Here is a 109,075-nt window from a genome sequence, read left to right on the forward strand (position 1 = left end):
GTTGTCCTGTTCGGCCCTCCCGGGACCGGTAAGACGACCTTCGCTCGCGCCATCGCCTCACGATTGGAGTGGTCGTTCGTGGAGGTGTTCCCCTCGCGACTCGCCTCGGATCCAGCCGGTCTCGCCGGCGCGCTTCGCGAGACCTTCACGAAGATCGCCGATCTGGAGCACGCGGTCGTGTTCATCGACGAGGTCGAGGAGATCGCGGTCCAGCGCGGTGGAGAGCCGCCGTCGGCAATGCAGGGGGTGACCAACGAGCTCCTCAAGATCATCCCCATGTTCCGCGATCAGCCCAACCGGCTCCTCGTCTGCGCGACGAACTTCATCCGCGCTCTCGACACAGCCTTCTTGCGCCATGGCCGCTTCGACTACGTGATCCCCATCGGCCTCCCCGATTCCGACGCGCGGACATCGATCTGGTCGCGGTACATCCCTCCGCACGTCCTCGCGGACATCGACGTGGATGCGCTCGTCTCCAGCACCGATGGTTTCTCACCAGCCGACATCGAATACGCCGCGCAGAAGGCCTCCCAGGGGGCTTTGGAGCGTGCCCTGTCGAGTGATGCCGGTGTGGACGGCGCAGCCGGACCGAGTTCCTCCGACTACCTGGACGCCGTTGCCGACACGCGCGCAACCGTCTCTCGGGAAGTGGCAGACGCGTTCCTCGAGGACATCGAGTCCATCGCGAGAGTATGACCTCGAGCCTCACGCGGTGGGTTGAGGAAGGACCCACGAGAGTCACGCGGGCGCCGCAGCGAGCATGGATCAGGCCACCGAGGTTGACTCCGGACGGCCTGTTCATTAGACGGCAGAGGCGCCGCTCACATGTTCCGGACGATGTCTGTCTGGAAGCTATGAACTACACCCGGCCGCGTAGCCTGTCTCAGTTACCGATGGACTACCGGACACGGCTATCAGTCGCTCATATTCACTTAGTTCACTCACGCTCGGTTCGGGCGGACCCGTGTCGGGCGAAGCCGATCGCACCAACGATTGCCGCCAGCAGTCCCATCGCAGCGATGACCAGCCCGCCGGCTACGAGCCCGACGTAACCGACGCCGGCGCCGGCGCCGAGGACGGCCATGACGAGTCCCGCAACCAGAGCCCCGACGCCGATCGCAAGGCCGAGCACGCGAGGCTGAATACGGGACAACATGCGTGCATTCAACTCTCCACTAGCGGCGTCCGGTGACTCATCGATCACTGGACAGCAACTGTTCCGACGGGTCTGAGCGCGTCCAGACTGCTGTCCAGTGATCGATCCATGTCCGGTCGCGGCTACGTTGTCGGCATGGTCGATTCGGAGCGCCGTCGCATCAACATGTTCTGCGACTACGAAGCCCGGTGGCCGCTCTGGGACGACGGCATGCTCACCCCGTCATCGCTCGGGCTGTCGCCCGGGCTCACCTCGAAGCTCCGCGCTTGGACCGACTACTACCTCGACCACGCGCGAATGAATCAGCCGTGGCTCGTCTCGAAGGAACGTGATGCGGAGTGGTATGCCGAGGGACAACGCTTGAGCGAACACCTCGCTAGGGAGCTCGGCGGCAAGGTCGAGGTCCACTACCCAGGCACATGACTCTTGGCGTCCGTTAGCCGGTCGCCCGATCAACGGTCTACCGAGCCATCCAACGGTCGGGCCTCTGACTACGGCGCTCACCTCGCAGACACACTGCGCAGCGCCGCTATGTCTGTGGTTACCGACATACTTCAACCGAGCGCATCCGATGAACGCGTGCGTTCTAGGTATCGAGGATCGAGTGGAGTGAATAGACCGATGAGGATCTCACGGCCGCCAGCCGCCAGCCACCACCTGCTCGCCCAGGTTCGCGAGGCCTTTGGAAGAGTCGCGTACTCTCACAAGACTCAGGAGAAGCAAGCGGACATCTGCTTCACTAAGCATCGTTGGCAGCAGGGCGTACTCATCGCTCTGACCGCGGTCAGCTCTGGCACGTTCTTGGTCGCCGTGGTGAGTCCGTTCGCCAGCACCACGGTTACCAGCCTCGCGACGTCTACCATCGCTGTCCTGGTGACCTGGGTCTCGCTGGGATCGAAAACATTTCGTTTCCATGAAGAGGCTGAAGCCCACCGGGACACTGCGTCGCGACTGTGGGACGTACGCGAGTCATATGTTTCGCTCATCGCCGACCTAATGTCTCACGAGATCACGGACCCCCAAGCACGGGTCCGCCGCGATGAGCTGCAGGAAGCTTCGCGCGATGTCTACTCCTCTGCTCCCCGTACCACCTCGAAGGCGTACGAGCGCGCGCAGGACGGCCTCAAGAACAACGAGGAGCTGACGTTCTCCTCCCGCGAGCTCGACCTTTTGCTTCCCGAGGCGTTGCGGCTTAACGAAAGCCAGGTCTGAGGATGGAAACCGATCAGATTTTTGACGGCTTGCTGGCGAACCTCAAGGTGGGGGAAAAGGCTAAGACGGTCCGATCGCGCCGGGACGAGATCACGAAGGCCTTAAATAAGAACTTTCGAGATAAGGACGCCTCGGTCGAGTACAAGTTGATGATCGGCTCGTTCGGACGCCACACTGCGATCAGGTCTATCTCCGACCTCGACATGATCTTCATCCTGCCGTCGAGCCTGCGTGGTGACTACAGCGAGGCCAACGGCCCTCGCCGGATGCTCGAGCGCGTGCGCGACGTCCTCACGGCGCGGTACACGAACACGGATATCCGCGTCGACCAGTGCGTTGTTCGCGTGCAGTTCGTGTCTGACGCGTTCAAGTTTGAGGTTCAGCCAGCGTTCGAGAACGAAGATGGCAGCTTTGACTACCCCGACACCAAAGCGGAGTCCTGGAAGACGACAAAACCGCGCGCGGAAATTGCCGAGACGAAGGAATGCAACGATCGCACTTCGACGAACATGCGTCATCTCGCGCGGATGACACGGGCCTGGAAAAACACAAACGGTGTCAATCTCGGTGGCCTTGTCATCGACACCTTGGTCAACAACTTCTTCGCGCAAACCAGCGAGTTCGATTTTGCCAAGACCGGCTCTTTTGATGTCATGTCCAGAGACTTCTTCGAGTTCCTCATGCATGAGCCGGAGAAGGACTACTACCTGGCGCTCGGAAGCCGCCAGCGTGTCCACGTCAAGGCCAAGTTTCAGGCCAAGGCAAAGAAGGCTTACAACCGCTGCGTCTCTGCCATCGAACTCGAGGGTAAGACCGCGGCAGTCAAGAAGTGGCGTGAGGTCTTCGGTACCGGTGTGCCCCTAACAGCACCCGGAGGCACCCTCAAGGCATCTGCCAGTGCCACGTATATCGGCGCCGAAGAGTTCATCGAGGATCACTACCCGGTAGACATCACCGCGAGCGTGTACATCGACTGCGAGGTAACTCAGAAGGGTTGGCGCCCGACGTGGCTGCGCTCGATGAGACGGGTCGGAGACCCGCTTTTGGCTGGCAAGCGCATGAAGTTTCAGGTCAAGAGCTGCTCGGCTTCGGAGCCTTATGTGCTGAAGTGGAAGGTGCTCAACCAGGGTTCGGAAGCGGAGAAACGCCGAATGATCCGCGGCGACATCATTGACTCGACAGAGCCCGGTATTCGGAAAGAAAGTTCAAGCTTCCGTGGCGAACACATCGTGGAGTGCTACGTCGTCAAGGATGGAATCGTGGTGGCTCGCGACCGCATCGACGTTCCAATCAGTACGACTGTGGACGTCTGAGACCATCCGGCCATCAGCGCTACTTCCTAAACCGAGCCGCGGCCCGATAGCCAATTGTCTACCGGACGGGCTGTCTGCTCCACCGTGACGATCTGGTCGAGATCACGGTAAGTCGCGAGGCCCTCTGAGCTGACCCCACCCGAGTTCGCTCTCCGCAATGAAGTCTTGGAGATCGCTCTGCACATTGCGAACGAGGGCGTCAGGGCCGTCCTCGACCCATAAGCCGCCGGACCAACCGCGTTCGTGCAGGATGCGCCAGCGGACCACGGCACTGTTCTGCTCGACGAGATCGTCCCCGTCCAGCGCTGGGCCGGTGACGTCGTCGATCGACACGATCTCCACCGTGAGCGTTGCGAGTTCGGGGGTCGTGAGCATGAAGTGGAACATCGGCCGCAGCAGGGCGATGACTTCTGACACTTCCAAGATCTCGTCCACCACTCGAAGCTAGCGCCCGAGATCATCGGGACGCTCGCCCGCACCGAGCGTCGCTCCTGTCCGTTGATCGATGGCCTACCGGTCGATGCGTGCGAGCCAGTCGCGGACCAGGGCGGCCGTGACTTCGGGTTGCTCGAGGTGCACGTTGTGTCCAGCGGCGTCGAGGACGACGAAGCTCCCTCGCGGGTAGTGGTCCCGGAGTGCAAGCCCGTCCTCGTACCCGACGACGTCGTCCTGCCGACCGAACACATGCAGCGCCGGCGCGATGAACGGCTCCCGATGGCGTTCCTCCGGGACGGCCTCCAGCGCGTAGTCAGTGGCGATGCGGTCCATCACCGCCGTGTCGGAGCCGCGGAGCCCGGGCAGTACGTACCGCTCGAACGCCGCGAACGCGGCCGCGTCCTGGATGACGCTGACCTCCTCGAACGCTTCTCGAGCGTCACCGGCATCTTCGAGGACGGACGGGTCGGTGTGCAGCACGGTGCGCGGGGGGACGGCACGGTCTGCGTGCACCGGATGCACGACACCTGCCAGGGTCGCGACGCCGAGCACGTGGTCTCGGCGTTCGTGCGCGACGTGTCGGGCGATCATGCCGCCGAACGAGTTCCCGATGACGGCGAAGGGCTCGTCGCCGAGGTGGTGGTCGATCTCGGCGAGTACCTCGTCGGCCACGTCGACCGCGCTCTTCGCGGTCGCGGTCGCCGCGGCGGCTTCGGCCCATGGCAGGTCGAGGAACACCATCCGCCAGGGCAGGTCCTGCACCGCGTCCGCCAGTGGCAGCATGATGCGGTGGTCCACACCGAACCCGTGGAGGGCGACGAGCGGACGACCAGAACCGAGAACGCGCGTGATCACCTGGTAAGCCTATGAGTCGCCCATATCGACAGCCGGTCGTTCTCCGGGCACTTCGCTGCCGATTTCGGCCATACTTCACTCGCAATGGTCGCACTGCACAGCGATCGCGGATCTCAGCCCCGAGCCCGCCCCGCGTACGCCCGCGCCTTCATCCGGTTCCCGCAGGTCGCCATGGAACACCACTTCGCGGTGCCGGGGCGGCTGTGGTCGACGAGGAACAGGTTGCACGCATCGTTCGCGCAGGCGCGGAGCCGCCCGGGTAGGCGAGCGCTGACGGCCGACCAGGCGAGCACGACCCGTACCGGCAACCGGTGGTCCGGGTCGTCGGTCCGGAGCTCCCAGGCGACGCCGTCGCGGGAGACGTGCGGGGTCCGCACGGTTCCGTCGACGATGCGCGTGAGCTCGTCGACGGCCGCGGCCGTGTCGCCACGGACGACGGACTGAACGGCATCACGTGCACGACGGAGCTGTTCGCGTTCCGTAGCGGTGCCGGTCCCACCCCAGTCCCGTGCCAGCGCCGCTGCGCCCGACCCCTCCAGGGAGTCGGTCTGGCGTCCGTCGACCACGGGTGCGCTGTTCAGCACCTCGAGCAGCAGTGCTTCGTCGTGGTCCACCGGTCCATGCCTTCCCGTGCACCGTCCGGTGCGCAGTGGCCATGCTACCGTCGTGGTAACCAGTAAAACAATCCAAAGGGGTTAGTCATGGTCGCTGTTCATCACCGCACCGTGTCCGTCGACGGACTCGACGTCTTCTGGCGCGAGGCCGGGCCGTCGGATGCACCCGTCCTCCTGCTGCTGCACGGGTACCCGTCGAGTTCGCACATGTTCCGGCACCTGATCCCGGCGATGGCTGATCGGTACCGCGTCATCGCGCCGGACCACATCGGTTTCGGGCGCTCCTCGGCACCGTCCGTCGACGACTTCGACTACTCGTTCGCGGCCCTCGCCGAGACGACCCGGCGGTTCCTCGAAACGATCGGAGTCGACCGGTACACGATCTACGTGCAGGACTACGGCGCTCCCGTCGGATGGCGCCTCGCTCTCGCCGACCCCGACGCGGTCACGGGGGTCATCTCGCAGAACGGCAACGCCTACGAGGACGGCTTCGTCCCCGACTTCTGGGATCCGATCTGGGCCGACGCCGCCCAGCGCACCGACGTGACGCGCGACGCGCTCCGTCCGGCCCTCGGGCGAGCGGCAGTCGAATGGCAGTACACCCACGGGGTTCCGGATCCGACGACGGTCGACCCGGACGCCTGGGAGCACGACCTCGCCCTGCTCGCGCGACCGGGGCAGGACGACGTGCAGCTGGCGTTGTTCCGCGACTACGCGACGAACCGCGCGCTCTACCCCGACGTGCACGCCTGGCTGCGTGCGTCCAGGGTTCCCGTGCTCGCGATCTGGGGCAGGAACGACGAGATATTCGCCGCAGCGGGTGCCCGGGCATTCCGACAGGACGTGCCCACTGCGCGGATCGACCTGCTCGACGGCGGGCACTTCCTGCTCGAGTCGGACCTCGATCGCGTCGTGACCACGATCCGGCAGTGGCTCGCCGACGAATGACCGGGCGCCGAGTCTGACGATCGACCGTCAGACTTGGCCACCTGGCCAAGTACGGCGGTACGGTCGGATCATGACCCTCCAGCAGGAGCACCGCAGCGTCGAGGAACGACGCGAGCAGCTCGTCGACGCCGCGATCGCCGTCCTGCGCGACGGCGGCATCAGCGCCGTGACCACCCGCGCGGTCACCGCCCGCGCCGGCCTGCCGCACGGCGCCTTCCACTACTGCTTCGCATCGAAGGCGCCGCTCTTCCGAGCAGTGCTCGAACGCCAGCTCCGCACGGCCATGGCGGTCGCGTTCGCACCGCCGGTCACGCGGCTCGACCTGGAGGCCCGGATCGCCTCCGGCCTGTCGGCCCACCTCGCGCAGACGCGCGACGATCCAGCGACCGCACTCGCCGTCGTCGAGCTGGTCACCCACTCACGACGCGACCCCGACCTGCAGGACCTGGCCGCGTGGGAGCAGCACGCGTACCTCGACGCCGTCCGCGAGCAGGTCGACGAGTGGACCGCCGAGGACGGCATCCGCTGGGCAGTGCCGGTCGAGCACGTCGTCCGGCTGCTCATCGCGACCGCCGACGGCATCAGCTCGACGTGGCTCGCCGACCGGGACGACACAGCCGCACAGGCCACCGTCCGGGTCGCGGCACGGGCGATCGCGGCCCTGGCGGACGGGAGCGACGCATGAAGTGGCTGTTCCTCGGGACCGCGATCGCCGCCGAGGTCACGGCGGCGCTCTCCATGCAGGCTGCCGTCGACCAGCCCGGGTGGTACGCACTCGTCGTCGTGGGCTACGTCGCCGCGTTCGCGATGCTGATCCTGGTGCTGCGCGCGGGCATGGCGGTGGGGGTCGCCTACGGCATCTGGGGAGCCTCCGGCGTCGCCCTGACCGCGGTGCTCGCGGCCGTCCTGTTCGGGCAGGCGCTGACCCTGACCATGGTCGTCGGCATCGCGCTCATCGCCGCCGGGGTGCTCCTGGTCGAGATCGGCTCGCAGCGAGCCCTCGCCGCACGGAAGCGGGGGGCGTTCTGATGGCCTGGCTCCTGCTCGCCGTCGCGATCGTCTCCGAGGTCGGTGCGACGATCAGCCTCAAGCTCGCGACCGACGGCAAGAAGGTGTTCTTCGTGCCCGTCGTCGCGGGGTACCTCGTCGCGTTCAGCCTGCTCGCCGTCGCCCTGACGCTCGGCCTGCCGATCGGTGTCGCCTACGGGATCTGGGCCGCGACCGGCGTCGCACTGACCGCGATCCTGGGCAGGGTGCTCTTCCGCGAACCGCTGACGGCGCTCATGCTCGGCGGCATCGCGCTGATCATCGCCGGGGTGTTCCTGGTCGAACTCGGACACTGACCGGGGGCTGCGTCGAAACCGAACCTGCGCCAGAATCGCACCATGACCGACAACCGTGACGAGCAGCCGCGTGTGATCGCCGTGAGTCGCGACAGCGTCCATCGGTTCAGCAAGCCCGTCGTCGACGAGGTGACGCTGGTCGAGGGGTGGGGCATCGAGGGCGACGCCCACGCCGGCACGACCGTGCAGCACCGGTCTCGTGTCGCGCGGGATCCCTCGCAGCCGAACCTGCGGCAGGTCCACCTGCTCCACGCCGAGGTGTTCGACGAGGTCGCTCAGGCCGGGTACCACCTCGAGCCGGGCCAGATGGGCGAGAACGTCACGACCCGCGGTGTCGATCTGCTCGGCCTGCCGACCGGGACGGTACTGCACCTCGGCAACGAGGCGTGCGTCCGGGTGACGGGCCTGCGGAACCCGTGCCAGCAGATCAACGGGTTCGAACCGGGTCTGTTGCGCGAGGTGCTCGGGCGGGACGAGGACGGGTCGGTGGTGCGGAAGGGCGGCGTGATGAGCGTCGTCGTGACCGGCGGTGTCGTCCGGACGGGTGACCGCATCCGCGTCGAGCTCCCCGCCGGCGAGCAGCAGGCGCTGCAGCCGGTCTGACGAGCACCCGAGCGCCCAGGCTCGGCCCCTACTCCCCCGCCGCCGCGGCCTGCTGGTACAGACTCGTCGCCAGGTCGTTGAGCACCTCGTGCAGCTCGCCGCCGTGCGCGCCGTCGACCGCCCGGAGCATGGCGGCGTAGCGCTGCCGGTAGTCCGCGACGACATCGTCGCCGGCCGGCAGCAGCCGCAGCAACGACCCACGCCGGTCGTTCGGGTTCGGCGCGCGCTCGAGCAGTCCGGCGGTGCTCATCCGGTCGATCATGTTCGTCACCGCGCCTGAGGTCAGGCCGAGGTACCCGGCGACCTCCGTCGGCGTGGAGTAGCCGGTGTCGCTGATGAGCACGAGTGCTCGGAGGGCGTTCTCGTGCACACCGGCCCGTGCACTGAGCTGGTTCACCAGGCTCGCGTTCGCGCGCACGACGGCGGTGAACGCGGCCATGAGGTCGGCGGCGTCGTCGGGTGCGGCGGGGGTCACGGGGGGAATCCTTGCATGTCGGGAACCCGGGGGGCGGGAGCGTCCCCCGCACTGGGGTAATTGTGCGAGTGGCTAACTTGGTCAAGCAATGACTATCTTAATGATTGAAGCAAATCAGCCCGAGTGACTTGCTTCCCCCAACCACTGCGAACCACCGAACCGATGAGGTACACCGTGTCCACCAAGCTCCGCACCTCCGCGCTGAAGCGGATCCGTTTCGCCCCCGTGGCGCTCCTCGCCGGCATCTTCGCCGCCGTGCTCCTCTCCCTCTCGCTCACCGGCACCCTGTCCGGGTTCGCGGCGAGCATCACGAACAGCAGCAACACCGCCGGCAGCGGCACGCTGATCATGCAGGAGCAGAACGCCGGCGCGACCGTCACCTGCCTCAGCACCGACGGCGGCTCGGTCTCGACGAACTCCGCGACCTGCTCGACGATCAACAAGTTCGGTGGCAGCACGACGATGACGCCGGGCAACACGGTGAACACCGCGATCTCGATCAAGAACACCGGAACCGCGGCCGCCAGCACCTTCACGCTGAACCCGGGCGCCACCTGCACCCAGTCGGCGAACGGCTCGGCCAACGGCACCGCGACCGACCTCTGCGCCAAGATGAACCTCGTCATCACCTCGGGTTCGACCACGGTCTTCAGCGGCACCCTCGCCAGCTTCAAGGGCGCGGCGGCCTCGGCCTTCACGATGCCGGCCGCTCCGGCAGCCGGTGCGAGCGTCCCGTTCAACTTCGCGGTGACCCTCGACTCCTCGGCGGGCAACACCTACCAGGGCCTCGCGGCCTCGGTCCCCATGACCTGGACGTTCACGGCCTGATCCCGCCCCGGGTCGGTGCCCCCAGCCGCCCCGTGACGAGCCCGTGACCCCAGACCGGCGACGCTCGACCGACCCCCCTCCGGCCGAGCGTCGCCACCCCCGTTCCACCAAGCGCAGCGAGCGCTGAGCCGAACCCCCCGAGCCGCAGGAGCAGCACATGAGCCAGACCGCAGCGATCCCGCTCAGCGGCACGCTCGACCGTCCGGTCCTCCGGGGCCGCGCGGTCACTCGCTCCGAGACCGCCCTCGCCTGGCTGCTGGCGCTGGTGGCCGCCGTGTTGCTCACCGCCGCCGTCCTCTTCCTTTCCGCCGGCGGCCGCTGGTTCGTCGTCGAGACGCCCTCGATGGGTGAAGCAGCCCCGGTCGGCACCCTCGTGCTCGACCTGCCGGTCGACGTCAGCACCCTGCACGTCGGCGACGTCGTCTCGTTCGAGACCTCCGCGAACCCCGACGTCGTCTACACGCACCGCATCATCGCGATCGACGCCGACGGCGGCCTGCACACCCGCGGCGACGTGAACGGCGCGGTCGACCCGTGGACGCTGTCGCAGGCCGACGTGATCGGCACCCCGGCGCTCCTGGTCCCGCACCTCGGCTGGTTGTTCCGCGCCGCGCCGATCCTGCTCATCGGCACGTTGCTGATCCTCACCCTGACCAGTGCCTTCACCGACCGGGTGACCCGCACCTGCCTCCGGATCGCCGGCTCCGCCCTGACGGTCTCCTATGCGGCGTTCGTCCTGAAGCCCTTCGTCAACGTGACGACCATCACGAACACCTCGAGCCCGACGGGCGTCGAGGCCACCGTCATCTCGTCCGGCATCTTCCCGGTGCGCATCGACGCCCACGGCGGCAACACCGTGCACCTGGTCGACGGTGAGGTCGGCCGCGTGGTCATCCACGAACTCACGAAGAACGGGCACTACCAGCTGACCTCGAACATCGACCTCGACCCGCTCGGGTGGGTGGCGCTGATCGCCGTGTGCCTGGTGCCGCTCGTCGCCTGCCTGGCCGTCGGACGCGTCGAGGCGGTGCGCGCATCGTGATCCTCCGTCGCCTGCGTGACGGCCGTGTCGTCGCCCTCCTGCTCGTGGTCGCCCTGGCCGTCGTCGTCCTGCTGAACCAGTTCGCCCCGACGCGCTCCGCCTACAGCGCCACCGTGCGGAACGACACGAACACCGCCGCGACCGCGCCGTACTTCACCTGCACCGGTGCCGTCACCGCCGATGCCGCCAACGCGCTCTTCGCCTACCGGCTCACCGAGTCGACGAACGCGAAGACCGCGACCGACTCGTCGGGCCGCGGTGCGAACGGCACGTACCAGGGCTCGATGACCACGGCCACGACGACCCCGATCGCCTGCCCGCGGGACAGCGGCAGCGCCTACGTCCTGAACGGTTCGACGAGCTACGTCTCGACCCCGACCTCGTACGCCAACCCGACGACCTTCAGCGAAGAGGTCTGGTTCAAGACCACGGTCGCCGGTGGACAGCTCATCGGCTTCGGCAGCAGCCAGACCGGCGGATCAGGGCAGCACGACCGGAAGCTCTACCTCAACACGAGCGGACAGCTCGTCTTCGGGACCTACAACGGCACGACCCAGGTCGTCACCTCGCCCAAGGTGTACACCGACGGCACGTGGCACCACGCCGTGACGACGATGTCGCCGACCAACGGCATGCGCCTGTACGTCGACGGCACGCTCGTCGCCTCGAACACGGCGTACAAGACGCCGGAGAACTACACCGGCTGGTTCCGGATCGGCTACGACACCATCGGCGGGTGGCCGGGTTCGCCCGCCAACGCCTACTTCACCGGGTCCATGCGGTACGCGGCCGTCTACGGGACGGAACTGTCCGCGAGCCAGGTCGCCGCGCACGCAGCAGCCGGTCGCTGACGCGCCGCAGGGCGGACGGGAGGCCCGAAGCGGGCCCGCCACGGGCCTCCCGTCCGCCCGCGGTCGCGCCCACCCCGCCGGTGAGGTTCCGAGATCTCGGAACCTCACCGGCGTGCAGCGCCCCGATCGGAACCTCGGCGGAACGCGGGCGGGGTGTCGTGGAACGTCACGCTGTCCGGCACCGCCGCGGGCCTTCCGTCAGGAACCGGGGCGGGCGCACCAACCCCCGGATTCGGCGCGACGAATACCGCTGATCAGGCCTTTTCGTGTTGAGTACCGTGCCAGTATCGACAGGTCCTGAGACGTCGGCGTCTCCGTCCGACCGTCTCGAAAGGCGCCGCCCCCATGTCGTTCTGGGCCCTCTTCCTCATCGCGCTCGGCGTCTCCGCAGACGCCTTCGCCGTCGCCCTCGGCAAGGGCCTGCACATGAAGCGCTTCGACGTGCGGCACGCCCTCGTCATCGCGCTGACGTTCGGTGCGTTCCAGGCGCTCATGCCCCTGCTCGGCTGGTTGCTCGGGTCGGCGTTCGCCCGCTCCATCGCGTCCTTCGACCACTGGATCGCGTTCGGGCTGCTCGCGCTGATCGGCGGCAAGATGCTGTGGGAGGCGTTCTCGAAGCACGAGGACACCGAGCAGGACACCGACCGCCTGCCGATCCGTGAGCTCCTGGTCCTGGCGGTCGCCACGAGCATCGACGCCCTCGCGGTCGGGGTCACGTTGGCGTTCCTGCCGGTGTCGATCGGCGGCGCGGTGCTGCTCATCGGTGTGACGACGGCGGTGCTGTCCTTCGCCGGCGTGGTCGTCGGGCGCCGTGTCGGCGCCCGGTTCGGCAAGCCGGCCGAGATCGCCGGCGGTGTGGTCCTCATCCTGATCGGCGTGAACATCGTGCTCGAGCACACGGGCGTCATCGGCTGAGGCCGCGGAACGGGCGCGATTCGTCAGATGTCGAGGACGCCGTCCACGGCGGCGTCACGCGCAGGGATGTCCCGGGTCGCGATGTCCTCCTCGAGGTACACCGTCACGTACGTCCAGTCCTCGACGTGGCCGGCCTCGTCGAACACCCGGTAGCGCCGACGGAGCCGCAGGTACGGCACGTCGCTGTGCTCGAACGACACGACCACCTCGGTCGCCGGCCACTCCCCCTCGACGACGACCTCGACGGCCCGGTAGCCGCTCGCCGCACGGCGGGGCTCCGGGTGCTCGCGGGTCCACAGGATCCCCGGTTCGGCCAGCGAATCGAACACCCCGACGAGTGCGGCGACCGCCTGCTCCTTCGTCGACTCGTCCGTGTCGTGCAGGGGCCACCGCGCGCCCTCGACCCCGGTGATGTCGAGCCGCTCGATCCACGGGGCGCGAGCCGCTTCGAGCCGTGCTTCATCGGCCTCCCACGACGACTCGTCCTCGTCGTCGACCACCGTTCGTGCCGGCAGGTCATCGGTGGTGATGGTGGTCGGCAGACCGTCGGAGAGGTCGACGTCGACCTCGCGGTACTGGTACGTGTACAGCAGCCCGCCCGTGGTGTCCGGGATCCGCCGGGGCCCGGTGGGCGCGTACCGGACGGTCAGCACCGAGCCCTCGCGACCGACGCCCTCGACCAGGTGGTCGACAGCGATCGTCGCGCGGGTGCCGTCCGGTCGCACGAGCACGAGGTCGGTCGCCGGGGTGGGCAGTGGCGGACCCGGGTCCGCGACGGGCTCCATCGACGGGACGAAGCCCTCGGACTCGTCACCGAAGCCGATGCTCCAGGTGTACGGGCCACCGTCGTCCTCGTCGTCGAGTAGTTCCGGGTCGTCGTGATCGTGCTCGGCGGCCGCCTCGGCCTCGACCGTCGCCGCCCACTCCTCCGGTGTCGGCCAGAACGGCTCGGCCGGCGCCCACGGCAGGGTCTCCGGGTCGACGCCGTCGAGCGGATCGTCGGCGTCGGAGTCGTCGGAGCCGTCGGCATCCGCATCGACGTCCACGTCCTCGTCCTCGTCGTCTCCGTCCCACATCGACGCGGGTCGTGGATCACTGATCCACAACCCGTCCACGTCGGCACCGAGCGGCTGGCGATCCCCGAGGTCGACCGCGGTCGTCACACCGGTCGGCGTGACGTGCACGGCGGACCGGGACACCGCGTCGCCACCGTCACCGTTCGACTCGTAGACGATCCACCCACCCTCGGTGGTCGCCAGGACGCGCACGCCGTCGACCGCACCGTCGGGCAACGGGGCGTCGGGCCACGTCACCCACCGCACGTCCTCGCCCGTGACGACCGCTGCGACCGGACGTGTCGCGTCCGGCACGATCGTCGCGTCGCCGACGGCGACGGCATCCGCGGGGTCGAGGAAGCTGCTCATGCTGCGACCGTACTGCAGCCGTGTGGCCGGGCCGAGAACGGACGGGAGGCGCGCGGCGGGCCCGCACCGCGCCTCCCGTCCGCCTGCTGCTGGTCCACCGGCCGCACACGCCTCCGCCACCCGGCGCATGATGGCCACATGTCCCGCATCCTCGTCACCGGCTCGACCGACGGCCTCGGGCGGGCGACCGCCGACACCCTGCTCCGCGACGGGCACGACGTCGTCGTGCACGCCCGGAGCACGGCACGTGCGGAGGCGATCGCCGACCTGCTCGACCGTGGCGCCACCCTCGTCGTCGCCGACCTGTCCGACCGCGACGCCGTGATCGCCGCCGCGCGCGACCTCGACGCCGGCGACCCGATCGACGCGGTCGTGCACAACGCCGGCCTGATCTCCGGCCGTGCGCTGATCCCGGTCAACGTCGTCGCCCCGTACCTGTTCACCGCGCTGCTCCACGCGCCGACTCGGCACGTGTACCTGAGCAGTGGGATGCACCGCGGCGGCCGCCCCCGACTGGACGGCGTCGACTGGGACGGCACCGCGGAAACGAACACGTACTCGGACACCAAGCTCTTCGTGACCGCGCTCGCCGCCGAGGTGGCAGGGCGCCGGCCCGGCGTCCTGAGCAACGCCGTCGATCCGGGCTGGGTGCCGACCAAGATGGGCGGCGCGGGGGCGTCGGACGACCTCGAGCTCGGGCACCGCACGCAGGAGGCCCTCGTGACCGACCCCGACGCAACCGTCAGCGGCGGTTACTGGTTTCACGGAGAGCGGCACGAGCCGCACCAGGCGGTCGCTGACCCGCAGTTCCGCCGCCAGCTCGTCGACGCCCTGGCAGCGGCGACGGGCATCACCCTCTGAAGCAGGACTGGAGCAGCATGTCGACGGTCAGGGTCCACAACTTCGCGATCTCGCTCGACGGGTACGGCGCCGGAGCCGACCAGTCGGTCGACCGGCCGTTCGGGCACGCCGACGGTCGACTCATGGGGTGGTTCGCCGCCACCGCGACCTTCCGCGCGATGCAGGGGGCGTCCGGCGGGACCACCGATGTCGACGACGAGTTCGCCCGCGCCTGGGGACCGGAAATCGGTGTCGAGATCATGGGGCGGAACAAGTTCGGACCCCAGCGCGGACCGTGGCCCGATGATGGCTGGACCGGGTGGTGGGGCGACGAACCGCCGTTCCACACGCCCGTGTTCGTGCTCACGCACCATCCGCGCGAGCCCCTCGAGATGGCGGGCGGGACGACCTTCCACTTCGTCGACGCGACCCCGGCGGAGGCGCTCGCGCTCGCCCGCCAGGTCGCACCGGGCCGGGACGTCCGGATCGGTGGCGGGGTCGAGACCGTCCGCGAGTTCCTGCAGGCCGATCTGGTCGACCACATGCACCTGGTCGAGGTGCCGATCGTGCTCGGCCGGGGCGAGCGGCTCTGGGACGGACTCGAGGGGATCGAGGAGCGCTTCGCCGTCGAGACGGTCGCGTCGCCGTCGGCGGTCGTGCACCGCACGTTCACGCGGGTGGCGCGCTGATCGCACGGGCCGGCGGACGAACCTGAGCCGTCGTGTCGGCCGGGGACTACCGTCGACCGCAGGTGACCCAGGCCCCCGGCTGCCGGCACGATCCCTTCGTCCGATGCCGACCGGAAACGCCATGTCCTCCTCGCAGACCGATCTCCCACACCAGCACGACCCGACGAGCTGGACCGCGCTCGAAGTCGGCCGGTGGGAAGCCCGCTCCGGCCGGTCCCACATCGGGACCGTCGTCTTCACGAACCGGTACGAGGTCCGTGGGTGGTCGGGCGAGGTCTTCGGCGACCACACGAGCCTGGAGAGTGCGAAGGCACAGGTCGAGGCGACGGCGCGGTGGAGCCTCGGTGAGCGACCGTGGTCACCCGACGGAGTCGACTGATCAGTCCATCGCGTCGTCGTAGATCCCGATCAGGCGGTCCAGGAACGCCTGCACCGTGGCGCGTTCACTGTCGTCCATGTCGGCGACGACGTCCTCGATCCCCTCGATCAGTGGCAGCACCAGGTCGTACGCACGGTCGGAGGACCGCTCGGCCGCGGTGACGACGAGCTTGCGGCCGTCGCTGGGGTGCCGCTCGCGCGTGACGTGGCCGGCGGACTCGAGTCGGTTGAGCACGAGGGTCATCGCTGCGGTGGAGATCTCCAGTCGCCGCGCGAGCTCGGTCGGGGTGGACTGGCCGTGGCTGATGAGGTGGTCCATCGCCTCGAGCCCGGCCGCGTCGACGTCGAGCGCCCGGGCGAGGTGTCGCTCGAACCGCTGCTGGCGGACCCCGACCTGTTGGACCCGAGCGCGGATGTCGTCGTCGGGCAGCGGTCGTCCGTCACGGCGGGCCGCTTCGCGGTCGCGTCGGTCGTCGCGGTCGCTCCGGGCGTCGCGGTCTCGTCGTCCGTCGGTGGGCGCTGTCGGTTCGTCGTGCGGCACGAGGTCGATGGTAGTCGTGTACATTGCCAATCTCATTGGTAATCAAGATTCGAGGCAACATGTCGACCGACCGCAAACGCGTCCTCATCTCCGGTGCGAGCATCGCCGGGCCCGCCCTGGCGTACTGGTTGCACCGCTACGGCTACGAGACGACGATCGTCGAGCGCGCCCCCGAGCTCCGGACCGGCGGCCAGAACGTCGACGTGCGGGGCGCCGGGCGCGAGGTGTCGCGGCGGATGGGCATCGAGGACGACATCCGTGCCGCCACGACGAGTGAGGTCGGCACGCGGTTCATCGGCCGCTCCGGTTCGGTCATCGCGGAGTTCCCGGCGGGCACCACGGATTCGGGCGGCGCCACCGCGGAGCTCGAGATCCTGCGCGGTGACCTGGCGCAACTGCTGGTCAGCCGGACCACCGACACCACCGAGTACCGGTTCGGCGACCGCATCACCGGCATCGCGGACAACGACGGCGGCGCCGGCGACGGCGTGACCGTGCAGTTCGAGCACGCCGCGGACGAGCGGTTCGACCTGGTGGTGGCAGCAGACGGCATCGGGTCGAGCACCAGGCGTCTGGTCTTCGGCGACGGGCCCGAGATCCGGTCCCTCGGCCTCGAGACGTCCTACGCGACGATCCCCCGGACCGACGCGGACGACGACTGGTGGCGCTGGTACAACGCGCCAGGTGGGCGGTCCGTCACGCTCCGGCCGGACCCGCACGGCACGATCCGCGCGACGCTGTCGTTCGTGACCGACCGGACGCGGGAGCGCGCCGGCTCCGAACGACGGACGATCGAGGAACAGCGCCGACGCCTGCGCACCGTGTTCGCGGACGCCGGGTGGGAGGCGGGTCGTGTGCTCGAGGGCATCGACGCCGCCGGCGACCTGTACTCCGAGTCGATCGGGCAGGTCCGTGCGCCGCGGTGGTCCGAGGGTCGGGTCGCGCTCGTGGGCGACGCCGCCTACTGCGCCTCACCGGTCAGTGGCATGGGCACGAGTCTGTCGCTCACCGGGGCGTACGTGTTGGCCGGTGAACTCGCCGCCCACGTCGACCACCGCGACGCCTTCCGTGGCTACGAGCGCATCATGCGGCCGTACGTCGCGCAGGCGCAGCAGCTCCCGCCAGGGGTCCCGCGGGTCGCGAACCCGAAGAGCCGACTCGGGATCGCTGCGTTCGGTGCTGCGGTCCGGGTCGCCTCGACGCCGTTCATCGGTCGGCTCGGCGATCGGTTCTTCACACCTCCGGCGGACGCCATCGACCTGCCGGACTACGCGCACCTGGAGTAGCGCTCCGATCGCCGCGCGATCCGCGTCGCGGATCGGACCGTCAGGAGCCTGACCGGGCCGACTGCGGCTGGTGGACGGTCGACGTGAGGGACGGGAGGCCCGTGGCGGACCCGCCACGGGCCTCCCGTCCGTCCCGCACCACGTCTCAGGCCGCGACCGCTCCGTCTGCCGGCTCGCGCAGCGCCGGGCAGTGCTCGGCAGTCGGGTGCTCGCTGATGGCGATGACCTCGTCGAGCCGGCCGCGCGCGGCCTCGAGCTCCGCCATCTGCGCCGTGATCCGGTCGCGCTCGGCGACGAGCAGCGCGAACGACTCCGGCGTCGCGTGCCCGCTGTCCACGCACGGCAACAGCTGCACGATGGTGCGGCTCGGCAGACCGGCGGCGAACAGCTGCTGCACGAGCTGCACGCGTTCGACCGCCGGGGTGTCGTAGACGCGCTGCCCGCTGGTGGTCCGCGACGCCGTGAGCAGTCCTTGCTCTTCGTAGTAGCGCAGTGAGCGCACGCTGGCGCCCGTCTCTGCGGCGAGGTCGCCGATCCGCATGCGGTCTCCGATCCGGGGCTTGCCCCTGACATGGATGTGAGGTCTTAGCGTAACCGAGCCGCTGCGGGAGACACCCGCGCGGCAGGAGGAGACACCATGGACATCGCTGGATCGGTCGCACTCGTCACGGGCTCGAACCGGGGAATCGGACGCCGCTTCGCCCTGCAGCTGCTGGAGCGCGGCGCCACCAAGGTCTACGCGACCGCACGCCGACCCGAGCTCGTGGACATCGAGGGCGTCGTGGCGCTGCCGCTCGACATCACCGACCAGGCGTCGGTCGAGGCGGCGGCCGCAGCCGCCGGCGACGTCACCCTGCTCGTGAACAACGCGGGCATCTCGACGACGGGCTCGCTGCTCACCGACGACCTGACCGATGCACGCCGCGAGATGGACACGCACTACTGGCGGAACCTCGCGATGATCCGGGCGTTCGCGCCGGTGATCGAGCGGAACGGCGGCGGCGGCATCGTGAACGTCCTGTCCGCACTGTCCTGGTTCGTCTACCCGGGTTCCGGCGCGTACGCGGCGGCGAAGGCCGCCGAGTGGAACCTGACGAACGCGGTGCGGCTGGAGCTCGCGGGCAAGGGGATCAGCGTGCAGGGGCTGCACCTCGGCGCAGCGGACACCGACATGATGGACGGCTACGAGGGGCCGAAGGTCGACCCGGCCGACGTGGCGCGGGCCGCGCTGGACGGCGTCGAGCGGGGGGCGGCCGAGGTCGTCGTCGACGAGTGGAGCCGCGGGGTGAAGGCGTCGCTGTCGCAGGACCCGTCGGCGTTCTACGCGCAGTTCGCCTGAGTGGCGTGGTGCCGGGGCGTGGTGGAGCCCCGGCGCCGGGTCGCGGCTGGGAGTGCGCACATCCGCGGGCCCCAGACTGGCGCTCGGTGTCGCCGTACCGAGTCCGAGATCCTCTCGAGCTCCCGCGGGGAGCCGCCGAGGGAGTCATCATGACGGATCAGTCCGAGGCGGCCTCGACGCCGCTCGCGCTCACGAGTGTGGTGGCCTCCGGCCTGCCCACCGAGCTCGGCAAGCCCACGGCGGCGGCGAAGTACGACGACGTCCCCGCGGAGCAGAGCCACTCCGCGCCGGAGCCGCCGCGCGTCAGCGCGGTCTGACCGTGACCGCGCGACTCGGCGTACCCGGCGGGCGACGCCCGCGGGGCACTGCGCTAGCGTTGCAGCACGCGGGGACCGGATCAGCCCCGCCCACACGGACCCGGACGGTTTCCTCGCGATGAACGACTTCACGACGGCAGTCTCCGCACTGCAGGGCGCACCCGACGGCACCGACATGTGCCCGCCGTTCCTGACGACGCTGCCCGTGACCGGGGTCGGCATCTCCACCCTCGGCAACCCACTCGGGTCGGCGACGGTGTGCGCGAGCGATGCGCGCGCCGAGCGGATCGACGAGATCCAGTTCGACCTCGGGGAGGGACCCTGCTGGGAGGCCCTCACCAACCACCGGCCCGTGCTCGAGCCGGACCTGTCCCGCACCCTGAACCCGGCGTGGCCTGTCGCGCGCGAGGAACTCCTGCGGGCAGGGGTCGGCGCCGTCTTCTCGTTCCCGATGCGCATCGGGACGATCCCGGTCGGGGCGGTCGACCTGTCCGTGGACCGCGAACGCACCCTGACCGTGGGACAGATCCGCGGCGCGGTGGAGCTCACCGAGGTCGCGGCCCGTCGGGTGCTCCGTGATGCGCTGCTCGCCGCGGCCGCAGACGGCCGCGCCGACATGGACACGAGCCGTTACTCCCGACGAGAGGTGCACCAGGCGACCGGCATGGTCGCAGCACAGCTCGGGGTGGACGTCACCGACGCCCTCCTCGTGCTGCAGGCGCACGCCTTCGCCACCGAACGCACCGTCCGCGACGTCTCGAACGACGTCATCGCTCGCCGCATCGACCTCGCCCGGCCGTACGGTTCCGAGAACTGAGGAGCACGCACCATGGCACCGACCCGCGAGCATCGACTCATCGACACCTTCGTCAGGTTGACCGACACGCTCGTCGACGAGTACGACGTCGTCGACCTGCTGCAGAACCTGGTCGACAGCGTCGTCGACATCTTCGACGCCTCGGCGGCCGGCATCCTGCTCGCCAACCCGCGTCAGGAGCTCGAGGTCGTGGCGTCGACCAGTGAGCGGTCCAGCTTCGTCGGGCTCCTGCAGCTCGACGCCGGTGAGGGTCCGTGCGTGGAGTGCTTCGCCACCGGACGACCGGTGTCGGTCAGTGACCAGGCGGAGATGCACCGTCGGTGGCCGACGTTCGCCGCCGCGTCCGCCGAGTCGGGGTACGCGTCGGTGCACGCGATCCCGATGCGGCTGCGCGACACGACGCTCGGGTCGTTGAACCTGTTCCGCGAGACCGAGGGCGAGCTGAACCACGACGACGCGCTGGCCGCGCAGGCCCTGACCGACGTCGCGACCATCAGCATCCTGCAGCAACGGACCCTGGAACACGCGGCCCTGACGCAGGCGCAGTTGCAGCGGGCCCTCGACAGCCGGGTCGTGATCGAGCAGGCCAAGGGGTTCGTGGCGTACACGCACTCGGTCGACACCGAGGCGGCGTTCGAACTGCTGCGGCAGTACGCGCGGTCGAACCAGGAGCGCCTCGCCGACGTCGCCCGAGCGATCGTCGAACGCCGTCTGGTCCTCCCCGCCTGATCCCGTGTGTCCCCGGTCCGGGCCGGCGTACGATCACCAGCAAGTCGTAGCCCCGGACCCCGGTTGCAGCCGCAGCACTGGATCCAGGAGGAAACCATGGGCGACGAACTGGTCGTACCGACAGGCTACCGGAAGACCGAACGCCGGTCACCCCGCAGCGACACCACCTCGACGTACACCGCGCTGCTGGCGCAGGTCCGTTCCGCCGGGCTGCTCGGACGCCGTACGGGCTGGTACTGGGGCCTCATCGCCGTGCTCGCCGTGCTGCTCGGCGTCACGGGCGGGGCGTTCGCCGTGCTCGGCGGCTCCTGGTACCAGCTGATCGTGGCCGGCGTGCTGGGCGCACTGTTCACGCAGTTCGCGTTCCTGTCGCACGAGGCCGCCCACCGACAGGTGTTCGCGTCGCACCACTGGAACGACCGAGCGGCCCGGTACGCGGGCACGTTCCTGACCGGCATCAGCTACGCGTGGTGGATGAACAAGCACACCCGCCACCACGCCAACCCGAACACCGTCGGCAAGGACCCCGACATCTCGTTCGACGCGATCTCGTTCCGGCCCGAGGACGCTGCCAGGCGAACCGGGTTCCTGCGCGTGCTCGTCCGCGTGCAGGGGTACGCGTTCTTCCCGATGCTCCTGGTCGAGGGTGTGAACCTGCACTGGCAGTCGATCCGCACGTACACCAGCCGCGGCCCGGTGAAGCGGCGGTGGGCCGAGGGATCCGTCTTCGTCGGGCGGTTCGTGCTCTACCTGGGCGTCGTGTTCTGGTGCCTGCCGGTCGGCATGGCCTTCGCGTTCCTCGGCGTGCAGCTCGCCGTGTTCGGGTTCCTCATGGGCATCGCGTTCGCACCGAACCACAAGGGCATGCCCGTCATCGAACCCGGCCGCCGCGTGGACTTCTTCTCGCGCCAGGTCCTGACCTCGCGCGACATCGGGGGCGGCGCGTGGGTCGAGTACTTCATGGGTGGGCTGAACCACCAGGTGGAGCACCACCTGTTCCCGAGCATGGCGCGCCCGAACCTGCGCGCGGCCCGGGACATGGTCCGCAGGTACTGCGCCGACCAGGGCGTGCCGTACACCGAGACCACCCTGGTGCACTCCTACGTCATCGTGGTCCGCTACCTCAACGAGGTCGGTCTGGCGGCGCGCGACCCGTTCGCGTGTCCGATGGTCGAACGGCTGCGCTGACCCACCGCGACGGCGGAGCCCGGCCTGTCCTGTTGGCGCAGCCCTGGACCTGACGGGTACCCATCGGCGAGCATGGACCCGATCAGGGACGGCGGGCACAGGTGCTCGCCGCGGGAAGGGCAACCATGCGTCCTGTCAGGAACACGCTCACCACCGGGGCGGTCATCGCACTCGTCGTCGGCCTCACCGCCACGGCGGCACCCGCGCAGGCGGCGGCGCCGAGCGCGTCGGCGGCCGGCAGCCGTTGCGCCGCGGGGACGCTCTCGGTGCAGACGCTCCGGACGGGGTGCACGGTGGCGTCCGGCACGGTCGTGTTGCCGGACGGCCGCACGTTCGCCGTGCCGGCCCCCGGTGAGAGCGTGATGGCGAGCAGCTCCGCGGCGCCGGGTGCTCCCGAGCTGGCGGAGGTCGTCATCGCGAACACCGGTACCGGGGGTGTCGCGGTCCGCATCGACGAGGCGTGGAGCGGTTCGGCACCGGCGGTGCGCCGCGAACAGGCGAGGAGCGCAGCAGCCAGCGCCGCAGCGCCGAGCGCCACGACCGCGGCCACCACCAAGTGCACCAGCACGGCCAACGCACGGAACGGGTACCGCTGGTCGACCACCGTGAAGTGGTACTACAACGAGTCCGGCCAGAAGTCGTCGTACGCCAAGGACGCCCTGCGCAAGGCGGCGAACACCTGGACCGGCACGATCACGTCGTGCGGCCGCACCGTGACCTCGTCGGCGCGGAACTCCTACGTCCGCCTCGCGACCCAGGCCCCTGGACTGACCGACAAGGGCGGCTGCACGGCGAGCAACGGCTACAGCGTCGTCGGCTGGGGCAAGCTGCCCGCCGGCACCCTCGGAGTGACGTGCGTCTGGTACGACGGCAACGGCATCGCGAAGGAGTCCGACCAGCGGTACGCCACGAGCTACAACTGGAGCTCGACGGCGACCTGTTCGGGCACCCGGTTCGACACCCAGGCCGTCGCCACCCACGAGTGGGGACACCTGTACGGACTCGGCCACGTGCAGACCGGCACCGATCAGGTCATGGAGCCGTCCGGCGGGTACTGCGACACCGGTTCACGCACGCTCGGGTTCGGCGACATGACCGGCATCGCGGCGATCTACTGAGGCGCGGCTGCTCGCTGCGGCCCGTCGTCAGACCGCGTCGGCGCGCAGGAAGTCCGCGATCGGGGTCGAGCCCGAGTTGAACCGGATGGTGTTGCCGGCCGTGCCCGGGTTCTCGAGCACGTCGGCGATCACGTGCGCGACGTCGCCGCGCGGCACGTCGCTCGACGAGCCCGCCCAGTCGACCGAGCCGGTGGCGTCGTCGTCCGTCAGGGTGCTCGGTGCCACGATGGTCCACTGCAGACCGGAGTCGCGCACCACGGCGTCGGCGATCGCCTTCGACTGGGCGTAGGCGAAGAAGTCGTCGTCCTGCGGCACCCCGTGGTCGAGCTGCGACCCGGACCACGACACCATCACGTAGCGGTCGACCCCGGCCTGTTTCGCACCCTGCACCGACAGGATCGCGGCGTCGCGGTCGATCGCCCACGTGCGGTCGACCGAGCCGCCGCCGGCACCGGCGGACCAGACGACGGCGTCGTGACCGTGGACGAGCTCCGCGAAGTCGGTCAGGGACTGCTGCTGGATGTCCGCGACCAACGGCTCACCGCCGTGGGCACGGATCTCGTCGGACTGGTCCGCGTCGCGGATGACCGAGGTGACCGAGTGGCCGCGGTCGCTGAGGATGCGGGTGGTGAGGAGTGCGACCTTGCCGTGGCCGCCGAAGACGATGACGTTGCTCATGCGCCGGACGCTACTCGGGCCGGCTCAGTACCCGCAGTCCGTGAGGACCCTCGGAGCGCTCGCGGCCCGCGTGCGTACGGTCGGACTTGATCACGACTGGAGACACGATGAGCACGCAGCACGAGCAGCACACCCTGGTCCGCACCCTGGTGCTCGGCATCCTGAGCGGTGGCCGCAGCGCCACCCCACTCGCGGTGCTGGCGCTGAACCACGACCGGTCCTCGCTGAAGGGGTCGTGGCAGGACTGGAAGGTCTTCAGCACCCCGCTCGGCCGCGGACTCCTCGTCGCCTCGGCCGTCGGTGAACTCATCGGTGACAAGTTGCCGATGACCCCGAACCGCATCTCCCCCGCCGGCCTGATCGGCCGCATCGGGTCCGGTGCGCTCGTCGGCGCAGCGCTCGGCACGACCGGCAAGCGCGACCTGCGCATCGAGGGCGCGATCCTCGGTGGCGTCGGTGCGATCGTCGGGTCGTTCGTCGGCTGGGGTGCCCGCAAGCTCGTCGGCGCCACCACCCGCCTGCCCGACCCGGTCGTGGCGCTCGCCGAGGACGCCGCGACCATCGCCGGCTCCGTGAAGGTCATCACCGCCGACTGATGCGCATCGTCGTCATCGGAGCCACCGGCCACATCGGCACGTTCCTCGTCCCCCGCCTCGTCCGCGCCGGCCACGAGGTCGTCGCCGTCAGTCGCGGCACCAGCACCCCCTACGCCGACTCCCCCGAGTGGCAGCAGGTCGAACGCGTCACCGCGGACCGCGAGCAGGAGGACCGCGACGGCACGTTCGGAGCGCGGATCGCCGAGCTCGGCGCCGACGCCGTCGTCGACCTCGTCTGCTTCACCGTCCCGTCCGCCGAAGCCCTGGTCGCAGCCCTGCGCGGGTCCGGCTCGCACCTCGTGCACTGCGGCTCGATCTGGCGCGCGGGTGCATCCCGTGTCCTGCCGATCACCGAGGACGACTTCACGCCGCCCTTCGGCGACTACGGCGTCCAGAAGGACGCGATCGCCCGCATGCTCGAAGAAGAAACCGCGTCAGGGGGTTTTGTGACGTCGACGCTGCACCCCGGTCACATCAGCGGTCCGGGCTGGATGCCGATCGGTCCGCTCGGCAACCTCGACCCGTCGGTACTGACGAGGCTGTCCGCCGGCGAGGCGATCGAGGTCCCCGGTCTCGGCGCCGAGACCATGGCCCACGTGCACGCGGACGACGTCGCGCAGGCCTTCCAACTCGCCGTCGAACACCGCGAGGCGGCGGCCGGCGAGGACTTCTTCATCACGGCCCCGACGGCGCTCACCGCGCGTGGGTACGCCCACCTGGCAGCGTCGTGGTTCGGCCAGGAGGCCCGGCTCGACCCCGTCAGCTGGAACCGGTTCCGTGAGACCACGACTCCAGAGCACGCTGGCGCGAGCTGGGAGCACCTGTCACGCAGCCAGGTGTTCAGCGTCGAGAAGGCCCGCCGTCTGCTCGGTTACGCGCCCGGGTTCACCGCCGAACAGACGGTGCTCGACGCCGTCCGCTGGCAGGTCGAGCACGACCAGCTCGAGGTCGCCGGCCCCCTCGTCGTCTGAGGGAGGTACGGTCCTCCCCCCTTTCACCGTGGGCGACCGGCCTAGCGTGGCAGCCGTGCCCGGCGAGAGCCGCGGGCACGGAGAGGAAACCATGGAGTACCGCCAGCTCGGACGCACCGGCGTCGAGGTGAGCCCGCTCGCTCTGGGCACCATGATGTTCGGTCCGTGGGCGAACGCCGACGTCGACGACTCGATCCGGATCATCCACCGCGCCCTCGACGCGGGCATCAACTTCGTCGACACCGCCGACGCCTACTCGGACGGCGTCTCCGAGGAGATCGTCGGCAAGGCCATCAAGGACCGCCGTGACGACGTCGTGCTCGCCACCAAGTTCTTCATGCCGATGGGCCAGGGCCCGAACCGCTCCGGGGGCTCGCGCCGCTGGATCATGCAGGAGGTCGAGAACTCCCTGCGCCGCCTCGGCACCGACCACATCGACCTGTACCAGGTGCATCGTCCGTCCCCGACGACGGACGTCGAGGAGACCCTGGGCGCCCTGACCGACCTGGTCCGCCAGGGCAAGGTCCGGAACATCGGATCGTCGTCGTACTCGGGCGCCGAGATCGTCGAGGCCCAGTGGACCTCGGAGCGCCGTGGCCTGGAGCGATTCCGCACCGAGCAGCCGCCGTACTCGATCCTGGTGCGCGGCATCGAGGAGGACGTCCTGCCGACCACGCAGCGCTACGGCATGGGCACCCTCGTCTACAGCCCGCTCGCCGGCGGCTGGCTCAGCGGCCGCTGGCGCAAGGACGCTCCCGGGACCCCGACGGCGAAGCACCGCCCCGCGGCCCGGTTCGACATGTCGACGCCCGCGAACCAGCGGAAGCTCGACATCGTCGAGGAACTCGCACTCCTGGCCGAGTCGCAGGACATGTCCCTCATCGAGATGTCGCTGGCGTGGGTGATCCGGCACCCCGGCGTCACGAGCGCGATCATCGGCCCGCGCACCATGGAGCAGCTCGAGTCGCAGCTCCCCGCCGCCGACCGCGTGCTCAGCGACGAGGTCCTGGACCGCATCGACGAGCTCGTCGCACCGGGCGTCGCGATCAACCCCGATGACAACAGCTACGGGCAGCACACCCTGGTGCCCGGCGCACGTCGCCGGTGAGCGGGCGGACGGTCCTCGTCGTCGGGGCGACCGGCAGCGTCGGTCGCCTCGTCGTCGCGGAGTCGGTGCGCCAGGGGCACACCACCCGTGCCCTCGTGCGTGATGGGGCGCGGGCCGGTCGGCTCGACCCGGCCGCCGAGGTCGTCGTCGGCGACCTCACCCGCGCGGACTCGCTCCGCGACGCGGTGGCAGGCATCGACGCCGTGGTGTTCACCCACGGTGCGGCCTACGGCAGCGACGACGCCGAGGCGGTCGACTACGGCGCGGTCCGGAACGTCCTGACCGCGCTCGACGGTCGCCCGGTGCGCATCGCGCTGATGACGAGCATCGGCGTCACGCGACGCGGTACGACGCACGACTGGGAGCGCCGTGGCGAACGACTCGTCCGCGCCTCCGGCAACGCGTACACGATCGTCCGGCCGTCGTGGTTCGACATGAACGGCCCGGACCAGCTCGAGGTCACGTTCCTGCAGGGCGACACCCGTCACGCGGGCAGCCCTGCGGACGGGGTGATCGCCCGGCGGCAGATCGCGCGGGTCCTGGTCGACGCCCTGACCACGGAGACCGCTGTCGGCCGGACGCTCGAACTCGTCGCCGAGCGCGGTCCGGAGCAGGCCGACCTCGGGCCGGTGTTCGCGGCGCTCGACCCGGACACGGGTGTCGACGGCATCCGCGACCGGGAGAACCAGCCGCTCGACGCGGAACCCGCGGCGGTCTGTCAGGACCTTGCGGACGCACGCGGCTGACCGAGACGCGACCGACTGACGGACGGGAGGCCCGTGGCCAGCTGGCCACGGGCCTCCCATTTGAGTGCGGCACCCACACATTCGCTTACGGACGGTCGTCGAGGCTCGTTGCGTAATTGTTCCCCGAGAGCTCTGAGGCCTCGTACGAGCCCAGTGGGAGCGAAATGGGCACAGTGTTCGAGAAATGTTTTTGAAACGCATCGATCTGTTGCGCATCAGGTTCTGACGAAATGAGGCGGCAGGAGGTCTCGGCGGGCTCCCTTGTATCCACGTCCACTGCGACAAAGTTTGGATGCCTGGCTTCGCTGGCGCAGCCGGTCGTGTTGAACTCGGTGCCGACGCGCAACGGGATGGCGACCACGGGAGTCATCGATACTCCACTGCCATCTTCAAAGATGAAGTAAACACTCGCTAGGCCGCTCCTGTTGTGCAGGTTTCTTGCTTTCACCTGAACATCCACTACGTTTCCGGGGTGGCGAGCGATTTTGCGAGCCCTTCCCGCATACTTCCCGTCCACCGTGACGAGTGTCTGGAACTGGAGAACTCCGAGCCCGTCGGCATCGACCCTGATGTATGCCGTCAAACCGTCTTCCGCATCAAGCTCGAACCGAGCTGGGTTGGGGTTCGAGAAGCTTGAACTCGCCGACGTTTCGTATTCGATGCTCTCAACGACTGTGTCCTCTGGCACTTTCGTACATGCCGTCGCGGCGCTCAAGATCGACAGCGCAGCGAGCGTGGAGAAGAACGCGCGGGCGCGCGCCGTACTGGGATTCGGAGCGCGCCCGACGCGTGTCACACCTTGGGTGTGATCCACTTCTTCGAAGTTGATCTCGTGGCCACAGCGCCCGACCTCTTCGTGAACTTTGAGGTCATCGACGCATTGAATCCGGTACCCGATTGCAGGGATGCGGGAACAGCGTAGGTCAGGGAATTGATGTTCGAGTTCGTTGAGGCGCGAGTGGTGTCGTAGAGCAGTTTGTTCTGCGGATACTGCTTGACGATCGCACGGGTCGAAATCTTCTTCATCTGGGCGGAGGCTCGTGAGTAGAACTTGACCGATGTTGTCTTCGGTGAGGTGGGTCTCCCCCATGAGACTCCACCCGGGGTGGTTTTGGGGATGACCGAAACTTCGTAGCTCGCGGCAGCGTGGGCAGGGGTGGCCATTCCCGTGGCGAGCACGGCCATGACCACTACCGACCCCGCAATGGAGAGTCTGCGCTTCATTGGATGTTCTCCTTCGATGTCGAGCTAAGACTGACATACTGCCGGAGAGTATGGGATACACTGGCGCACATCGGTGATATCGGAAGATCGTGATGTCGCTCTATGAGATCTAGGGGACCTGATGGTGGAAGTAGGCAGCGTACGAGGGCGGAACGATCCGTCCAGGACTACACCGGCTCGTTCTATGCTTCTGCGCTTTGCGCAGAACGATGGGCTCCCGGCGGAAATCGTGGCCGTGTCGCAGTCGCGTCAGTGGAGCCGACATCGCACAGCGCTGCAGGCGTTACGAATCGGTATTCGAGAACTGAACCAGGGAGAGGGCAGAAGTGGTGAAGCCGGCTAGGCCCAGAGTGCGCTCAGGCTGGAGGTCGCCGTATCTCTGGGCGTTCTTCATAGGAGTGATCGTCAGCGGGATCAGCAGTTCTGTAGGGAATCCGGTGCTTGCGACGATCTCCGGCGTGGTGGCAACCGCTGCGTTCTTCTTCTGGGTGCAGAGACAACCTTGGCGGCGATCGTGAGGCCTACTACACGGGAGTGCTGAACGCCCTGAACCGTGTGGTTCTCGGACGGGAGGCCCGTGGCGGCATCGCCACGGGCCTCCCGTCCGCACGGTTGTTGCGTCAGCGACGTCGGAACAGCTCGCCGAGGTGCCACGCGCCGGGCGCGAGCCGCACAGCGGCCTCGGCACGCACGCGCTCCTCGAGCGCACGGTCGCGGGTCAGGTCGTGGATCTCCTGCTCAGCGCGCCAGCGGAACCGCAACCGGCCGAGGAACCCGAGCGGTGCGAGGGGCGCGGTGGTCGGGACGGACTCGGTCTCGCTCATGCGTCCTCCTGTTCCGGGACGGCTGCGGCCGTCGTGGCGACGAGGTTCGCGAGCAGCTGCAGACGCTCCTCGGACGGTGAGCCCGGCTCGGTGCCGTAGGCGATGAGCGTCAGACCGGTGTCGGTCGCGAGCTCCATGGTCTCGTACGTCAGGTCGAGGTCGCCGACCTCGGGGTGGTGCACCCGCTTCGAGCCGTTCAGGTGCCGCATGACGCCGTGCGCGGCCCAGCGCTGCCGGAACTCCTCGCTGCGGGTCGAGAGTTCGCCGATCAGGTCGGTCAGCCCCTTGTCGTAGGGCGACCGCGCCGCCTCGGCACGGAGCACTGCCACCATGTCGCTCGCGACGACGTCCCAGTCGCGCCAGAACTCCTGACCGCGTGGGTCGAGGAACGCGAAGCGGGCGGTGTTCGGGGTGCCGGCGGGGTCGAGGAAGAGCGGGGAGTACAGCGCACGTGCCAGGGCGTTGCCGGCCAGGAAGTCCGAGCGGCCGTTGCGCACCCACGCGGGCATCGTCATGCCGTCGAGCATGCGCTGCACGTTCGGTCGGACCTTCGACGTCGGGGGCTTCCGCCGCGTGGTCGCCGAGGCGTTCTGCACGCGGGCCAGGTCGAACAGGTGCGCGTGCTCGGCGTCGTCGAGGCGCAACGCACGCGACAGCGACTCGAGCACGCTCTCCGAGACGCCGGTGAGGTTCCCGCGCTCGAGGCGGATGTAGTAGTCGACGCTCATGCCGGCGACGAGCGCGAGCTCCTCGCGGCGGAGACCCTTGACCCGTCGGGCGCCACCGAAGTCGGGCAGGCCGATCTGCTGCGGCGTGACGCGCTCGCGGCGGGTGCGGAGGAAGTCGCGCACTTCGCTCTTGGTGTCCATGCGTCCACGGTAGGACGGTGCCGGGCGGTGGAGAAGGGGTTGCTGGTACCCGTCAGGCGGATTCGCGAGCGCGTTCCGCGATCTGCTCCGTCGCCGCCCACGAAGCGAGCAGGCGGAGCGCGTCGGCGGTCGGGCTGCCCGGGGTCGCCGGGTAGATCGTGAGCGCGAGCCCGGGGTCCTCGGCGAGTTCGAGCGTCTGGAAGTGCAGCTCGAGCGGGCCGACGACTGCGTGCCGGAAGGACTTCACGCCGGCGTAGTGGCGGCGGACGTCGTGCGCCGCCCAGAGCGCGCGGAAGTCGTCGCTCCGCATCGACAGCTCGCCGATGAGGGCTGCGAGGTCGCGGTCGCTCGGCGTGCGGCCGGCCTCGCGCCGCAGGATCGCGACGTTCGTGTGCGCCGCCCGTTGCCAGTCCTGGTAGAAGTTCCGGGCCTGCGGGTCGAGGAAGATGAAGCGCGAGAAGTTCATCGGCCGGGCTGGTGCCGCCACCAGGTCCGAGTGCATCGCGTAGCCGAGCGCGTTCGCGGCGACGATGTCCTGCCGGTTGTTGATGATCATCGCCGGCGCATCGGTGATGACGTCGAGCAGGTACTGCAGCTCCGGGCGGACGGCCGCCACCGGCACCACCTTGCCCGCGCGCCGCGGTGTCGCGTTCTGGTGCCGGGACAGATCGCGCAGGTGCTCGAGCTCGGCGGCGTCGAGCTGCAGTGCGCCGGCGACGGCCTCGAGCACGCTGTCCGAGACGCCCTGCAGGTTCCCCCGCTCCAGCCGCGTGTAGTAGTCGATGCTGACGCCTGCCAGTCGCGCGACCTCTTCGCGCCGGAGCCCGGTGACCCGACGGCGGGTGCCGAAGGTCTCGACCCCGGCCTGCTCGGGGGTGATGCGGGCGCGACGGATGGACAGGAAGTCGCGGGCTTCGTCGCGGTGGTTCATGCCGTCACGGTAACCGGCCGGGCAGCGTGCGAGCGAGGGGCTGCCGGAACCCCTGTGGGGCGAGGTCGCTGGCTCAGCCCGCCGCCCGGGTGATCGGCACGGACACGATGCGGTCGTCCCCCGCTGCGGGGTCACCTCGGCCGTCGGTGTTGTTCGTGACGAACCACAGCGTGTCCGACGGCCCCTCGAGCACCGTCCGGATCCGGCCGAAGTCGCCCGGGAAGTACTCGGTCGACGTCCCCGGGTCGTCCGCCGGGATCGCCCGGAGCACCTCGCCGCGCAGGTTGGCCACGAACACGGTGTCGTCGACGACCGTCAGGCCGCTCGGGGACGCCTCGTCCGTCGACCACTGCTGCACCGGGTCGACGAAGCCCTGGTCCTCGCCGCCCTCGCCCTCGACCTCGGGCCAGCCGTAGTCCTCGCCCGCCTCGATCACGTTCAGCTCGTCGAGGGTGTTCTCGCCGAACTCCGACGCGAACATCGTGCCGTCCGACGACCACCCCAGGCCCTGCACGTTGCGGTGCCCGAGACTCCAGACGGGTGACCCGTCGAACGGGTTGTCGTCCGGCACGTCGCCGTCCGGGGTGAGCCGCAGGATCTTGCCCGCGAGCGAGTCCTCGTCCTGCGCGTCACTGCTCGTGCCGGCGTCCCCGACGCTGGCGTAGAGCATGTCGTCGGGGCCGAACGCGATGCGGCCACCGTCGTGGAACGTGTTCGACGGCAGCCCGTCGATGATCGTCGTGGCGTCACCGAGCGCCCACGACCCGGCGCTGCCCGTCAGTTCGAACCGCTGGATCCGGTTGCCGTCGTCGGCCGTCGAGTACACGAACAGGTCGTCGTCGTGCAGGGCCAGCCCGAGCAGCCCGCCCTCGCCGCCGTGGCTGACGCCGTCGACGATGCCCACCTCGCGCGTCGTGCCGTCGTCCTGCAGCTCGAGGACCTTCGCGGAGTCGCGTTCGCTGACCAGGGCGTCGCCGTCGTCGCCGGTGCGGACGACCGACCACGGTGCCTCGAGCCCGGTGACCACGTCGCTGGTGTCGCCGTCGAGCGCGACCTGCCCGGTGGGCAGGTCGGCGGGGGCGGTGGCGCGGGCGCTCGCCGACGAGCCGCGGTCGTCGTCCGGCGCGGCGTCGGCACAGCCGCCCAGGGCGAGTGCGGCCACCGCGGCGATGCCCGCAGCGGACCAGCCGCGTCGGGTGCGGGTCGGGCTCGGCTGCTGGGTCGGGTGTTCGCTGCTGTCCACGGTGGTCCTCCCGGATCGTGCGTCGATCACACACGCCGTGTTCGGGAAACGGCTGAGGGGTACGGCCGGCACCTCCCTCCGATGCGCACATCGGCCTACCGTCGGGGCCATGGAGATCCAACCGAAGCAGCCGACCGTCAAGAACCCGGCCGCGCAGTTCACCGGCGACGTGTACCTCGACGCCATCGCCAGCCCGAGGGAAGCAGGCCAGTCGATGACCGTCGCGAAGGTCCGGTTCCTGCCCGGCGCCCGCACCGCCTGGCACTCGCACGCCAACGGCCAGACCCTGCACGTCACCGAGGGCGTCGCGCGCATGGGCACCCGTGACGGCGGCGTGATCGAGGTCCAGCCGGGCCAGACCGTCTACACGCCTGCGGGTGAGGAGCACTGGCACGGTGCGACCCCGACGGACTCCATGGAGCACCTCGCGATGCTCGACCTCGCCGACGACCCGGCGACCACCACCACCTGGCTCGAGCACGTCACCGACGAGGAGTACTCCGCATGACCACCATCGCCATCATCGGGGCCGGCAAGGGCCTCGGTCGCGCCGTTGCCGAACGCTTCGGCCGCGAGGGCTTCTCGATCGCCCTCGTCTCCCGCAACCAGGACCGCCTGGACGGCCTCGCCGCGTCGCTGCGCGAGCAGGGCATCACGGCCGCCGGGTTCGCCGCGAACGTCCGTGACGGCGATTCGCTCCGCAGCGCCCTGGAGCGTGCGACCGAGCAGCTCGGCCCCATCGAGGTGCTGCAGTACAGCCCGCTCCCCGCCAAGGAGTACATGCGTCCGGTGCTCGAGACCACCGCGGACGACCTGGTCGGCCCGATCGAGTTCTCGGTCTACGGCTCGGTCAACGCGGTGCGCCAGGTGCTGCCCGGCATGCGCGCGATCGGCCACGGCACGATCCTGTTCGTGAACGGCGGCAGTGCGGTGCGTCCCGGCGCCCGGGTCACCGGCACCTCGGTCGCCTTCGCTGCCGAGAGTGCCTACGCCCAGCTCCTGCACGACGCCGTGCGCGACGAGCAGGTCCACGTCGGTCAGCTCATCATCCCGTTCGGCATCGACGACGGGCAGCCGGAGCACTCCGGCGAGTCCATCGCGGATCGTCTGTGGGCCATCCACGCCGAACGCGGCGAGTTCCGCACCTACGCCGAGGCGCTGCCCGACCCCGCCTGAGCGCGGTTCGCGCTGCGCGCCGCTTCGTGAGCAGAAATGGTCGGGTCCACTGAGGGCCACCCGACCATTTCTGCTCACGATGTCGCGGACGGACGGACGGACGGACGGGAGGCCCGTGGTCGCGCCGCCACGGGCCCCCCGTCCGCCACGGGGTCAGGTCGAGAGCACCGCGACGGCACGCGCGGCGCGTGCGGCGACGTCCGCCGCCGTCGGCGCCGGAGCCAGGCCGAGCAGGCGCTGGCGGTGGAGCTCGCCGAGCAGCAGCGTGAAGAGCTCGGCGGCGGTCTCCGGAGTCGCTCCGGCTCGGACCAGGGCCTGCTGGGCGGCGCGCGGTCCGGCCTCGTGGAACTCGCGGGCGAGCCCGGGTGACCGCGTCGACTCCGCGATCACGAGCCGGTGCAGGGCGACCGCGCGGTCCGAGAGCAACGCGCTGCCGATCGCCGTGGCCGTGGACACGAGGTCCCCGGTGGGCTGGTCGGCGTACGGGTGCTGCCGGCGGACGACCGCGCGCAGGATCGCGGGCTTGTCGCCGAACGCCGTGTAGAGCGTGCGCTTGGTGACCCCGGACTCGGCGGCGACGCGGTCGAGCGCGACGCCCGCGAACCCGTGCTCGAGGAACAGGTCGGTCGCGACGTCGAGGATCCGCTCGTCACGGGCGATCCGCTCGTCGGCGGTCGGACGTCCACGCTTGTACACGGACCCATCCTAGCCGTAATGATACGCTCCCGTTTCATTACCGAGGAGGGTCCATGACCGATGTGGTCTGTCACGTGGCGATCGCCGATGACTGGGAGATGAGCCGCGGGTTCGGCGAGTACGAGGTGTCGACCCGAGGGGTGCCGCTCGAGCCAGGCGGGTACGTCCGCGTCACCACACCCGACCGGGTGTCCGAGGTCGTCGCCGAGCGGTACGGCGACCTCGCGCTGCCCCTGCTCCGGATCGACCTGAGCGTCGCAGGGCTCGCGGCCGCGGGGGTGACGGTCGAGTGGGTCGACGGGGTCCCGCGGGTGCGGGGTCCGATCCCGATGGACGACGAGGTCGTGCTGGCCGAGGTGCCCATCGCCCGGCGGTGAGCGATCGGTGCGAACGACGAAGTACCGCGCCCTAGGCTGGAAGCGATGTCCAGCGTCCTCCTCACCGTGCACGTCGTGGCGGCGCTGCTCACCCTCGGGCCCGTAGCGGTCGCCGGGAGCATGTTCCCGAAGCCGGCCCGCGCGCTCGTCGCCGATCCGGACGACCAGGGGGCCCGAGCGGTCGCCAGGGTCCTGCACCGGATCTGCCACGTGTACTCGATCATCTCGCTCGCCGTCCCGACGTTCGGCACCGCCCTGGCGTTCGAGGTCGGGGCGCTCGACGAGGCCTGGCTGCTCGTCTCGATCGGTCTGACCGCGGTGGCCGCGGCGGTTCTCGCGCTCGGGGTCCTGCCGGAGCAGCGCGAGGTCCTGCGCGGCAACGGGACCGAGCGCTCGCCGCGGAAGCTCGCCGCCCTGGTCGGCGTGTTCAACCTGGTGTGGGTCGTCGTCGCGGTGCTCATGGTGGTGCAGCCCGGCGCCTGACCCGGGCTGCAGCGGGACGGCGCCACGTGCAGCGCCGCCCCACACCTCAGTGCGCCCGCCGCACCGCCACCCGCCGCCGACCCCGCGAGCTGAGCCACGCCCCCGCGGTCACCACGACCGGCAGCCCGATCGCGAGCAGGGCCAGCGTCGTCCAGTCCGGCGCGAACGGCAGGTGGTTCGTCCCGGACACGGGGGTCGTGAACCGCAGGGTCAGCGCCCGGATGGGCAGGAGTCCCAGCAGGGTGCCGATCACCGCGCCCACCGAGGCCAGGATCGCCGCCTGCCAGGTGGACACCCCGCGGCGCAGTCGTGGTGCGGCCCCGATCGCGTCGAGCACCTCGTCGTCACGGCGCCCATCGGACCGCGCGAGTCCGATCGCCACGGCGGTCGCCCCGATCGTGACGGCGGCGGCGAGGGCCAGTACGATCGCCCGGATCAGCGCCCCGTTGTCGACCGGGCCGGCCTCGTAGGTGAACTGCGGGCCGCTCCACCGCGCACGGTCGTCACCGCCGTAGCTCTGCCACGCCGAGCTCAGTTCGTCCCACTGCGCCGGCTGGATGTCGTGCGGCAGCGTCGTGACGAGCATGCCGTCGACGACGGGGACGCCGTACTGCTCGGCAGTGGCCTTCGTCATGAAGACGCCGACCTTGATCCGCGGGCTCTGCACGTCGAGCACCGCGGGGATCGAGACGCTGGCAGCGGGCCGGGTGCGCTCCGTGATCGCCTGGCTCTCCCATGTCCGGTCGTGGAACGTGTCGATGCGGACCGCACCGTCGTGGGCGTACTCGGGCCAGAGGGACACGGCCTTGCCGCCCTCGAGCGCCTCACGGACGGCGGCGGACGGTCGGTGTCCGGTGAGCACCGCGTAGTCGTCCACGGTGCCGGCCCAGATGTGCGGGCTCGACACCGCCGAGGTGTCGAGGTAGTACGAGCACGAGGTCGTGTCGTTCACGGGGCAGTCGTACGGCGTCCACCGGTGCGGGACGGTGATCGTCGACGGCGTCTCACCCGGCACCTCCTGGGGCACTCCGAGCACCCGAACGCGGTCCTGGTCGAGCACGCCGGACACGACCTCGGCCGCGTGGGCGGTCAGTGCCGCGTCGTGGTGGCCGGTGGCACCGCCCTGCTCCGTCTCGGTCTGGACCTCGGTCGTTGCGACCCCGAGCGCCGTCGAGTACTCGTACCCGCGGACGAGCTGGGTGTGGCTCGACGCGTTCCACGTGATCACGACCGACGCGACGAACACGACGCTCATCACGCTCGCGAGCACCGGGACGGTGCGGAGGGGGTTCCGTCGGGCGTCGCGGGCAGCGAGTCGGGCCGACAGCCCCGCCCGAGCGGTGAGCCGGGTGACGAGTGCGAGCAGCCACGGGGAGCAGATCGCGATGCCGAGCTGCATCAGGCACGGGCCGATCGCGACCCCGGCGCCGACGACGAAGGCCCAGCGGTCCTCTTGCACCGGACGGTCGTTCAGCATGAGCACGCCCACGCCGCACACCAGGGTCATCACGGCACCGGCGACCACGAGCGTCGGACCCCAGATGCGCCGGCGGCGACGAGCCGGACGGCTGACGGGGACCGGTCGGAGCGACCCGCGCAGCGCTGCGAGCACGTTGATGCGGGTGGCGGACCGTGCGGCGACGAGCGCTGAGACGAGACCGGCGAGTACCCCGGCCGCGGTGATGGACAGCAGCATGAGCGGTGGCACGTGCATACCGGGGAACGACACGACGTTGCCGTTGTCGATCAGCCGGAACACCGCCACCCCGAGGCCGGTGCCCACCGCGACGCCGAGGACGGCACCGACGAGCCCGAGCACCAGGCCGGAGCCGGCGACGATCGTGCGGACGATCCGCTTGTCGCCGCCGACGCTCGTGACGATGGCGTACGAACGGGTGTCGGCGCGGGTGCCGACCAGGAACGCGGCCCCGGCGAGCAGGGCCACTTCGAACATCGCGAAGGCGCCGAACAGTGCCATCGCGCCGAGGTACCAGCCGAGCGACGAGGTGACCTGGCCACCGGAGAGCCCAGCGTCCGGCGGGTCGAGCACGACGGGGCGCGACTGCACGACGATGCCGTGCGCGTTGAGCTGCTGGATCTCGGACCACGTCGGGGCGTCCGACGGCAGGTACACGGTGACGTCGGCCAGTCCGGCGTCGTCGGTGGTGTCCGTGGTCGACAGCGTGGTCCCCCACGGCAGGAACACGCCCTGCGACGCGGGGTCCCTGCCGAGGTCGATCATGGTGCCGGCGATCGTGAAGCGCTTCGTGACCGGGTCCGTCAGGTCGACGGTGTCACCGATGTGCGCGCCGAGTCGCTCGAGCGTCGCCGGGGTGACCATCAGTTCGCTGCGCGTGGTGGGCACGGCACCGTCGAGCACGTGCCAGTGGCCCTCGAGCGACGGGTCCCACACGCTGCCCTCGTCGGCGGAGAGCCCCACCGGACCCCGCGGTCCCTGCAGGACAACCGGCGTGCTGCCGACCGGGATCGCCAGCGCGCCGTCGGGCACGTGGGCGAGGACGTTCGTGAACGGTGTGTCCTCGTCGGCCTTCGAAGCCGGGCTGTTCCGCTTCGTGTCGGTGTACTGCCATTCCACCGGGTCCTGCCGCATGCCGGGCACATCCGGGCCGGACACCCGCATCTGCGCGGACGCCTGCCCCAGGTCGTAGTCGAGCCGTTCGGTGACCGTGGCCTGCGTCGACTGCACGACGACCGCCACCGCGGCGAACCCGGCGGTGGGGATGCCGATGAGCGCGATGATGAGCGCCGCCCGACCGGCCTTCGCGAAGGCCAGTCGACGCCCCAGGCGGAGCGCCGGTCGGAGGGCGAACCGCGTCCGGCCGGTACCGGGACGCCGACGCCGGCTCACGACGCGGTCCGGTCCGACAAGGTGAGCTCGACGCCCGAGTACACGGTCTCGTCGACCACGCGACCGTCGCGCAGGAAGACGATCCGGTCCGCCCAGGCAGCGTGCCGGGCGTCGTGGGTGACGAGCAGTGCGCCGGCTCCGGCATCGACGTGCCGCCGGAGCATGCGGAGCACGACCTCGCCGGTCTGCGAGTCGAGGGCGCCGGTCGGTTCGTCCGCCAGCACGAGCCGACGTTCGCCGACGACGCCCCTGGCGATCGCGACGCGCTGCTGCTGCCCACCGGACAGGTCGTCGGGGTAGGAGTCGGCGCGGTGTGCGAGTTCGACGTTGTCGAGTGCCAGTTCCGCGGCGCGGCGGGCCTGCGAGGCCTTCCAGCCGTCGAGCTCGAGCGGCAGCGCCACGTTCTCGACCGCGGTGAGCGAGGGGATCAGGTTGAAGTCCTGGAACACGAACCCGATGAGGCGACGGCGGAGGGCCGCGAGTTCCTTGGCTGGCCGGTCGGACACGAAGTCGCCGTCGATCAGCACCTCGCCGCTCGTCGGCGGCAGCAGGGTGCCGGCGCAGGCGAGCAGCGTCGACTTGCCGGAGCCCGAGGTCCCCATGACGGCGACCATCTCACCGCGCTGGACGGTCAGGTCGATGCCGGCCAGCGCCGTGACGGCCTTCGCGCCGGAGCCGTAGTGCACGCTGACGGCGTCGAGCTGCAGGAGCGGTGCGGCGCTCACCGTGCACTCCGCGCGGTGTCGGCGGTGGTCGGGGACGAGGAGCCAGCGTCAGCCGCCGGGTGCTCGTCCGGCCGGTACCGCGCCACGGTCGACTCCACGTGGTCGAGCCACCGCACCTCGGCCTCGGCCTGGAACACCATCGACTCGAGCACGAGCGACCACGCCAGGTCCGTCGCGGGATCGGTCGTGCGCTTGAGCCGGGTCAGGTCCTGCAGGTTCCGGATCGCGGCACCGCGCTGCACCTGCACCAGGCGCTCGACGTCGACGCCGGGCACCGTCACGGCGAGCGCGAACTTGATCGCGAGTTCGTCACGACCACGTTTGGCGGGTACCGGGTCGCTGAACCAGCGCGCCACTTCCCCGCGACCCGCGTCGGTCACCGTGTAGACGACGTGGCCGTCGTCGTCGGTGTCGCCGCGGGCCACGAGGCCGTCGCGTTCCAGGCGGTCGAGCGTCGTGTAGACCTGGCCGATGTTCAGCGGCCAGCTCCCGCCGGTGCGGTGCTCGAACTCCCCCCGGAGCTGGTACCCGTACCCGGGTCCCCCCACCAGCAGCGCGAGTACGCCCATCCGTACGCTCATGACACTTCCCCCGTCTCTCGTCCACCATGGACATACCGAGTATGCCCATACCGCGTATGCATGCGCAACCAGGAGACGGACTGGAGGCCCGTGGCGGTGTCGCCACGGGCCTCCAGTCCGCCGTTCGGTCGCGTCCGCGACCGAAGTGTCAGGAACCCAGCTTCGACAGCTCCTCGAACTCGTCGTCGGTCAGCTCGATGATCGCGCCCTGCAGGTTGTCCTCCAGGTGCGAGACGCTCGATGTGCCGGGGATCGGGAGCACGACGGGCGAGCGCTTGAGCAGCCAGGCGAGCGCGAGCTGCGCCGGCGACGCACCCTTCCGCGACGCGATCTCGGTGAGCGGGGAGTCCTCGCCGGTCAGCCCGCCGGTCGCGAGCGGGAACCACGGGATGAACGCGATGCCCTGCTCGGTCGACCAGTCGAGGAGCTCCTCGGCGTCGCGCTTCTGCAGGTTGTACAGGTTCTGGACGGAGACGATCGTCGCGACCTCCTGGGCCGCCTTGACGTCGTCGACCGACACCTCGGACAGGCCGATGTGCCGGATCTTGCCCTCGTCCTGCAGCTTCTTCAGCTCGCCGACCTGGTCCTCGAGCGGGACCTTCGGGTCGATGCGGTGCAGCTGGAACAGGTCGATGCGCTCGAGGCCCAGACGACGGAGGCTCATCTCGGCCTCCTGGCGCAGGTACTCCGGGCGGCCGACCGGCGGCCACTCGTTCGGGCCGGTCCGGGTGAGGCCGGCCTTCGTCGCGATGACGACGTCGTCGCCGTATGGGTGGAGCGCCTCGTGCAGGAGCTCCTCGGCGACGTAGGGGCCGTACGAGTCGGCGGTGTCGAAGAAGTCCACGCCGAGCTCGACGGCGCGCTTGAGGACGCGGACGGCCTCGTCGTGGTCCTTCGGGGGTCCCCAGACGCCGGGGCCGGTGAGCTGCATGGTGCCGTAGCCGAGGCGGTGGACCTCGAGGTCGCCCCCGATGCGGAAGGTGCCGGAGGCGGCGGCCGGACGGTTCGTGGTGTCGGTGCCAGTGGTCATGTCCCCGGTCTACGCCGGAGGCGTTGCCGGTCCCTGAGTCGGTGTCCCCCGGCCCTCCGACCGGTCCGGACGCGGGTGCGGCGTCTCGCCACGTTCCAACCCGGCGACGAGCTTCGTCAGCCGGTTGGTCCGCGAGGTCGTACTCGGTGCAGTCGTGATCCGGTGCAGCACGGCGTACCGGTTCGTCGCGTCGAGCTCGGCGAACAGGGCGGCTGCCGCGGGCGCGGCGTCGAGTGCCGCCCGCAGGTCCTCGGGGACGGTGGCGCTCGCCGCTCCGGCGTAGGCACGGTCCCACCGGCCGTCCTCCTTCGACCGGTCGATCTCGGCCTGCCCTCGCTCGCGCATACGGCCGTCGGCGATCAGCGTCGCGACGAGCCCGAGGTTGCGCTGCGACCAGAGTGAGGCCTTCCGTCGCGGGGTGAACCGCTGCCGGAACGTCGCGTCGTCGCGCCCGCGCTTCTGCCCGTCGATCCACCCGGAGCACAGCGCCTCGTCGAGGGCGGTGTCGTAGGTCAGGGTCGTCGGCTCCGTGACACCCTTCTTCGCGAGCACGAGCCACACCCCGTCGGCGTCGTCCTCGTGCTCGTCGAGCCACACGCGCCAGGCAGCGGCGTCCGGCAGCACCAGGTCGACGATGTCCATGCGGTCATCGTAGGGCGCGGTCGCCCGGCCGGCCGGCCCCGGCGCCTGCCCGAGTCTCGGCGTGGGCGACAGTCCTCGCGGTGCGCGCCACGAGAACTGTCGCTCACACCGAGACTCGCGTGCGTCGGGCCGAGACTCGTGCGGCGTCAGACCCAGTTCGGCTGCTCGAGCACGCCCGTCGGATCGGCCTGTTCGGCGATGCGGTGCAGGCGCGAGGTGTTGGCCCCGAAGTAGGCCGACGGGTCCGTGATGGCCGCGTCGCAGTAGTTCGCGTACGCCGCGTCGCCCCACGCCGGCCGCATGGCCTTCCGGAAGCCCCGCACGTACGCGTCGAAGGGGGCCGGGTCCGCGGCTTCGGCGAAGACCGCCGTGTACTGCACGGTCATGAGCGCGGACCGCCACGGGAACGCCGAGTCGGTCCGGCCGACGTCCGCCACGACCCCGCCGAGGGCATCGAGCGCGACCCCGCCCTCGAGGTTGCCGTCGACGTCGCCCGCTGCGGCCGCCCGGGTGACGAGCACGTCGATCTGCGCGTCGGTGAGCTTCGCCGATCCGATCGACGACGTCGCTGCCTCGGACACCCGCTGCGGCTTCCCCGCCAGCGCGGACATCGCGGCGCCGTAGGTGAGCACCCGCCCGGTGTGGGCGAGCGGCTTCGCGCCGGTGGCGGCGATGAAACCGTCGACGGAGGTGTCGGCGCCGGTCTTCGATCCGGTCCACACGCCGGTCACGGTGACCGTCGGGGCGGTGTGCCGATTGCCGTTCAGCAGCTTGAGCGTCGACCACAGCTTCGGGTCGGCGGTGGGCGCCCAGTCCTGCCAGGCGCGCACGACGGCAGCGGCGGCCGACCACGCGAACGTGATGGTGAAGAGCAGGACGGGAGGCGCGGCCTGCGTCCGGTACGTCAGTGCGGTCACGACGCCGACGGTTCCACCGCCCCCACCGCGGCAGGCCCAGAACAGGTCCGGTTCGCTGGACGTCGAGACCTCGTGCACGGCGCCGTCCGGGGTGACGAGCGTGACGCCGGTGAGCTGGTCGCAGGTCAGCCCGAACGAGCGGACGAGCACGCCGACCCCACCGCCGAGGGTGAGCCCGCCGATGCCGACGGTCGGGCAGGAGCCGGCGCCGATCGCCCGTCCGGCCGTCGCGAGCGCGGCGTAGACGTCCCCGAGCCGTGCGCCCGGTCCGATCGTGACGGTGTCGTCGTCGTGCAGTTCGATGCCGTCGAGGTCCTGCGTGCTGATCACGAGCGACCGCGGGACGTCGGTGCCTGGGGCGCCGCCGGCCGACCAGCCCGTGTACGAGTGTCCGCCCGCGCGCAGTGCGACGGGGGTGCGGGTGTTCCGCGCGAACGCGAGACCGGCCTGCACGTCGGCCACGCCGGCGGCGCGCAGGATGCCCTGCGGGTCGGCGTCGTCGTAGCGCGGGTTCTCGAGCACGCGGGCGCTGTCCCAGCCGTTCGACCCGGACCGGAGCACCGTGCCCGAGACGGCGGCGGCGAGGGCGTCCCACGAATCGGGGCCGCCGGGCGTCGGCGTGCTCGACGGCGTCCTGGTCGGCTGTGCGGAGCCGCTCGAGGTCGGTCGCGGCGAACCCGACGGAGCGGGGCTCGGCCGGCTGCACGCTGCCAGCACCCCGGCGAGCCCGAGTCCGACGCCCCCGGCGAGCAGGATCCGCCTGGTCGGGCGGTGCGTCACGACCCGGCGAGTCCGCCGCCGGCACCGGTGATGCCGGGGTGTGCGGACTTCGCGAGGCCCTCGGTCATCGAGTGCGCCGCTTCGGCGTCGGCGAGGGATCGGGCTCCGAGGGTCGAGTCGACGGGTTCGAGGTGCGCGAGGCGCTTCGCACGACGACGGTTCTGCACCTCGAGCACGGTGAGCAGCGCGGCGATGGCCACGACCACTCCGATGACGATCCACACCACGACCATGACGTTCCCCTTCCGTCCCGGGGCGTCCACCCCGTCCCCCGAGCGTACCGCCGCCGTGACTACGCCGCGCTGCTGATCCGGACGGCGCCCGCCCACCCGTGCACCCACTCGGGCAGGTCGCGGTCGGCCGGTGCTCCGCCGACGGCGTCGAGCAGGTCCGTCATCGGGACGGTCCCGCCGGTGCGTCGCAGGAACCGCGCCTGCACGACGGCACGGGCGACGACGGCTCCGCGACGGACGAAGGTCTGCTCCAGGTACACGGCCCGGTCGTCGACGCCGAGCACCCGGGTCACGAGCTCGAACCGCTGCCCGAGCGTCAGGGACCGCTTGTACGTGATGGTCTGCGCCGAGACGACCGGGTACCAGCCGCGCTCCGCGATCGCGCCCCAGAACCCCGACCGCAGCATCAGGTCGAGCCGCCCGAGGTCGAGCATCGACAGGTACTTCCCGTTGTTCACGTGCCGCAGCGGGTCGAGGTCGGTCAGGGTCACGCGGAACGGCGTGCGGACCTCGTCCCAGAGCGAGGGTCGCCGTCCGGCGATCGTTGGGCGGAGCCGGACGCGCAACTGGAGCAGGAACAGCCGGAAGTACAGGTTCACGGACCCGATCCCACCAGCGGAGCGGGCCGAACGCGCGGAACCTTGGAGGAACCGCACGAAGCCGCATTCCCGGCTGACGGGTCCGGTCAGTGCCTCCCTCCAACCGAGGGATCCGGAGTAGACCTGCACCCATGCAGACACGCAAGCTCGCAGACCTCGAGGTCGCAACCGTAGGCCTCGGCACCATGGGCATGAGCGCCTTCTACACGGGCGCCGGCACCGACGACGACGAATCGATCCGCACCATCCACCGCGCGATCGACCTCGGCGTCACCCTGTTCGACACCGCCGAGGCGTACGGCCCCTACACGAACGAGGACCTGCTCCGCCGGGCCCTCGCGGACCGCCGCGACGACGTCGTGATCGCGACGAAGTTCGGCCTCATCACCCACACCATCGGTGAGGAGACGCCCGCCACCGGCCGCGGCATCAGCTCCGCACCCGAGTCCGTGCGCGAGGCGCTCGAGGGGTCCCTGCGGCGCCTCGGCACCGACCACATCGACCTGTACTACCAGCACCGCGTCGACCCGGCCGTCCCGATCGAGGACGTCATCGGGCAGCTCGCCGGCTTCGTGCAGGAGGGCAAGATCCGGCACATCGGCCTGTCCGAGGCCGGTCCGGAGACCATCCGGAAGGCCCACGCCGTGCACCCGATCACGGCCCTGCAGAGCGAGTACTCGCTGTGGACGCGCGACCCCGAGGGTGCGGTGCTCGACACCCTGCGCGAGCTCGGCATCGGACTGGTGCCGTACTCGCCGCTCGGCCGCGGGTTCCTGACCGGTGCGATCACGAAGCCGTCCGACCTGGACTCCGACGACTTCCGCCTGGCGAACCCCCGGTTCCAGGAGGAGGCGTTCGCGCAGAACATGCGCATCGTCGACGCCGTCAAGGAGATCGCCGCCGAAGCCGAGGCGACCCCGGCACAGATCTCCCTCGCCTGGCTGCTCGCCCAGGGCGACGACATCGTGCCGATCCCGGGCACGAAGCGCGTGTCGCGCCTCGAGGAGAACGTCGGAGCCGCCGACCTGACCCTCACCGCGGACCAGGTCGCGCGCCTGTCGGCGCTCCCGGTCCCGACCGGCGACCGCTACCCCGACATGTCGACCATCGGTCGCTGACGCAACCGGATGACGGCCGGGAGGCCCGTGGCGGATCCGCCACGGGCCTCCCGTCTCGTCTCGGCGTGCGTTTCGGGCCGGAGCCCGGTGACCGACGCGACCCACGCCCGTCATCCCGGGGAAACACGGGCTGCATAGCGTCCGGAGCACAGGGAAACCACCGCTCGAAGGGGACGCCATGACGACCGAGAAGACACCGCGCACGACCCGGAGTGACGACGGCGTCGACTCCGTCCCACCGCTCGCCAGGCTCCTGCCGCTCGGACTGCAGCACGTGCTCGCGATGTACGCGGGCGCGATCGCCGTCCCGCTCATCGTCGGCGGAGCCCTCGGCTTCGACAGCGCCGACCTGGCCTTCCTCATCAGCGCCGACCTGTTCGTCGCGGGCCTCGCCACGATCGTGCAGTCCGTCGGCTTCTGGCGGTTCGGGGTCCGGCTGCCGCTCGTGCAGGGCGTCACGTTCGCCGCGGTCGGCCCGATGATCGCGATCGGCACCGAGCACGGCATCACCGCCGTCTACGGGGCGACGATCGCGTGCGGGGTCTTCATGGTGGTGGTCGCGCCGTGGTTCGCGCAGCTCGTCCGGCTGTTCCCGCCGATCGTCACCGGCACGGTCATCCTCATCATCGGTCTGTCGCTCATGAGCGTCGCGGCCGGCTGGGTCACCGACGGTGGGAAGGACGGTGCTGCGGACCCGCTCGACGTCGCGTTCGCGGCCGGGGTGCTGCTCGCGATCGTCCTGGTCGAACGGTTCGCACCGCGCGGCCTCGCGCGGGTGTCGGTGCTGTTCGGGCTGCTGCTCGGTACCGTCGTGGCGCTGTTCGTCCCCGGCATGGTCGACGGGTCGGGCATCGGCGACGCGGGCTGGTTCGCCTTCGTCACGCCGTTCCACTTCGGGCTGCCGACGTTCGACCTCGCCTCGATCGTGTCGATGCTCGTCGTCGGGCTCGTGATCATGACCGAGACCACCGGCGACATGATCGCGGTCGGCGAGGTCACCGGGCGTCCCGTGTCGAAGCGCACGCTCGCCGACGGCCTGCGGGCGGACGGACTCGGCACCGTCGTCGGCGGGGTGTTCAACACGTTCCCGTACACGGCGTTCGCGCAGAACGTCGGGCTCGTCGCACTGACCGGCGTGCGCTCCCGGTACGTGGCGACGGCGGCCGGCGGCATCCTCGTCGTGCTCGGCCTGGTGCCGAAGGTGGCCGCGGTGGTCGAGGCGATCCCGCACGCGGTGCTCGGCGGCGCCGGCGTCGCCCTGTTCGGCATGGTGGCGGCTTCGGGCATCAGGACGCTGTCGAAGGTGCGGTTCGACAACCGGAACGTGCTCGTCGTGGCGCTGCCCCTCGGCATCGCGCTGCTGCCGACCGTCGCCCCGGAGATCTACGGGCAGTTCCCGACCTGGTTCACCCTGGTGTTCGACTCGGGGATCTCGGCCGGTGCCGTCGCGGCGATCCTGCTCAACCTGCTGCTCGGCTCGCGTTCCGTGGCCGAGCGGTACGGCGAGGACCCGGCGGTCGGTTCGTACGACGGGGTGCGGTCGACGGCGCCGATCGCACTGCCCGACCCGCACGGATCGCGCGAGCCGAGCAGCGAGCCCTCGGCCTAGACGAAGGCGGGCAGGTGCTCCCACGCACCGGGCGCCTCGGCCACGCCGTCGCGGACGACCGTCCCCTCGATCAGCCCGTAGGGACGGTCGGCCGCGATGAACACCTCGTTCTCGTTCGTCAGGTCGAACGGCGACAGGTCCACGACGAAGTGGTGCTTGTTCGGCATCGCGAACCGCACCTCGGCGAGCTCCGGCCGCAGCTCGATCGCCGCGCGGCCCATCTCCCACAGCGTCTGCTGCAGGGCGAGTGAGTGCACCGTGGCGAACTGCTCGAGCATCACCGCGACGACCTCCTCGTACAGGTGGTCGTAGTCGATCCCCGCCTCCACCGCGGACGGCAGGTACCGCCACCGCGCCGTGACCTCGGTCGCCATGATCCGGTCGGTCGTCTCCGGCAGGGTCGTGAACCGCGACCGCGGGAAGCCGTGGAACTCGGAGCCGGTCGACTTCAGGACGACCAGGTCCTTCACGCCGCCGGTGACGTGGCGCTCGCCGGCCTCGACGTGCACCGTCGCCAGGCGGGTGCCGGTGCCGGTGCGGCGGAACGAGTGGTCGTGCGGCTGCCCGTCGACCGTGATGCGTTCCCACGGGTGCACCTCGGCCTGCCAGAGCCCGCCCTCGACCCAGTCGAACTCGCTCGTGAACTGGTCGGCGAGCAGTGCGAGGAAGTCCTCCGGGGCGCCGACCCCGTGCTCCTTCGCCAGGGCGAACACGGTGTTCTTCTGGGTGTCCGTCGCGACGATCCGGGAGTTGTCGCCGCTGGTGAACGACCCGGCGAACGCCTCGCCGATGAGCTGCGACGTCACGGTCAGGTCGGCGATCTCGTGCCGGTCACCGTGCCGGGTCACCCGCACCAGGCGGTTCTCGGCCTTGCCGTACTTGTTCGGTCCCAGGTGGACGGTGGTCTCCGACATGGCGGGTCAACTCCCTCGGTAGGTGCTGTAGGCGAAGGGGCTCAGCAGCAGTGGGACGTGCAGGTGCTCGGTTCCCGTGACGCGGAACGCCACGGTCACGAACGGGTGGAAGGTCGGCACCCCGGCAGCGGCGAAGTACGCCCCGGTGTCGAAGCGCAGCACGTGGTCGGTGCGCGCGAGCACGTCGGGGCCGAGTGCCGCACGGCCGTCGGCGTCGGTCGAGCCGGTCGCGACGACGTCACCGTCGACGGTGCTGAGGGTCAGGCCGACGCCGACCGCCGGGGTCCCGGTGGTGGCGTCGAGCACGTGCGTGGTCAGGTGCGGCACGGCGAAGGTCGCACGGATGCGGTGCAGGGCGATGTCGGACAGGGCAGCGGCGGCCTCGCGCGTCTCGACCGCCGGGTCGCCCGCGAGGCGCCGGTCGAGCTCGGCCAGCAGCTCCTCGGGGGTCCGGCCGGCGGCCCGCACCAGGAACACCCGCCCGAACCGCTGCTCGTACGCGGCGTTGCCGTCGGCGATCCGACCGGTCACCGCGTCGTCGGCGCTGCGCATCGACGACTGTTCGCGGGCCGACGAGGCATCGGTCGTCCGTTCGCCGATCCGCGGGTGCTGCGCGAGGGCGTGGTCGAGTTCCGGCACACCCCACGACGCCGACTCGGCACGCGCCCGGTCGAGCAGCGCCGGCACCGTGCCGAACGGGCGCGCGGCCACCAGGGCGTCGACCCACGCGGGCACGTCGGCCCAGCTCCGGATCACCGCGGCAGCGTCGGGGGCGGTCGCGTCGTCGAGGTCGCCGAGATCCATGTGCCGAGGCTATGGAACGCCCGTTTCACCCGCGTTACCGGGCGGTTTCCCCCGCAACGCGACCTGGGGCCCTGAAACGCCCCCGGGGAGACGTTCCGCGCGTACGAGGACGGAAGAAACGTCCTCCGACGCGCGGAACGGCCCCGGCTCAGACCTCCGTGGCGAAGGACGCTGCGCGCAGCTGCAGGTCCTCGATGCGCCGCAGGCGCGCGGCCTCGACGTCGTAGCCCTCGTAGGCGGGCGGCGGCAGCTTCCGGACGTTCCGCGAGCACTGGAAGTCCTGGCAGACGAGCGTGCCGACGGTGTCGCCGTTCCGTCCCGCCTTGCCGGACCGCTTCGCGCTGTAGAACACGACGTCGTTCGGCAGCTTGACGTCCTGGCACCACGAGCACTGTGCGCGTGAGCGCGACGAGGCCTCGGCCTGCCGGAACACGATGCCGACGAGCGTTCCGTCGAGCGTCGGCACGACGGCGTACGCACGCCGACCGATCTTCGGGTCGCGCCAGCCGAGGAAGTCGAGCGCGTCCCAGTCGATCGTCTCGAAGTCGGCGGGCAGCGTGATGTCGGTCGTCTCCTTGCGGGAGGCGTTGACGAAGGACGTGCGGAGGGTCTTCTCCGTGATGGGGAGCATGGTGCATCGCTTTCGAGCGGGCCCGGGGCGTGCGGACGCACACCGCACCGGGCGGAAGGAGGTCAGGGTTCGACGAGGGCGGCCGTGCCTGCGGCACGACCGGGGGCCTCACGCCCTGATGCCGGCGTCACGGGCGCCGACCACCTCCTGGAAGCTCACCCGACCAGCCTACGTCGACGTGTCAAGCGGCGGGGACGGCCGTCACCAGGACGAGGGCGCCCTCGTAGGTCGGCCGGATCCGCAGCGCCCCGTGCCGCCGGTCCCACTCGCCGGAGTCGAGCGCGGTGCGGAGGGCGGCCACCGATCGCCGTGCGGTGAGTTCGTCGACGAAGCTCCACGCCGAGTTCGCCTTCCGGGCGCCCGGGTCGAGCAGGCGTTCCGGCCGGGCGTAGTACGCCTCGGAGAAGCCGTCGACGCAGGTGAACGGGATCGGCAGCGGGGTGGTCGTGACGGTGTCGTCGCCCAGTGCGGCGGCGATGCGGTCGAGCATGGGGTAGCGACGGGCCTCGGTCGCCATCACCTCTGGTGCGTACTCGGCGAGCCAGAAGTCCTCGACGCGGGCCGGGTCGCACGTCAGGATCACGATCGGACCCCGGGTCACCCGGCGCAGCTCGGCCAGCCCACGCTCGAGGTCGCCCCACTGGTGCACCGAGAACGTCGTCATCGCGGCGTCGAACGTGTCGTCGTCGAAGGGCAGGTCCTCGGCGGTCGCGTCGATCGCCGTCGACAGGGTGTCCGGTCGTTGGGCGCGCATCGACGCCGAGGGTTCGACGGCCGTGACCTGTCGGTCGGTCGGCTCGTAGGACCCGGCACCGGCCCCCACGTTGAGCACGGTGCGAGCGTCGCCGAGGGCCTTCGCGATCGCCCGCGCGAACGTCGGTTCGGGACGGCGGTACTGCCGGTAGTCCTGGCCGATGCGGGCGTAGTCGGCGTCCCCCGCTGATCCGTCCGTCGTCTTGGTCACGTCCCCAGCCTACGAACCCCGCACCGGGCCGACCAGCGGTTCAGTCGACCGACTCGGACTCGGACTCCGCCGCGCGCAGGGCCGCGTACTGCTCGGCCCGTTCCGTCGCGGCCCAGGTGCCGAGCAGGGCCAGTGACCGCTCGGACTCGCTGCCCGGCTCGGCCGAGTACGTGAACAGGGTCAGGCCGGGGTCGGCGACCAGGTCGAGCGCCTCGTACGACAACCGGAGCTCGCCGACGATCGGGTGGTCGATGCGCTTCCCGCCGGCGCGCTGCAGCCGGACGTCGTGCGCGGCCCACCAGCCGCGGAACTCCTCGCTGCGCGTGGAGAGCTCTCCGACCAGGGTGATGAGTCCGGGCTCGCACGGGTTCGACACCGCGGCTGCCCGGAGCACGGCGACGGCGTCCTTCGCGGTCTGCGCCCAGTCTGGGAAGAAGTCACGGGCAGCGGGGTCGAGGAACGTGAAGCGTGCGGTGTTCACGGGGCGCCCCGGGCCGGCGAACATCGGCGAGTACAGCGCGCGACCGAGCTCGTTCGTCGCGACGACGTCACCGCGTTCGTTCCGCACCCAGGCAGGCGCTCCGGTGATGGCGTCGAGCAGGCGCTGGACGCCGGGGCGGACCCGGGTGGGGACGGTGCGGTGCATCGTCTTGACGCCGGAGTTCGCCAGTCGGGTGAGGTCCCACAGGTGGACGCGCTCGTCCTCGTCGAGCTGCAGGGCGCTCGCGAGGCCCTCGAGCACGCTGTCCGAGACCCCCTTGAGCGATCCGCGCTCGAGGCGTGTGTAGTAGTCGACGCTCACACCGGCGAGCATCGCGACCTCGTGCCGCCGCAGCCCGGGGACGCGTCGGACCCCGCCGCCGAACGACGGCATGCCGACCTGCTCGGGGGTGAGCCGCGCTCGCCGGGAGGACAGGAAGTCGCGGATCTCGTTGCGCACGTCGATACCCATGGGGAGAGCGTACGTGGCAGCGCTGTCCGTTCGGCAGGCCCTGGCGGTACCCGCCGGGCGGACGGGAGGCCCGTGGCGGCGCCGCCACGGGCCTCCCGGTCAGCTGCGCGGAGTTCAGAGCGTGACGTCGGCCGTGATCCGCACGCGCGCCACCCGGTGACCGTCCATGGCGGTCACCTCGAGGCGGTGTCCGCCAGCGGCGACCACGTCGCCGACCTCCGGCACGCGGTCCAGGTGGACCTGGACGAGCCCGCCGACGGTCTCGTAGTCGCCGTCGGGCAGTGCCGGGCCGCCGTCGGCGACGAGGTCCTCGAGCACCGTGGACCCGTCCACGCCGTCGTGCTCGGCCGTGGGTTCGTCGTACTCGTCGCGGATGCGGCCGACGAGGTCCTCGAGCAGCGCCTCGAGCGTGACCATGCCCGCGCTGCCGCCGTACTCGTCCACGACCAGGGCGATCTGGTGCCCGTCGGTCCGCATGTCCGCGATCGCGCTCGACAACGACTTCGTCTCCGGCAGTGCGAGCACCGGGCGCACCAGGGTCGACACCGGTGCGGACGGGTCGCTCGGCCGGAGCAGGTCGCGGAGGTGCACGAAGCCGTCGACCTCGTCGCGTCCGCCGGAGGTCACGAGGTACCGGGTGTGTCCGACCTCGATCGCGTGGTCGGTGGCCTCGGCGATGGTCAGTGCGGCGTCGATCGTGGACACGTCGTACCAGGGGCGCATCGACTCGCGCAGGATCCGGTCACCGGCGTCCAGCGCGCTCCGGGCGATCCGGCGGCCCTGCTCGTCGACACCCGTGTGCTCGTCGACGAGGCCGCGGAGCTCCTCGGTGCTCATCGACTCGCTGCGGGCGTTCGGGTCGCCGCCGAGTGCGCGGACGACGAGGTTCGTCGAGGCCGACAGCACCCAGATCACGGGGCGCATCAGGGTCGCGAAGCGGTCGAGGGTCGGCGCGACGAGCATCGAGAAGCCCTCGGCCCGCTGCAGGGCGAGTCGCTTCGGTACCAGCTCGCCGAACACGAGCGACAGGTAGGCGATGACGAGGGTCATCAGCACGAGGGCGACCGTCTCGGCGGCTCCCTGGCCGAGTCCGAGCCCGGTGAACAGGGGCGCGACGTCGGGCGCGATCGACGAGGCGCCGTACGCGGCGGAGAAGAACCCGGCGACGGTCACACCGATCTGCACGGCGGCGAGGAACCGGTTCGGGTCGCGCCCGAGTTCGGCGACCCGCAGGCCACGGGAGCCCCGGCGTTCGAGCTGCTGCAGCTGCGACTCACGGAGCGAGACGAGCGCGATCTCGGCGGCGGCGAAGACCCCGCCGACGAGCACGAAGAGGATGACGAGCCCGAAGGCGATCCAGGTGTCGGCGCCCATCAGCGGGCAGCTTCCTCGGATCGACGTCGGGCGGGCGGTCTGTGGTGATCGTCCATGCCTGTGAGTCTGCACAGGGCAGCTGGGACGTCACCCCACCAGCGCTCGACGTCTGCTGTGCGTCCGGGGTGCGTCCGGGGTGGGTGGTGTCGGGGGCTACGTCGTCAACGAGCGGCCGATGCGGGCTTCGAGCCACGCCTCGGGGTCGATCGGGGTCACGCCGTCCATCAGGACCTCGAGGTGCAGGTGCGCGCCGGTCGAGACGCCGGAGGAGCCCACGAGTCCGATGAACTCACCGGCCTCGACCTGGTCGCCGACCTTGAGCGGTGACGACCCCGGGATCATGTGCCCGTAGAGCGTCGACACCTGGCGGCCGTCGATCTCGTGGTCGATGATCACGGCGTTGCCGTACGAGAAGTACGTGCCCGAGATCCGGACGGTGCCCGCGGCGACGGCACCGATGGCCGTGCCCATACCGGGCGTGAAGTCGAGGCCCTGGTGCAGCGAGGAGCACGCGCCACACGGTGCCGAGCGGTAGCCGAAGCCCGAGCTCATCTGCACCGGGCCGGGGAACGGGGAGCGGACCGCGCCGCCGTACGAGACGGCTTCGCCGGCGATGCCACTCGTGTCGGCCGTGCCGCCGGAGGTGACGACCCGGCGCGTCGTGCCGCCACCGACGGTGAACCCGTCGCGGTCGAGCCCGGTCGCGGTGACCGCCTGGGTGACCGCGTAGTCCTGGGTGCGCACGATCGGCGCGATGGTCGAGGTCGCCATCGAGGTGCCGGCGCTGGCGTGGGCGGGCATCGCCGAGGCGGCGAACATCGCGATCGCAGCGGCCGCGCTCGTCAGGGTGATCCGTCCGGCACGACCGGACCGGGAGGCCCGTGGGGCCTTCGCGACGCTCGTCACGGCGGCAGCGGGGCGGCGGACCACGCGCGTGATGCGGGTGTCGACGTGCTCGGTCGTCGCGCGGGCTGCGGTGGCGCGGCGGCCGACGGGCTTCGCGACCGTTGCTGCCTTGGCGGGCTTCGCGACCTGCACTGCCTTGGCCGGCTTCGCGACCTTGGCGGGCTTCTCCGGCTTGTCCGCTCGGCGCTGGGGCTTCCGGGCTGCAGCGCGCTCGGCCTCGAGGGCAGCGCGACGGGACAGGTGCACCACCGGGGTCTCCGGGTGCTGGTCGAGTTCGGGTGCAGTCGTCATGGCCGCCCACCATTCTGCACGACTCTGTCGCTTTGTACAGGCCCCACCGTGATCTTTTCGTTACCGCGGGGCTGGGAGGCACCTGATCACCGAGAGCTCGGACGTCCCCCGACCGTCCGACATCGGTACCGTCGTGCGAAAGCGACGGAAGGACCCGCACCATGGCCCGATCGCCGCGAGAGCGGCCCGCGCAGGTCGACCTCGGCACCGCCGACGTCGTGCTCGCCGGCACCCAAGAACTCCTGCCCGTGCTCCGCGCCGCCGCGGTGCGCGCGGGCATCGACGCCGCCCGCATGCGGGTCATCGGTGTCGACGACCTGCCGGATCCCGAGGAGACCTGGGACGCCGAACTCGCGGTCATCGCGATCCGACGCCCCGGTGACGACCCCGCGTTCCACCGTGCGCAGGCAGCCGCTGAGCTCATCGATCCGCTGCTCGTGCCGCACGCCGTCCGGATCGTGGTGACGGTATCGGGGCTGACACGGTTGGCACCCAAGGTCGAGCGCACCCTGACGTCCGAGGTGCTCCACCAGATCGACGCCGCATCGGCACCGTCGGGGTTCGAGCGGCCGTTCCGCAGCATGCGGATGCGGCTCGGGCTCGCAGCACTCCGGGCCGCCGGCGTCCGGGTGTTCCGCGTGTCGATCGGCACCTGACCGGCGGGACTGCCGTCAGCGGGCAGGTGCCCCACGGAGCTCGAGGGCGATCTGCTCGGCGTCGAGGTTCTGCAGCATCGACTCGAGCACCTCGGCGTCGAAGGAACCGTCGTCGCGGGCGTCGAGGATCGCCGCGCGCTGCGCCTCGAGCACCGCGAGTCGTCGGGCCTTCTCGCGTCCCATCCACGCCCGGAGCTCGGCCGGGTCGGCTGCCTCGAGTTCTTCGCGTGCCCGAGGGCCGGCCTCGCGGGTCCCGGGGACGTCCTCTGCCGCCGTCCGCATGAGCTCGAGCAGCCGCTTGCGCTCCTCGGTGTCCTGCGCCGACGTGTCGGGTGCGGGGGCGGCGATCCGACGGAGCAGTGGGCCGATCGTGCCGCCCTGGACCACGAGCGAGAGCAGTGCCACCGCGAACGCGATGAACACCAGGAGCGATCGTTGCGGCGTCCCTTCGGGCAGGGTCTGGGCGGCGGCGACGGTCACCGCCCCGCGCATGCCGGCCCAGACCACGGCGGTGCCCTCGCGCCAGCCCAGTGGCGCCTTCGTGTAGTACGCGATGTCCGCCAGGGTGCGGCGGACGCGTGTCGTGAACCGGTCGAGTTCGCGCTCCGAGGGCGCTCGGTTGCCCGGCCGGTGCTCGCGGATCACCTCGCTCATCGCGTCGCGGTCGCCGGCGTGCATCTCGGCGAAGCGTTCCTGCATCCGCTCGCCGCGCTTGGCGGCCGCCGACAGCGCGAACAGCAGCGGGACGACGTACGCGGCCCGTACCAGCACGGTGAGCACGAGGGCCCCGACGGCGATGAGCAGCGCCGGACCGATGCCCGCGTGCTCCCGCTGCACGTCGCCGAGGATCTTCGCCAGCTCGAGCCCCATCGTCAGGAACACCGCACCTTCGAGCACGAGCTCGATGGTCTGCCAGTTCTGCGCGTCCGACAGTCGGTGCCCCGGCGGGAGCCTGCGCGGCCCGACGATCCCGGTGAACAGCCCCGCGACGACCGCGGCCACGAGCCCGGACCCGCCGAAGTGCTCGGTCGGCAGGGCAGCGACGAACGGCACCGCGAAGGACAGTGCCGTGTTCACCGCGGCGTTCGGCACCCGGGCGCGGACGAACACGTTCAACCAACCGACGAACCAGCCGATGGCCACGGCGATGGCGACGGCCTTGGCGAAGTCGCCGAGCGCACCCCAGAACGAGAACGATGCACCAGCGGTGAAGATGGCCGTCCGGAGGAGGACCAGGGCGGTGGCGTCGTTGAGCAGCGATTCGCCGTCGAGGATCGAGATCGCCCGGCGCGACACCGAGGTCTGCTTGACGATCGAGGTGGCGACGGCGTCGGTGGGACTGACGATCGCACCGAGGGCGATCCCCCACCAGAACCCGAGGTCCGGCACCACCCAGGCGAAGAACAGGCCGAGCACCAGGCTCGACGCGATGACGAGCAGCACCGACAGGCCACTGATGGCGCCGAACTCGCGCCGGAAGTTCATCGACGGCATCGACACCGCCGACGAGTACAACAACGGCGGCAGGACCCCGGCGAGGATCCACTCCGGCTCGATCTCTGCGTCCGGGATGAACGGCAGCAGGCTCGCGATGATCCCGACGACGACGAGCACCAACGGTGCCGCGACCCCGATGCGGGGCCCGAGCACGGCGGCACCGGCGATGGCGATCAGGGCGATGACGCCCACGACGAGGAGTTCGGTCACCGGTCCAGCGTGGCACCGTGCGCGCGATCAGGTCCCGTCGGGTCCGGCGCTGTGGACTGCCCCCGCCTGGACGGACGGTTGTGGAGGGGCGGCGTGGGCGACGACCGCGACGCTGCCGACCGCGAGCACGAGCGCCAGGGCCCCGGCGCTCACCGCTGTGCCGACGCGGCGGAGTCGGGAGCGTCCACCGCGGTCACGTGGGGCGAACCGGGCCAGCCCGCGGCGGGGTTCCGGCCCGACGAGCCACGGACCGGATCCGTCGACGTCGTACGAGAACGGCCCGGAGCCGTCCGGGGCGTACCGGTACGGACCGCTGCCGTCCGAGGCGTAGGCCGAGCGGAGGTCCTCCGCGGTCCACCCGAAGTCCTCCGGTGTCGCACGTGTCGTCGCCATGATCGCCCTCCTGTGGCCCTGGAACTGCGGAAGACCAGTCCACCGGGCGTTCCTATGGGTCGGCAGTGTGCCTCCAGGACGTCTGCCGTGTCCCTGCCGGACGCAGGCCGGACCATGTATCTTGATGTCGAGACATCCCGCCCCACGAGTAGCGTGGACGTACCGACGGTCGAACAAGGGAGTACCCGCCAGCATGGCCAAGATCATCTACACCCTCACGGACGAGGCGCCGTTCCTCGCCACCCACTCCTTCCTCCCGGTCATCCAGGCCTTCGCCGGCACCGCTGGTGTCGACGTCGAGACCCGCGACATCTCGCTCGCCGGCCGGATCATCGCCCAGTTCCCGGAGCGGCTCACCGACGAGCAGCGCGTGGACGATGCCCTGGCCGAGCTCGGCGAGCTCGCGAAGACCCCCGAGGCGAACATCATCAAGCTGCCGAACATCTCGGCGTCGATCCCGCAGCTCAAGGTCGCGATCAAGGAACTGCAGTCGCAGGGCTACGACCTGCCCGACTACCCCGACGAGCCCACGACGGACGAGCAGCGCGACGCCCGCGCCCGTTACGGCCGCGTCCAGGGCAGCGCCGTCAACCCCGTGCTGCGCGAGGGCAACTCCGACCGCCGCGCTCCCCTGTCCGTCAAGAACTACGCCCGGAAGCACCCGCACCGCATGGGTGCGTGGAGCAGCGACTCGAAGACGAACGTCGTCACGATGGGCGTCGACGACTTCCGCTCGAACGAGAAGTCCTGGATCGCCCCCGCCGATGACGTCCTGACGATCACGTTCGTCGCCGAGGGCGGCGAGACCCAGGTCCTCAAGCAGTCGATCCCCGTCGTGCAGGGCGAGGTCGTCGACGGCACCGTGCTGCACGTCGCGGCGCTCGAGGCCTTCCTGCAGGACCAGATCCAGCGCGCCGCGGCCGAGGACATCCTGTTCTCCGTGCACCTCAAGGCGACGATGATGAAGGTCTCCGACCCGATCATCTTCGGCCACGTCATCAAGGCGTTCTTCCCGTCGGTGTTCGAGCGCTTCGGTGCCGACCTCGCAGCCGCCGGGCTCACCCCGAACGACGGTCTCGGCTCGATCCTCGCGGGCCTCGACGCCCTGCCGAACGGTGCGGAGATCAAGCAGGCCTTCACCGACGGCATCGCCGCGGGCCCCGAGCTCGCGATGGTCGACTCGGACAAGGGCATCACGAACCTGCACGTCCCGAGCGACGTCATCGTGGACGCCTCGATGCCCGCGATGATCCGCACCTCCGGCCACATGTGGGGCCCGGACGGCGACGAGCACGACACCCTCGCCGTGATCCCGGACTCGAGCTACGCCGGCATCTACCAGACCGTGATCGACGACTGCCGCGTCAACGGTGCCTTCGACCCGGCGACGATGGGCTCCGTGCCCAACGTCGGGCTCATGGCGCTGAAGGCCGAGGAGTACGGCTCGCACGACAAGACCTTCGAGGTCCCCGGCGCGGGCGCCGTCCGCGTGACGAACGCCGCCGGTGACGTCGTCATCGAGCACGACGTCGAGCCCGGTGACATCTGGCGTGCCTGCCAGACCAAGGACGTCGCCATCCGCGACTGGGTCAAGCTCGCCGTCACCCGTGCCCGCGCCTCGGAGACCCCGGCCGTCTTCTGGCTCGACGAGACCCGTGCGCACGACGCGAACCTGATCGGTCTGGTCCGCCAGTACCTGGGCGAGCTCGACACCGAGGGCCTGCAGATCGAGATCCTCTCGCCGGAGGACGCCATGCGCTTCTCGCTCGAGCGCATCCGCCGCGGCGAGGACACCATCTCCGTCACGGGCAACGTCCTGCGCGACTACCTGACCGACCTGTTCCCGATCATGGAGCTCGGCACCTCGGCGAAGATGCTCTCCGTCGTCCCGCTGCTCGGCGGTGGTGGCCTGTTCGAGACCGGTGCCGGTGGTTCGGCGCCGAAGCACGTGCAGCAGCTCGTGCAGCAGAACTACCTGCGCTGGGACAGCCTCGGCGAGTTCCTGGCCCTGGCGGTCAGCCTCGAGCACCTCGCCGGTGTGACGGGCAACGAGCGGGCGAAGATCCTCGGTGAGACGCTCGACCGTGCCACCGGGACCTTCCTCGAGCAGGACAAGTCGCCGGGCCGCAAGCTCGGCTCGATCGACAACCGCGGCAGCCACTTCTACCTCGCCAAGTACTGGGCGGAAGAGCTCGCAGCGCAGACGACGGACACCGAGCTCGCCGCGTCGTTCGCCGAGATCGCGGGCAAGCTCGACGCGCAGGAGCAGCAGATCGTCGAGGAGCTGAACGGCGTGCAGGGCCACCCGGCCGACATCGGCGGCTACTACCGTCCCGACGACGCCAAGACGAGCGCGGTCATGCGCCCGTCCGCCACGTTGAACGCGACGCTCGCCGCGCTCTAGACGCACGCACCTGACGGACGGGAGGCCCGGTGCCAGCTGGCACCGGGCCTCCCGTCCGTCGTCGCGCGCGTCCACCGCGACCGCCCCGCCCCGTCCCCGCCCGTCGTCCCGCGCAGCGCCCCTCGAGGTTCCGAAATCTCGGCATCTCGCGCCGCGAACGGGCCGTCTCTGGAACCTCGGCGAACCTGAGCGGCGTGTTGTGGAACCTCGCGACGGCGCGACCTCGCGGCCGCACGAACTCGGGGCAGCGGGACCTCGCGACGGCGCGCCCTCGCGACGCCAGAGCCAGAACGAGCCTCAGGAGCGCGGGACGGGCGGCCCCGCCGCCAGCAGCACCACGAAGACCAGGACGACCGCCACGACCCCGATGACGACCGCGACCGCGGGGCGACGCACCACGAAGAACAACAGACGGTCCCAGAAGCCCGAGCGCGCGTCGGGTGAGCGGCGCCACGGGCCCTCGAGCATGGCGCGTCGGGCGACCGCGACCTCGAACGGCACCGTGGCGTAGGGGACGACGGCACTCGCCCAGCCGAGCACGAGTGCCCCGAGGGTCCAGCGCTGGTTGACCGCGACGACGGTCGTCACGACGAGGTAGGCCAGGAACACGAAGCCGTGCACCCCGCCGCCGACCCGGACGCCCCAGTCGCCGGCGTCCAGGCCGTACTTGAGCACCATCCCCGCGATGAGCATGGTCCAGGTCACGAGTTCGGCGACCGCGGCGGCACGGAACAGGGAGCGGGGAGTCATGCCCACATCGTCGCGGACGCGTCCCGGGAAACCCCCGACACTCCGGTGGTCGTATCGATTCGACGCCCGGGGAGGCTAGCGTTGGAGCCATGTCAGTGCCGACCGAGAACCGTCCCCTGAACATCGTCGTCTGGAACGAGAACGTGCACGAGACCCGCGGTGACGCGACGGTCATCGGGCACTACCCCGACGGCATGCACACCGTGATCGCGGCAGCGCTCCGTGAGCACCACCCCGACGCCACCGTGAGCACCGCGACGCTGCAGGAGCCCGACCACGGCATCACCGCCGAGCGACTGGCCGCGACCGACGTCCTGTTCTGGTGGGGCCACGCCGCCCACGACGAGGTCAGCGACGCCGTGGTGGACCTGGTCGTCGACGCGGTGCACGCCGGCATGGGCCTGGTGGTGCTGCACTCCGGGCACTACTCGAAGCCGTTCAAGCGCCTGATGGGCACCACCTGCTCGCTGAAGTGGCGCAACGACGGCGAGCGCGAACTCGTCTGGACGGTCGCCCCCGAGCACCCGATCGCCGCCGGGGTGCCGCACCCGATCGTGATCGAGCGCCAGGAGATGTACGGCGAGTACTTCGACATCCCGCGCCCCGAGGAAGAGGTGTTCCTGTCGACCTTCGCCGGCGGCGAGGTCTTCCGGTCCGGGGTCGCCTACCGTCGCGGTCTGGGCAAGGTCTTCTACTTCTCCCCCGGCGACCAGGAGTACCCCGTCTACCACCACCCGGACATCCAGCGCGTGCTGTCGAACGCGGCGGCGTGGGCGGCCCCGGTGTCCGAGCGGCGCACGCTCAGTGCCGACCCCCACCCGCGGGACTGGTTCCTGACGGACTGAGCGGGTAGACAGGGCGTGTGACCAACCCTCTCGACGGTGCGGACCGACGCACCGCGGTGATCGAGGCGCTCGAGGTCTTGGGGGCAGGCCCCGAGGAGCGTTTCGACCGCATCACCCGCATGACCCACGAGGCGTTCGGCGTGCCGCTGACCTTCCTCAACCTCGTCCACAGTGACGTCGTCACGTCGCAGTCGACGTTCGGCTGGCACCAGGGCTCGAGCGTGCCCGCGAGCGAGCAGTTCTGCGCGACGACGGTGCTCAGTCCGGAGCCGATGGTGATCCCCGACACCTCGCTCGACGCCCGGTTCGCGCACACCGCGGCGGTGGTGGAGCACGGGATCCGCTTCTACGCGGGGGCGCCGCTGACGATGCACGACGGCACCAGGGTCGGCACGCTCTGCATCATGGACGCGACCCCGCGCGAGCTGTCGGTCGAGGACCTCGAGCTGCTCCGTGACCTCGCCCGCTGGGCCGAACGGGAGCTCGGGCACGCGATCGACCGCAGTCGGGTCAACCGTGTGCTCGAGGGCCTGGTGTCCGAACCGGTCGACGTCCCCGGGTACGACCTGGACACCCTCGCGATCCGGCGTGAGCCGGGCGGCGGGGACGTCGCCGACTGGCGGCTCGCCACCGACGGTGTGCTGCACGTCACCGTGGGCGGCGTCTCGGCAGCGGGACGAGCGTCGGGTCTCCTCGCCTCGGCAGTGCGCGGTGCCGTGGTGGCACGCACCGAGACCGCCATGCAGGACGCGATCGGCGGCCTGGAGGCCCAGATCACCGCCGACCTGTCCGCTGCGGACGCCGTCGGCTCGCTCTTCCACCTGCGGCTCGACCCGACGTCGGGGCACGTCGACTTCGGGGACGCCGGCCACGGCCTCGCCGTGCTCGTCCGCGCCGACGGCACCAGCCGGGCGCTGCACTCGCTCGACCTGCCGCTCGGCCTGCAGCCGGAGTCCGTGCCGCGGTCCCCCGCGACGCTGGACCTGGCGGCGGGCGACCGGCTGGTGCTGTGCACCGAGGGCGTCCTGGCGCTCGAGGGCATCCGGCACCTCGATGACCTGGCCGACCTGGTGCGGTCCGAGCCGACCGGTACCGCGGCGGTCGAGCGTATCCGCGCGCTCGTGCCGGCGGACAGCCGCCGGGACGTCACCGTCGTGCTGCTGCGCCGCCGCTGAACGACGTGCCGCTGCGCCGCCGTCAGGAGCGGAAGCGGTCCTGCCGTGATCGCGGTGCGCCGGTCAGCGCGACGACGAGCAACGTGGCCAGCATGCCGAAGCCCGCGAGCTCGATGCCGAGGCCGGCGAGCTGCCAGTAGGCACTGCCGACCACCTGCGGTTGCGTGATCGACTCGGGCCACCACGCGTCGATCAGCGGGAACGAGCCGGGGAACGGGTCGAGGCCGAACACCACGAGCCCGCCGAGCAGCAGCACGACACCGAGCAGCGCCATCGCACCGCGGGAGCGCCCGAGCATGTGCACGACGAGCGCGGCTGCCATCCCTGCGAGCCCGACGACGGCGATCAGGAACGCGAGCACGACGATGGTCTGCGGCGCGAGGGCCACCCAGTCGAGCACCGCGATCGGCAGCAGTAGCCACCGTCCGGTCCGCGCCCACCGCGCGGGGTTCCGCCATCCGTCCATGGCGGCCAACCGTATGGCACCCGCCCGGACGCGGGCCGTGCGCAGCCTCGGAGCGGACTACGATCGGCAGGTGATGGCCCAGGACGGACGCACCCGGCAGCAGCGGGCGCTCGAGACCCGCGCGGCGATCATCGGGGCCGCGGCCGCCGAGTTCGACGAGCGCGGGTACCTCGGTGCGTCGATGGACGGCGTCGCCGAGCGGATCGGGCTGACCAAGGGCGCGCTGTACTTCCACTTCGCGTCGAAGGCCGACCTCGCCGGTGCCGTGATCGCGCAGCAGCACGAGGTCTCGCGGCGCTACGGCGAAGCCGCGGTCGCCCGGAGCCGGACGCCGCTCGAAGCCCTCATGTGGATGTCACAGGGACTGGCGACCCAGATGGTCACCGAGGTGGTCGTGAGCGCCGGTATCCGTCTGTCGACCGAGGTCGCGACGCACGACGTCCCCCGTCAGGACCCGTACACCGACTGGATGGCGCTCATCGCACAGACCGTGCGCCAGGCGATCGACGCCGGCGAGGTGGACCCGCGGTGGGACCCGGAGCTGGTCGGACGCGTCGTCATCCCCGCGTACACGGGCGTGCAGACGGTGTCGGACGTGCTCGCCGACCGCACCGACCTGTACGAACGCCTGCGGGAACTCTGGACGGTGCTGCTCGCCGCGCTCGTCACCGAACGCCTCCGGCCAGAGGTCCCGCGACTCGTCGCCATCATCGCGCCGGAATGACGCGGGTCCCCCCAGGGAAACACCCACGTCACCGCTCCACGAGGATACCCAGCGGTCGGTTTCCGCACCCGCCCCCGTTCGCGGGCATGTGTCCACCGGCCCACTAGCCTGAGCCGGTGCCCACACCACCGGCAGAGGTCGACGTCGACGTCCCGCTCGTCCGGGCCCTGCTGCGAGACCAGCACCCCGACCTGGCGGACCTGCCGCTCGTGGTCGTCGCGAACGGCTGGGACAACGTCATCGTGCGGCTCGGCGACGAGTACGCCGTGCGCTTGCCACGTCGGGAGCTCGCGGCACGCCTGGTCGAGCACGAGCAGCGGTGGCTTCCGGAGATCGCGGCCCGCGTCGCACCGGTCGTCCCGGTGCCGGCTCCGGTGCGCGTGGGCCGTCCGGCGCTCGGGTACCCCTGGTCGTGGAGCATCGTCCCCTGGCTCCCGGGAGCACCCGTCGGTGAGCGTGCTGCCGGTGTGCGGGTCGCCGGGGCCCTCGCGGAGTTCGTGGGACTGCTGCACGTGCCGGCGCCGGCTGATGCTCCGGCGAACCCGTTCCGTGCGGTGCCGTTGGCGACGCGCAGCGACGCCGTCCTGACGCGACTCGCCACGCAGGACGTGCCCCGGGCCGTGGAGCTGGCAGCGGTGTGGCGGACCGCGGCGGCGCTGCCGACGCACACCGGGCCTCCCGTCTGGGTGCACGGCGACCTGCACCCGTTCAACCTGCTCGTGGACCGCACGCCGGACGGCGACGAACGCCTGTCGGCGGTCGTCGACTTCGGCGACGTGACCTCGGGGGACCCCGCCGTCGACCTCGCCACCGCCTGGCTGACGCTCGACCGGGAGGCCCGCCACGCGTTCCGGACGCTGGTCGCCGCTCCGGACGTCACCTGGGGACGCGCGCGCGGGTGGGCGATCGCGCTCGCCTCCGCGCTCGCGTCGTCCGACGAACGCGCCTTCCGGAGCGTCGCGCGGCGCAGCATCGACGCGGTGCTGGACGGCTGAGACCCCGCGGGGCTATCGTGACCGCACCATCCGTGCACAGCCGATCGGAGGGGCCCTCATGACCCTCGAGTTCCGCGTCCAGCACGACGTCGCCACCGACGCCTCTCCCGCCTCTCCCACCTCCACACGATCCGAGCGAACCGGCCTCCGCGGGGTCCTCGACCGCCTCGCCGAGCGCCGCGCCGCCGCACGCGTCCGACGGGTCGAAGCCCGGCTGCAGGAACTCGGCGAGCTCGAGCACCTGCTGTCCGACGCGCGCGGCGTCGTCGAACGCGGCTGGATCCAGCACGCCTGGTTCGCGTACCTCGACGAGCACGGCCGGATGCGGAAGGCCACGAGTGCCGCCGCGATGGACGTGCAGGGGCGGCCGCTCGTCGCCGCCTGCCTGGTCGGCGCGGTCGTCTCGGCCGCTGGCGGGCCGCACGCCGTGCACTCGCCGCGGGTCCAGCACTCGCTCGACCTGGTCTGGCACGCGCTCGCCGCGGACGAGGGTGCGCCGGTGCTCTGGTGTCCGGCGCCCGACGTCCGGATGGGCCGCGTGCGTGACCTGACGAGCTGGAACGACGCCCCTGCGCGCACCTCGGCCGAGGTCGCCGGGCTGCTGCTCACCGCGGAGCGTGTGGCCGTGCAGGAATCGGCAGGCCTGCAGGACGTCGTGGTGGCACGATCGAGGGCATGAGCAGCACCGACGCCGTCCCCGAGGTCCACCCCGCGACGACCACCGGTCTCGCCTCCAGCGGGAACTCGGTCCTGTCGGACGAGGGTGCGTCATCGGCCACCGATCCCCTGGCCTCGGCCGCTGCGGTGAAGCGGACGCTGCACCGGTACCTGCAGAAGCACCGTGCCGCACTGCTCGGCAAGCTCGACGGTCTGGCCGAACGGCAAGCCCGCTGGCCGGTGACCCCGACCGGCACGAACGTGCTCGGGCTGGTGAAGCACGTCGCCGGTGTGCAGGCCGGGTACTTCGGCGAGGTCTTCGGCCGGCCGCTGCCCGACCCGCCCGCCTGGCTCGAATCGGAGGACGGCGAGGACATGTACGCGACCCTCGACGAGACCCTCGACGACGTCGTGGCCTTCCACCACCGCAGCGCTGCGCACGCCGACGCGACCATCGAAGCGCTCGACCTCGACGCCCGCGGCACCGTCCCCTGGTGGCCGGAGGAGCACCGCGAGGTCACGCTCCACCGCATCATGGTGCACATGGCGTACGAGACGGCCCGGCACGCGGGGCACGCCGACATCGTCCGCGAGATGCTCGACGGACTGGCGGGCGACGGGGACGGCAACCTGGCCGACAAGAGCCCGGAAGCGTGGGTCCTCTGGCGCGAGCAGCTCGTCGACATCGCCGAGCGGTCCGGCCTGCGGGGCCTGGCCACGTAGCCGATGGCCCCTCACGATCGTTACCGTTCTCTCAGGCTCGACGCTCGAACTGGACGTTGACCAGGGGTTCTCGTCCGGTCATCTGCACAGGAATCGGTCGTCTCCGCTGCGCTTCGTCGTGCGACCGGTCCGTGCCCTGCGTAGCTTTGGCGCAGCTTGTGCCCCGACCCGTGGGCAGTTCGGCCGACCGGAAGGGGAGCGCCCACCCGTGTTCCAGTACGTCGTGGAGCGATGGAGCCAGATCTGGTTCTCGTCGTGGCAGCACTTCTCACTGGTGGTCCAGTGCACGGTGCTCGCCACGGTCATCGCCGTGGTGCTCGCCACACTCGTCTACCGCAGTCCCCGCCTGACCTCCGTCGCGAACGGGGTGTCCGCCATCGGCCTCACCCTGCCGTCCTTCGCGGTCATCGGCCTGCTCATCGTCCCGCTCGGCTTCGGCGTGCTGCCGTCCGTCGTGACGGTCGTCTTCTTCGCCGCGCTCCCCATCCTGCGCAACGCGGTCGTCGGCCTCGCCGAGATCCCGCCGAGCGTGGTGGAGTCCGCGCGCGGCATCGGCATGAGCCGGTTCCGGACCCTCGTGCAGGTCGAACTGCCCATGGCCTGGCCGATCATCCTGAGCGGCGTCCGCGTGTCCGCCCAGATGGTGATGGGCATCGCAGCCATCGCCGCCTACGCGCTCGGCCCCGGGCTCGGCGGCTTCATCTTCTCCGGACTCTCGCGCCTCGGCGGCGCGAACGCCCTGTACTCCGTGGTCGTCGGGGTGGTCGGCGTCGTCCTGCTCGCCCTCGTCCTCGACCTGCTCCTCCTCGGCCTCGGCCGCCTGACCATCTCGAGAGGTATCCGTGTCCAGCACTGACTCCGCCACCACCACCGCGCCCGACGGGGACGTCACCGGCCGCAGCATCCTGCTCGACGAGGTCACCAAGCGGTACCCCGGGCAGTCGAAGCCCGCCGTCGACGGCATCACCCTCGAGATCCCGGCCGGCAAGATCGTCATGCTCGTCGGCCCGTCCGGCTGCGGCAAGACGACGACCCTCAAGATGATCAACCGTCTGATCGAGCCCACCGAGGGCCGCATCGTCGTCGGTGACGACGACGTGACCGGCATCGACGCCGACGAGCTCCGCCGCCGGATGGGCTACGTGATCCAGGCCGGCGGGCTCTTCCCGCACATGACCGTCGCAGCGAACATCGCGATCGTGCCGAAGATGCTCGGCTGGTCGAAGGAGAAGATCGCGGCGCGCGTCGACGAGCTGCTCGACCTCGTCTCGCTCGACCCCGACACCTACCGTGACCGCTACCCCCGCGAACTCTCCGGCGGCCAGCAGCAGCGCGTCGGTGTCGCTCGTGCGCTCGCCGCGGACCCGCCCGTCCTGCTGATGGACGAGCCGTTCGGTGCGGTCGACCCGATCACCCGGCAGCGGCTGCAGGACGAGCTCCTGCGCATCCAGGAAGAGCTGCACAAGACGATCGTCATCGTCAGCCACGACTTCGACGAGGCCGTGAAGCTCGGCGACTGGATCGTCATCTTCACCGAGGGTGCACACATCGTGCAGTACGACACCCCGGAGCGGATCCTGGCGGAGCCGGCGAACGAGTTCGTCGAGAACTTCATCGGCTCGGGCGCCGGGTTGAAGCAGCTCACCCTGAACCGCGTCCGCGACGTCGAGGTCGTCTCCGCGGTGACCTGCTCCCCCGGCGAAGAGGCGAAGGCCGTCCTGCAGCGCATGCAGGAGGCCGGAGGTCACGGGCACGCCGTCGTGGTCGACCGTCGGCAGCGGCCGATCGGCTGGCCGTCGCGCCGGCAGCTCGAGCGTCTCGACCGGATCCCGGACGGCGTCGACCCGGAGCTGCCCATCGTGGGCGAGGCCTCGACGCTCAACGACGCGCTCGACACCATGCTCGTCTCGAGCGCCGGGGCCGCACTGGTCACCGGTCGGGGCGAGGCGTTCCGCGGTGTCATCACGGTCGAGGTCGTCATGGAGGCCATCACCCGGTCGCGTGCGGCAGCCGCCGACGACCGCGCGTACACGCCGGTCGGCACGAACACCAACCAGATCGAGACGCTGCCGTCCTCGCCGGCCGCGCCCGTGATCGCGCCCTCCGGGGAAGACCTGTGAGTGCTGTCGCCGCCGGACCCGCCACCGGCGCCAGCACGTCCTGGAAGGGCCTGTTGTTCCAGCCGATCGCGATCCTCGTCGTGCTCGCCGGATTCGCGATCTGGCTCGCCACGGCGGACCTGACCCCGACCGAGCGCACGACGCTCAACCCGTCGGACATCCTCGCGCTCACCGGGCAGCACCTGGTGCTCACACTGCAGTCGACGGTGCTGGTGCTCGTGATCGGCATCCCGCTCGGCATCGTCCTCACGCGCGGACCGCTGCGTCGGGCGAGCCCGTACGTCCTCGCCGTCGCGAACTTCGGACAGGCGGCCCCCGCTGTCGGCCTGATCGTGCTGCTCGCCGCGTGGCTCGGCCTGAACAGCTGGTCCGCCGTGGTCGCACTCGTGCTCTACGCGATCCTGCCGGTCCTCCGGAACACCATGATCGGCGTGCAGAGCGTCGACTCGCGGCTCGTCGAGGCCGGCCGCGGCATGGGCATGAGCGCGTTCAGCGTGCTGATGCGCGTCGAGCTGCCCCTCGCCGTGCCGGTCATGCTCTCCGGCATCCGGACGGCGCTCGTGCTGCTCGTCGGCACCGCGAGCCTGGCCACCTTCGTCGGCGCTGGTGGCCTCGGTCTCCTCATCACCACGGGCGTGACGCTCTTCCTGCCGAAGGTGCTCGTCGCCGGGGCGCTGCTCGTGGCGCTCCTCGCCCTCTCCATCGACTGGCTCGGCCGCGTGGTCGAGACCGTCGCACGTCCGAAGGGACTCCGATGAACCGCCGTACCCGCCGCCTCCGCCGCGGGGCCGCCGTCGCGCTCGCCGGCACCACTGCGCTCGTCCTGGCCGGCTGTGGCCTGCAGCCCGCGACGTCCTTCGTCCCCGAGGCCGGTCCCGGCACCATCGAGCGCATCGACGACCTGCCGGACGGTGCCCACATCACCGTGACGTCGAAGAACTTCACCGAGCAGCTCGTGCTCGGCAAGATCGCCGTGCTCGCTGCGAAGGCCGCCGGGTTCGACGTCACCGACGAGACCAACGTGCCGGGCAGCGTCGCGGTCCGCGAGTTGATGACCTCGCACGGTGCGGACTTCACGTACGAGTACACCGGCACCGCCTGGCTGACCTTCATGGGCCACACCGAGGGGATCCCGGACAAGACCGAGCAGTGGGAAGCGGTCAAGAAGGAGGACGCCGGCAACGGGCTCACGTGGCTCGACCCGGCGCCGATGAACAACACCTACGCGTTCGCGGTGCGGGACGAGGCGGTCAAGGAGCTCGGCGACGTCACGACCCTGTCCGACATCGCGAAGCTGCCGGTCGACGAACGCACCTTCTGCGTGGAGTCGGAGTTCAACTCGCGTGCCGACGGGTTCAAGCCGATGCTGAAGAAGTACGGCTTGGAGCTCGGCGGTTCGGGCGACAACGGGATCCCGAGCGACAACGTCAGCATCCTCGACACCGGCACGGTCTACACGGCCACCGACCGCGGCAAGTGCAACTTCGGCGAGGTCTTCACCACCGACGGCCGCATCAAGTCACTCGGCCTGACCGTGCTCGAGGACGACAAGGGCTTCTTCCCGGCGTACAACGTCGCCCCGGTGCTCGACTCGGCCACCCTGAAGGAGTACCCGCAGCTCGCGGACGTCTACGACCAGATCTCGCCGAAGCTCACCGACGCCGTGCTGCAGGAGTTGAACCGTCAGGTCGACGTCGAGGGGCGCGAGCCGGCCGACGTCGCGTTCGACTGGATGGTGAAGGAGGGCTTCATCACGAAGCCGTGACCCGCGCAGCCGTGTCGCGGATCGACGCGACGACGCGGGCGCGGACCTCTTCCGGGTCGGAACCCTCGTGGCGCGCCGAGCTCCGCAGGCCGGTCATGCACATACCGAGCAGCATCTCGGCGGCCTGCGGGGTCGCGGCGTCCGGTCCCCACGCCGGATCGCGTTCGAGGATCGTGCGCACCGCACCGGTCATCGCCTCGGCCACGGTCGTCATCCGGCTGACCTGGCGGCGCATGAGCTGCGGGAAGCGCACGATGACCTCTTTCCGGGCGAGCCGCTCGTGCTCGTCGCCGAACGACGAGCCGAACACCAGGAACGCCAGGTCGACCACGGCCTGCGCAGCCGGCTCCCCCGCGACGGTCTCGAGGTGCGCTGCCAGGGTCTCGGCGTCCAGGTCGAGCTCGGTGTGCCCGAGGACCGCGTCCTCCTTGCTCTCGAAGTAGTTGAAGAACGTGCGGGGCGACACCTCGGCGCGTGCGGCGATCTGTTCGATCGTGGTGTGGTCGATGTCCTGCTCGAGCGCGAGGGACCGAGCCGCCTCCGCGATGCGGTGGCGTGTCTCGATCCGCTTGCGGTCGCGCAGACCCATCTCGGTGGCGGGCGCGGTGTCGGGCATGGCCCGACTGTAACCGGAACGTCACATGATCTACAGCAAACGCAAACTTGCAGTCGTGCAGCGGACACTACGGTGGGGCCATGACCACTCCCGTGCTCGAGGCCCGTGACCTCGCCAGGACCTACGGCCGAGGCCCGACGCGGTTCGATGCGCTCAAGGGGGTGTCACTCCAGGTGCACCAGGGCGAGAGCCTGGCGATCGTCGGCAAGTCCGGCTCGGGCAAGTCGACGCTCATGCACCTGCTCGCACTGCTCGACAAGCCGTCGACCGGGCAGGTCCTGCTCGACGGCACCGACGCGGCGACGCTCGGCGCCCGCCAGGTGAACCGCACGCGCAACAGCACCTTCGGGTTCGTGTTCCAGCAGTTCTTCCTGACCCCCAAGACCTCGGTCCTCGACAACGTCGTGCTGCCGCTCAAGATCGCGGGCGTCGCCGGGGCCGAACGGAAGCGCCGCGGCATGGCGGCGCTCGACTCCCTCGGTCTGGCCGACAAGGCGAAGAACGACGCCAACGACCTGTCCGGCGGGCAGAAGCAGCGCGTGGTCATCGCACGCGCGCTGGTCGGCGAGCCGAGCGTCATCTTCGCCGACGAGCCGACCGGCAACCTCGACACGAACACCGGGCAGGTGGTCGAGGACATGCTCTTCGGCCTGCAGCGCGAACGCGGGATCACGCTCGTCGTGGTCACGCACGACGAAGAACTCGCCGCCCGCTGCGACCGCAGCGTCAACGTCCGCGACGGACTCATCGTCGGTGGACCGGACGGCACGCCCACCGCCGGTGCCGCCGTCGACCAGCAGGCCACGCACGGAAGGCACTCCGCATGAACTTCCTCGACCTGCTCCGCACCGCGGTCTCGAACACCTTCCGGTCGAAGCTGCGCACGACCCTGACCGTCATCGCGATCTTCATCGGCGCCTTCACGATCACGCTGACCTCGGCGATCGGCACGGGGGTCAGCAACTACATCGACACCCAGGTCTCGTCGATCGGCGACACCGGTTCCCTGACCATCACGAAAGCCGTCGACGCCACGTCGACCGACAGCGGGCCGGCGGAGTACGACCCCGACGAATCCGGCCAGAGCGTCGACCGCGGTCCGGCGTCGTTCTCGTACCTGTCGCAGTCCGACGTCGACGACATCCGCGCGATCGACGGCATCAAGAGCATCCGTCCGGCGGTCGCCCTGGCGCCGAAGTACGCCGAGCACGGCGACGACGGCAAGTACGTCGTCTCCCTGACCGCCAACGCGGGGGAGCTCGACGCCGACCTGGCGAGCGGGAAGCAGCTCGACGACGACACCGACGCGAACCAGGTGATCCTGCCGACGAACTACCTGGAGAACCTCGGACTCGGCAGCGCGAAGGCCGCCGTCGGCAAGGAACTCACCTTCGCGGTGGACGACTACCAGGGCAAGGAGCACACCCTCACCGCGACGGTGGTCGGTGTGCAGAACGAGTCGCTGTTCGGCGGCGGTGCCGGGGCGAACGCCGCACTCACCGACGCGATGCAGGCCGCGCAGGAGATCGGCAAGCCGGACTCGATCGCGACCTCGTACGCCAGCGCCACCGCGACGCTCGACTCCGGGGCCTCCACGACCACGGTCAAGAAGGCGCTGTCGGACGACGGGTTCCTCGGGCAGACCATCCAGGACCAGCTCGGCCAGTTCCAGACCGTCATCAGCGGCATCGTCGGGGTCCTGAACGCCTTCGCCGTCATCGCCCTGGTGGCTGCGGGCTTCGGCATCATCAACACGCTGCTGATGAGCGTGCAGGAACGCACCCGCGAGATCGGCCTGATGAAGGCGATGGGCATGGGCGGCGGCAAGGTCTACACGCTGTTCTCGCTCGAGGCGGTCTTCATCGGCTTCCTCGGCAGCGCCATCGGAGCCGGTGTCGCGATCCTGCTCGGGACGGGCATCTCGAACGTGCTCGCGGGCACGCTGCTCAAGGACCTGCCTGGCCTGCAGATCATGCAGTTCGCGCCGAGCTCGGTGGCGACGATCATCCTCGTCGTGATGTTCATCGCGTTCCTCGCCGGCACCCTCCCCGCACGCCGCGCCGCACGGCAGAACCCGATCGAGGCGCTCCGGTACGAGTAGGCCCGGGCGTGCATAGTCTCTGACGGGTGGCGGCATTCGGGCGGGACCTCGGCGACGGGTACACGCTGACGCTGCGCGACCTGACGACGGTCGACCCGGTGCTGGAACTCGTGCGCGCGAACCTGGACCGGCTGCGTGCGGCCGAACCGTGGGCGTGGGATCCGCAGGACCGCGACACGATCGGCCTGCACACCGAACGGCTGCTCGGCCAGTTCGCGATGGACCGCGCGCTCCCCTGCGTCATCCGTTCCGACGACCGCATCGTCGGGGTGGCGTCGCTGACCTTCGACCCGTACCTGGGCCAGGCCTCACTCGGCTACTGGGTGGACGCCGGACACGAGGGTCGTGGTGTCGCGGGGCGGGCCGCCGGGGTCCTGGTCGAGGTCGCGCGGGCACGCGGCACGGCACGGCTCGAGATCCGGACCGGGGTCGACAACGTCCGTAGCCGGGCGCTCGCCGAACGGCTCGGGTTCGCCCACGAGGGGACCCTGCGGGGTGCGCTGCCGCTCGGCCCCGTCCGCGCCGACGTCGCCGTCTACGGCCTGCTGCTCTAGGCGAGACCCCCCGCCTCCGCCGTGCGTGCGCGTCAGGAGCTGTGCGTCGCGCCCTGCCAGACCGCGAACACCCCGCCGACGACCGCCAGCACGAGCAGCAGGATCCAGACGGCGAGCGCGATGAGGTTCAGGAAGATCCCCCAGCCCGCGCGACCACGGGCGAGCGGTTCCCGGCTGCGCGACGCGACGCCCAGGCACAGCCCGACGATCGGCGCGATGAACGTCCAACCGGCGAGCAGCGAACAGATCCCGAGGACGAGGCTCGCGGTGCCGAGACCGGTGCGGGGGGACTCCGTGTACGTGACCATGCGCCCGACGCTACGGAACCACTCGGGGCGTGTCGTCCCTCCAGGGCGTGATGCGGGTCCACCTGCCGACGGATGGTCACCGGACGCCGGTATCGTCGGAGCATGGCCTTGTTCGGACGACGCAACCACGACGTGCGCGATCGACCCATCAGCCAGGTCGAACTGAAGCGGGCCGTCGACGAGGGGTTCCTCATCGCGAAGGCCGCGGTCACGATCGCGGTCGGCAACCGGATCATCACCAATGCGCTGCGCGACCAGGGGTACTTCGACCACGCGCTGATCGCCGAGGCCGCGCGCGAGGAGCTCCACCGCATGGCCGACGAGCAGCGGGGTGACGCCGCGCGCATGCGGGAGATCCGGTCGACGTCGAGCAAGTCGAAGGGCCGCTCACGGCACCAGCACGACTACCGCCGAGGTGACGACCTCAAGCTGCGCACGCGTGAGGCGACGTACGAGCAACTCGCGACGATGCTCGACAAGCGCCGTGACGACCAGCACTTCGTCGACGGCATCGTGCTCGCCGCCCGTGCCCGAGCCTGGGACGACATCGGCACCACGGTGGTCGGGCGCCTCGGCTGGGCGCAGCGTCCAGCCGACGACTACGAGATCGGCCGCGACGACCGCCTGCAGCAGATGCTCGACGAGGACTTCGCGACGTTGCTCGCCGAGCACCCCGTGGGCTCGACGCCGGTCGACGCCGACGAGCCGGACGACGCCGACGGCGACGAGGACGGTTCCGACCCCGCAGACCCCGACGTCGCCCGCCCCTGAACCGGGACCACGCGCAGACACGAGTCCCTAGGCTCGGACCATGGTTGATGCGGTCGTGGTCGGTGCCGGTCCGAACGGACTCGCGGCGGCGGTGACACTCGCCCGCGCGGGCCTGTCCGTCGAGGTGGTCGAACGGAACGACACCATCGGCGGCGGCGCCCGCACCGAGGAACTCACGCTGCCGGGGTTCCTGCACGACGTCTGCTCGGCCGTGCACCCGATGGCACTGCAGTCCGAGTTCTTCCGACTGTTCCGCATGGAGGAGCGCATCGAGCTCCGTCTGCCCGAGGTGCAGTACGGGCACCCGCTCGACGGCGGTCGCGCGGGCATCGCGTACCAGGACCTCGAACGGACGGCCGCCGAGCTCGGCGTGGACGGCCCGGCCTTCCGGAACCTGATGGGGCCGCTCGCCCGCGCGGCCGACCAGGTCGCCGACTTCGCCACCGACGCCCTCCTGCACGTGCCGCGACACCCGCTCACGGTGCTGCGGTTCGGCCTCCGCGCTTTCGAGCAGGGCAGCAGTGCCTGGAACGCCCGCTTCCGGCAGGACGCCGCGCCGGCGATGGTGTCCGGCGTCGCCGCGCACTCCATCCAGCACATGCCCTCGCTGTCGACGGCCGCCGCGGCGCTGTCGCTCGGCGCCTACGCGCACGCCCGCGGCTGGCCCGTGCCGATCGGCGGCAGCCAGGCGATCGTCGACGCGCTCGCCGACGACCTCGTCGCGCACGGCGGACGGATCGTCACCGGGCACGAGGTCCGGTCGCTCGGCGACCTCACCCCGGCGAAGGCGGTGCTGTTCGACACGAGTGTCCCCGGCATGCTGCGGATCGCCGGGTCGCAGATCCCCACGCCGAAGCGCGGTGCGCTCCGCCGGTTCCGGTTCGGCAACGCGGCCGCGAAGGTCGACTTCGCACTGTCCGACCCGGTGCCGTGGACGAACGAGGCGCTGCGCCGGGCCGGCACCGTGCACATCGGTGGGACACGAGCCGAGATCGCGGCGGCGGAGGGGTCGGTCGCGCGCGGCCAGCACGCCGAACGGCCGTACGTGCTCGGCTCCGAGCCGACCGTCGTCGACCCGACCCGTGCGCCGGAGGGGAAGCACGTCTTCTGGGCCTACGCGCACGTGCCGTCGGGGTCCGACGTCGACCAGACCGAGGCGATCACGCGCCAGGTCGAACGGTTCGCGCCGGGGTTCCGCGACACGATCCTGCACACGTCGAGCCGCACGGCTGCGCACATGTCGGACCACAACCCGAACTACGTCGGCGGTGACATCGCCGCCGGGGCCGCGAGCTTCTGGCAGCTCGTGAAGCGCCCGGTGCTGTCCAGTGACCCGTGGCGGATGGGCGGTGGCATGTACCTGTGCTCCGAGTCGTCCGCCCCCGGCCCCGGCGTGCACGGCATGGCCGGTTGGCGTGCCGCGAAGAGTGCGCTCCGGCACACCTTCGGACTGCCCGACGACGTCGACCTCACCCCGGAAGGCTGATCACCATGGCGAAGAACGTCCGCATCCTGCACTGCGCTCCCGAGGACGTCTTCGACGTGCTCGGCGACGGCTGGCTCTACACGACCTGGGTGGTCGGTGCCTCGCGTATGCGTGGTGAGGAACCCGGTTGGCCAGCGGTCGGCACACACCTGCACCACTCGTTCGGCGCGTGGCCGATCGTCATCGACGACGTCACGACGTCCTTGGTGTGGGACCCGCCCCACCGCATGGTGATCCAGCCGAAGGGCTGGCCGATCGGCGAGGCCCGTGTGGAACTCACCGTGGAGCCGCACCGCAAGGGCTGCAAGGTCACGATCGTCGAGAACGCCGTCGCCGGTCCGGGCGCCCACGTCCCCGACTTCCTCATGCAGCCGCTCATCTGGGTACGCAACCACGAGACGCTGCGCCGGCTCGGGTGGGTGGCCGTCGGACGCGCGGCGAACGCCTGAGACGTCCCACGAGACGGACGGGAGGCCCGTGGCGGCGCCGCCACGGGCCTCCCGTCCGTCTTCTGGTCGCGTCGACTACTCGGCGCGCGAGAACTCGCTGGCGCGCGCCACTTGGTCGTCCGTGAGGGCGACGCCCGTGTACCGCTCGAACTGGCGGGCCGCCTGCAGCGCGATGACCTCCGCTCCGGTGATGACGTGCTTGCCGGCATCCCGCCCCGCACGGACCAACGGGGTCTCCGACGGGAACGCGACCACGTCGAAGACCGTGTGGGCCGCCTCGATCCGGCCCTGCGCGAAGGCGAGCGCGTCCTGCTGGTCGCCCCGCATGCCGAGGGGCGTGACGTTGACCACCAGGTCGGACTCCCCCGCCTCGCGCTCCTCGGCGACCCACTCGTAGCCGTACTGCGACGCGAGCGCCGAACCGGTCTGCTCGTTGCGGGCGACGACCGTCAGGCGGTCGAAGCCGGCGCCGCGGAAGGCAGCGGTCACGGCCTTCGCCATGCCGCCGGAGCCGCGGAGCAGCACGCGGGACGCGGTGTCGACGTCGTGCGAGGCGAGCAGCGCGGCGATCGCCTCGTAGTCGGTGTTCGACGCGGTGAGCACGCCGTCGTCGTTCACGACCGTGTTCACCGACTGGATGGCGGCGGCGGACTCCTCGATGTGGTCGACCAGCGGGATGATCGCCTCCTTGAAGGGCATCGACACCGAGCAGCCGCGGATGCCGAGGGCGCGGATGCCGGCCACGGCGCCGGGCAGGTCGGTCGTGGTGAACGCCTTGTACAAGAAGTCGAGCCCGAGCTCGTCGTACAGGAAGTTGTGGAACCGGGTGCCGATGTTGCTCGGCCGGGCCGCGAGCGACATGCAGACCTGCATGTCCTTGTTGAGGATGGGCATGGGGTCAGTCTCCCACCGTTGTCGCGATGGAGCGGTCCACGCGGACTGTTCGTGGGGCTCGGGGTACCGTCGGACGCGATGACTGAGATCCCGGAGACCATGCGCGCTGTCCGCTTCGACGAGTGGGGCGACCGCTCCGTGCTGCACGTCGCCGAGGTCCCCGTCCCCGAGGCCACCGCCGGTCGGGTGCTCGTGCGCGTCCGCGCCGCCGGCATCAACCCGGGCGAGTCGGCGATCCGTCAGGGGCTGTTCGACGGCGGGTCCTCCGACGCGCTGCCGTCCGGTCAGGGCACCGACTTCGCCGGCATCGTCGTGGCCGTCGGCGAGGGCGTCGACGGCGTCGACGAGGGCGAAGAGGTCCTCGGCTGGTCGTGGGACCGCGCGAGCCAGGCCGAGTACGTCTCGGTGCCGGCCGAACAGGTCGTGCAGAAGCCGCGACTGCTCGACTGGACCGTCGCCGGCGGGCTCGACATCGTCGCCACCACCGCTGCCGCAGCCGTCCGAGCCGTCGACCCCCGACCCGGCGAGACCGTCGTCGTGTCCGGTGCCGCCGGTGGTGTCGGCGGGTTCGTCACGCAGCTGCTGACGAACGAGGGCATCGACGTGATCGCGATCGCGTCCGAGGCGAACCACGAGTGGCTCCGGTCGAAGCGTGCACGGCCCGTCGCGTACGGCGAGGGCCTGCACGAGCGGATCACCGAGCTCGCCACCAACGGCATCGACGCCCTCATCGACACGTACGGTCCGGAGTACGTGCACCTCGGGATCGCCCTGGGTGTGCCGGTCGACCGCATCGAGACGATCATCGCCTTCGAGGCTGCCGCCGAGGTCGGTGCGAAGGCCTCCGGCAGCGCGGACACGGCCGACCCGGAGATCCTCGGCGCCCTGGCGATGCAGGTGGCGAACGGCGAGGTCGAGGTGCCGATCGCGGCGACCTACCCGCTCGACCGGGTGCAGGACGCCTACGAGCAGCTGGAGCAGCGGCACACCCGCGGGAAGATCGTGCTCATCCCCTGACGGGCGTCGGGGGCCCGGCGTCGGGGGTCGTTCGGGGGTTGTCCCCACCGTGCTCCGGGGTACTGCCCGGATGCCCTCGCTCGTCGCCGGTGCGTAGCGTCGTCCCCATGAGCACACTCTCCCGTCCCCGTAACGGCCGCATCCTCGCCGGTGTCTGCGCCGGCCTCGCCGATCGCTTCGGCCTGTCCCGGACCCTCGTCCGGATCGGCTGGGTGATCCTGAGCCTCTTCCCCGGCCCCTTGTGGATCGCCTACGTCGTCCTGTGGTTCGTGGTGCCGGCGGAGGGCAACACCCGCCGCTGATCCTGGAGGCCGAGTCTCGCGGTGAGCGACAGTTCTCGTGCTCGTGAGCCCGTGAGTTGTCGCTCAGCCCGAGACTCGGCGCGGCCAGCTCGAGACCCGGTCCGTCCGGACGGGTTAGTGTGGCGGCGTGCCGGTCTCCGTCTTCGATCTGTTCAGCGTGGGTGTCGGTCCCTCGAGCTCGCACACCGTCGGGCCGATGCGGGCCGGCGCCGAGTTCGCGTCCCTGATCGCCGGGCTGCCCGTCGCTTCCGTGGCCGTCGACCTGTACGGCTCACTGGCGTCGACCGGGCAGGGCCACGGCACCCTCGGCGCCGTGGTCGCCGGCCTGATGGGGTCCCACCCCGAGACGGTCGACCCGGACGCGATGTCGTCGGCGCTCGACGCCCTCGAACGCGACGGCCTGCTCCGGCTCGACGGTGGGGCGACCGTGCCGTTCCGGATCGCCGACATCGTGTTGCACCCCCTCACGATGCTGCCCCGGCACCCGAACGCCATGCGGCTGCGAGCCCGTGACGCGTCCGGTGACGACCTGGCTGACGAGACGTACTACTCGATCGGTGGCGGCTTCATCGCGCGCGACGGCGTTGACGACGGTGCCGAGGACGACGGCGCCGTGGTCGCGGGGGCGGCGATCCCGGTCGACGACCGCGTCCCGTTCGCGTTCTCGAGCGGCGCCGAGCTGCTGGCCGCCTGCGCTTCCTCCGGTCTGCCGATCAGCGGCGTGGCGCTCGCCAACGAGTCGGTCACCCGGACCGACGCCGACGTCCGCACCGGGCTGCTCGACATCCACGCCGTCATGGACTCGTGCGTCGAACGCTCCGTCCGCCGTGACGGGTGCCTTCCCGGCGGGCTCGACGTCCGGCGTCGTGCAGCCACGTGGTACGAGCAGCTCACGCGCGAGGACCCCGACCACGACCCGCTGTTCGCCATGGAGTGGGTGAACCTCGTCGCCATGGCGGTGAACGAGGAGAACGCCACCGGCGGCCGGGTCGTCACCGCACCCACCAACGGCGCCGCCGGCATCATCCCCGCGGTGCTGTACTACGCGCTCACCTACGTCCCCGCGATCACCGCTGCCGACCGGGACGACGCAGTCGTTCGGTTCCTGCTCACAGCCGGCGCCGTCGGGTCGATCTACAAGGAGCGCGCATCGATCTCCGGTGCCGAGGTCGGTTGCCAGGGCGAGGTCGGCTCGGCCGCGTCGATGGCGGCCGCCGGACTCGCCGAGGTCCTCGGGGGCACCCCGGAACAGGTCGAGAACGCCGCGGAGATCGCGATGGAGCACAACCTCGGGCTCACCTGCGACCCGATCGGTGGCCTGGTGCAGATCCCGTGCATCGAGCGGAACGCGATCGCGGCGAACAAGGCGATCAACGCCGCACGGATGGCCCTGCGTGGGGACGGCGTGCACCACGTGTCGCTCGACCAGGTCGTCGAGACCATGCGGCAGACCGGGGCGGACATGTCGACGAAGTACAAGGAGACCGCCATGGGCGGGCTCGCGGTGAACGTCCCGCTCTGCTGAGGACTGCGGCTGCCCGGGCCACCACCGCTCAGCCGTGCAGGAGCGTCAGCAGTCGTGCCGTCTCAGTGGAGACCGCCTCGCGCCCCGCCGACACGTACTTCCGTGGGTCGACCAGGTCGGGCCGCTCGTCGAGCACGGTGCGCAGGGCGCGGGTGAACAGACCGTTCAGATGGGTCGAGATGTTGATCTTCGTCATGCCGGCCTGCACCGCGCCGCGCAGTTCGTCGTCGGACAGCCCGGACGAACCGTGCAGGACCAGCGAGACCGGCACCGCGTCACGCAGGCGTTCCACCAGGTCGCGGTCGACCGAGGCCTCGCGGGTCTGCATCGCGTGCGAGGTCCCGACGGCGACGGCCAGGGCGTCGACCCCGGTGTCGGCCACGAACGCGGCGGCATCGGTGGGGTCGGTGCGGACACCCGGAGCGTGCACGCCGTCCTTGCCGCCCACCTCGCCGAGTTCGGCCTCGATGGCGACGCCTGCGGCGTGACACCGGACCGCGAGGTCACGGGTGGCAGCGACGTTCGCCGCGAAGTCCAGGTGCGAGCCGTCGTACATGACGGAGTCCACGCCGAGGTCGATGCCGGCGGTGACCAGGTCCGGGTCCTCGATGTGGTCGAGGTGGACCAGGACGTCGACGTCGGCGGCTCGCGCGATCGCCTGGGTCGCGGTCGTGATCGGCGCGAGCCCACCGTGGTACCGGACGCAGTTCTCGCTGATCTGCAGGATGACGGGGAGTCCGGCGCGCTCGGCCCCGGTGACGATGGCCTCGGCGTGCTCGAGCAGCACGACGTTGAACGCGCCGACGCCGCGGTGTGCCGTGCGGGCGGTGTCGAGCAGGCCCGTCAGGGCGAGGTCGGTGATCATGCTGGGGTCCTCGTTCGGTCGGGGTGGGTCAGGAAGCGGTGGACGTCGGCGGGGTCGACCTCGCCCGCCACCGGGCGCAGGACGGCCGCGGCCCCGTGGGCAGCGGCGGACCGGAGCGCTCGGAGCAGGGTGTCGTCGGCGAAGGGGGCGCCGGCGCTCTGCTGGTCACCGGCGCGGACCAGGGCACCGACCAGACCGGCGGTCGCAGCGTCGCCCGCCCCGGTCGGGTTGCCCGAGACGCCGGGCACCGCTGGGACCTCGAGCACGCGGTCCGTGGTGTGGGCGGCGATGCCGTGCGCTCCGCGGGAGACCACGACGACGCCGGCGCCGCGTTCCAGCAGCCGGAGGGCGGCGGTGCGTTCATCCGCGGCGCCGGTGGCCTCGAGCAGTTCCTCGCGATTGGGCTTGCAGACGGTGGCACCCGCGCTCGCCGCCGCCAGCAGCGCGGAACCGGAGCAGTCCACGACGCTCAGCACGCCGTACTCGTGGGCCGTGGCGACCCAGCGTGCGACGACATCGGGTGCGGCACCGCCGGGCAGCGAACCGGACACCACGAGGGCGGTGGCGTCGTGGCGGCCGAGCAGTCCGTCGACCGCTGCGGCGACGGCGTCCCACTCGGAGCAGGTGAGCACCGGGCCGGGCTCACCGAACATCGTCGGGTGGGCGACGTCGTCGACCACGGTGACGGTCGTGCGGGTCGTACCGGACACCACGACGTCGGTGTGGTCGAGGCCGAGGTCGTCGAGCGCGTCCGAGATCCAGCGGCCGGGCGTCTCCCCGAGGGGCAGGACGGCGTGCGTCGCGACACCGGTCGCCGCCAGGACCCGGCCGACGTTCAGGCCCTTGCCGCCCGGGTGCCGTGCGACGTCGAGGACCCGCTGGGTCTCGCCGATGCGCTGTTCGGCGACCCGGTACGTCACGTCGACGGCCGGGTTCGGGGTGACGACGACGATCACGAGACCACTGCCGTCGGGAGGAGGTCCCGCACCGCACCGGTGTCGGGGTCGAGGATGAGGAGGTCGGCGGGTGCGCCGACCGTGAGCGGCGCCGGCCGACCGAGCAGCCGAGCCGCACGCGTGGCGGAGGCGGCGACGACCTCGGGCACCGCGACCCCGCTCGTCAGCAGCCCGCGGACGGCGTCGGCGACGGTGATCGTGCTGCCCGCCAACGACGACCCGTCGTCGAGCACGGCGACCCCGCCGCGGACCGTGACCGCGGACCCGGCGATGGTGTGGTCACCGTCGGGGCAGCCCGTCGCCGACATCGCGTCGGACACGAGCACCAGGCGGCCTGGCGCACTCCGCTGGACGAGCCCGATCGTGGTCGGGTCGAGGTGGTGTCCGTCGACGATGCACTCGAGCAGGACGCGGTCGTCGGTCAGGGCAGCCCCGACCGGCCCCGGCGTGCGGTGGTGGAGCGGTGGCATGCCGTTGAACAGGTGCGTGACGAGCGTGGCGCCGGCGTCGATGGCGCGGCGGGTCTGCTCGGCGGTGGCGTCGGTGTGCCCGATCGCCACGACGACCCCGGCGGCGACGAACCGCGCCACGGTGTCGAGGGCGCCGGGGAGCTCGGGGGCGAGTGTCACGACCCGCAGCGCGCCGTCGGCGGCCGCCAGGTACGTGTCGACCTCGAGCGGGTCCGGGGCGTGGAGCAGGTCCACCCGGTGGGCTCCGCGGCGGGCCGGGGACAACCACGGTCCTTCGAGGTGCAGGCCCGCCAGCGTTCCGTCCGAGGTGAGCGGGCGCAGGCGCGTGAGCGCTGCGACGGTGTCGTCGGGACGCCCGGTCGCGATCGAGGCGACGAGCGTCGTGGTCCCCCGTGACCGGTGGTGCGCGGCCGCCGCTCGGGCGTCCGCTGCGGAACACGTCGCGAAGTCGTGGCCGAGTGCGCCGTGGGCGTGCAGGTCGACGAGGCCCGGCACGACGGTGCCCTCGACGGTCACCGCGGAGTCCGCGCGCGGCGGTGTGCCGGCACCGACCGCGAGCACGGTGGCGTCGTCGCCGAGGACGAGCCACCCGTCGTGCAGGTCGTGGGCGGCGGTCACGATGCGTGGCGCGCGGACGATTGTGGTCACAGCAGGACCCCGGCCTCGAGCACCCGCCGTGCGAGCAGACCTGCGCCGATGGCTCCGGCGGCGTCGCCGTGGGCGGCCGGCAGGATCTCCGGTGCGCGGACCCCGACGAGCCGCTCGGCCACCGCCGTGCGGAGCGGCCCGAACAGCAGCGGGCCGGACTCGGCGAGTCCCCCGCCGACGATGACGGTGTGGCAGCCGGCGACCGCGGTCGTCCAGGCGAGGGCGTCCGCGAGCACGGCGACGCAGTCGTCCCAGACGGCGGTCGCCACGGGGTCGCCGTCGCGCACTCGGAGCGTGGCTGCGTGCGCCGATGCCGACCCGGAGCGGCGTGCGACTCCCCCGGCCGATGCGATCTCCTCGACCCGGAGCCCCGCGTGCGGTCCGGACGGGATCAGCACCTGGCCGATCTCCCCCGCCCATCCGCCGCCGGACACGACCTGGCCGTCGACGACCAGCGCGCTGGCCAGGCCGGTACCGACGGGCACGAACGCGACCGATCCGCGGGACAGTGCCGAGTCGCCGGTGTGGGTCTCGGCGAGGGCACCGGCGCGGACGTCGTGGCCGAAGGCGATCGGGACGTCGACACCGCGTCGGACGAGTTCGGCCCGCACGAGGTCGCGGACCGGCACGTCCCGCCACCCGAGGTTCACCGCGAGGACGACGGTGCCGGCGGATTCGTCGACGACGCCCGGCGTGACGAGCCCGACGGCGTCGAGCCGACCGCGGTCGAGTGCCCGCACTGCCAGGTCGGCGACGGCGACGGCCAGTCGGAGCCCCGACGGATCGTCGCGCGGCGTCGGGACCCGGGTGTCGTCCAGGACGCGTCCGTCGGCGTCGGTCAGTCGGGCCTTGGTGCCCGTGCCGCCGACGTCGACCCCGAGCACCGCGCCTGCGCCCGCCATCAGGTGAGGATGACCGACCGCGTCAGCGAACGGGGGTTGTCCGGGTCCAGCCCGCGGCCCTCGGCCAGGGCGACGGCGAACCGGTGCACGACGACGAGGCCGGCGATCGGGTCGAGGTCGTGCTGCACGAAGCGCGCACCGGTGGCCGCGACCTCGTCGGCCAGCCCCTGCGGTGCGGCACCGAGCGACCAGACGAGCCGGCCGGGCTGTGCGATGGCGATCGGCCCGTGCCGGTAGTCCATCGCCGGGTAGGACTCCGCCCAGAACTGCGCGGCCTCCCGCGTCTTGAGTGCGGCCTCGAACGTCAGGCCGACGGCGGCACCGCGGCCCACGAACGAGACCTGCTCGGCGTCGAGCAGGTCGTCGATCGGCAGGGTCAGCGCGATCTCGGCCTGGGCGGCGAGGGCCTCGACGTCGTCGCCGATCGACGCGCGCAGCAGGGCGAGCGCGGTGGTGGCGAACCGTGTCTGCACGACGGAGCGCTCGTCGGCGAAGGGCAGTGCGACCACGTCGGCGGCGGCGGCCGCGGCGGGACTGTCCGCGACGGCCGTGATCAGGACGGTGCGCTGCGACGGCAGGGCCTGCAGCAGGTCGACGATCTCGGTCGTGGTGCCCGAGCGGCTGATGGTGAGCACGCGGTCGTACTCGCGCGATGCGGGGTACTCGGAGCCGGCGAAGGCGTCCGTGACCCCGAGGCCGGCCTGCTCACGGGCGACGGCGTAGCTCATCGCGATGAACCAGCTCGTGCCGCAGCCGATCACGGCGACGCGTTCACCGGGCTGGGGGAGCGCGTCCGAGAAGGTCGGCAGGAGTGCTGCGGCAGCGCGCCAGGTCTCCGGCTGGGAGGCCAGTTCGGCGCTCACGAAGGTGTCGGTCATGGGAGCCTTCCGGTCCGGTTCGATCCGGGTGATCGATGATCAGGAAGCGTAGCGAGCGATCGTGCGCGATGGAAGACCAAAGCGTCAATTCCGATCACCGAGCGGTCGCGATGGCACCGTAGGATTGCCGTCATGACCCCCCAACAGCGGCTGAACGCCCTGCTCGAACTGGTGAGCGAACGCGGCAACGTGTCGATCGCCGAGATCGGGGAGCTGCTGGGGATCTCGGCCGCCACGGCTCGACGCGACCTCACGACACTCGCCGACCAGCGGCTCGTCACGCGCACGCACGGCGGCGCCGCGGCGCTCGGTGCCGGCTACGAACTGCCCCTGCAGTACAAGATCGCGCGCCAGGCCGAGGCGAAGACCGCCATCGCCCGCGCCGCCGCGCGACTGGTGCAGCCGGGTGAGACCGTCGGGTTGAACGGTGGGACCACCACGACCGAGGTCGCGCGGGAACTCGGCAAGAGCGAGCGGTTCATCCGTGCCGACGGCGAGTTCGGGATCACCATCGTGACGAACGCGCTCAACGTCGGGTACGAACTGTCCGTCCGCGCCAACGTCAAGATCGTGGTCACGGGCGGGGTGGCGCGGCGGCAGTCGTACGAGCTCGTCGGCCCGCTCGTCCGCGACACCCTCGACGAGTTCGCACTCGACCTCGTGGTCCTCGGGGTGGACGGGCTCACCGGGCAGTACGGCGCCACGACCATGCACGAGGGCGAGGCCGAGGTCAGCCGGCACTTCGCCTCGGTCGGCCGACGGGTCATCGTGGTCGCCGACTCGACCAAGATCGAGCGATCGACGTTCGCCAGGATCTGTCCGCTGGACCGCATCGACGTCCTGGTCACCGACCAGCCCGTCCCGCCGGCCTTCGCAGCCGACCTCGCCAGCGCCGGCGTGGAGCTCGTCGTCGCCGACTGAGCCGACCGACGAGCGCCCGGATCCCGGGCGCGACGTTTCGATCGTGTAAAACCCTCCCGCCGTGGACCCATGAGCGATCCGTGAGCGCCTATTGTGCATTCATGATCGATTCGGCATCATGGGCGTCACAATCACGCAAGGGAGCGAGATGAGCATGGGCGTTGACAACGGGATCCTCCGCGTCGCGGTGATCGGCATGGGCCAGCGGTCCGCCATCGCGCGGCACGTCGCCGAGGCGGTCGCCGCGGACCCGGCACTGCGGGCGCAGGTCGTCGCCGTGGCGGACGTCACCGCAGCGGGCCGCGAGCGCGGGCGGGCCGAGTACCCCGATGCGCTGGTGGTCGAGCACCACCGGGACCTCACCGGCCAGGTCGACGCCGCGATCGTGACCACTCCGGACCGGACGCACGCCGAGATCGCGATCGAGCTGCTCCGCGCGGGCATCGCCGTCTACCTCGAGAAGCCCCTCGCCATCACGGTCGAGGACGCCGACGCGGTGCTCAACACCGCGGCCGAGACGGGCACCCCGCTCTACGTCGGCCACAACTTCCGCCACGCGGCCGTCGTCCGCCTGATGCGCGAGATCGTCGACCGCGGCGAGATCGGTGCGGTCAAGGCCGTCTGGTGCCGCCACTTCGTCGGCAACGGCGGGGACTACTACTTCAAGGACTGGCACGCCGACCGTGCGAACGTCAACTCCCTGCTCCTGCAGAAGGCCAGCCACGACCTGGACGTCATCCACGCGCTCGGCGGCGGGGACACCAGCCGCGTCGTCGGCATGGGGTCGCTGTCGGTCTACGGCGACGTCACCGACCGACGGGACCGCAGCGGCGAGCTGATGGGGGACTGGTTCTCCCACGACAACTGGCCGCCGCTCGCCCAGACCGGGCTGAACCCCGTCGTCGACGTCGAGGACGTCTCGATGGTGATGATGACGCTCGACAACGGCGTGCAGGCCAGCTACGAGCAGTGCCACTTCACCCCGGACTACTGGCGGAACTACACGGTCATCGGCACCGAGGGCCGCCTCGAGAACATCGGCGACACCGGCGGTGGCGTCGTGAAGGTCTGGACGCACCGTCGTGGCTGGGACACCGCGGGGGACCGCGAGTACCCGATCGACGGCGTCGAGGACGGCCACGCCGACGCCGACCTGATCACCATGACCGAGTTCCTGCGGTCCGTCGCCCTCGGCGAACCGACGGAGCTGTCCCCGATCGCGGCGCGCGCCGCGGTCGCCGCCGGTGCCCTGGCGACCCGCTCGCTGCGCACCGGTTCCGTCCCCATCGACGTCCCGCCGCTGCCGGCCGAGACGATCGCGCACTTCAGCCGGCCCGCCACACCCGCCACACGACCCGCTCCGCACCCCACCCACCCCGCCCAGACCGTCGGTTCCTGACGGCCGTGCGAAAGGACCTCCCGATGACCGCACACATCCCCGCTCGAGGAGCCGGCGTCCGCCGACTCCTCGTCGGCGCCGTCGCCGCCCTCGGCGCGGCCGCACTCCTCACCGGGTGCTCCACGTCCTCCGGGGCGTCGAGCTCCGGCGGCGACTACACCGCCGCCGCGAAGGACACCAAGGCGAACCTGACGTACGCCGTCTGGGACGAGAACCAGGTCAAGGCGATCAAGGCCAACCTCGAGGGCTTCAACGAGGAGTACCCGGACATCAAGGTCAGCGTCGACGTCACGCCGTTCGCCAACTACTGGACGAAGCTGCAGACCCAGGGCTCGAGCAACACGCTTCCCGACCTGTTCTGGATGAACGGCCCGAACTTCCAGCTGTACGCGGCCAACGGCAAGCTCGCGCCGATCACCGGCGAGGTCGAGGCCGGCGACATCGACCCCGCGAAGTACTCGAGCGCGCTGAACGACCTGTACACGTACGACGACACCCAGTACGGCGTGCCGAAGGACTTCGACACCATCGGCGTCTGGGTCAACAAGGCCCTGTTCGCGAAGGCCGGCATGGACCTGCCGTCGAAGGACTGGACCTGGGACGACTTCCAGAAGACCGGCGCCGAGCTCAGCGAGAAGCTCGAGGCCGACGGCGCGTACGGCGCGGCCGGCGGCATGGACGGCCAGACGACCTACTACGACACGATCTTCCAGGCCGGGGGATCCGTCGTGAACGCGGACGGCACGAAGTCCGAGTACGACTCGAAGGCATCGGAAGCGGGCCTGCAGTTCTGGACGGACCTGATCGACTCGGGCGCTTCGCCGTCGATCAAGCAGCTCACCGACACCACCGCCGACCAGTGGTTCACCTCGGGCAAGCTCGCGATGTACCAGGGCGGCAGCTGGTTCCGCTCGGCCCTGACCGGCACCGCGATGGAGAAGGACATCGTCGTGTACCCGCTGCCGAAGGGCAAGGAGCAGGCGACCGTCATCCACGGTGTCTCGAACGTCGTGTCCGAGGCGAGCAAGAACAAGGCCGCGGCGCAGGCGCTCCAGGTCTACCTCGCCGGCAAGACCGCCCAGCAGCAGCAGGGCGACATGGGCGCCGTCATCCCCGCCTACGAGGGCACGCAGTCCGCCTTCACGAAGACGATGCCGGACGCCGACCTGCAGGTGTTCCTCGACGCCGTCGACTACGCCAAGCCCCTGCCGGTGTCGAAGAACACCGCCGCGTGGAACACCCTCGAGACCAACCTCCTGCCGAACGCCTTCGACGGTTCGACCCCGGTCGACGACGTCGCGAAGCAGCTCGCGCAGAAGATGGACGCCGCCCTCGCCAAGGAACAGTGAGTCCCGAGCCGATGACGATCAACACCGAGCGGCCGCCGGCCGCCTCCACCCCCGCCCGGACGACGCGTTCGTCCGGGCGGGGCGCCCCCGGCCCGACGGCCGGCGGCAAGCGCGCACCCCGACGGACCGACGGCTGGTGGCCGTGGCTGTTCGTCCTCCCGCTGCTCATCGGCGTCGGCACCTTCTACATCTGGCCGATCATCCAGACGTTCTGGTACTCCTTCACCAGCTGGGGCGTGTTCGGCGGTGCGACGTTCAGCGGTGTCGCGAACTACGTCCGCCTCGCCGGTGACCCGCAGCTGTACCAGTCGCTGCTCAACACGATCGTCTACACGGTCATCGTGCTGGCCGGCATCCCGATCGCGGTGTGGCTCGCCAGCCTGCTGAACACCCCGGGCCTGCGGTTCGCGCAGTTCTACCGGGTGCTCTTCTTCCTGCCCTACGTCGCCATGCCTGCCGCGATCGCCCTCGTCTGGCGCATCATGTTCAACGGCGACTACGGCATCGTGAACTGGTTCATCGGACTGTTCGGCATCGACGGTCCGTACTGGATCTCGACGCCCGGGTTCGCGCTCGTCGCGGTGAGCTTCGTCGGCCTGTGGTCGTCCCTCGGGTTCTCGATGATCATCCTCGGCGCGGGCCTCAAGGACATCCCCCCGGAGCTGTACGAGGCCGCCGAACTCGACGGCGCGAGCCGCTGGCGGCAGTTCCGCTCCGTCACGGTCCCGCTGCTCAGCCCGAGCATCTTCTTCGTGGTCATCGTCACGACGATCTCGAGCTTCCAGCTGTTCGACCTGCTCTACGCCATCCTCGGCAGCACCAACCCGGTGATCCCGAAGACGATGTCGCTCGTCTTCTACTTCTACAGCGCTGGGTTCATCGACAACGACAAGGGCTTCGCGGCTGCGATCGCCATGGTGATCATCCTGCTCATCGGCATCGTCACGCTCGTGCAGTTCCGCGTCCAACGGAAGTGGGTGCAGGCATGACCGCAACCGTCACACCGCCACGGGCAGCACGACGGCCCGGTCGTCGTGGCGGCAGCCACTGGTGGATCCACGTCGTCCTCGGCGTCGGCGGCTTCGCGATGGCGTTCCCGTTCGTGTGGCAGATCATCATGTCGCTGTCCACGAACGCCCAGGTGCAGTCCGTCACGCCGACGTTCTGGCCGGGGGAGCTGCAGTGGCAGAACTACGCGCAGGTGTTCGAGCGTCTGCCGTTCCTCAGCCAGCTCGGCACGTCCGTGTACGTCACGATCATCCGCACCCTCGCGCAGATCGTGCTCTGTACGCTCGCCGGCTACGCCTTCGCCCGCATGCGGTTCCGCGGCCGGGCGATCCTGCTCGCGATCGTGTTGTCGATCCTGCTCGTGCCGTCGCAGGTCTACCTGATCTCGCAGTACCAGATCGTGCAGGGGCTCGGATGGCTCGACACCCTGATGGGGATCGTCGCGCCGGGCCTGTTCAGCGCGTTCGGCACCTTCCTGATGCGGACGGCGTTCCTGAACATGCCGCCCGAGCTCGAAGAGGCTGCGCGCATGGACGGCGCGAACCCGTTCCAGACCTTCTGGCGGATCATGCTGCCGCTCGCACGTCCCTCGATCAGCGTGCTCGCGATCACGACGGTGCTGTGGTCGTGGAACGAGCTGCTCTGGCCGCTCGTCGTCTCGACCCGGGCCGAGGACATGCCCCTCGCCGCAGGACTCGCGACGCTGTCGAGCGACCGGACGATCGACTACCCGGTGCTCATGGCCGCGAGCCTGATGGCCATGGCCCCGGTGCTCATCATGTTCATCGTCCTGCAGCGGCGGGTGATGGACGGGCTCGCCTCGTCCGGTCTGAAGTGACCGCCGACACCCCCGGCCAGGAGGCCCGTCCCGCCTCCGTCGCGGTCCTCGCCGCCGCCGTGGGGTCGCCGGACGACTCCGCCACGGTGGCGGCCGCACTGGCCGCCACCGTGGTCGACGCGGAGCCCGCCCAGCGGGACGCCCTGCTGATCGCCGCGTTCCGCGCGTCCGTGCCCGGCAACGCCGCGGCGCTCGAGGCGCGGGGACTCCCGCGCAGCCTGGCTGAGGCGTCCGTCGCCGACGTCGACCGGAAACTCGACCGGTACGGCCTGCGTGGCACGGGGGTGGACTGGCTCGTCGCGGTGGCGACCGGTCGCGTGGTGGCCGTGGGGCGCCTCCAGTACGAACTCGGCGACCACCTGCCGGACGGCCAGCCGGCCTACGGTGTCCACGTCCCGGAGACCGGGCCGCTCGATCCGGACGCCTGCGACCGGTCATTCGCCCGCGCGCCGGAGGTCCTGCGGGCTCTCGCACCGGCGCACGCCGCCGAACGGTGGCAGTGCCGCTCGTGGATCCTCGACCCCGGTCTGGCCACGGTGCTCGGTCCCGACGCGAACCTGGTGCGCTTCGCGCGACGGTTCCGGCTCGCGCCACCCGGCCCGCACGACGCCGCCGAGGGGGACGAGAGCGTGGCGAAGTTCGTGTTCGGTGTGCCGTTGGCCACCGCGCGGGCCTCGAACGCGTCCGGTCGTCTGGCCCGGGCGGTGCTCGACCGGTGGGCGGCGGGCGCGCACTGGACCGAACGGACCGGCACCGCGCCCCGTCGTCTGATCGCGCGCAGCGGTCAGCGCGTACCGTGCAGCGCATGACGAAGCCCGACCACGACCACCTCGACGACGGCGTGGACATGACGTTCGAGGAACGACGCCAGGACACCTTCCGACGCATGTCCGGGTCCGACGCGCACGACGCCGACCCCCGGGTCGAGGTGTCCCGTGCCGAGGACGGCGACGTCCGCATCGACGTCGCCGACACCGCAGCCGTGCGCCCCGGCGGTCCGAAGCGCGCCTGATCCGTCACCCCGTCAGCCGGTGACGGTGGGGCACGGCATGATCGTTCCGTGCACCTCGTCCTCCGCCGCGTCGACGGCGGCGTCCTCGCGACGCCCCTGACCGACGCGGGGACCGCTGCCGGCGAGCCGATGCGCGTGGACGAGTCGGGCCTCCCGACCTTCGTCGCAGCGCACGACGCACCGGGCGTGCGCTGGGTGTGGGACGACACCGCACGCTGGTACCCGGCCGTGCTCGCCGCCGGCGGACGCGTGGGCCGCTGCGTCGACCTGCGGTTGTGTCGGCGGATCCTGCGTGCAGCGCTGGCCGCGCGCGGGTCCGCACTCGCTGCGGCACCGGCGGACGCGCTCGACGCTCCGGTGGCGGAGGCTCGGGTCCTCCGGCCGACGCAGGCCCAGCTCTTCGACGACGCCCTGTTCACCGCGTCGGTGCCGGACGACGACGTCGACCCGGTTGCCGAGTTCCGGGCACAGCTCGCCGCGGTCGCGGGGTCGACGTCGCCCGGTGCCCTCCGCCTGCTGACGACGGCGGAGTCCGCCGGAGCCCTCGTCGCGGCGGAGATGCTGCACGCCGGGCTGCCGTGGCGTGCCGACGTGCACGAGCGACTGCTCGAGGAGACGCTCGGGCCGCGCGTCCCCTACGGCGTGCGGCCGCGGCGGCTCGAGGAGATCGCCGCCGTCGTGCGCGAGCGCCTCGACGACCCGACGCTCAACCCGGACTCACCGGCCGACGTCCTGCGCTCGCTGCGCCGTGCGGGGCTCATGGTGACGAGTACCCGCAAGTGGGAGCTGCAGGAGATCGAGCACCCCGTCATCGAACCGCTGCTCGAGTACAAGCGACTCGCGCGGCTCCTGACGGCGAACGGCTGGACGTGGCTCGACGACTGGGTGCGCGACGGCCGGTTCCACCCGAAGTACGTGGTCGGCGGCGTCGTCACCGGACGCTGGGCGGCCGACGGCGGGGGAGCGATGCAGCTGCCGAAGGGGATCCGCGGGGCGGTCATCGCCGACCCGGGCTGGAAGCTCGTCGTGGCCGACGCTGCGCAGCTGGAGCCACGCGTGCTCGCCGCGATGGCCGGTGACCGAGCGATGGCCTCGGCGGGCGACGGACGTGACCTGTACGACGGCGTCGTGGCCTCGGGCGCCGTCGAGACCCGGCAGCAGGCGAAGGTGGCCATGCTCGGCGCGATGTACGGCGCCACCCAGGGTGAGGGCGGTCGGCTCGTCCCGCGCCTGGTGCGGGCGTTCCCGCGCGCGCTCGACCTGGTCGAACGCGCCGCTCGCGCGGGGGAGCGGGGCGAACCCGTCACGACGTTGCTCGGACGGACGTCGCCCGTGCCGGAGTCGTCGTGGTTCGAGGCGCGGAACCAGGCCTACACGGTCGAGGGGACCCCGGCGATGCAGCGTGCCGTCGAGTCGCGGGCGCGGAGCTGGGGGCGGTTCACCCGGAACTTAGTGGTGCAGGGGACCGCGGCCGAGTGGGCGCTCGCGTGGATGGGGTCGTTGCGGTCCCGGCTCACCGCGCGGTTCCCCGGGGCCGTGACGGACGGCCCGCACCTGGTGTTCTTCGTGCACGACGAGATCGTGGTCCACGCGCCGGAGGAGCACGCCGAGTGGGTGGCGACGCAGATCCGCGAAGCCGCGGTCGATGCTGGTCGGCTGTTGTTCCAGGACTTCCCGGTGACGTTCCCGCTGTCAGTCGCGGTGGTGGGGGCGTACTCCGAGGCGAAGGACTGACCGGTACCTGCCTCGGCGGTTCCCGGGCGCTTCGGGCAGGGTGGACGGATGGACACCGAACGCGGGGACGCCGCCGACCGCACCGTCGGCGAGGTCGACCTCACCCGCTGGCGCACCCGCGCGGGCCGGGCGACCGCGCAGGGGTGGACCACGCTCGGCCACCGGTACGGCGCGATGCCGCTCCTGCTGCTCACGCTGGCCGTCGGGATCGGCATCGCCGTCGTCGCGACCTGGCTCGCGTCAGAGGTCTACGACGCCGTCCGCGAAGCCGACGACGTCGCGGTGCTCGACCGTCCGGTGCTCGACTGGGCACTCACCCTCCGGTCGCCCGTGGGGGATCGCCTGGTCACGTGGTGGACCGACATCGCCGGCACGATCGGCATGCCCATCGTCGCCCTCGGGTTCCTGGTCGGGTTCACCGTCCAGCGTCGGGCGTGGACCCCGTTGGTGCTGCTCGTCGCGGCGAGTGGCGGCTCGCTGCTCATGACGATCGCCGGCAAGGACCTCATCGGTCGGGCGCGTCCGCCGCTCTCCGACGCGGTGCCGCCGTACGAGCACTCGCCGTCGTTCCCGTCCGGCCACACCCTCAACGCGACGGTCATCGTGGGGACGATCGTGTACCTGCTGCTCCTGCGGCAGTCGCGGGTCGTCACGCGGGTGTGGACGATCGTCGTGGGGACCCTGTTCGTGCTGTCGGTCGGGGCCTCTCGGGTGTTCCTCGGGCACCACTGGCTCACCGACGTGCTGGCGGCGTGGGCGCTCGGGCTCGCCTGGCTCGCTCTCGTGATCACGGCGCACCGGCTGTACCTGACGGCGCTCCGCCACGGCGCCGAGCCCACCCCGGACTGAGCCGGGTGCGGGACCGACGGCAGAGGCCCGTCAGCCGCTACCGGTAGGTTGCCCCGCATGGAAGAACGGGTCTTCGGCGGCAGGTACCGCGTCACGGGCACGCTCGGACACGGTGGCATGGCGTCCGTGTACCGCGCGGTCGACGAGCAACTCGGCCGCGAGGTCGCCGTCAAGGTGTTCCGCATCGGACCGGTCGACCACGGTGAACGCGCCCGAGCCGAGTCGGAGATCCAGACCCTCGCGACACTGCGGAGCCCGGCCCTCGTCACCCTGTACGACGCCGCGCTCGACGACGAGGACGGGGACTCGTACCTCGTCATGGAGCTCGTCCCCGGCAGCGACCTCGCCACCCGACTGCGCGAGGGACCGCTCGACCCCACGACCGCGGCCCGTCTCGGCTCGCAGGTGGCCGACGGGCTGAGCGCCGTGCACGCGCAGGCCATCGTCCACCGCGACGTGAAGCCCGCCAACGTGCTGCTCGAACGCGACGGCACCCACGTCAAGCTCGCCGACTTCGGCATCGCCCTGCTCCGTGACGCCTCGCGCGTGACCGGCACCGGCACCGTGATGGGGACGGCCGCGTACCTGGCGCCGGAGCAGGTCCTCGCGCAGGAGATCACCGGCAAGGCCGACGTCTACGCGCTCGGGCTGGTGCTGCTCGAGTGCATGACCGGCAAGACGCCGTTCCCGGGCAGTGCGATCGAGTCCGCGACCGCGCGGCTGACCCGCAGCCCGGAGATCGACCAGCACCTGCCGACGGCCTGGCGCACGCTCCTGCACGTGATGACCGCGCAGGACCCGTCCGAGCGCCCGAGCGCGGCCGAGGCAGCCGAACGACTGCGCGCCCTGGGCCGCGACGAGCCGTCCACCGCCACGCAGCTCCTGCCCGGCGGGCCCGGAACACTCACGGCTGCCGCGGCCGGCGCTGCCGCAGCCGGTGCCGCCGCCGCAGCCACGGCTCCGATGGCCGCGCACGCGGACGACGCGACCCGCGTGATGCCGGCGAGCGGCGCCTCCCGTCCGGGTGGACAGCCTGGTGCGGACGACGCGACCCGCGTGATGGACGCCCAGCAGCCGAACGTCGCGGACGACGTGTCGACCACCGTCCTCGGTGCCCAGCGTGGCACCGGCGGCCCGACCGGCGGTGGTGGTGGCGTGCCACCCGCGGCCCCGCCCGTCCGCCCGGGCGCGGGTGACGACCCGGCGCAGCGCGAGAAGCGGCGCAAGGGGCCGATCATCACGGCGATCGTCGTGGTCGTCCTGGTGCTGATCGGCATCGGCGTCGCGGTCTTCGCCCTGAACGGTGACGGCGACAGCACGCCCGCACCGACGGACTCGACCTCGACCGCACCGCCCGAGGACCAGCCGAGCGAGGACCAACAACCGAGCGACGAGCAGCAACAGCCGAGCGAACCGGCCGAGCAGCAGCCGTCCGAACCGGCCGAACAGCCGTCCGAGCCCGCTGAGCAGCCGAGCGAGGAACCAAGCGAACCGGCGCAACCGACGCAGGACCCGCCGGTCGGTCCAGAGCCGAGCAGCCCGGCGTCCAACCCGGTGCAGCAACCCCAGGACGGCACCGGCGCGGCGGACACCGCCGTCGACTCCGGGCCCGGCAAGTCCGAGAACGCCCCCGGGCAGAACAAGGGTTGACACGCCGAGCGTTTTCGTCCAGACGCTGGACCAAATACGCTGGTCCCGTGCGAGAACTGCAACGGAGCGGTGGGCCGACGACGGCCGTCGCGGCGCGGAACGGTGTCGGCTTCGGATCGTCGGAGGGGTGGCTGGTCGAACGACCCGCGGGCGACGGCGCCGTCGTGGCGATCGTCCCCGGCTCCGGAGGCCGGGTGGTCGCACCCGGCGACGAACTGTCGTGGGTCTGGTTCCCGGAACGCACGCTGCCGCAGGGCGCAGCCGAGCCCACCGAGGCGGACCTGCCGCACTTCTGGGACGCCACGGCCTTCGCCGTCGACGTCGTCTTCACCGACGGCACACGACTGAGCGAGCACGCGGCCGCGCACGGCGGACAGGCTCGCGACCAGTACGGCGACGCGCTCACGCCCGAGGCGCAGGACGCGGCCCGCAAGCAGTGGGTCGACCAGTGGAACCGTCGCGCGGTGGACCTCACGCCGTTCGCGGGGCTGGTCGTCGACCGACTGGAGGCCCGGCTCGGCTCCGACACGCAGCCGTCGGGCGCCGCCGGGGAGCGTCCAGCCCTGCGCGGCTGGCTCGACGACGTCCGGATCGCCCCGGCACGCCCGGCACCGACCACGCCGCTCGACCACGTCCGCACGACCCGTGGCACCCAGGCGTCGTCACGGTTCTCCCGCGGCAACAACGCGCCGCTCGTCGGCATCCCCCACGGCGGGGTCTTCGGCCTGCCGATGACCGACGCGTCGAGCAACCGGTGGCCGTACGCCTACCAGGAGCACGCGCGCACCGACGCCGACGGACGGGTCCGACCGGCGATCCAGGCCTTCGCGACGAGTCACATCCCGTCGCCGTGGATGGGGGACCGCGGGGTGTTCCAGGTCATGCCGTCGCCGCTCGACGCCCCCGACGTCGACCGGGCAGCCCGCGCGCTCGGCTTCGACCACGACGACGAGATCGACGCTCCGCACCGGTACCGGGTCGCCCTCGACCAGGGTGTGACGGCCGAGATGACCGCGGGGGAGTTCGCCCTCGGCTTCCGGTTCACCGGTACCCGCAGCATCGTGCTCGACCACCACGGGTGGGTTTCCGACGTCTCCGTGAGCGTGACCGACGGCACCGCCGTGGTGGAGGCCCTGCTCGACGACCGCCCCGGCACCCCGCCGCACCACGTGCACGTCCGGGTCCCGCACGTGACCGCGGACCACACGAGCACCGGCGAGCACGAGCTGCGCGGCTGGCTGGCGGTGGACGGCACCGGTGTCGTCGACGTCCTGCTCGGCATCTCGACCGTCTCCATCGAGGACGCCCGCGCGAACCTCGACGACGCCGGCTCCTTCGACGCCATGTGCACCCGCGCCGAGGCGCTCTGGACGGAGAAGCTCGCGACCCTCTCCTTCGACGGAGCCACCCCGGACCAGCTGACGAGCCTGTACTCCGGCCTGTACCGGCTGTTCCTCTACCCGAACCGTGCCGGCGAGACCGCCCTGACCGGGGCACCGCACCACCGCTCCCCGTACGGGGCCGTCCTCGCCGACCCGATCCGCGACGAGCCCGGCCCGGAGGTCGTCGAGGGGCCGTTCACCACCACGAACGGGTTCTGGGACACCTACCGCACCGCGTGGCCGCTCCTCGGGCTCCTCACCCCGGAGACCGCCGGCGAGCTCGCGCAGGGCTTCGTCGAGCACCACCACGACGGCGGGTGGACCCCGCGCTGGAGCGCCCCCGGCGCCGAGGACTGCATGACGGGCACCACGAGCGACACCGTCTTCGCCGACCTCGCGGCGAAGGGCGTCACCGGGTTCGACCTCGCCGAGGCGTACCGGAGCGCGGTGCGGAACGCGACCGTCCCGCCGCGCGACGAGCGCGTCGGACGCAAGGGGAGCCTCCCGGGCGCCTTCCGCGGCCACGTCGACACCGCGACGTCCGAGGGGATGTCCTGGACCCTGGACGCCGCCATCAACGACTGGGGACTCGCGGTGATGGCGGGGCTGCTCGCATCGCGGGCGGCGACGCCCGCCGACCTGTCCCGGTACGAGGCCGAGGCGGAGTGGTTCGCCCGGCGGTCCCTGCAGTACCGGCACGTGTTCGACTCCGAGCGGGGCTTCTTCATCGGGCGCGACCCCGACGGCTCGTGGCGGGTCGGCACCGAGTTCGACCCGCGCGACTGGGGCGACGACTACACCGAGACGAACGCGTGGGGCACGGCCTTCACCGCTCCCCACGACGGTGCCGGCATCGTGGACCTGCACGGCGGACCAGCCCGGTTCGACGCCGCACTCGACGCCTTCTTCGCGACACCCGAGACCGGCGCGACCGTCCGCTCCGGCGCGTACGGCTTCCCCATCCACGAGATGACCGAGGCCCGCGACGTCCGGATGGGCATGCTCGGCCTGTCCAACCAGCCTGCGCACCACATCCCGTTCTTCCCGATGTTCACCGGTCGGCACGACGACGCGCACCGCATCGTCCGCGAATCGCTGGAGCGGCTGTTCGTCGGCTCCGACCTCGGCCAGGGCTACCCCGGCGACGAGGACAACGGCGAGATGAGCGCCTGGTACGTCTTCGCGACGATCGGCCTGTACCCCCTGGCGCCGTCCACGGGCACCTACGTGCTCGTGCCGCCGTCGGTCCGCAGGACGGCGCTGCACCAGCCGGGAGGAACGCCCACCGTCATCGAGGTCGCCGACGGTTCCGCAGGCGCGTACGTGGCGTCGGTGACGGTCGACGGCTCGCCCTGGACATCGGTGAGCATCCCGCACCACGTGGTGGTGTCGGCGTCGCACATCGTCTTCACGCTGTCCTCCGAACCGCAGGGCTGGGCATCGGACACCCGCCCCGTCTCGGCGTCCGAGGTGCACGGCTACCGGGACGCCCCGGTCGACCTGCTGCCCGTCGGGGCGTCGCCGCTCACGGATGACACCGGGCGCACGGTCACGGCGCTCGCCGCGGGGGAGTCGGTGTCGTTCGACGTGGACTGCCCCGCAGCGTCGTTGTACACGGTGACGGTGGCGACCCCGGGTTCGTACTCGTGGCAGGTGTCCCTCGGCGAGACGGTCACGGCGGTCGACGGTGCCGAGTTCACGTGGGCCGGGCAGACCCGGGTGTTCCGGATCATCGGCGGCGGTTCGTCGTTCGTCTTCACCGCTGGCACCGACGTCGCCCTGACGCAGCTCGAGCTGATCGCGGCGGACGGTGCCTGACCTCGACCGCTGATCGGAGCTTCTGCGGCGGTTCAGAGGCGTCACTCAAGGTCGCCCGGCATGCTCGTCGGCATGTCGATCGCGAACTCGTGGGACCCGTCTGGTGGCCGTGCAATCCCGGAGGACCAGGTCCGCGAGGACGGGCTGGAGCTCGACGAGGACCCGGCGATGCTCGGGATCTCCTTCGACGTCGTCGGTGGCGCCTCCGCCGACCCCGCCGCGGTGTCCCCGGTCGACGTGCGCGTCCCGACGGCGCGGTCTGCTGACTCCGCCGACTGAGGCGTACCTGGTCGAATCGGGCGTACCTGGTCGGAAGTTTCGACCAGGTACGCCCGAAACCGTCTTCCATCGCGCGCGTTCTGGGAAAGAACGTCAGCGCGCGGAAGAGTCTGGGACGCGGTACTTGAAGCCGACGTGCGATCCGGTGAACCCGAGGCGCTCGTAGAACCGGTGCGCGTCCGTGCGGGCGGCGTCCGATGTGAGCTGCACGAGCGGGGTTCCGAGCTCCGGTGCTGCGACGTCTGTCACCCACCGCATCATCGCGCTGCCGATGCCGCCGGAGCGGAGCGCGCTGCTCACGCGCACGGCCTCGACGAGCAGCCGGGTTGCTCCTCGACGAGCCATGCCCGGGATCCGGGTGAGCTGCAGCGTGCCGACGAGTCGACCGCCCTCGTCCTCGGCGACCAGCAGCGCGTTCGCTGGGTCGTCGGTGATCGCTCGGAGGGCCGCGGCGTACTGCGGACGGTCTTCCGGGGCGGCGACGTCCCCGCGGGCCGCACTGATCGGGTCGTCGGACAACAGCGCCATCAGGGCGTCGAGGTCGTCGTCGGCCGCGTTCCGCACCACCACCGATCCGGCGTGGGCAGACAAGCGGACGGGCAGGGTGAGGTCGGGGAGCACGACCCCACCCTGCCCGATGGACTCACGGAACGGTGTGCCCCGCGGCGGTGAAGATCCGGTACCACTCCTCGCGGGACAGCTCGACGTCCGAGCCGGCCGCCGAGTCGCGCACGCGCTGCGGGTTCGTCGTGCCGAGGACGACCTGGAAGTGCGCGGGGTGCCGGGTGATCCAGGCGACGGCGATGCCCGTCGGGGTGACCCCGTGCGCGGCGGCGATCTCCTCGAGGGCGTCGTTCAGGTCGGCGTACTGCTCGCGGTCGCCGAGGAAGACGCCGTCGAAGAAGCCCTTCTGGAACGGCGACCATGCCTGCAGCGTGATGTCGTTGATCCGCGAGTAGTTGAGGATGTCGTTGTCGCGGGAGATCGACTGGTCGAGGCCACCCATGTTCGCCGTGAGGCCCTGCGAGATGACGTTGGCGTGCGTGATGCTGAGCTGCACTTGGTTGAAGGCGAGCGGCTGCTGGACGTGCTTCTTGAGCAGGTCCACCTGACCGGGGGTGTGGTTCGAGACCCCGAAGTGGTGCACCTTGCCGGCGGCGTGCAGCTCGTCGAAGGCCTTCGCGACCTCTTCCGGCTCCACCAGGGCGTCGGGGCGGTGCAGGAGCAGGACGTCGACGTGGTCGGTCTGCAGCGCGGTGAGCGATTCCTCGACCGACTCGAGGATGTGCTCGTACGAGAAGTCGAAGTACGCACCCTTCGGCGTCGGTCGGATGCCGACCTTGGTCTGCAGCACGATCTCGGCACGCTCCGTCGGCGACAGCGTCACGGCGGAACCGAACCGCTCTTCGCAGCCGTGCCACTCGCCGTACACCGCGGCGTGGTCGAACATGTTCACGCCCGCGTCGCGCGAGGCGCTGTAGAGCGCGCGGATGTCCTCGTCGCTCATGTCGTTGATCCGCATCAGTCCGACGACGACGTCGGATGCGGTGAGGTCCGTCTGTGGCAACTCCAGTGTCTTCACACCGTCGATCCTGCCAGCCGGACCCCGGCGCAGGCAGGCCCTGCCAGTACCCCAGGCCGGCGCATCAGACACCCTCAGTGGACGGAGAACCCGCCGTCGACCGCGATCGACTGCCCGGTGACGTAGGCCGACCCGGGGCCGGCGAGGAACACCGCCGCCGCGGCGAAGTCCGACGCCAGGCCGTTCCGGCCGACCAGCGTCCGCGCCGCGAGGGCGGACACCGCCGCCGGGTCGGAACCGAGCCGCTCGTTGAGCGGGGTGCGCACGAAACCGGGGACGAGGACGTTGGAGGTGACCCCCTGCGCGGACCAGGCCTCCGCTTGGGACCGGGCCAGTGCCTCTCCCCACCGGCACGGCCGGCCCGCCGCTGGCGCGTCGGTCCGGAACCGGCGGCGGGGCCCCAACCGGCCTTGGAGACCCCGTACGCGCCACTCGCGGCGAACGGACGGTGCGCCTGCTGCGAGCTGATGCTGATGATCCGGCCGTGGCCACGCGCTGCCATGCCGGGCGCGAGCCGCTGCCCGAGCACGAAGGGTGCGTCGAGGTTCACGGCCATCGTGGCGTCCCAGGTGTCCTCGTCGAGATCGGCCATCGGCGGCCGGAGGTTGATCCCGGCGGAGTTCACGAGGACGTCGACGTCCCAACCGCGTCGGCGAGTGCGTGGGCTCCGGCGCGCGAGGACAGGTCCGCGACGACGCCGTCGGCCGAGCCACCCGCCTGCCGGATCGCGGCGACGGTGGAGTCGATGGTCGCACCCGTCCGAGCCGCTACCAGCACGTGTGCTCCGGCGTCCGCCAGGGCGACCGCGATGGCCTGCCCGATACCAGAACTGCCTCCCGTCACCAGGGCGGTGCGTCCGTCGAGACCGAAGAGCTGCTGCAGCGACATCCGGCCAGGCGAGCGAGGCCCCGTACGCTGGGCCGGTGCGTGACGACCTGCTGCCGATGCTCGCCTGCCCCGTGTGCGCCGAGCCCCTCGGCCGGGTCGACGGCCAGGTCGGCTGCGCGACCGGACACCGGTTCGACGAGGCCAGGCAGGGGCACCTGACGCTCCTGCCGGCGAAGCGTCGCGCGCTCACGGCGGACACCCCGGAGATGGTCGACGCCCGGCTACGGTTCCTGGGGCGCGGGCACTACGCGCCCGTCGAGCGGGCGCTCGCCGAGGTCGTCGCCGAGGCGACGGCACCCGGCATCGTGCTCGACGTCGGCTCCGGTCCGGGGACGTACCTGGCGCATGCGCTGCGCGCGGCGGACGCGAGGCTCGGGGTTGCGCTGGACCTGTCGGCGATTGCGATCCGACGGGCGGCCCGCGTCCACGAACGTGCCGGAGCCGTCGTCGGGGACGTGACCGAGCGCCTCCCGGTCGTCGACGACGCTGCCGCCGTCGTCCTCGACGTCTTCGCACCGCGCAACCAGACCGAGTACGCGCGCGTCCTGCACCCCGACGGGGTGCTGGTCGTCGTGACCCCGCGCACCGGACACCTGGCGGAGCTGGCCGAGGCGACGATCTCTGTCGATCCGGAGAAGGAGCGGCGGCTGCACGACTCGCTCACACCGTCGTTCGACCTGCTGTCCTCCGAGGACCTGACGTGGACGATGGACCTCTCCGCCGAGGACGTCCACGATGTCGTGCACATGGGGCCGAGCCACCACCACGTCGCTCCGGAGCAGGTGTTCGCGCCGACGAGCGTGACCGCGACCGTGATGGTCAGTACGTGGAGCCGCTCGGGCTGATCCTCCGACCGGGTCAGCGCTCGCCCACGTCCCGCGGACTGTCTTGTTCGGCCCGCCGACGGGCGGTGTGGGCTCGCCCGCGAACACGGTCGACGGCCATCCCGGTCCGGGCGAGCAGGAGGACGGCGCCTACGCTCCCGGCTCCGATCGGCGTCACGAACAGCCCGAGGTCGATCCCGGGCATCCGCCACCAGTCGATCGACCACGCGGCGACGAGTGCGAACCCGAGCAGGAGCGCGCCCGTCCACCACCACCGCCCGGGGACCCGGACGGTACCGAGCCCGGCGAGCAGGAGGAGCGCCCAGCACCCCTCCGGCGCGAAGGACCGCGGGTCGTTCGTGCCGCAGGTGGACACCGCGCACTCCCACTCGACCTGGTCGGCCACGCCCGCGTACCAGCGGAACAGCAGGACGGCCGCGACGGCGGCGAGGAGCGCGACCGGCGGGCCGACCCAGCGCCACACGCGGCCGAACCGGGAGCGGCGCCGACGAGCAGCCACCCACCCTTCGCCGAGCTCGTAGCCGGGCATCGGACGGAACTCGGGCATGCCAGCACGCTAGCGGCGGCCGGTTTCCGTGGGGAAGTGGTTCACAAACGTCCGAGCGTCGGTGCGGCGCAGGCCCTTCCCGGCCGCACCGCCGCGTCACTCGGTCGGAGCCGCGACGTCGAGCTGCCAGACCACACCGAAGCGGTCACGCAGCTGCCCGGCCAATGGTGCCCAGGCCGAGGGTTCCAGGGGCTGTCGGACCTCGGCGCCCTCGGACAGTGCGGCCCAGTACCGTTCGATCTCGGCGGAGTCGTCGCCGTGCACGAACACGTAGAAGGCGTTCGATCCCTGGTCGTAGGGCTGTCCGGGCCAGACGTCGAACGCCATGACCCGGAACCCGGCGTCGGTGGAGACCTGGCCGAAGACGACGCGGTCCGTCCAGGCGGGATCGTCCAGGGCGCCCATCTGCCCGTAGGTGGCGGCGGTGACATCGCCGCCGAAGACCGTTGCGTAGAAGTCGAGGGCCTCGCGGGCGGTGCCGTCGAAGTTGAGGTGGGTTGTCGTTTCGATGCTCATGGAACGAGGATGACCGTCGATGCGGTCAGATCGTGTCCGCTTCTTCGGCGAGGATGATCGACATGTCCGGACCCTCCTCGCGCATGCTCACGCTGCTGTCACTGTTGCAGGTGCACCGCGACTGGCCGGGCGACGAGCTCGCCGGACGCCTCGAGGTCAGCCCTCGCACGGTCCGCCGCGACGTCGACCGCCTCCGCGAGCTTGGGTACCGGGTCGAGGCGCTGCGCGGTCCCGCCGGTGGGTACCGGCTCGCAGCGGGTTCGGACCTGCCGCCCCTGCTGTTCGACGACGACCAGGCCGTGGCGATCGCCCTGGCACTCGCCGTCGCGCCCGCGTCGGGCGCGGACATCGCCGAGTCGGCTGCCCGAGCACTGGCGACGGTCCGGCAGGTGATGCCCGCGCGGCTCCGGTCACGGGTCGACGCGGTGCAGGCCGTGACCGCGACGAGCCGGACCACGACCGACCCGGACGTCCTGGTGGCGGTGAGCGAGGTCGTCCACCTGCGCGAGGTGTTCCGCTTCGGGTACGGCGAGAACGAGACCCCGCACCGCGTCGAACCCCACGCCGTGATCGCGCGGAACGGCCGCTGGTACCTGCTCGACTGGGACCTCGACCGCGACGACTGGAGCACCCACCGCATCGACCGGATCACGCCGCGGATGCGCACGCGCGTGCCGTTCACGCCCCGACCGGTGCCCGGTGGCGACCCCGTGGCCTTCGTGTCGGCGCGGTTCAAGGGATCGGCGCGGGCCGACGTGTGGCCGTGCGTCGGTTCGGTCACCATGACGGCCGCCGACGCACGGACGATCGGGCCCTACCTGCCCGAGGACGCCGTCGTCGAACCCCTGTCCGACGAGCGGAGCCGGGTGACGCTCGGCTCGTGGTCCTGGCCGGGTCTCGCCGGAGCGTTCGCCGCGTTCGCGGTGGACTTCGTCGTCGAGGGCCCCGAGGACCTCGCCTGCTCGGTCCGCGCGCTGTCCGCACGACTCAGCGCCTCGGCCGCGGACTGAGCACGGACCCGTTCGGGCCTCAGACCGAGGTGTCGACGAGCGCGCTACCCGGCCCGAACAGCATCGCGATCGGTGCCAGCAGGACGACCACGGCGCAGCAGACGGCCAACGCCGCGCGCTTCCGCCCGCGCCCGCGCGACCACCCCACCAGTGCGAGGACGAGCGCCGCGATCGCGGCCAGCCACGGCACGAACGCCAGGGGAACGGCCCAGAACCACAGCAGGAGTTGTCGCTGCTCGCCGAAGAGCCAGAGCGGCCCGAAGACGACCGCCCACAGCGCGCCGATCGACACCACGGCTGTGGCGAGCAGGCTCCCGGCGACGGTGGACGCCCTCGTGCCCGGGCGGGTCGGGGGAGCGGGGATCACCATGGTCCGATCGTAGGACGGCGAGCGCGTGTTAGCGGGGCGCATGCGTCCGCCAGGGCGGCGTGAGGAAACCGTTAGGAGCGGCCTGGAGGCCCGGTGCAGGACCCAGCATCGGTCTCGGCACCACACGTGGTGCCGTCCGCGTCGCCCGGCGCGGACACCGCAGACCTTCTGGAGTCCCTCGTGTTCGACGTGTTCGTCGTCGCCGGTGTCCTCGCCGTGTTCGGCGTGGTGGCACTGATCGCCAAGGGGGTGGAACGGCTGTGATCGGCATCACCATCGCGGCCGCCGTCCTCGGCATCGCCGCAGTCGTGTACCTCGTCTGGGCGCTCGTGCGTCCGGAGCGGTTCTGATGGGCGCGGGCACCGCGGACGTCTGGGCGGGGATCGTCCAGGTCGCCACGCTGGTCCTGCTGCTCGTCGTCGCCTACCGGCCGCTCGGCGACTGGATGGCCCGGGTCTTCACACCCGTCCGGCACAACCGGGTCGAGCGTGGGGTCTACCGGCTGATCGGGGTCGACCCGGACGCCGAGCAGTCGTGGCCCGTGTACCTGCGCGGCGTGCTGCTCTTCAGCGTCGTCGGCCTCCTGCTCGTCTACCTGCTGCAGCGCATCCAGGTCGTCCTGCCCGGCGACCTCGGGCTGCCCGCCGTGGGCCCGTCGCTCGCGTTCAACACCGCGGCGTCGTTCGTCGCGAACACGAACTGGCAGTCGTACTCACCCGAGGTCACCGTCGGGTACAGCGTGCAGATGGCCGGCCTCGCGGTGCAGAACTTCCTGTCCGCAGCCGTCGGCCTCGCCGTCGCCGTGGCACTGGTGCGCGGGTTCGCCCGGCGCAAGTCCGGCACGCTCGGCAACGTGTGGGTCGACGTCGTCCGCGGCGTCGGTCGACTGCTGCTGCCCGGTGCGTTCGTCTTCGCGATCGTGCTCGTCGCCGGCGGCGTCATCCAGTCGTGGGGGAGCGGCACCGACGTCACCACGCTGGTCGGCGGCACGCAGCACCTGCCCGACGGGTTCGTGGCGTCGCAGGAGGCGATCAAGGAACTCGGCACGAACGGCGGCGGCTACTTCAACGCCAACTCGGCGCACCCGTTCGAGAACCCGCAGGCGTGGACGAACCTGGTCGAGGTCTTCCTGATGCTCGTCATCCCGTTCTCCCTGCCGCGCACCTTCGGCCGGATGGTCGGCGACGACCGCCAGGGCTACGCGATCCTCGCCGTGATGGGCGCGATCTTCCTCGTGTCCCTGTCGGTGATGTCGATCGCCGAGCTCGGTGGCGGCGGACTCGCCACGCACGCAGCCGGCGCCGCGATGGAGGGCAAGGAGACCCGGTTCGGGATCCTCGGCACCACGTTGTTCGGCACGACGTCGACCGCGACGTCGACCGGTGCGGTGAACGGCATGTTCGACAGCTTCACCCCGATCGGCGGGATGATGGCGATGCTCAACATGATGCTCGGCGAGGTCACCCCGGGCGGCGTCGGTTCCGGCCTGTACGGCATGCTCGTGCTCGCCGTCATCACGGTGTTCATCGGCGGCCTGCTCGTCGGCCGGACCCCGGAGTACCTCGGCAAGAAGATCCGCGCGAAGGAGATGACCTTCGCGGCGCTGTACATCCTGGTCACGCCGACCCTCGTGCTCCTCGCCACCGGACTGTCCCTGGTCATCCCCGGCGTCCGCGAACAGGTGCTCGGCACGTCGATCTTCAACCCCGGCAACCACGGGCTGTCCGAGTTGCTCTACGCCTTCACCTCGGGTGCGAACAACAACGGGTCGGCCTTCGGCGGGCTCACCGCGAACACCACGTGGATGAACTCCGCGCTCGGCGTCGTGATGCTGCTCGGCCGCTTCGTGCCGATGGTGTTCGTCCTGGCGCTCGCCGGGTCGCTCGCCGCCCAGGACCGCGTGCCCGAGACCGCCGGCACCCTGCCCACCCACCGCCCGCTGTTCATCGGGCTGCTCGGCGGCGTCGCCGTCATCGTCACCGCACTCACCTACTTCCCGGTGCTCGCACTGGGCCCGCTCGCAGAAGGACTGTCATGACCGTGACCACCGAGCCGGAACCGCGCACCGCAGTGGAGCCGGCCACCCGCTCGTCCGCATTCGGGCCCCGCCAACTGGTGGCGGGCCTCCCGGGAGCCCTGCGGAAACTCGATCCGCGACTGATGTGGCGGAACCCCGTCATGTTCATCGTCGAGGTCGGCGCAGCGCTGACGACGGCCGCCGCCGTCGTCGAACCGTCCGCGTTCACCATCGCCATCGCGGTGTGGCTCTGGCTCACCGTCGTCTTCGCGAACCTGGCGGAGTCGGTCGCCGAGGGGCGGGGCAAGGCGCAGGCCGACACGCTGCGGAAGACCCGCTCGACCACGAGCGCCCGCCGGGTGCTCGGCTACGACCCGGTCGACGCAGCGGCGACCGGCAACGTGACCGAGGAGGTCGCGTCGGTCGACCTGGCCAAGGGTGACGTGGTCGTGGTCGTCGCAGGCGAGGTGATCCCGGGCGACGGCGACGTCGTCGACGGCATCGCGTCGGTCGACGAGTCAGCCGTCACCGGTGAGTCCGCGCCCGTCATCCGCGAGTCCGGCGGCGACCGCAGTGCGGTCACCGGCGGCACCCGGGTGCTGTCCGACCGGATCATCGTGCGCATCACCTCGACCCCTGGTGAGACCTTCATCGACCGGATGATCCGTCTGGTCGAGGGTGCTGCCCGGCAGAAGACGCCGAACGAGATCGCGCTGAACATCCTGCTCGCCTCGCTGTCGATCGTCTTCGTGATCGTCTGCCTGACGATGCAGCCCATCGCGGGACTCGTCGGTGCGACCGTCAGCGTGCCGGTGCTCATCGCCCTGCTCGTCTGCCTCATCCCGACCACCATCGGCGCCCTGCTCTCCGCGATCGGCATCGCCGGCATGGACCGGCTCGTGCAGCACAACGTGCTGGCGATGTCGGGTCGCGCGGTCGAGGCCGCCGGTGACATCACCACCCTGCTGCTCGACAAGACCGGCACCATCACGTACGGCAACCGCCGGGCGTCCCGCGTGGTGCCGGTGCCGGGTGTGAGCGAGGCCTCGCTGATGGAGGCGGCAGCCCTGTCGAGCGCTGCGGACTCGACGCCCGAAGGTCGTTCGATCGTGTCGCTCGCTGCTGACGCCGGGGTGACGCCGGCCCTGCCGGACGGGGCCGTCGAGGTGCCGTTCACGGCGCAGACGCGCATGTCGGGTCTCGACCTGCCGGACGGGTCGCAGATCCGGAAGGGCGCCGCTGCTGCAGTGCTCGCCTGGGCCGACACCCCCGACGCCGGTTTGGTCGCCGCGATCGACTCCACCGTCGCCGAGATCTCCGACCAGGGCGGGACCCCGCTCGTCGTCGGTCGCCGCTCCTCGGACGGCGCGGTCACGTTGCTCGGCGTCGTGCACCTGAAGGACGTCGTCAAGGACGGCATGGCGTCACGGTTCGCCGAGCTCCGGTCGATGGGCATCCGCACGGTGATGATCACCGGCGACAACCCCCGGACCGCGGCCGCGATCGCGCACGAGGCCGGCGTCGACGACTTCCTCGCCGAGGCCACCCCGGAGGACAAGCTCGCGTACATCAAGCGCGAACAGGAGGGCGGCAACCTCGTCGCGATGACCGGCGACGGCACCAACGACGCCCCCGCCCTGGCGCAGGCGGACGTCGGCGTCGCGATGAACACCGGCACGACGGCGGCGAAGGAGGCGGGCAACATGGTCGACCTCGACTCCGACCCGACCAAGCTCATCGACGTCGTCCGCATCGGCAAGCAGCTGCTCATCACCCGCGGGGCCCTGACCACCTTCTCCATCGCCAACGACGTCGCGAAGTACTTCGCGATCATCCCGGCGATGTTCCAGGCGGCGTTCCCCGGGCTCGCGGCCCTGAACATCATGGGGCTGCACAGCCCGTCGTCCGCGATCCTGTCGGCCGTCGTCTTCAACGCGCTCGTCATCGTGGCGCTCATCCCGCTGTCCCTGCGCGGCGTCAAGTACCGCGCCGCCGCAGCGTCGTCGATCCTCGGCCGCAACCTGCTCGTCTACGGGCTCGGCGGCGTGATCGTCCCCTTCATCGGCATCAAACTGATCGACCTCGTGGTCGGTCTCATCCCGGGGTTCTAGTCATGGCATCTGCACGTTCCACCGTCCGTTCCGCTGGTGTGGCCATCCGCCTCACCCTGCTCGCAACCGTCGTGCTCGGCGTCGGCTACCCGCTCGCCGTCTGGGGGGTCGGCCAGGGGGTGTTCCACGAGCAGGCCAACGGTTCTATGGTCACCTCGTCCGACGGCAAGGTCGTCGGGTCGTCGCTGGTCGGGCAGTCGTTCGACGGGAAGTCCGCCGACGAGTGGTTCCAGTCGCGGCCGAGCGCCGCGGGTGAGAAGGGCTACGACGCGAACGCGTCCAGTGGCTCGAACCTCGGCCCGAACAACTCCGACTTGCTCAAGGCCGTCAAGGAGCGGCAGCAGGCGGTCGCGAAGGCCGACGGCGTGCCCGTGTCCGAGGTCCCGGCCGACGCCGTGACGGCCTCGGGCTCGGGTCTCGACCCGGACATCAGCCCCGAGTACGCGCTGCAGCAAGTGCAGCGGGTGGCCTCGGCGCGGGGCATGTCGGCCGACGACGTGCGGGCGCTCGTGACGGAGCACACCGAGTCGCGGCAGCTCGGGTTCCTCGGGGAACCCGTGGTGAACGTGCTCGAGCTGAACCTGGCCCTGGCGAAGTCGTCCTCGTGATCGATCGCACCCCGCGGTGGTCATCGCGCCCCGACTCACCGGGGCGCGATGACCACACGAGGGCGCGATCCCGCCCTGCGCCCGGCTTCGCACCTGCTGCGGAACTCGACGCGAGAGGATGAGCACGTGAAGCGCGGCAAGCTACGGGTCCTGCTCGGTGCCGCACCGGGTGTCGGCAAGACGTTCACCATGCTCGAGGAGGGCCGCCGGCTGCTCGACGAGGGCCGGGACGTCGTCGTCGCCGTGGTCGAGACGCACGAACGCGCCGCCACCGCCGCGCTCGTCGACGGCCTCGAGGTCATCCCGCGCCGCACCGTCTCGCACCGCGGTGTCGACCTGGACGACCTCGATCTCGACGCCGTCATCGCCCGGGCACCCGAGGTCGCCCTCGTCGACGAACTCGCGCACACGAACGCTCCCGGCAGTGCGAACGAGAAGCGCTGGCAGGACGTCGAAGCGCTGCGCGACGCCGGGATCGACGTCATCTCGACGGTGAACGTGCAGCACATGCAGTCCCTCGGCGACGTGGTCCGCGAGATCACCGGCACCGTGCAGCGCGAGACCGTCCCCGACGCCGTCGTGCGTGCGGCCGACCAGATCGAGGTCGTCGACCTGGCGCCGGCTGCCCTGCGCGAGCGGCTCTCCGACGGACTCGTGTACCCAGCGGCCCGCATCGACGCGGCGCTGTCCAACTACTTCCGGCTCGGCAACCTCACCGCGCTGCGCGAGATCGCCCTGCTCTGGTTGGCCGACGAGGTCGACGACGCGCTCAAGGCCTACCGTGCCGAGCACGGCATCGAGCACCGCTGGGAGACGCGCGAGCGGGTGCTCGTCGCCCTGACCGGCGGGCCCGAGGGCGAGACCCTGCTGCGCCGCGGGGCCCGCATCGCTGCCCGCAGTGCCGGGGGCGAACTCGCGGCCGTGCACGTGACGACGAACGACGGCCTGCGCGAGCGGCACCCGGGGGCGCTCGGTGCCCAGCGCACCCTGCTCGAACAGCTCGGCGGGACGTACCACCAGGTGGTCGGCGACGACGTGCCGTCGACCCTCGTGCGGTTCGCGCGGTCGATCGACGCGACCCAGATCGTCATCGGCGTCAGCCG

General features: G+C 71.0%; 124 protein-coding genes and 1 pseudogene (2 of these 125 only partly in view). 74 read left to right on the forward strand and 51 right to left on the reverse strand.

Annotation, left to right across the window (positions count from 1 at the left end; genetic code table 11):
• On the forward strand, positions 1-696 hold the 3' portion of the coding sequence (locus tag OGL88_RS00830; RefSeq protein WP_263055238.1) for an ATP-binding protein. It extends 591 nt beyond the left edge of the window; only the last 696 of its 1,287 coding nucleotides appear in the window; its start codon lies beyond the left edge, outside the window; it ends in the stop codon at positions 694-696.
• A gap of 241 nt (positions 697-937) precedes the next feature.
• Here the strand turns inward: OGL88_RS00830 and OGL88_RS00835 are convergent, their stop codons facing one another.
• Positions 938-1,204 (reverse strand): hypothetical protein, encoded by a 267-nt coding sequence (locus OGL88_RS00835; protein ID WP_263089318.1) that lies wholly within the window; start codon positions 1,202-1,204, stop codon positions 938-940.
• Positions 1,205-1,291: 87 nt separating this feature from the next.
• Here OGL88_RS00835 and OGL88_RS00840 point away from each other — a divergent pair, with 87 nt between their 5' ends.
• The 3 genes from OGL88_RS00840 (at position 1,292) to OGL88_RS00850 (ending at position 3,681) form a co-directional block, all read left to right on the forward strand.
• A complete protein-coding gene (locus OGL88_RS00840) occupies positions 1,292-1,579 on the forward strand; it encodes a hypothetical protein (protein ID WP_263089319.1) in 288 nt (95 codons plus the stop codon).
• Positions 1,580-1,777: 198 nt separating this feature from the next.
• Positions 1,778-2,368: an SLATT domain-containing protein gene (locus tag OGL88_RS00845; RefSeq protein ID WP_263055235.1), complete on the forward strand. Its 591-nt coding sequence runs from the start codon at positions 1,778-1,780 to the stop codon at positions 2,366-2,368.
• Between the two features lie 2 nt (positions 2,369-2,370).
• The gene (locus OGL88_RS00850) at positions 2,371-3,681 is read left to right on the forward strand and encodes a nucleotide-binding domain-containing protein (RefSeq protein ID WP_263055234.1); all 1,311 of its coding nucleotides are present in this window, start codon (positions 2,371-2,373) and stop codon (positions 3,679-3,681) included.
• Positions 3,682-3,783: 102 nt separating this feature from the next.
• Here OGL88_RS00850 and OGL88_RS00855 read toward each other — a convergent pair whose 3' ends face one another.
• The 3 genes from OGL88_RS00855 to OGL88_RS00865 all read right to left on the reverse strand — a co-directional run bounded on the left by OGL88_RS00855 (position 3,784) and on the right by OGL88_RS00865 (position 5,585).
• Entirely contained in the window at positions 3,784-4,116 is a 333-nt protein-coding gene (locus tag OGL88_RS00855; protein ID WP_263089320.1) for a hypothetical protein, read from the reverse strand.
• A 75-nt stretch (positions 4,117-4,191) separates the two neighbouring features.
• The gene (locus OGL88_RS00860; protein ID WP_263055232.1) at positions 4,192-4,971 is read right to left on the reverse strand and encodes an alpha/beta fold hydrolase; all 780 of its coding nucleotides are present in this window, start codon (positions 4,969-4,971) and stop codon (positions 4,192-4,194) included.
• A gap of 113 nt (positions 4,972-5,084) precedes the next feature.
• Complete coding sequence (locus OGL88_RS00865) at positions 5,085-5,585, reverse strand: CGNR zinc finger domain-containing protein (RefSeq protein ID WP_263055231.1); 501 nt, start codon at positions 5,583-5,585, stop codon at positions 5,085-5,087.
• An 87-nt stretch (positions 5,586-5,672) separates the two neighbouring features.
• On the opposite strand from OGL88_RS00865, the gene OGL88_RS00870 reads away from it, so the two are divergent.
• From OGL88_RS00870 to OGL88_RS00890, 5 genes are all read left to right on the forward strand, one after another.
• Positions 5,673-6,533: an alpha/beta fold hydrolase gene (locus OGL88_RS00870; protein ID WP_214545976.1), complete on the forward strand. Its 861-nt coding sequence runs from the start codon at positions 5,673-5,675 to the stop codon at positions 6,531-6,533.
• A 70-nt stretch (positions 6,534-6,603) separates the two neighbouring features.
• Complete coding sequence (locus tag OGL88_RS00875; protein WP_263055230.1) at positions 6,604-7,218, forward strand: TetR/AcrR family transcriptional regulator; 615 nt, start codon at positions 6,604-6,606, stop codon at positions 7,216-7,218.
• Positions 7,215-7,562: a DMT family transporter gene (locus tag OGL88_RS00880; RefSeq protein WP_263055229.1), complete on the forward strand. Its 348-nt coding sequence runs from the start codon at positions 7,215-7,217 to the stop codon at positions 7,560-7,562. Before OGL88_RS00875 ends, OGL88_RS00880 begins: the two co-directional genes overlap by 4 nt.
• A complete protein-coding gene (locus OGL88_RS00885; protein WP_263055228.1) occupies positions 7,562-7,876 on the forward strand; it encodes a DMT family transporter in 315 nt (104 codons plus the stop codon). The genes OGL88_RS00880 and OGL88_RS00885 overlap by 1 nt, the downstream gene beginning before the upstream one ends.
• Before the next feature lie 42 nt (positions 7,877-7,918).
• Positions 7,919-8,479: an MOSC domain-containing protein gene (locus OGL88_RS00890; protein ID WP_263055227.1), complete on the forward strand. Its 561-nt coding sequence runs from the start codon at positions 7,919-7,921 to the stop codon at positions 8,477-8,479.
• Between the two features lie 28 nt (positions 8,480-8,507).
• Here the strand turns inward: OGL88_RS00890 and OGL88_RS00895 are convergent, their stop codons facing one another.
• Positions 8,508-8,954: a MarR family winged helix-turn-helix transcriptional regulator gene (locus OGL88_RS00895; protein ID WP_263089321.1), complete on the reverse strand. Its 447-nt coding sequence runs from the start codon at positions 8,952-8,954 to the stop codon at positions 8,508-8,510.
• 174 nt (positions 8,955-9,128) lie between these two features.
• Between OGL88_RS00895 and OGL88_RS00900 the strand changes: the two genes are divergently transcribed.
• The 4 genes from OGL88_RS00900 to OGL88_RS00915 all read left to right on the forward strand — a co-directional run bounded on the left by OGL88_RS00900 (position 9,129) and on the right by OGL88_RS00915 (position 12,590).
• The gene (locus OGL88_RS00900; protein ID WP_263089322.1) at positions 9,129-9,782 is read left to right on the forward strand and encodes a hypothetical protein; all 654 of its coding nucleotides are present in this window, start codon (positions 9,129-9,131) and stop codon (positions 9,780-9,782) included.
• 157 nt (positions 9,783-9,939) lie between these two features.
• Positions 9,940-10,824, forward strand: a complete 885-nt coding sequence (locus OGL88_RS00905) for a S26 family signal peptidase (protein ID WP_205463455.1) — start codon at positions 9,940-9,942, stop codon at positions 10,822-10,824.
• Positions 10,821-11,675, forward strand: a complete 855-nt coding sequence (locus OGL88_RS00910) for a LamG domain-containing protein (RefSeq protein ID WP_263055342.1) — start codon at positions 10,821-10,823, stop codon at positions 11,673-11,675. The genes OGL88_RS00905 and OGL88_RS00910 overlap by 4 nt, the downstream gene beginning before the upstream one ends.
• A gap of 345 nt (positions 11,676-12,020) precedes the next feature.
• Positions 12,021-12,590 (forward strand): manganese efflux pump MntP, encoded by a 570-nt coding sequence (locus OGL88_RS00915; protein ID WP_263055341.1) that lies wholly within the window; start codon positions 12,021-12,023, stop codon positions 12,588-12,590.
• A 23-nt stretch (positions 12,591-12,613) separates the two neighbouring features.
• Here the strand turns inward: OGL88_RS00915 and OGL88_RS00920 are convergent, their stop codons facing one another.
• Positions 12,614-14,014 (reverse strand): hypothetical protein, encoded by a 1,401-nt coding sequence (locus tag OGL88_RS00920; RefSeq protein WP_263055340.1) that lies wholly within the window; start codon positions 14,012-14,014, stop codon positions 12,614-12,616.
• A 138-nt stretch (positions 14,015-14,152) separates the two neighbouring features.
• Between OGL88_RS00920 and OGL88_RS00925 the strand changes: the two genes are divergently transcribed.
• The 3 genes from OGL88_RS00925 to OGL88_RS00935 all read left to right on the forward strand — a co-directional run bounded on the left by OGL88_RS00925 (position 14,153) and on the right by OGL88_RS00935 (position 15,922).
• Positions 14,153-14,875, forward strand: coding sequence for an SDR family NAD(P)-dependent oxidoreductase (locus OGL88_RS00925; protein ID WP_263055339.1), 723 nt, complete (start codon positions 14,153-14,155; stop codon positions 14,873-14,875).
• Positions 14,876-14,892: 17 nt separating this feature from the next.
• Positions 14,893-15,543 carry a dihydrofolate reductase family protein gene (locus OGL88_RS00930; RefSeq protein ID WP_263055338.1) on the forward strand — a complete coding sequence of 217 codons (651 nt, stop codon included), beginning with the start codon at positions 14,893-14,895 and terminating at the stop codon, positions 15,541-15,543.
• Between the two features lie 121 nt (positions 15,544-15,664).
• The gene (locus tag OGL88_RS00935; protein ID WP_263055337.1) at positions 15,665-15,922 is read left to right on the forward strand and encodes a hypothetical protein; all 258 of its coding nucleotides are present in this window, start codon (positions 15,665-15,667) and stop codon (positions 15,920-15,922) included.
• On the opposite strand, the gene OGL88_RS00940 is transcribed toward OGL88_RS00935, so the two are convergent.
• A complete protein-coding gene (locus tag OGL88_RS00940) occupies positions 15,923-16,486 on the reverse strand; it encodes a MarR family winged helix-turn-helix transcriptional regulator (protein WP_263055336.1) in 564 nt (187 codons plus the stop codon).
• Between the two features lie 35 nt (positions 16,487-16,521).
• Between OGL88_RS00940 and OGL88_RS00945 the strand changes: the two genes are divergently transcribed.
• Positions 16,522-17,748: an FAD-dependent monooxygenase gene (locus tag OGL88_RS00945; RefSeq protein ID WP_263055335.1), complete on the forward strand. Its 1,227-nt coding sequence runs from the start codon at positions 16,522-16,524 to the stop codon at positions 17,746-17,748.
• Between the two features lie 145 nt (positions 17,749-17,893).
• On the opposite strand, the gene OGL88_RS00950 is transcribed toward OGL88_RS00945, so the two are convergent.
• Positions 17,894-18,289: a MerR family transcriptional regulator gene (locus tag OGL88_RS00950; protein WP_131877865.1), complete on the reverse strand. Its 396-nt coding sequence runs from the start codon at positions 18,287-18,289 to the stop codon at positions 17,894-17,896.
• Positions 18,290-18,385: 96 nt separating this feature from the next.
• Between OGL88_RS00950 and OGL88_RS00955 the strand changes: the two genes are divergently transcribed.
• From OGL88_RS00955 to OGL88_RS00980, 6 genes are all read left to right on the forward strand, one after another.
• Positions 18,386-19,087, forward strand: coding sequence for an SDR family oxidoreductase (locus tag OGL88_RS00955; RefSeq protein ID WP_263055334.1), 702 nt, complete (start codon positions 18,386-18,388; stop codon positions 19,085-19,087).
• 149 nt (positions 19,088-19,236) lie between these two features.
• On the forward strand, positions 19,237-19,404 hold the full coding sequence (locus OGL88_RS00960; RefSeq protein WP_263055333.1) for a hypothetical protein: 168 nt from the start codon (positions 19,237-19,239) through the stop codon (positions 19,402-19,404).
• A 118-nt stretch (positions 19,405-19,522) separates the two neighbouring features.
• The gene (locus tag OGL88_RS00965) at positions 19,523-20,221 is read left to right on the forward strand and encodes a GAF and ANTAR domain-containing protein (RefSeq protein ID WP_263055332.1); all 699 of its coding nucleotides are present in this window, start codon (positions 19,523-19,525) and stop codon (positions 20,219-20,221) included.
• A gap of 12 nt (positions 20,222-20,233) precedes the next feature.
• Positions 20,234-20,950 (forward strand): GAF and ANTAR domain-containing protein, encoded by a 717-nt coding sequence (locus OGL88_RS00970; RefSeq protein ID WP_263055331.1) that lies wholly within the window; start codon positions 20,234-20,236, stop codon positions 20,948-20,950.
• A gap of 96 nt (positions 20,951-21,046) precedes the next feature.
• The gene (locus OGL88_RS00975; protein ID WP_263055330.1) at positions 21,047-22,138 is read left to right on the forward strand and encodes a fatty acid desaturase family protein; all 1,092 of its coding nucleotides are present in this window, start codon (positions 21,047-21,049) and stop codon (positions 22,136-22,138) included.
• A 125-nt stretch (positions 22,139-22,263) separates the two neighbouring features.
• The gene (locus OGL88_RS00980; protein WP_263055329.1) at positions 22,264-23,256 is read left to right on the forward strand and encodes a matrixin family metalloprotease; all 993 of its coding nucleotides are present in this window, start codon (positions 22,264-22,266) and stop codon (positions 23,254-23,256) included.
• A 27-nt stretch (positions 23,257-23,283) separates the two neighbouring features.
• Here the strand turns inward: OGL88_RS00980 and OGL88_RS00985 are convergent, their stop codons facing one another.
• Positions 23,284-23,934 carry an SDR family oxidoreductase gene (locus tag OGL88_RS00985; RefSeq protein ID WP_263055328.1) on the reverse strand — a complete coding sequence of 217 codons (651 nt, stop codon included), beginning with the start codon at positions 23,932-23,934 and terminating at the stop codon, positions 23,284-23,286.
• A 107-nt stretch (positions 23,935-24,041) separates the two neighbouring features.
• Between OGL88_RS00985 and OGL88_RS00990 the strand changes: the two genes are divergently transcribed.
• The 4 genes from OGL88_RS00990 (at position 24,042) to OGL88_RS01005 (ending at position 27,355) form a co-directional block, all read left to right on the forward strand.
• Positions 24,042-24,530, forward strand: a complete 489-nt coding sequence (locus tag OGL88_RS00990; protein ID WP_123671330.1) for a DUF4126 family protein — start codon at positions 24,042-24,044, stop codon at positions 24,528-24,530.
• Positions 24,530-25,501 (forward strand): NAD-dependent epimerase/dehydratase family protein, encoded by a 972-nt coding sequence (locus tag OGL88_RS00995; RefSeq protein WP_263055327.1) that lies wholly within the window; start codon positions 24,530-24,532, stop codon positions 25,499-25,501. Before OGL88_RS00990 ends, OGL88_RS00995 begins: the two co-directional genes overlap by 1 nt.
• A 91-nt stretch (positions 25,502-25,592) precedes the next feature.
• Entirely contained in the window at positions 25,593-26,609 is a 1,017-nt protein-coding gene (locus OGL88_RS01000) for an aldo/keto reductase (protein ID WP_263055326.1), read from the forward strand.
• A complete protein-coding gene (locus OGL88_RS01005; RefSeq protein WP_263055325.1) occupies positions 26,606-27,355 on the forward strand; it encodes an SDR family oxidoreductase in 750 nt (249 codons plus the stop codon). The genes OGL88_RS01000 and OGL88_RS01005 overlap by 4 nt, the downstream gene beginning before the upstream one ends.
• An 85-nt stretch (positions 27,356-27,440) precedes the next feature.
• Here the strand turns inward: OGL88_RS01005 and OGL88_RS01010 are convergent, their stop codons facing one another.
• The 6 genes from OGL88_RS01010 to OGL88_RS01035 form a co-directional block, all read right to left on the reverse strand.
• Positions 27,441-28,070, reverse strand: coding sequence for a hypothetical protein (locus OGL88_RS01010; protein ID WP_263089323.1), 630 nt, complete (start codon positions 28,068-28,070; stop codon positions 27,441-27,443).
• 77 nt (positions 28,071-28,147) lie between these two features.
• Positions 28,148-28,579 carry a hypothetical protein gene (locus OGL88_RS01015; RefSeq protein WP_263055323.1) on the reverse strand — a complete coding sequence of 144 codons (432 nt, stop codon included), beginning with the start codon at positions 28,577-28,579 and terminating at the stop codon, positions 28,148-28,150.
• A gap of 620 nt (positions 28,580-29,199) precedes the next feature.
• Positions 29,200-29,403: a hypothetical protein gene (locus OGL88_RS01020; protein WP_263055322.1), complete on the reverse strand. Its 204-nt coding sequence runs from the start codon at positions 29,401-29,403 to the stop codon at positions 29,200-29,202.
• Positions 29,400-30,272: a helix-turn-helix transcriptional regulator gene (locus OGL88_RS01025; protein WP_263055321.1), complete on the reverse strand. Its 873-nt coding sequence runs from the start codon at positions 30,270-30,272 to the stop codon at positions 29,400-29,402. Before OGL88_RS01025 ends, OGL88_RS01020 begins: the two co-directional genes overlap by 4 nt.
• A gap of 52 nt (positions 30,273-30,324) precedes the next feature.
• Positions 30,325-31,203 (reverse strand): helix-turn-helix transcriptional regulator, encoded by an 879-nt coding sequence (locus OGL88_RS01030; RefSeq protein WP_263055320.1) that lies wholly within the window; start codon positions 31,201-31,203, stop codon positions 30,325-30,327.
• 73 nt (positions 31,204-31,276) lie between these two features.
• Complete coding sequence (locus tag OGL88_RS01035) at positions 31,277-32,446, reverse strand: PQQ-dependent sugar dehydrogenase (protein WP_263089324.1); 1,170 nt, start codon at positions 32,444-32,446, stop codon at positions 31,277-31,279.
• Positions 32,447-32,555: 109 nt separating this feature from the next.
• Here OGL88_RS01035 and OGL88_RS01040 point away from each other — a divergent pair, with 109 nt between their 5' ends.
• Both OGL88_RS01040 and OGL88_RS01045 read left to right on the forward strand, forming a co-directional pair.
• Positions 32,556-32,954 (forward strand): (R)-mandelonitrile lyase, encoded by a 399-nt coding sequence (locus OGL88_RS01040; protein WP_263089325.1) that lies wholly within the window; start codon positions 32,556-32,558, stop codon positions 32,952-32,954.
• On the forward strand, positions 32,951-33,622 hold the full coding sequence (locus tag OGL88_RS01045; protein ID WP_263089326.1) for an SDR family NAD(P)-dependent oxidoreductase: 672 nt from the start codon (positions 32,951-32,953) through the stop codon (positions 33,620-33,622). Before OGL88_RS01040 ends, OGL88_RS01045 begins: the two co-directional genes overlap by 4 nt.
• 153 nt (positions 33,623-33,775) lie before the next feature.
• On the opposite strand, the gene OGL88_RS01050 is transcribed toward OGL88_RS01045, so the two are convergent.
• The gene (locus tag OGL88_RS01050; protein ID WP_263089327.1) at positions 33,776-34,318 is read right to left on the reverse strand and encodes a TetR/AcrR family transcriptional regulator; all 543 of its coding nucleotides are present in this window, start codon (positions 34,316-34,318) and stop codon (positions 33,776-33,778) included.
• A 53-nt stretch (positions 34,319-34,371) separates the two neighbouring features.
• On the opposite strand from OGL88_RS01050, the gene OGL88_RS01055 reads away from it, so the two are divergent.
• Both OGL88_RS01055 and OGL88_RS01060 read left to right on the forward strand, forming a co-directional pair.
• Entirely contained in the window at positions 34,372-34,695 is a 324-nt protein-coding gene (locus OGL88_RS01055; RefSeq protein WP_263089328.1) for a hypothetical protein, read from the forward strand.
• Between the two features lie 45 nt (positions 34,696-34,740).
• On the forward strand, positions 34,741-35,178 hold the full coding sequence (locus OGL88_RS01060; RefSeq protein WP_263089329.1) for a hypothetical protein: 438 nt from the start codon (positions 34,741-34,743) through the stop codon (positions 35,176-35,178).
• 46 nt (positions 35,179-35,224) lie between these two features.
• Here the strand turns inward: OGL88_RS01060 and OGL88_RS01065 are convergent, their stop codons facing one another.
• The 8 genes from OGL88_RS01065 to OGL88_RS01100 all read right to left on the reverse strand — a co-directional run bounded on the left by OGL88_RS01065 (position 35,225) and on the right by OGL88_RS01100 (position 43,554).
• Positions 35,225-38,047, reverse strand: a complete 2,823-nt coding sequence (locus tag OGL88_RS01065) for an ABC transporter permease (RefSeq protein WP_263089330.1) — start codon at positions 38,045-38,047, stop codon at positions 35,225-35,227.
• Positions 38,044-38,772: an ABC transporter ATP-binding protein gene (locus OGL88_RS01070; protein ID WP_263055301.1), complete on the reverse strand. Its 729-nt coding sequence runs from the start codon at positions 38,770-38,772 to the stop codon at positions 38,044-38,046. The genes OGL88_RS01065 and OGL88_RS01070 overlap by 4 nt, the downstream gene beginning before the upstream one ends.
• On the reverse strand, positions 38,769-39,353 hold the full coding sequence (locus OGL88_RS01075) for a PadR family transcriptional regulator (protein ID WP_263055300.1): 585 nt from the start codon (positions 39,351-39,353) through the stop codon (positions 38,769-38,771). Before OGL88_RS01075 ends, OGL88_RS01070 begins: the two co-directional genes overlap by 4 nt.
• 148 nt (positions 39,354-39,501) lie before the next feature.
• Positions 39,502-40,383: an aldo/keto reductase gene (locus tag OGL88_RS01080; protein WP_263055299.1), complete on the reverse strand. Its 882-nt coding sequence runs from the start codon at positions 40,381-40,383 to the stop codon at positions 39,502-39,504.
• Between the two features lie 9 nt (positions 40,384-40,392).
• Positions 40,393-41,025 carry a YdeI/OmpD-associated family protein gene (locus OGL88_RS01085; RefSeq protein ID WP_263055298.1) on the reverse strand — a complete coding sequence of 211 codons (633 nt, stop codon included), beginning with the start codon at positions 41,023-41,025 and terminating at the stop codon, positions 40,393-40,395.
• 146 nt (positions 41,026-41,171) lie between these two features.
• Positions 41,172-42,722 carry an FAD-binding oxidoreductase gene (locus tag OGL88_RS01090; protein WP_263089331.1) on the reverse strand — a complete coding sequence of 517 codons (1,551 nt, stop codon included), beginning with the start codon at positions 42,720-42,722 and terminating at the stop codon, positions 41,172-41,174.
• Positions 42,719-42,955, reverse strand: coding sequence for a hypothetical protein (locus tag OGL88_RS01095; RefSeq protein WP_263055296.1), 237 nt, complete (start codon positions 42,953-42,955; stop codon positions 42,719-42,721). The genes OGL88_RS01090 and OGL88_RS01095 overlap by 4 nt, the downstream gene beginning before the upstream one ends.
• Positions 42,956-43,014: 59 nt before the next feature.
• Positions 43,015-43,554: an acyl-CoA thioesterase gene (locus OGL88_RS01100; RefSeq protein ID WP_263055295.1), complete on the reverse strand. Its 540-nt coding sequence runs from the start codon at positions 43,552-43,554 to the stop codon at positions 43,015-43,017.
• A gap of 131 nt (positions 43,555-43,685) precedes the next feature.
• Here OGL88_RS01100 and OGL88_RS01105 point away from each other — a divergent pair, with 131 nt between their 5' ends.
• Together OGL88_RS01105 and OGL88_RS01110 are read left to right on the forward strand one after the other, a co-directional pair.
• Entirely contained in the window at positions 43,686-44,672 is a 987-nt protein-coding gene (locus OGL88_RS01105) for an aldo/keto reductase (RefSeq protein WP_263055294.1), read from the forward strand.
• 178 nt (positions 44,673-44,850) lie between these two features.
• A complete protein-coding gene (locus OGL88_RS01110; RefSeq protein WP_263055293.1) occupies positions 44,851-46,281 on the forward strand; it encodes a nucleobase:cation symporter-2 family protein in 1,431 nt (476 codons plus the stop codon).
• Here the strand turns inward: OGL88_RS01110 and pucL are convergent.
• From pucL to OGL88_RS01150, 7 genes are all read right to left on the reverse strand, one after another.
• A complete protein-coding gene (pucL, locus tag OGL88_RS01115; protein WP_263055292.1) occupies positions 46,278-47,195 on the reverse strand; it encodes a factor-independent urate hydroxylase in 918 nt (305 codons plus the stop codon). The genes OGL88_RS01110 and pucL overlap by 4 nt on opposite strands.
• A 6-nt stretch (positions 47,196-47,201) precedes the next feature.
• Entirely contained in the window at positions 47,202-47,999 is a 798-nt protein-coding gene (gene uraD, locus OGL88_RS17950) for a 2-oxo-4-hydroxy-4-carboxy-5-ureidoimidazoline decarboxylase (RefSeq protein WP_263055291.1), read from the reverse strand.
• 148 nt (positions 48,000-48,147) lie between these two features.
• On the reverse strand, positions 48,148-48,630 hold the full coding sequence (locus OGL88_RS01130) for an FBP domain-containing protein (RefSeq protein WP_263055290.1): 483 nt from the start codon (positions 48,628-48,630) through the stop codon (positions 48,148-48,150).
• A gap of 181 nt (positions 48,631-48,811) precedes the next feature.
• Positions 48,812-49,594 carry a class I SAM-dependent methyltransferase gene (locus OGL88_RS01135; protein ID WP_263055289.1) on the reverse strand — a complete coding sequence of 261 codons (783 nt, stop codon included), beginning with the start codon at positions 49,592-49,594 and terminating at the stop codon, positions 48,812-48,814.
• 40 nt (positions 49,595-49,634) lie between these two features.
• On the reverse strand, positions 49,635-50,546 hold the full coding sequence (locus tag OGL88_RS01140; RefSeq protein WP_123293003.1) for a helix-turn-helix transcriptional regulator: 912 nt from the start codon (positions 50,544-50,546) through the stop codon (positions 49,635-49,637).
• Positions 50,547-50,660: 114 nt separating this feature from the next.
• Entirely contained in the window at positions 50,661-51,920 is a 1,260-nt protein-coding gene (locus OGL88_RS01145) for a hemolysin family protein (RefSeq protein ID WP_111083594.1), read from the reverse strand.
• 153 nt (positions 51,921-52,073) lie between these two features.
• Positions 52,074-53,117 carry a M23 family metallopeptidase gene (locus OGL88_RS01150; protein WP_263055288.1) on the reverse strand — a complete coding sequence of 348 codons (1,044 nt, stop codon included), beginning with the start codon at positions 53,115-53,117 and terminating at the stop codon, positions 52,074-52,076.
• A 161-nt stretch (positions 53,118-53,278) separates the two neighbouring features.
• Between OGL88_RS01150 and OGL88_RS01155 the strand changes: the two genes are divergently transcribed.
• Positions 53,279-53,773, forward strand: a complete 495-nt coding sequence (locus OGL88_RS01155; protein WP_111083592.1) for a hypothetical protein — start codon at positions 53,279-53,281, stop codon at positions 53,771-53,773.
• 15 nt (positions 53,774-53,788) lie between these two features.
• On the opposite strand, the gene OGL88_RS01160 is transcribed toward OGL88_RS01155, so the two are convergent.
• Positions 53,789-55,480 carry a cation:proton antiporter gene (locus OGL88_RS01160; protein ID WP_263055287.1) on the reverse strand — a complete coding sequence of 564 codons (1,692 nt, stop codon included), beginning with the start codon at positions 55,478-55,480 and terminating at the stop codon, positions 53,789-53,791.
• Between the two features lie 27 nt (positions 55,481-55,507).
• Complete coding sequence (locus OGL88_RS01165; RefSeq protein ID WP_263089332.1) at positions 55,508-55,873, reverse strand: hypothetical protein; 366 nt, start codon at positions 55,871-55,873, stop codon at positions 55,508-55,510.
• Positions 55,874-56,066: 193 nt separating this feature from the next.
• Between OGL88_RS01165 and OGL88_RS01170 the strand changes: the two genes are divergently transcribed.
• The gene (locus OGL88_RS01170) at positions 56,067-58,277 is read left to right on the forward strand and encodes an NADP-dependent isocitrate dehydrogenase (RefSeq protein ID WP_205463405.1); all 2,211 of its coding nucleotides are present in this window, start codon (positions 56,067-56,069) and stop codon (positions 58,275-58,277) included.
• A gap of 297 nt (positions 58,278-58,574) precedes the next feature.
• Here OGL88_RS01170 and OGL88_RS01175 read toward each other — a convergent pair whose 3' ends face one another.
• Positions 58,575-59,027 carry a DUF3817 domain-containing protein gene (locus tag OGL88_RS01175; RefSeq protein WP_263055402.1) on the reverse strand — a complete coding sequence of 151 codons (453 nt, stop codon included), beginning with the start codon at positions 59,025-59,027 and terminating at the stop codon, positions 58,575-58,577.
• Between the two features lie 89 nt (positions 59,028-59,116).
• On the opposite strand from OGL88_RS01175, the gene OGL88_RS01180 reads away from it, so the two are divergent.
• Both OGL88_RS01180 and OGL88_RS01185 read left to right on the forward strand, forming a co-directional pair.
• Positions 59,117-59,872: a ThuA domain-containing protein gene (locus OGL88_RS01180; protein ID WP_263055403.1), complete on the forward strand. Its 756-nt coding sequence runs from the start codon at positions 59,117-59,119 to the stop codon at positions 59,870-59,872.
• 17 nt (positions 59,873-59,889) lie between these two features.
• Positions 59,890-61,047 carry a PP2C family protein-serine/threonine phosphatase gene (locus OGL88_RS01185; RefSeq protein WP_263055404.1) on the forward strand — a complete coding sequence of 386 codons (1,158 nt, stop codon included), beginning with the start codon at positions 59,890-59,892 and terminating at the stop codon, positions 61,045-61,047.
• A gap of 22 nt (positions 61,048-61,069) precedes the next feature.
• Here OGL88_RS01185 and OGL88_RS01190 read toward each other — a convergent pair whose 3' ends face one another.
• Entirely contained in the window at positions 61,070-61,513 is a 444-nt protein-coding gene (locus OGL88_RS01190) for a hypothetical protein (protein ID WP_205463403.1), read from the reverse strand.
• A gap of 73 nt (positions 61,514-61,586) precedes the next feature.
• Here OGL88_RS01190 and OGL88_RS01195 point away from each other — a divergent pair, with 73 nt between their 5' ends.
• From OGL88_RS01195 to OGL88_RS01230, 8 genes are all read left to right on the forward strand, one after another.
• Complete coding sequence (locus OGL88_RS01195) at positions 61,587-62,237, forward strand: ScbR family autoregulator-binding transcription factor (protein WP_165932299.1); 651 nt, start codon at positions 61,587-61,589, stop codon at positions 62,235-62,237.
• Positions 62,238-62,353: 116 nt separating this feature from the next.
• Positions 62,354-63,232, forward strand: coding sequence for an aminoglycoside phosphotransferase family protein (locus OGL88_RS01200; protein ID WP_263055406.1), 879 nt, complete (start codon positions 62,354-62,356; stop codon positions 63,230-63,232).
• Positions 63,233-63,290: 58 nt separating this feature from the next.
• Positions 63,291-63,911: a DUF6197 family protein gene (locus tag OGL88_RS01205; protein ID WP_263055407.1), complete on the forward strand. Its 621-nt coding sequence runs from the start codon at positions 63,291-63,293 to the stop codon at positions 63,909-63,911.
• The gene (locus tag OGL88_RS01210) at positions 63,908-64,612 is read left to right on the forward strand and encodes a DinB family protein (protein ID WP_263055408.1); all 705 of its coding nucleotides are present in this window, start codon (positions 63,908-63,910) and stop codon (positions 64,610-64,612) included. Before OGL88_RS01205 ends, OGL88_RS01210 begins: the two co-directional genes overlap by 4 nt.
• A gap of 208 nt (positions 64,613-64,820) precedes the next feature.
• Positions 64,821-65,468, forward strand: a complete 648-nt coding sequence (locus tag OGL88_RS01215) for an ABC transporter permease (protein WP_111083581.1) — start codon at positions 64,821-64,823, stop codon at positions 65,466-65,468.
• A complete protein-coding gene (locus OGL88_RS01220) occupies positions 65,455-66,732 on the forward strand; it encodes an ABC transporter ATP-binding protein (RefSeq protein ID WP_111083580.1) in 1,278 nt (425 codons plus the stop codon). Before OGL88_RS01215 ends, OGL88_RS01220 begins: the two co-directional genes overlap by 14 nt.
• Positions 66,729-67,490 carry an ABC transporter permease gene (locus OGL88_RS01225; RefSeq protein ID WP_111083579.1) on the forward strand — a complete coding sequence of 254 codons (762 nt, stop codon included), beginning with the start codon at positions 66,729-66,731 and terminating at the stop codon, positions 67,488-67,490. The genes OGL88_RS01220 and OGL88_RS01225 overlap by 4 nt, the downstream gene beginning before the upstream one ends.
• Positions 67,487-68,497 (forward strand): glycine betaine ABC transporter substrate-binding protein, encoded by a 1,011-nt coding sequence (locus OGL88_RS01230; protein ID WP_263055409.1) that lies wholly within the window; start codon positions 67,487-67,489, stop codon positions 68,495-68,497. Before OGL88_RS01225 ends, OGL88_RS01230 begins: the two co-directional genes overlap by 4 nt.
• Here the strand turns inward: OGL88_RS01230 and OGL88_RS01235 are convergent.
• Entirely contained in the window at positions 68,484-69,113 is a 630-nt protein-coding gene (locus tag OGL88_RS01235) for a TetR/AcrR family transcriptional regulator (protein WP_263055410.1), read from the reverse strand. The two genes, OGL88_RS01230 and OGL88_RS01235, sit on opposite strands and share 14 nt — an antisense overlap.
• 80 nt (positions 69,114-69,193) lie before the next feature.
• Here OGL88_RS01235 and OGL88_RS01240 point away from each other — a divergent pair, with 80 nt between their 5' ends.
• The 3 genes from OGL88_RS01240 to OGL88_RS01250 are packed head-to-tail and all read left to right on the forward strand — an operon-like array spanning position 69,194 to position 71,768.
• Complete coding sequence (locus OGL88_RS01240; protein ID WP_263055411.1) at positions 69,194-69,940, forward strand: ABC transporter ATP-binding protein; 747 nt, start codon at positions 69,194-69,196, stop codon at positions 69,938-69,940.
• Entirely contained in the window at positions 69,937-71,214 is a 1,278-nt protein-coding gene (locus tag OGL88_RS01245; RefSeq protein WP_263055412.1) for an ABC transporter permease, read from the forward strand. The genes OGL88_RS01240 and OGL88_RS01245 overlap by 4 nt, the downstream gene beginning before the upstream one ends.
• Positions 71,215-71,240: 26 nt before the next feature.
• The gene (locus tag OGL88_RS01250) at positions 71,241-71,768 is read left to right on the forward strand and encodes a GNAT family N-acetyltransferase (protein ID WP_263055413.1); all 528 of its coding nucleotides are present in this window, start codon (positions 71,241-71,243) and stop codon (positions 71,766-71,768) included.
• 32 nt (positions 71,769-71,800) lie between these two features.
• On the opposite strand, the gene OGL88_RS01255 is transcribed toward OGL88_RS01250, so the two are convergent.
• Entirely contained in the window at positions 71,801-72,076 is a 276-nt protein-coding gene (locus OGL88_RS01255) for a hypothetical protein (RefSeq protein ID WP_263055414.1), read from the reverse strand.
• Positions 72,077-72,178: 102 nt separating this feature from the next.
• Between OGL88_RS01255 and OGL88_RS01260 the strand changes: the two genes are divergently transcribed.
• From OGL88_RS01260 to OGL88_RS01270, 3 genes are read left to right on the forward strand one after another with little or no spacing between them, the layout of a single operon-like run.
• Entirely contained in the window at positions 72,179-72,847 is a 669-nt protein-coding gene (locus tag OGL88_RS01260; protein WP_263089333.1) for a hypothetical protein, read from the forward strand.
• 40 nt (positions 72,848-72,887) lie between these two features.
• Positions 72,888-74,333 (forward strand): phytoene desaturase family protein, encoded by a 1,446-nt coding sequence (locus OGL88_RS01265; protein WP_263089334.1) that lies wholly within the window; start codon positions 72,888-72,890, stop codon positions 74,331-74,333.
• 5 nt (positions 74,334-74,338) lie between these two features.
• Entirely contained in the window at positions 74,339-74,782 is a 444-nt protein-coding gene (locus OGL88_RS01270; RefSeq protein ID WP_263089335.1) for an SRPBCC family protein, read from the forward strand.
• Between the two features lie 75 nt (positions 74,783-74,857).
• Here OGL88_RS01270 and OGL88_RS01275 read toward each other — a convergent pair whose 3' ends face one another.
• Positions 74,858-75,676, reverse strand: coding sequence for a shikimate 5-dehydrogenase (locus tag OGL88_RS01275; RefSeq protein WP_263089336.1), 819 nt, complete (start codon positions 75,674-75,676; stop codon positions 74,858-74,860).
• A gap of 78 nt (positions 75,677-75,754) precedes the next feature.
• On the opposite strand from OGL88_RS01275, the gene OGL88_RS01280 reads away from it, so the two are divergent.
• The 3 genes from OGL88_RS01280 (at position 75,755) to OGL88_RS01290 (ending at position 78,520) form a co-directional block, all read left to right on the forward strand.
• Positions 75,755-76,693, forward strand: coding sequence for an NADP-dependent oxidoreductase (locus OGL88_RS01280; RefSeq protein WP_263089337.1), 939 nt, complete (start codon positions 75,755-75,757; stop codon positions 76,691-76,693).
• Positions 76,694-76,800: 107 nt separating this feature from the next.
• Complete coding sequence (locus OGL88_RS01285) at positions 76,801-76,995, forward strand: PspC domain-containing protein (protein ID WP_111083567.1); 195 nt, start codon at positions 76,801-76,803, stop codon at positions 76,993-76,995.
• A 127-nt stretch (positions 76,996-77,122) separates the two neighbouring features.
• Positions 77,123-78,520 (forward strand): L-serine ammonia-lyase, encoded by a 1,398-nt coding sequence (locus OGL88_RS01290; protein WP_263089338.1) that lies wholly within the window; start codon positions 77,123-77,125, stop codon positions 78,518-78,520.
• A 28-nt stretch (positions 78,521-78,548) separates the two neighbouring features.
• On the opposite strand, the gene OGL88_RS01295 is transcribed toward OGL88_RS01290, so the two are convergent.
• From OGL88_RS01295 to OGL88_RS01315, 5 genes are read right to left on the reverse strand one after another with little or no spacing between them, the layout of a single operon-like run.
• Positions 78,549-79,385: a class II fructose-bisphosphate aldolase gene (locus OGL88_RS01295; protein WP_263089339.1), complete on the reverse strand. Its 837-nt coding sequence runs from the start codon at positions 79,383-79,385 to the stop codon at positions 78,549-78,551.
• Positions 79,382-80,341, reverse strand: coding sequence for a 1-phosphofructokinase family hexose kinase (locus OGL88_RS01300; protein ID WP_263089340.1), 960 nt, complete (start codon positions 80,339-80,341; stop codon positions 79,382-79,384). Before OGL88_RS01300 ends, OGL88_RS01295 begins: the two co-directional genes overlap by 4 nt.
• Positions 80,338-81,459, reverse strand: coding sequence for an N-acetylglucosamine-6-phosphate deacetylase (nagA, locus tag OGL88_RS01305; protein WP_263089341.1), 1,122 nt, complete (start codon positions 81,457-81,459; stop codon positions 80,338-80,340). The genes OGL88_RS01300 and nagA overlap by 4 nt, the downstream gene beginning before the upstream one ends.
• Complete coding sequence (locus OGL88_RS01310) at positions 81,456-82,361, reverse strand: ROK family protein (RefSeq protein ID WP_263089342.1); 906 nt, start codon at positions 82,359-82,361, stop codon at positions 81,456-81,458. The genes nagA and OGL88_RS01310 overlap by 4 nt, the downstream gene beginning before the upstream one ends.
• Positions 82,361-83,239, reverse strand: coding sequence for an SIS domain-containing protein (locus OGL88_RS01315; protein WP_263089343.1), 879 nt, complete (start codon positions 83,237-83,239; stop codon positions 82,361-82,363). The genes OGL88_RS01310 and OGL88_RS01315 overlap by 1 nt, the downstream gene beginning before the upstream one ends.
• 132 nt (positions 83,240-83,371) lie before the next feature.
• On the opposite strand from OGL88_RS01315, the gene OGL88_RS01320 reads away from it, so the two are divergent.
• The 12 genes from OGL88_RS01320 to OGL88_RS01375 all read left to right on the forward strand — a co-directional run bounded on the left by OGL88_RS01320 (position 83,372) and on the right by OGL88_RS01375 (position 97,478).
• Positions 83,372-84,160: a DeoR/GlpR family DNA-binding transcription regulator gene (locus tag OGL88_RS01320; RefSeq protein WP_165901013.1), complete on the forward strand. Its 789-nt coding sequence runs from the start codon at positions 83,372-83,374 to the stop codon at positions 84,158-84,160.
• A 148-nt stretch (positions 84,161-84,308) separates the two neighbouring features.
• Positions 84,309-85,559, forward strand: a complete 1,251-nt coding sequence (locus OGL88_RS01325) for a Gfo/Idh/MocA family protein (protein ID WP_205463389.1) — start codon at positions 84,309-84,311, stop codon at positions 85,557-85,559.
• A 23-nt stretch (positions 85,560-85,582) separates the two neighbouring features.
• Positions 85,583-86,908, forward strand: a complete 1,326-nt coding sequence (locus tag OGL88_RS01330) for an ABC transporter substrate-binding protein (protein ID WP_263089344.1) — start codon at positions 85,583-85,585, stop codon at positions 86,906-86,908.
• Between the two features lie 11 nt (positions 86,909-86,919).
• Positions 86,920-87,897 carry a carbohydrate ABC transporter permease gene (locus tag OGL88_RS01335; RefSeq protein ID WP_263055083.1) on the forward strand — a complete coding sequence of 326 codons (978 nt, stop codon included), beginning with the start codon at positions 86,920-86,922 and terminating at the stop codon, positions 87,895-87,897.
• On the forward strand, positions 87,894-88,754 hold the full coding sequence (locus OGL88_RS01340; RefSeq protein ID WP_165901014.1) for a carbohydrate ABC transporter permease: 861 nt from the start codon (positions 87,894-87,896) through the stop codon (positions 88,752-88,754). The genes OGL88_RS01335 and OGL88_RS01340 overlap by 4 nt, the downstream gene beginning before the upstream one ends.
• Entirely contained in the window at positions 88,751-89,563 is an 813-nt protein-coding gene (locus tag OGL88_RS01345; protein ID WP_263055082.1) for a hypothetical protein, read from the forward strand. Before OGL88_RS01340 ends, OGL88_RS01345 begins: the two co-directional genes overlap by 4 nt.
• On the forward strand, positions 89,560-89,766 hold the full coding sequence (locus tag OGL88_RS01350; RefSeq protein WP_111083557.1) for a hypothetical protein: 207 nt from the start codon (positions 89,560-89,562) through the stop codon (positions 89,764-89,766). Before OGL88_RS01345 ends, OGL88_RS01350 begins: the two co-directional genes overlap by 4 nt.
• Before the next feature lie 48 nt (positions 89,767-89,814).
• On the forward strand, positions 89,815-91,500 hold the full coding sequence (locus OGL88_RS01355; protein WP_263055081.1) for a bifunctional 3'-5' exonuclease/DNA polymerase: 1,686 nt from the start codon (positions 89,815-89,817) through the stop codon (positions 91,498-91,500).
• Positions 91,501-91,548: 48 nt separating this feature from the next.
• The gene (locus OGL88_RS01360) at positions 91,549-92,349 is read left to right on the forward strand and encodes a phosphatase PAP2 family protein (RefSeq protein ID WP_263055080.1); all 801 of its coding nucleotides are present in this window, start codon (positions 91,549-91,551) and stop codon (positions 92,347-92,349) included.
• 57 nt (positions 92,350-92,406) lie between these two features.
• Positions 92,407-93,999 carry a serine/threonine-protein kinase gene (locus tag OGL88_RS01365; protein ID WP_263055079.1) on the forward strand — a complete coding sequence of 531 codons (1,593 nt, stop codon included), beginning with the start codon at positions 92,407-92,409 and terminating at the stop codon, positions 93,997-93,999.
• Between the two features lie 47 nt (positions 94,000-94,046).
• Positions 94,047-97,199, forward strand: a complete 3,153-nt coding sequence (locus OGL88_RS01370; protein WP_263089345.1) for a GH92 family glycosyl hydrolase — start codon at positions 94,047-94,049, stop codon at positions 97,197-97,199.
• A gap of 60 nt (positions 97,200-97,259) precedes the next feature.
• Positions 97,260-97,478, forward strand: a complete 219-nt coding sequence (locus OGL88_RS01375; protein ID WP_205463379.1) for a hypothetical protein — start codon at positions 97,260-97,262, stop codon at positions 97,476-97,478.
• Positions 97,479-97,571: 93 nt separating this feature from the next.
• Here the strand turns inward: OGL88_RS01375 and OGL88_RS01380 are convergent, their stop codons facing one another.
• The 5 genes and pseudogenes from OGL88_RS01380 to OGL88_RS01400 all read right to left on the reverse strand — a co-directional run bounded on the left by OGL88_RS01380 (position 97,572) and on the right by OGL88_RS01400 (position 99,948).
• Entirely contained in the window at positions 97,572-98,099 is a 528-nt protein-coding gene (locus tag OGL88_RS01380; protein ID WP_263055077.1) for a GNAT family N-acetyltransferase, read from the reverse strand.
• Positions 98,100-98,121: 22 nt separating this feature from the next.
• Positions 98,122-99,060 (reverse strand): aldo/keto reductase, encoded by a 939-nt coding sequence (locus OGL88_RS01385; protein ID WP_263055076.1) that lies wholly within the window; start codon positions 99,058-99,060, stop codon positions 98,122-98,124.
• Positions 99,061-99,134: 74 nt separating this feature from the next.
• Positions 99,135-99,464, reverse strand: coding sequence for an SDR family NAD(P)-dependent oxidoreductase (locus OGL88_RS01390; RefSeq protein WP_263089346.1), 330 nt, complete (start codon positions 99,462-99,464; stop codon positions 99,135-99,137).
• Between the two features lie 59 nt (positions 99,465-99,523).
• Positions 99,524-99,652, reverse strand: a pseudogene (locus tag OGL88_RS01395) (SDR family NAD(P)-dependent oxidoreductase); the annotation flags it as partial.
• Positions 99,653-99,681: 29 nt separating this feature from the next.
• Complete coding sequence (locus OGL88_RS01400) at positions 99,682-99,948, reverse strand: SDR family NAD(P)-dependent oxidoreductase (protein ID WP_263055074.1); 267 nt, start codon at positions 99,946-99,948, stop codon at positions 99,682-99,684.
• A gap of 35 nt (positions 99,949-99,983) precedes the next feature.
• Here OGL88_RS01400 and OGL88_RS01405 point away from each other — a divergent pair, with 35 nt between their 5' ends.
• Positions 99,984-100,793, forward strand: a complete 810-nt coding sequence (locus tag OGL88_RS01405) for a putative RNA methyltransferase (RefSeq protein ID WP_263055073.1) — start codon at positions 99,984-99,986, stop codon at positions 100,791-100,793.
• Positions 100,794-100,806: 13 nt separating this feature from the next.
• Here OGL88_RS01405 and OGL88_RS01410 read toward each other — a convergent pair whose 3' ends face one another.
• Entirely contained in the window at positions 100,807-101,340 is a 534-nt protein-coding gene (locus OGL88_RS01410; protein WP_263055072.1) for a hypothetical protein, read from the reverse strand.
• 96 nt (positions 101,341-101,436) lie between these two features.
• Positions 101,437-101,856, reverse strand: coding sequence for a VOC family protein (locus tag OGL88_RS01415; RefSeq protein WP_263055071.1), 420 nt, complete (start codon positions 101,854-101,856; stop codon positions 101,437-101,439).
• A 62-nt stretch (positions 101,857-101,918) separates the two neighbouring features.
• On the opposite strand from OGL88_RS01415, the gene OGL88_RS01420 reads away from it, so the two are divergent.
• A complete protein-coding gene (locus OGL88_RS01420) occupies positions 101,919-102,866 on the forward strand; it encodes a helix-turn-helix transcriptional regulator (RefSeq protein ID WP_263055070.1) in 948 nt (315 codons plus the stop codon).
• Between the two features lie 19 nt (positions 102,867-102,885).
• Here the strand turns inward: OGL88_RS01420 and OGL88_RS01425 are convergent, their stop codons facing one another.
• Positions 102,886-103,236: a hypothetical protein gene (locus tag OGL88_RS01425; protein WP_263089347.1), complete on the reverse strand. Its 351-nt coding sequence runs from the start codon at positions 103,234-103,236 to the stop codon at positions 102,886-102,888.
• Positions 103,237-103,329: 93 nt separating this feature from the next.
• Between OGL88_RS01425 and OGL88_RS01430 the strand changes: the two genes are divergently transcribed.
• The 6 genes from OGL88_RS01430 to OGL88_RS01455 all read left to right on the forward strand — a co-directional run.
• Entirely contained in the window at positions 103,330-103,500 is a 171-nt protein-coding gene (locus OGL88_RS01430; RefSeq protein WP_181437361.1) for a hypothetical protein, read from the forward strand.
• Positions 103,497-103,586, forward strand: coding sequence for a potassium-transporting ATPase subunit F (locus OGL88_RS01435; protein WP_017887940.1), 90 nt, complete (start codon positions 103,497-103,499; stop codon positions 103,584-103,586). Before OGL88_RS01430 ends, OGL88_RS01435 begins: the two co-directional genes overlap by 4 nt.
• Positions 103,586-105,274, forward strand: coding sequence for a potassium-transporting ATPase subunit KdpA (gene kdpA / locus OGL88_RS01440; protein ID WP_263055068.1), 1,689 nt, complete (start codon positions 103,586-103,588; stop codon positions 105,272-105,274). Before OGL88_RS01435 ends, kdpA begins: the two co-directional genes overlap by 1 nt.
• Positions 105,271-107,364 carry a potassium-transporting ATPase subunit KdpB gene (gene kdpB, locus OGL88_RS01445; RefSeq protein ID WP_263055067.1) on the forward strand — a complete coding sequence of 698 codons (2,094 nt, stop codon included), beginning with the start codon at positions 105,271-105,273 and terminating at the stop codon, positions 107,362-107,364. Before kdpA ends, kdpB begins: the two co-directional genes overlap by 4 nt.
• A 2-nt stretch (positions 107,365-107,366) precedes the next feature.
• Complete coding sequence (gene kdpC / locus OGL88_RS01450; protein ID WP_263055066.1) at positions 107,367-107,972, forward strand: potassium-transporting ATPase subunit KdpC; 606 nt, start codon at positions 107,367-107,369, stop codon at positions 107,970-107,972.
• A gap of 126 nt (positions 107,973-108,098) precedes the next feature.
• Positions 108,099-109,075, forward strand: partial view of an ATP-binding protein gene (locus OGL88_RS01455; RefSeq protein ID WP_263055065.1) — the beginning only. Its footprint extends 1,516 nt past the window's final position; the window shows 977 of its 2,493 coding nt (coding positions 1-977); its start codon is at positions 108,099-108,101; the stop codon falls past the right edge of the window.

This window comes from Curtobacterium sp. RIT-PI-V (assembly GCF_025642935.1).
GTDB lineage: Bacteria > Actinomycetota > Actinomycetes > Actinomycetales > Microbacteriaceae > Curtobacterium.

Bases quoted from the DNA above. Each gene is read 5' to 3' on its own strand.
- OGL88_RS00950 (WP_131877865.1), bottom strand. From the start codon at position 18,289: ATGCGGATCGGCGACCTCGCCGCAGAGACGGGCGCCAGCGTGCGCTCA.
- OGL88_RS00955 (WP_263055334.1), top strand. From the start codon at position 18,386: ATGGACATCGCTGGATCGGTCGCACTCGTCACGGGCTCGAACCGGGGA.
- OGL88_RS01210 (WP_263055408.1), top strand. From the start codon at position 63,908: ATGAGCAGCACCGACGCCGTCCCCGAGGTCCACCCCGCGACGACCACC.
- OGL88_RS01020 (WP_263055322.1), bottom strand. From the start codon at position 29,403: ATGAGCGAGACCGAGTCCGTCCCGACCACCGCGCCCCTCGCACCGCTC.
- OGL88_RS01335 (WP_263055083.1), top strand. From the start codon at position 86,920: ATGACGATCAACACCGAGCGGCCGCCGGCCGCCTCCACCCCCGCCCGG.
- OGL88_RS00885 (WP_263055228.1), top strand. From the start codon at position 7,562: ATGGCCTGGCTCCTGCTCGCCGTCGCGATCGTCTCCGAGGTCGGTGCG.
- OGL88_RS00965 (WP_263055332.1), top strand. From the start codon at position 19,523: ATGAACGACTTCACGACGGCAGTCTCCGCACTGCAGGGCGCACCCGAC.
- OGL88_RS00920 (WP_263055340.1), bottom strand. From the start codon at position 14,014: ATGAGCAGCTTCCTCGACCCCGCGGATGCCGTCGCCGTCGGCGACGCG.
- OGL88_RS01140 (WP_123293003.1), bottom strand. From the start codon at position 50,546: ATGGGTATCGACGTGCGCAACGAGATCCGCGACTTCCTGTCCTCCCGG.
- pucL (WP_263055292.1), bottom strand. From the start codon at position 47,195: ATGTCGGAGACCACCGTCCACCTGGGACCGAACAAGTACGGCAAGGCC.
- OGL88_RS01025 (WP_263055321.1), bottom strand. From the start codon at position 30,272: ATGGACACCAAGAGCGAAGTGCGCGACTTCCTCCGCACCCGCCGCGAG.
- OGL88_RS00945 (WP_263055335.1), top strand. From the start codon at position 16,522: ATGTCGACCGACCGCAAACGCGTCCTCATCTCCGGTGCGAGCATCGCC.
- OGL88_RS00845 (WP_263055235.1), top strand. From the start codon at position 1,778: ATGAGGATCTCACGGCCGCCAGCCGCCAGCCACCACCTGCTCGCCCAG.
- OGL88_RS01015 (WP_263055323.1), bottom strand. From the start codon at position 28,579: ATGAAGCGCAGACTCTCCATTGCGGGGTCGGTAGTGGTCATGGCCGTG.
- OGL88_RS00980 (WP_263055329.1), top strand. From the start codon at position 22,264: ATGCGTCCTGTCAGGAACACGCTCACCACCGGGGCGGTCATCGCACTC.
- OGL88_RS01150 (WP_263055288.1), bottom strand. From the start codon at position 53,117: ATGACGACTGCACCCGAACTCGACCAGCACCCGGAGACCCCGGTGGTG.
- OGL88_RS00840 (WP_263089319.1), top strand. From the start codon at position 1,292: ATGGTCGATTCGGAGCGCCGTCGCATCAACATGTTCTGCGACTACGAA.
- OGL88_RS00940 (WP_263055336.1), bottom strand. From the start codon at position 16,486: ATGTACACGACTACCATCGACCTCGTGCCGCACGACGAACCGACAGCG.
- OGL88_RS01245 (WP_263055412.1), top strand. From the start codon at position 69,937: ATGAACTTCCTCGACCTGCTCCGCACCGCGGTCTCGAACACCTTCCGG.
- OGL88_RS01075 (WP_263055300.1), bottom strand. From the start codon at position 39,353: ATGAGCGTACGGATGGGCGTACTCGCGCTGCTGGTGGGGGGACCCGGG.
- OGL88_RS01130 (WP_263055290.1), bottom strand. From the start codon at position 48,630: ATGCTCCCCATCACGGAGAAGACCCTCCGCACGTCCTTCGTCAACGCC.
- OGL88_RS01260 (WP_263089333.1), top strand. From the start codon at position 72,179: ATGGCCTTGTTCGGACGACGCAACCACGACGTGCGCGATCGACCCATC.
- OGL88_RS01165 (WP_263089332.1), bottom strand. From the start codon at position 55,873: ATGGCGACGACACGTGCGACACCGGAGGACTTCGGGTGGACCGCGGAG.
- OGL88_RS01155 (WP_111083592.1), top strand. From the start codon at position 53,279: ATGGCCCGATCGCCGCGAGAGCGGCCCGCGCAGGTCGACCTCGGCACC.
- OGL88_RS01205 (WP_263055407.1), top strand. From the start codon at position 63,291: ATGACCCTCGAGTTCCGCGTCCAGCACGACGTCGCCACCGACGCCTCT.
- OGL88_RS01030 (WP_263055320.1), bottom strand. From the start codon at position 31,203: ATGAACCACCGCGACGAAGCCCGCGACTTCCTGTCCATCCGTCGCGCC.
- OGL88_RS01055 (WP_263089328.1), top strand. From the start codon at position 34,372: ATGACCGATGTGGTCTGTCACGTGGCGATCGCCGATGACTGGGAGATG.
- OGL88_RS01280 (WP_263089337.1), top strand. From the start codon at position 75,755: ATGACTGAGATCCCGGAGACCATGCGCGCTGTCCGCTTCGACGAGTGG.
- OGL88_RS01375 (WP_205463379.1), top strand. From the start codon at position 97,260: ATGCTCGTCGGCATGTCGATCGCGAACTCGTGGGACCCGTCTGGTGGC.
- OGL88_RS01175 (WP_263055402.1), bottom strand. From the start codon at position 59,027: ATGACTCCCCGCTCCCTGTTCCGTGCCGCCGCGGTCGCCGAACTCGTG.
- OGL88_RS00985 (WP_263055328.1), bottom strand. From the start codon at position 23,934: ATGAGCAACGTCATCGTCTTCGGCGGCCACGGCAAGGTCGCACTCCTC.
- OGL88_RS01255 (WP_263055414.1), bottom strand. From the start codon at position 72,076: ATGGTCACGTACACGGAGTCCCCCCGCACCGGTCTCGGCACCGCGAGC.
- OGL88_RS01235 (WP_263055410.1), bottom strand. From the start codon at position 69,113: ATGCCCGACACCGCGCCCGCCACCGAGATGGGTCTGCGCGACCGCAAG.
- OGL88_RS00975 (WP_263055330.1), top strand. From the start codon at position 21,047: ATGGGCGACGAACTGGTCGTACCGACAGGCTACCGGAAGACCGAACGC.
- uraD (WP_263055291.1), bottom strand. From the start codon at position 47,999: ATGGATCTCGGCGACCTCGACGACGCGACCGCCCCCGACGCTGCCGCG.
- OGL88_RS01145 (WP_111083594.1), bottom strand. From the start codon at position 51,920: ATGGGCGCCGACACCTGGATCGCCTTCGGGCTCGTCATCCTCTTCGTG.
- OGL88_RS01195 (WP_165932299.1), top strand. From the start codon at position 61,587: ATGGCCCAGGACGGACGCACCCGGCAGCAGCGGGCGCTCGAGACCCGC.
- OGL88_RS00880 (WP_263055229.1), top strand. From the start codon at position 7,215: ATGAAGTGGCTGTTCCTCGGGACCGCGATCGCCGCCGAGGTCACGGCG.
- OGL88_RS00995 (WP_263055327.1), top strand. From the start codon at position 24,530: ATGCGCATCGTCGTCATCGGAGCCACCGGCCACATCGGCACGTTCCTC.
- OGL88_RS01080 (WP_263055299.1), bottom strand. From the start codon at position 40,383: ATGACCACTGGCACCGACACCACGAACCGTCCGGCCGCCGCCTCCGGC.
- OGL88_RS01415 (WP_263055071.1), bottom strand. From the start codon at position 101,856: ATGAGCATCGAAACGACAACCCACCTCAACTTCGACGGCACCGCCCGC.
- OGL88_RS01190 (WP_205463403.1), bottom strand. From the start codon at position 61,513: ATGGACGGATGGCGGAACCCCGCGCGGTGGGCGCGGACCGGACGGTGG.
- kdpA (WP_263055068.1), top strand. From the start codon at position 103,586: ATGGGCGCGGGCACCGCGGACGTCTGGGCGGGGATCGTCCAGGTCGCC.
- OGL88_RS01330 (WP_263089344.1), top strand. From the start codon at position 85,583: ATGACCGCACACATCCCCGCTCGAGGAGCCGGCGTCCGCCGACTCCTC.
- OGL88_RS00915 (WP_263055341.1), top strand. From the start codon at position 12,021: ATGTCGTTCTGGGCCCTCTTCCTCATCGCGCTCGGCGTCTCCGCAGAC.
- OGL88_RS01350 (WP_111083557.1), top strand. From the start codon at position 89,560: ATGACGAAGCCCGACCACGACCACCTCGACGACGGCGTGGACATGACG.
- OGL88_RS01040 (WP_263089325.1), top strand. From the start codon at position 32,556: ATGGAGATCCAACCGAAGCAGCCGACCGTCAAGAACCCGGCCGCGCAG.
- OGL88_RS00850 (WP_263055234.1), top strand. From the start codon at position 2,371: ATGGAAACCGATCAGATTTTTGACGGCTTGCTGGCGAACCTCAAGGTG.
- OGL88_RS00890 (WP_263055227.1), top strand. From the start codon at position 7,919: ATGACCGACAACCGTGACGAGCAGCCGCGTGTGATCGCCGTGAGTCGC.
- OGL88_RS01045 (WP_263089326.1), top strand. From the start codon at position 32,951: ATGACCACCATCGCCATCATCGGGGCCGGCAAGGGCCTCGGTCGCGCC.
- OGL88_RS01085 (WP_263055298.1), bottom strand. From the start codon at position 41,025: ATGGACATCGTCGACCTGGTGCTGCCGGACGCCGCTGCCTGGCGCGTG.
- OGL88_RS00960 (WP_263055333.1), top strand. From the start codon at position 19,237: ATGACGGATCAGTCCGAGGCGGCCTCGACGCCGCTCGCGCTCACGAGT.
- OGL88_RS01265 (WP_263089334.1), top strand. From the start codon at position 72,888: ATGGTTGATGCGGTCGTGGTCGGTGCCGGTCCGAACGGACTCGCGGCG.
- OGL88_RS00970 (WP_263055331.1), top strand. From the start codon at position 20,234: ATGGCACCGACCCGCGAGCATCGACTCATCGACACCTTCGTCAGGTTG.
- OGL88_RS00870 (WP_214545976.1), top strand. From the start codon at position 5,673: ATGGTCGCTGTTCATCACCGCACCGTGTCCGTCGACGGACTCGACGTC.
- OGL88_RS01310 (WP_263089342.1), bottom strand. From the start codon at position 82,361: ATGGCGGGCGCAGGCGCGGTGCTCGGGGTCGACGTCGGCGGCACGGGC.
- OGL88_RS01285 (WP_111083567.1), top strand. From the start codon at position 76,801: ATGAGCACACTCTCCCGTCCCCGTAACGGCCGCATCCTCGCCGGTGTC.
- OGL88_RS01275 (WP_263089336.1), bottom strand. From the start codon at position 75,676: ATGCCCATCCTCAACAAGGACATGCAGGTCTGCATGTCGCTCGCGGCC.
- OGL88_RS01105 (WP_263055294.1), top strand. From the start codon at position 43,686: ATGCAGACACGCAAGCTCGCAGACCTCGAGGTCGCAACCGTAGGCCTC.
- kdpB (WP_263055067.1), top strand. From the start codon at position 105,271: ATGACCGTGACCACCGAGCCGGAACCGCGCACCGCAGTGGAGCCGGCC.
- OGL88_RS01320 (WP_165901013.1), top strand. From the start codon at position 83,372: ATGACCCCCCAACAGCGGCTGAACGCCCTGCTCGAACTGGTGAGCGAA.
- OGL88_RS01365 (WP_263055079.1), top strand. From the start codon at position 92,407: ATGGAAGAACGGGTCTTCGGCGGCAGGTACCGCGTCACGGGCACGCTC.
- OGL88_RS01110 (WP_263055293.1), top strand. From the start codon at position 44,851: ATGACGACCGAGAAGACACCGCGCACGACCCGGAGTGACGACGGCGTC.
- OGL88_RS01240 (WP_263055411.1), top strand. From the start codon at position 69,194: ATGACCACTCCCGTGCTCGAGGCCCGTGACCTCGCCAGGACCTACGGC.
- OGL88_RS01295 (WP_263089339.1), bottom strand. From the start codon at position 79,385: ATGATCACCGACCTCGCCCTGACGGGCCTGCTCGACACCGCCCGCACG.
- OGL88_RS01425 (WP_263089347.1), bottom strand. From the start codon at position 103,236: ATGGTGATCCCCGCTCCCCCGACCCGCCCGGGCACGAGGGCGTCCACC.
- OGL88_RS00925 (WP_263055339.1), top strand. From the start codon at position 14,153: ATGTCCCGCATCCTCGTCACCGGCTCGACCGACGGCCTCGGGCGGGCG.
- OGL88_RS01325 (WP_205463389.1), top strand. From the start codon at position 84,309: ATGAGCATGGGCGTTGACAACGGGATCCTCCGCGTCGCGGTGATCGGC.
- OGL88_RS01060 (WP_263089329.1), top strand. From the start codon at position 34,741: ATGTCCAGCGTCCTCCTCACCGTGCACGTCGTGGCGGCGCTGCTCACC.
- OGL88_RS01180 (WP_263055403.1), top strand. From the start codon at position 59,117: ATGTCAGTGCCGACCGAGAACCGTCCCCTGAACATCGTCGTCTGGAAC.
- OGL88_RS01410 (WP_263055072.1), bottom strand. From the start codon at position 101,340: ATGCCCGAGTTCCGTCCGATGCCCGGCTACGAGCTCGGCGAAGGGTGG.
- OGL88_RS01095 (WP_263055296.1), bottom strand. From the start codon at position 42,955: ATGGTCGTGGTGTGGATCGTCATCGGAGTGGTCGTGGCCATCGCCGCG.
- OGL88_RS01340 (WP_165901014.1), top strand. From the start codon at position 87,894: ATGACCGCAACCGTCACACCGCCACGGGCAGCACGACGGCCCGGTCGT.
- OGL88_RS01315 (WP_263089343.1), bottom strand. From the start codon at position 83,239: ATGACCGACACCTTCGTGAGCGCCGAACTGGCCTCCCAGCCGGAGACC.
- OGL88_RS01170 (WP_205463405.1), top strand. From the start codon at position 56,067: ATGGCCAAGATCATCTACACCCTCACGGACGAGGCGCCGTTCCTCGCC.
- OGL88_RS00990 (WP_123671330.1), top strand. From the start codon at position 24,042: ATGAGCACGCAGCACGAGCAGCACACCCTGGTCCGCACCCTGGTGCTC.
- OGL88_RS01400 (WP_263055074.1), bottom strand. From the start codon at position 99,948: ATGTCGCTGCAGCAGCTCTTCGGTCTCGACGGACGCACCGCCCTGGTG.
- OGL88_RS01270 (WP_263089335.1), top strand. From the start codon at position 74,339: ATGGCGAAGAACGTCCGCATCCTGCACTGCGCTCCCGAGGACGTCTTC.
- kdpC (WP_263055066.1), top strand. From the start codon at position 107,367: ATGGCATCTGCACGTTCCACCGTCCGTTCCGCTGGTGTGGCCATCCGC.
- OGL88_RS01360 (WP_263055080.1), top strand. From the start codon at position 91,549: ATGGACACCGAACGCGGGGACGCCGCCGACCGCACCGTCGGCGAGGTC.
- OGL88_RS00905 (WP_205463455.1), top strand. From the start codon at position 9,940: ATGAGCCAGACCGCAGCGATCCCGCTCAGCGGCACGCTCGACCGTCCG.
- OGL88_RS01420 (WP_263055070.1), top strand. From the start codon at position 101,919: ATGTCCGGACCCTCCTCGCGCATGCTCACGCTGCTGTCACTGTTGCAG.
- OGL88_RS01230 (WP_263055409.1), top strand. From the start codon at position 67,487: ATGAACCGCCGTACCCGCCGCCTCCGCCGCGGGGCCGCCGTCGCGCTC.
- OGL88_RS01000 (WP_263055326.1), top strand. From the start codon at position 25,593: ATGGAGTACCGCCAGCTCGGACGCACCGGCGTCGAGGTGAGCCCGCTC.
- OGL88_RS00875 (WP_263055230.1), top strand. From the start codon at position 6,604: ATGACCCTCCAGCAGGAGCACCGCAGCGTCGAGGAACGACGCGAGCAG.
- OGL88_RS00930 (WP_263055338.1), top strand. From the start codon at position 14,893: ATGTCGACGGTCAGGGTCCACAACTTCGCGATCTCGCTCGACGGGTAC.
- OGL88_RS00935 (WP_263055337.1), top strand. From the start codon at position 15,665: ATGTCCTCCTCGCAGACCGATCTCCCACACCAGCACGACCCGACGAGC.